Source organism: Streptomyces sp. NPDC048171, from assembly GCF_043202655.1.
In the GTDB taxonomy this organism is placed as follows: Bacteria; Actinomycetota; Actinomycetes; order Streptomycetales; family Streptomycetaceae; genus Streptomyces.
In genome coordinates, this window is the sequence record NZ_JBIDAU010000014.1 from 1 (window position 1) to 113,259 (window position 113,259).

Below are 113,259 nucleotides of genomic sequence, written 5' to 3' on the forward strand. Positions count from 1 at the left end.
TTCGGGGGGTGTGGGGGGGCGGGGGGGGTTGTGGGCGCGCCCGCGGCGCCCCCGCGGGGGGGGGGGGGGGGGGTGGGGGGGGGTGGGGCGGCGGGGGGCGGCCCCCCGGGGGGGGGGCCCCCCCCCGCCCCCGCGGGGGGGGGGGGGGGCCGGGGGGCGGCCGCCACCCCCACCACGGCGTCTTCGCGTTGATCAAGGCACGGGGATGTCCTAGCGGCCGGCGCCTCCGTCGGCGTTGGGGCCGGAGTAGTCCTCGCCGTAGGCGCCCTTGGCGGGGCGGCGGCGGCGCATGGGGGGCTCGACGCCGTCGGCGAGGCGGCGGGCGGTGAGCAGGAAGCCGGTGTGGCCGATCATCCGGTGGTCCGGGCGGACGGCGAGGCCCTCGACGTGCCAGTTGCGGATCATCGTCTCCCAGGAGGTCGGCTCGTTGAAGGAGCCGATCTCGCGGATGGACTCGACGGTCCGGGCGAGCTGGGTGGTGGTCGCGACGTAGCAGCACAGGATGCCGCCGGGCACGAGGGCCTTGGAGACGGCCTCCAGGCACTCCCAGGGGGCGAGCATGTCGAGGATGACGCGGTCGACGTCGGTGTCGGACAGGTTGTCCTGGAGGTCGCCGACGGTGAGCTGCCAGGCGGGGTGCGGTTCCCCGAAGTAGCGCTCCACGTTCTGGCGGGCGATGTCGGCGAAGTCCTCGCGGCGCTCGTAGGAGTGCAGCATGCCCTGGTCGCCGATGGCGCGCAGCAGGAAGCTGCTCAGCGAGCCGGAGCCGACGCCGGCCTCGACGACGCGTGCGCCGGGGAAGATGTCGGCGAAGGCGAGGATCTGTCCCGCGTCCTTCGGGTAGACGACGGCTGCCCCGCGGGGCATGGACAGGACGTAGTCGGGGAGCAGGGGGCGCAGCGCGAGGTAGGCGACGTTCCCGGTGGTGCGGACAACGCTGCCCTCGGGAGCACCGATCAGTTCGTCGTGGGGGAAGGAACCCTTGTGGGTGTGGAAGTTCTTCCCGGCCTCGAGCGTGAACGTGTAGTGGCGGCCCTTGGGGTCGGTCAGCTGAACCTGGTCCCCGACCTTGAAGGGCCCGCGCCTGCGGGCGGCACCGGTCGGTTCGGACATGTGACCAGCCTACCGGTTCCCTGCCGGGGGCTTGACCAGCATGTGGGGGGTGCCTGCGAGCGGCGCGGGCCGTTGGGGGTTGCTCGCGCCGGTTCCCGCGTCCCTTCGGGGTGCGTTCAGCTGGGCCTGGCCATTGCCTTGACGAAGGCCCGCTCGACGTCGGCCGCGGACAGGACGCCGTAGATCTCGCCGGTCTCCTCGATCACGAGGTACTCGCTGGCGGGGTTGGCGCGCAGGGCGTCCAGGAGTTCTTCGCCCGAGAGTTCGGCGGAGACGCGCATGCCGTCGGTGAGGTCCTGGGCGAGGGTGCTGACCGCGACCCAGGGGCGGCGGTGTTCGGGTACGCCGACGATGGCGGCCTCGCGGACCAGGGAGACGGGTCCGCCTTCGGTGTCGACGACGACCAGGGCGCGGGCTCCGGAGGCGTTGGCGCGGCGCAGGGCCTCGGAGAGGGGGGTGTCGGCGGGTACGGGGACGGCGCGTCGGGTGAGGGCGCGGGCGCGCAGTTCGGGGAGGTGTTCGCGCAGGCGGGCCATGCGCAGGCTGTTTCCGGCGCCGGTCCAGATGATGGCGGCGAGGATCGCGGCGAGCAGGGCGTCCATGACGGTGTCCATGCCGACGTTGTCCACGGCGTCGGAGCCGAGGGCGCCGGACTGGGTGAGCAGGGGCAGCCCGATCAGGACGGAGACGGCGAGGGCTCGGCCGACCCAGGCGGCGGCGACGGTGCCGTGCATGGGCTTGCCGGTGATCTTCCATACGACGGCGCGGAGCATGCGGCCGCCGTCGAGGGGGAGGCCGGGCAGGAGGTTGAAGGCGGCCACGATCAGGTTGGAGATCATCAGGCCGGCCAGCAGTACGCCGGGTACGGTGCCGGGTTCCACGGGCAGCAGGGCGAGGTAGAAGACGCCGGAGAGGACGAGGGAGAGGAGTGGGCCGACGAAGGCCAGCACGAATTCGCGGCCGGGGGTCTCGGCCTCCTTCTCGATCTCGGAGACGCCGCCGAAGAACTGGAGCTGGATGCGGCGTACGGGGAGCTTGAAGCGGAGTGCGGCGACGGTGTGCGCCAGTTCGTGGACGAGGACGGAGGCGTAGAAGGCGACGGCGAAGAAGAGGGAGACCAGGTAGCGGGCGGCGCCCAGCTCGGGCAGCACGCGGTCGAGCTGGCCGCCGAAGACCCAGGTGATGAGGGCGGCGACGAGGAACCAGCTGGGTGCGACGTACACGGGCACGCCGAAGGGCCTGCCCATGAGGAGTCCTCCGCCGGGCTCGGGCCGGCGCTGCGGCGGCCGCCCGGGTCCGCCCTTGCCGCCGCCGTGGGGTTCGCCGGCGGCGTGGTGGGCGGGGGGACGGGGCGGGGTGTGCGGGGGCGGGGTGTGGTCCGGGTTCTGGTTGTCGTTGTTCGGGGCCGGGTCCTGGTTGTCGTCGGGTCCCTGGGGTTCCGGGGCCGGTGTCCCGGGTGTCGTGGGGGCCGCGGGGTCCGGCTGTGCGCCGTCGGCGGCCGGGGCCGTGGGACCTGACTGGGGCCGGGCCGGCTCGTCGTTGCCGGACCGCGGGTGCCCGCTCCCGCCGCTCACGTCCACGGTGTCCCCTCGTTCGAAGCGTCTCCCGCCTGCCGGACGGGAGGGTCTCCTGTCGATGGTATGCGTCCGCCCCCGTCCGCTCCGCCCCGGCACCCCTGTGCTTCCCTTCCGTCACACGGGTCACGGGCCATGGGCTGGGTCACTGTCGGTGGCGGGCCGTAAGGTCTGTGGGCATGGAGACGAGCATCGAGGATGTCGCGGAGGACGCGGGCGGACCCGCCCGACCGGCGACGACGGTGGCGGACGGCGCGGACGCGGCGGTGGGCGCGGAGGCCGCCGCCCCCGTCCCCGTGGCGATACGGCCCGCCTCGCTCTCGCCCTCCCGGGCCGGCGATTTCATGCAGTGCCCGTTGTTGTACCGGTTCCGGGTCATCGACCGGCTGCCGGAGAAGCCGAGCGAGGCGGCGACGAGGGGCACGCTGGTGCACGCGGTGCTGGAGCGGCTCTTCGACGCCCCGGCGGCCGAGCGCACCGCGCCGCGGGCCAAGGCGCTGGTCCCCGGTCAGTGGGACCGGCTGCGGGAGAGCCGGCCGGAGGTCGGCGAGCTGTTCGCGGACGATCCGGAGGGCGAGCGGCTCGCGCGGTGGCTCGGGGAGGCGGAGCGGCTCGTCGAGCGGTGGTTCACCCTGGAGGACCCGAGCCGGCTGGAGCCCGCCGAGCGGGAGCTGTTCGTGGAGGCGGAGCTGGACTCGGGGCTGCGGCTGCGCGGCATCATCGACCGGGTCGACGTGGCTCCCACGGGCGAGGTGCGGATCGTCGACTACAAGACGGGCAAGGCCCCCAGGCCGCAGTACGCCGAGGGCGCGCTGTTCCAGATGAAGTTCTACGCGCTGGTGGTGTGGCGGCTGAAGAAGGTCGTCCCGCGGCGCCTCCAGCTCGTCTATCTCGGCAGCGGCGACGTGCTCACCTACGATCCGGTCCTCGCCGACCTGGAGCGGGTGGAGCGCAAGCTGCTGGCGTTGTGGGAGGCGATCCGGCTGGCGACCGAGACGGGCGAGTGGCGTCCGCGTCCCACCAAGCTGTGCGGCTGGTGCGACCACCAGGCGCACTGCCCGGAGTTCGGCGGTACTCCCCCGCCGTATCCGCTGCCGGTGAGGGCGGCCGAGTCCGGTGACACCGAGCAGGGCAGAATGGGGCCGGGCTAGCCGAAGGAGACTTACGTGGCCATTCGCGTCCTACTGGTCGACGACCAGCCGCTGCTGCGCACGGGCTTCCGGATGATTCTGGAGGCGGAGCAGGACATCGCGGTCGTCGGCGAGGCCGGCGACGGCCTTCAGGCGCTCGACCAGGTGCGGGCGCTGCAGCCCGATGTGGTGCTGATGGACATCCGCATGCCGCGGATGGACGGTGTGGAGGCGACCCGGCAGATCACCGGGCCCGAGCGGGACGGTCCGGCGAAGGTGCTGGTGCTGACCACTTTCGACCTCGACGAGTACGTGGTGGAGGCGTTGAAGGCGGGCGCCAGCGGGTTCCTGCTGAAGGACGCTCCGGCCAACGAGCTGGTGCAGGCGATCCGGGTGGTGGCGGGCGGCGAGGCGATGCTGGCGCCGAGCATCACGCGGCGGCTGCTCGACAAGTACGCCACGCATCTGCCCTCGGGCGACGAGCCGGTGCCGGACACGCTGCACACGCTGACGGACCGCGAGGTCGAGGTGCTGAAGCTGGTGGCCCGGGGTCTGTCCAACGCGGAGATCGCCGCCGACCTGTTCGTCAGTGAGACGACCGTGAAGACGCATGTGGGTCATGTGCTGACCAAGCTGGGTCTGCGGGACCGGGTGCAGGCTGCGGTGTACGCGTACGAGAGCGGTCTGGTCCGCCCGGGCGCGCAGTAGAGCAGCAGAGCAGCGCGAAGGGCGCCCTTCTCCGGTCGGAGGAGGGCGCCCTTCGCGTGGTCCGGCGGGGGTGTCAGCCGCTCACGCCCCGGCCCAGCTCCCACAGCTGGAGCGACGAGGAGGAGTTGAGCAGGTAGGCGGTGCCGGTGACGTCGTCGCCGGCCGCCACGTACTGCTTGCCCTGCCAGAGCGGGATGACCGGGACGTCCTCGGCGGTGATGTCCTGGATCTCCGTGAGGGTGTCCACCGCGGAGAGGCGGTCGGCCTCACGCCGGGACTCGGGGATCAGATCGTTGATGATCTTCGGGTTCAGGTAGGGCGAGTTGAGCGTGTTGTCCCGGTCGAGGAACGGCGCGATGAAGCTGTCCGCGTCCGGGAAGTCGGGGAACCAGCCCATGCCGAAGACGTCGTACTTCAGCTCGCGCTCGGCGGGCCGGAAGACGTCCCAGGGCTTGCCCTCGATGTCGACGTCGAAGAGGCCGCTCTCGTTGAGCTGGCGCTTCAGCTCCTCGAACTCCGGCTTGGTCGCGGCACCGTAGTGGTCGGTGGTGTAGTGCAGGGTGAGCTTGACGGGCGTTTCGATGCCGGCCGACTTCAGCGCCTGCTTCGCGGCGCCCGGGTCCGGGTCGCCGTACTTGTTGAAGAACGAGTTGGAGTGGCCGGTGATGCTGGCCGGGACCATCGAGTACAGCGGCTCGGCCTGGGAACCGTAGACCTTGGCGACGAGTTCGTCGCGGTTGATGAGCCGGGCCATGGCCTGCCGGATGGCCTTGTCCTTCACGCTGGGCGCGTCGACGTTGAAGCCCAGGTACCGGATCTCGAGACCGGCGACCTCGATGAGCTTGACGTCGCTGTCGGCGCTGTTGGAGAGCTTGCTGATCTGCTCCGGCGTCATCGCGCGCGTCATGACGTCGATGTCGCCCTTCTCCAGGGCGCTTCCCATGGCGTCGGCGTCGTCGAAGGACACCAGCTCCACCTTGTCGTTGTTCACCTTCAGACTCCCCTTGTAGTTGGGGTTCTTGGTGAACACGACCTTGTCGAGGACGCCGTCCTTGGACTCGCCCTTCATCTCGTACGGGCCGGACCCGCTGAGTTCGAAGCCCTCGCGCAGCTTGTCCTTCGGGTAGGACTCCTTGCTCACGATGCCGGCCACGGGCGTCGACAGCTTGTACGGGAAGGTCGCGTCGGCGGAGTTGAGGTGGAAGATGACCTCGCGGTCGCCCTGGGTCTCCACGGTGTCCACGGTCGACAGCAGCGCGGAGACGCCGCTGTCGGCCTTCAGGGACATGGCGCGGTCGATGGAGTACTTGACGTCCTCGGCGGTGATGGCGTCGCCGTTGGAGAACTGCAGGCCGTCGCGCAGGGTGCAGGCGTAGCGCTCGTTGCCGGTGTCGGTGAAGCCGCACTTCTCGGCGGCCTCGGGGACGGGCTCGCCGTCACCGCGCGGCTGGGTCATCAGCGTCTGCGAGGTGTGGCGCATGATGTTCCAGGCTCCGACGTCGTAGGCCCAGGCCGGGTCGAGGGGCGCCGTGACGTCCTTCGTGATGGTGAACCGGTCCGTGGTGCCGACGACTATCGCGTCCCCGCCGCCGCTGCCGCCGTCGTCCCCGCCGCAGGCGGCGAGTACCGGCGCGAGCAGGCCGACGACGACCGGCAGCACCAAAGTCTTACGGTTCATGCTCGAGTTTCTCCAGAGCTGTCGGTCCGTGTATCCGGAATGCAGGGGTGTCGCGGCGGATCACGGGGGTAGTGGCGGACGTTCTGGCGACGAGATTAGTCCGCGCCCGCACGGGGGCTCGCAGCCACCGGAGTTGGGGGCTCATCACGGAGCGAAACCGGGTGTGGACACACCGAAAACCCGACAGTGGAAGGATTAGTGCAGGCTTTCACCAATCAGGACACAAGGACTCCTCGACAACGTTCGCCCAGCCGAAAGCAGCACACCTACGCACGCCTGTCGACCCCTGACAACGTGGGGAACGTCACACTTCGAGCTCTGTGACCGGTGCTGCAATTCGGCCATCGGGGAGGGTGGGAATATCCCCGTGAACGCCTAGAGCATTACGGTCATCAGACCGCGCAGAAATGTCAGGTCGACCTCTTCCAGGGAACCGACCACGGTGCGCCGCGCGCCCGGTGTGATGGGGGCGACCGAGGGCACGGCGACGACCTGGCAGCCGGCGGCCTCGGCGGCGGCGACCCCGGTCGCGGTGTCCTCGACGACGGCGCACCGCGCGGGGTCCACGCCGAGCCCGGCCGCGGCGGCCAGGTAGGGGTCGGGGTGGGGCTTGGTGCGCGACACCTCGTCACCGGCGACGGTGAGGGCGAAGTTCTGCGGGCCCAGCGAGGTCAGCACGCGGTCGATGATGCGCCGGTGCGAGGCGGAGACCAGGGCGGTGGGGATCTGGTGCGCGGAGAGTTCCGCCAGCAGCCGGGCGGCTCCCGGCATGAGCCGCAGGCCGCTGCCGATGCGCTGCTCGAAGCCGTCGTTGAGCAGGACGCTCAGTTCGGCGAGGGTGATGTCGGCGCCGGTGGCCTCGATCAGGAAGCCGGCGCTGCGGGTCATGGGGCCGCCGACGACCACGTGGCGCCAGGAGTCGTCGAGGGTGTGGCCGAGGGAGGCGAAGACCTCGACCTCGACGTCCCACCAGAAGCCCTCGGTGTCCACCAGGGTGCCGTCCATGTCGAGGAGCACGGCCTGCAGGGCTGAGCCTTCGGCCGTACGGGTTCCGAGTGCGGGGACCGTGCTGGTCATCCACGTACCTCCTTGAGGGACGATCAGGCCGGTTCCCACGTGGGAACCGGCCTGCGGTGGACCGACCAGTGTACGTCGTGCGGGACCGGAACGCCTGGTGTGGCCGGTGGAACGGCTCACACAGGGGTTCAGCGGGCGTTGAAGTACTTCGCCTCGGGGTGGTGAATGACGATGGCGTCGGTGGACTGCTCGGGGTGGAGCTGGAACTCCTCCGACAGGTGGACGCCGATGCGCTCCGGCTGGAGCAGGTCGGCGATCTTGGCGCGGTCCTCCAGGTCCGGGCAGGCGCCGTAGCCGAGGGAGAAGCGGGCGCCCCGGTACTTCAGGGCGAACATGTCCTCCATCTCGGCGGGGTCCTCACCGGCGAAGCCCAGCTCGGAGCGCACGCGCGCGTGCCAGTACTCGGCGAGGGCCTCGGCGAGCTGCACGGACAGGCCGTGCAGCTCGAGGTAGTCGCGGTAGGCGTTGGCCTCGAACATGCGGGCCGTCTCCTCGCCGATGCGGGAGCCGACGGTGACGACCTGGAAGCCGACGACGTCGGTCTCGCCGGACTCCTCCGGGCGGAAGAAGTCGGCCAGGCACAGCCGCCGGCCGCGGCGCTGGCGCGGGAAGCTGAACCGGGTGCGCTCGTTGCCGTCGTCGTCGAGGACGATGAGGTCGTCGTCCTTGGAGACGCAGGGGAAGTAGCCGTAGACGACGGCCGCCTCCAGCAGGTTGTCCGTCTGGAGCCGGTCGAGGAGGCCGCGCAGTCGCGGCCGGCCCTCGGTCTCGACCAGTTCGTCGTACGAGGGTCCCTCGCCGGTGCGGGCCTGCTTGAGGCCCCACTGGCCCTTGAACAGGGCGCCCTCGTCGAGCCAGGAGGCGTACTCCTTGAGCTGGATGCCCTTGACGACGCGGGTGCCGCGGAACGGCGGTTCGGGCACCGGGTTGTCGACGGCGACGTCGGAGCGGACGTGGCCCTCCTCGGGCCGCTCCTCGACCTGGACGGTGGACGCCCGCACCCTGCGCTGCTTGAGGTCGGGCAGCTTCGCGCCCGGCACTCCCCGCTTGATCCCGATCAGCGCGTCCATGAGGCGCAGGCCCTCGAAGGCGTCGCGGGCGTAGCGGACCTCGCCGTCGTAGATCTCGTGCAGGTCCTGCTCGACGTAGGCGCGGGTGAGGGCCGCGCCGCCGAGGATCACGGGGTAGTCGGCGGCCAGCTTGCGCTGGTTCAGCTCCTCCAGGTTCTCCTTCATGATCACCGTGGACTTGACCAGGAGCCCGGACATGCCGATGACGTCGGCCTTGTGCTCGTCGGCCGCCTCCAGGATCGCGGAGACCGGCTGCTTGATGCCGAGGTTGACGACGTTGTAGCCGTTGTTGGACAGGATGATGTCGACGAGGTTCTTGCCGATGTCGTGGACGTCGCCGCGGACCGTGGCGAGCACGATGGTGCCCTTGCCGTCGTCGTCGGTCTTCTCCATGTGCGGTTCCAGGTGCGCCACCGCGGTCTTCATGACCTCGGCGGACTGGAGCACGAACGGCAGCTGCATCTGGCCGGAGCCGAACAGCTCGCCGACGACCTTCATGCCGTCCAGCAGGGTCTCGTTCACGATCTCCAGCGCCGGACGCTCCTGGAGGGCTTCGTCCAGGTCCTGCTCGAGGCCGTTGCGCTCACCGTCGATGATGCGCCGCTTGAGCCGCTCGTCCAGCGGCAGCGCCGCGAGTTCCTCGGCCTTGGACGCCTTGAGGGACTTGGCGGTGGCGCCCTCGAAGAGCTGCATCAGCTTCTGCAGCGGGTCGTAGCCCTCGCTGCGCCGGTCGTAGATCAGGTCGAGCGCGGTGGTGACCTGTTCGTCGTCGAACCGGGCGATCGGCAGGATCTTGGACGCGTGGACGATCGCCGAGTCCAGGCCCGCCTTGACGCACTCGTCCAGGAACACGGAGTTCAGCAGGATGCGGGCGGCCGGGTTGAGGCCGAAGGAGATGTTGGACAGGCCGAGCGTGGTCTGGACGTCCGGGTGCCGCCTCTTCAGCTCCCGGATGCCCTCGATGGTGGCGATGCCGTCCTTGCGGGACTCCTCCTGGCCGGTGCAGATGGTGAACGTCAGGCAGTCGACGAGGATGTCCGACTCGTGGATGCCCCAGTTGCCGGTGAGGTCGTCGATGAGCCGCTCGGCGATCTCGACCTTCTTCTCGGCGGTGCGGGCCTGGCCCTCCTCGTCGATGGTCAGCGCGATCAGGGCGGCGCCGTGCTCCCGCGCCAGCGTCGTGACCCGCGCGAAGCGGGACTCCGGGCCGTCGCCGTCCTCGTAGTTCACCGAGTTGATCACCGCGCGGCCGCCGAGCTTCTCCAGCCCGGCCTGGACGACCTCGACCTCGGTGGAGTCCAGCACGATCGGCAGGGTCGACGCGGTCGCGAAGCGCCCCGCCAGCTCCTCCATGTCGGCCACTCCGTCGCGGCCGACGTAGTCCACGCACAGGTCGAGCATGTGCGCGCCCTCGCGGATCTGGTCGCGGGCCATCTCCACGCAGTCGTCCCAGCGGCCCTCCAGCATGGCCTCGCGGAACTTCTTCGAGCCGTTGGCGTTGGTCCGCTCGCCGATCGCCAGGTACGAGGTGTCCTGCCGGAAGGGGACCGTCTGGTAGAGGGAGGCGGCGCCCGGTTCGGGCCGGGGCCGGCGCTCGCCGGGTGCCGTGTCCCGCACCCGCTCGACGACCTGGCGCAGGTGCTCGGGCGTGGTGCCGCAGCAGCCGCCGATCAGGGACAGGCCGTACTCGCGGACGAACGTCTCCTGGGCGTCCGCCAGCTCCGGCGCGGTCAGCGGGTAGTGCGCCCCGTCCTTGCCCAGGACGGGCAGACCGGCGTTGGGCATGCAGGACAGCGGGATACGGGAGTGCCGGGCGAGGTAGCGCAGGTGCTCGCTCATCTCCGCCGGGCCGGTGGCGCAGTTCAGGCCGATCATGTCGATGCCCAGCGGCTCCAGCGCCGTGAGCGCGGCGCCGATCTCCGAGCCGAGCAGCATGGTGCCGGTCGTCTCGACGGTCACCGACACGATCACCGGCAGGTCGAGGCCGAGGGCGTCGAGGGCGCGCCGGGCGCCGAGCACGGAGGACTTGGTCTGGAGAAGGTCCTGCGTGGTCTCCACCAGCAGGGCGTCGGCGCCGCCCGCGACCAGGCCCTCCGCGTTGCGCTGGTAGGCGTCGCGCAGCACCGTGTACGGGGCGTGTCCGAGGGTGGGGAGCTTCGTGCCGGGGCCCATCGAGCCGAGGACCCAGCGCTGCCGGCCGTCGCGGGTCTGGAACTCGTCGGCCACCTCGCGGGCCACCCGGGCACCGGCCTCGGACAGCTCGTGGACGCGCTCGGGGATGTCGTACTCGCCCAGCGCGGAGTGGTTCGCGCCGAAGGTGTTCGTCTCCACGCAGTCGACGCCGGCGGCGAAGTACTCCTCGTGCACCGAGCGCACGATGTCCGGCCGGGTGAGGTTCAGGACCTCGTTGCACCCCTCCAGCTGCTGGAAGTCGTCCATTGAGGGGTTCTGCGCCTGGAGCATGGTGCCCATCGCGCCGTCGGCGACCACGACGCGGCTGGCGAGGGCCTCGCGGAGGGCGGACACACGGGTCCGGGTGTCGGCGGGCGGGGTGGATGGCGACGAGGCCATGAAAGGGCTCCCTAGGATGCGACGGCTGTCGGCTTTGCGCTGCCCGGGTGCCGTCCGCTGGGGACGTCCCGGGGGAGAACGCACGACGCCAGGGTAGCCGGGACCTGGAACGGATGGTCGGGGCGTCCACGAGGCGGACGAGTGTGGCGGGGCGAAACGGCCGCCGAAAGGATGACGCGCGGTCCCCGGCGGCCTCCGGGGGTGGCCGTGACGACCGGGACGTGGCCGAAGTGCAACAGTTGCCCGCCGACGGTTAGCGGGAGGTCGGCATCGACCGGTAGTGTTCGGCATTGCCGAACGACGTCAGTGGCGCCGAGGTCGGCACTCGAAGGGGACGGAGGCAGTACGTCGATGGCACGGAACATCCAGTCGCTCGAACGGGCGGCCGCGATGCTGCGCCTGCTCGCGGGCGGTGAGCGGCGGCTCGGCCTGTCGGACATCGCCTCCTCGCTGGGTCTGGCCAAGGGCACCGCACACGGCATCCTGCGCACCCTCCAGCAGGAGGGCTTCGTCGAGCAGGACGACGCCTCCGGGCGCTACCAGCTGGGCGCGGAGCTGCTGCGCCTGGGCACGACGTACCTCGACGTGCACGAGCTGCGGGCCCGCGCGCTGGTGTGGACGGACGACCTGGCCCGCTCCAGCGGGGAGAGCGTCCACCTGGGGGTCCTGCACCAGCAGGGCGTCCTGATCGTGCACCACGTCTTCCGGCCGGACGACAGCCGGCAGGTCCTGGAGATCGGGGCCATGCAGCCGCTGCACTCCACGGCGCTGGGCAAGGTGCTGTCGGCGTACGACCCGGTCGCGCACAGCGAGGCGCTGGAGGCGGACCGCAAGGCGTACACGGACCGGACGGTCTGCGAACCCGAGGGGTTCGAGCACATCCTGGACATCACCCGCGCGCGCGGGTACGCGGCCGACGTCGAGGAGACCTGGGAGGGGATCGCCTCCATCGCCGCCCCCATCCACGACCGCAGGCGCATGCCGGTCGGCGCGGTCGGCATCACCGGCGCGGTGGAGCGGCTGCGCCGGGACGGCGAGCTGCGGCCCGAGTTGGTCGCGGCGGTCCGGGACTGCGCCCGCGCGGTGTCGCGGGACCTGGGCGCCGGGCGCTTCTAGCGGCCTTCCGGCGGCTGGGGAGGGATTCGAGGGCCGGGCGCCGCAGAGCGTCCCGGCCCTCTGTCATGTCCGCCCGAGGACCGATAGCCCGAGACGATCAATAACGATCGTGCTTTCGATAACAGGGCTCTTGACGCACCCGGGTCACCGAGCCAGACTCGCGTCCATCGGTCGGCATTGTCGAACACCTACCGGCAATACGCGTTAGAGTAGACAACGCCAAGGGCCGCCATCGCTCTCATACCGAGGGCGCCGGAACACCCGGAGGGACCCGGGGTTCGGCTTCCCCTGGACGAAGGACAAAGGAGTCGCGGGTGTCCAGCTCCGACATCTTCATCGGCGAGACCATCGGTACCGCCATACTCATCCTGCTCGGCGGCGGTGTGTGTGCCGCCGTGACGCTCAAGGCCTCCAAGGCGCGCAACGCCGGCTGGGTCGCCATCGCCCTCGGGTGGGGCTTCGCCGTCATGACGGCGGCGTACATCTCGACGCCGCTCTCCGGCGCCCACCTCAACCCGGCCGTGACAATCGGCATCGCGATCAAGGACGGTGACTGGAGCAACGTCCCGACCTACTTCGCGGGCCAGATGCTCGGCGCCATGATCGGTGCGGTCCTGGTCTGGGTCGCCTACTACGGCCAGTTCCAGGCCCACCTCACCGACCGCGAGATCGTCGGCGGTCCGGGCGCGCAGGACACGACGGCCAAGGCCGTCGAGGCGCAGGAGAAGGGCGCGGGACCCGTCCTGGGCGTCTTCTCCACCGGCCCCGAGATCCGGCACGTGGTGCAGAACCTCGCCACCGAGATCATCGGCACCTTCGTCCTGCTGCTCGCCATCCTCACCCAGGGCCTCAACGGCGAGGGCAACGGACTCGGCGTCCTGGGCGTCCTGATCACGGCGTTCGTGGTGGTCTCCATCGGCCTGTCGCTCGGCGGTCCGACGGGCTACGCCATCAACCCGGTCCGCGACCTCGGCCCGCGCATCGTGCACGCCCTGCTGCCCCTGCCCAACAAGGGCGGTTCCGACTGGTCCTACGCGTGGATCCCGGTCGTCGGTCCGCTCATCGGCGGCGCCATCGCCGGAGGTGTCTACAACCTCGCGTTCGCCTGAGCGGACCTACGCTCGGCCCTCATCGGGCCGCAGCACAAGCGCCGCACCGACCGGCCACCCACCACGGAACCCAGGAGCACACAGTGACCGACGCCCACACCGCCGGACCCTTCATCGCGGCCATCGACCAGGGGACCACGTCGTCCCGCTGCATCGTCTTCGACCGCGACGGGCGCATCGTCTCCGTCGACCAGAAGGAGCACGAGCAGATCTTCCCGAAGCCGGGCTGGGTCGAGCACAACGCCACCGAGATCTGGACCAACGTCCAGGAGGTCGTCGCCGGTGCCGTCGAGAAGGCCGGCATCACCCGCGACGACATCAAGGCCATCGGCATCACCAACCAGCGCGAGACCACCCTCGTCTGGGACAAGAACACCGGTGAGCCCGTCCACAACGCCATCGTCTGGCAGGACACGCGCACCGACGCCCTGTGCAAGGAACTCGGCCGCAACGTCGGTCAGGACCGCTTCCGCCGCGAGACCGGCCTGCCGCTGGCCTCCTACTTCGCCGGCCCCAAGGCCCGCTGGCTGCTCGACAACGTCGACGGGGTGCGCGAGCGCGCCGAGGCGGGCGACCTGCTCTTCGGCACCATGGACACCTGGGTCATCTGGAACCTGACCGGCGGTGTGAACGGCGGCAAGCACGTCACCGACGTCACCAACGCCTCCCGCACCATGCTGATGAACCTGCACACCATGGCGTGGGACGAGAAGATCGCCGAGTCCATCGGCGTGCCGATGCAGATGCTCCCCGAGATCCGCTCCTCCGCCGAGGTCTACGGCGAGATCACCGGCGGCCGGCTCGGCGACCTGCTGGGCGGCATCCCGGTCGCCTCCGCGCTCGGCGACCAGCAGGCGGCCCTGTTCGGGCAGACCTGCTTCTCCGAGGGCGAGACCAAGTCGACGTACGGCACCGGCACCTTCATGGTGATGAACACCGGCGACAAGCTCATCAACTCCTACTCGGGCCTGCTGACCACCGTCGGCTACAAGATCGGCGACCAGGACACGGTCTACGCCCTGGAGGGCTCGATCGCCGTCACCGGTTCGCTGGTGCAGTGGATGCGCGACCAGATGGGCCTGATCTCCACCGCCGCCGAGATCGAGACCCTCGCCCTGACGGTCGAGGACAACGGCGGCGCCTACTTCGTCCCGGCCTTCTCCGGCCTGTTCGCCCCGTACTGGCGCTCCGACGCCCGCGGTGTGATCGCCGGCCTCACCCGGTACGTCACCAAGGCGCACCTCGCGCGCGCCGTCCTGGAGGCCACCGCCTGGCAGACGCGGGAGATCGCGGACGCCATGACGAAGGACTCCGGTGTGGAGCTGACCGCCCTCAAGGTCGACGGCGGCATGACCTCCAACAACCTGCTGATGCAGACCCTCGCCGACTTCGTGGACGCCCCCGTGGTGCGCCCGATGGTCGCCGAGACCACCTGCCTCGGCGCCGCCTACGCCGCCGGCCTGGCCGTCGGCTTCTGGAACAGCACCGACGACCTGCGCGCCAACTGGCGGCGGGCCGCCGAGTGGACCCCCCGCATGGACGCGGAGACCCGCGACCGTGAGTACAAGAGCTGGCTCAAGGCCGTCGAGCGGACCATGGGCTGGCTCGAGGACGAGGAGTAAGAACCGCAATGACCACTCAGTCCACCCTGCAGTCCGTGCCTGCCCTGGGTACGCACCCGGCCTCCGGCTCCAACCCGAGCCGGGCCGAGACCCGGGAGCAGCTCTCCAAGGCGTCGTACGACCTTCTCGTGATCGGCGGCGGCATCCTGGGCATCTCCACCGCCTGGCACGCCGCGCAGTCCGGTCTCAGGGTGGCCGTGGTCGACGCCGGCGACTTCGCCGGCGCCACCTCCTCTGCCTCCTCCAAGCTGCTCCACGGCGGACTGCGCTACCTGCAGACCGGCGCGGTGAAGCTGGTGGCGGAGAACCACTTCGAGCGCCGTGCGGTCTCCCGCCAGGTGGCCCCCCACCTGGCGAACCCGCTCACGTTCTACCTCCCCGTATACAAGGGCGGGCCGCACGGCGCGGCGAAGCTCGGGGCCGGCGTCTTCGCGTACTCGGCGCTGTCCGCCTTCGGCGACGGCGTCGGCCACCTGCTCTCCCCGGCCAAGGCCGCGCAGGACGTGCCGGAGCTGCGCACCGACAACCTCAAGGCCGTGGCCGTGTACGGCGACGACCAGATGAACGACGCCCGCATGGCGCTGATGACCGTGCGCGCGGCGGTCGACTCCGGCGCGGTCGTCCTCAACCACGCCGAGGTCACCGGCCTGCGCTTCACCAGGGGCCGGGTGACCGGCGCCGAGCTCAAGGACCGGCTGACCGGCGACGAGTTCGGGGTGAACGCGCGCCTGGTGCTCAACGCCACCGGTCCCTGGGTCGACCACCTGCGCCGCATGGAGGACCCGGCGGCGGCGCCGTCCATCCGCCTGTCCAAGGGCGCGCACCTGGTGCTCAAGCGCACCGCGCCCTGGAAGGCGGCGCTGGCCACCCCGATCGACAAGTACCGGATCACCTTCGCCCTCCCCTGGGAGGACATGCTGCTGCTCGGCACGACCGACGAGGAGTTCGAGGGCGACCCGGCGGACGTCGCGGTCAACGACAAGGACATAGCGCAGATCCTCGACGAGGCCGCGTTCTCCATCCGCGACCAGCAGCTCGACCGGGACCTGATCACGTACTCCTTCGCGGGCCTGCGGGTGCTTCCCGGCGGTCCGGGTGACACCGCCAAGGCCAAGCGCGAGACGGTCGTCACCGAGGGCCGGGGCGGCATGCTGTCCGTGGCCGGCGGCAAGTGGACCACCTTCCGCCACATCGGCCGCACGGTGATGAAGAAGCTGGAGGCGCTGCCGGGCCACCCGCTGGGCGAGGACTTCGAGCCCATCGCGTCGCTGCCGAAGAAGCTGCCGCTGCCCGGTGTCGCCAACCCGCGCGCGGTCGCCCACCGCCTGCTGGTCGACGGTCCGGCGCCCGGCCCGCGCATGGCCGCGGACACCGCGCGGCACCTGGCGACCCACTACGGTTCGCTGGCCTTCGACATCGCCCGGCTCGCCAACGAGAACCCCGAACTGGCCGAGCGGGTCCACCCGGACGCCCCGGAGATCTGGGCGCAGGTCGTGTGGGCCCGGGACAACGAGTGGGCCGAGACGGCGGACGACGTGCTGCGCCGCCGGACCACGCTGACCATCCGCGGCCTGGCCACCGACGACGTCCGCGCGAAGGTCCAGGGCCTGCTCGAAGGGAAGTAGGCCCGCGCTCTCCGGGCAGGCCAGGAGGGTGTCCGGCCCCCTCTCGCGGGGCAGTGATCCGTTCACTGCCCCGTGCGAGGGGGCTGCGGGCGGCCCCTCCGCACGCCGTAAGGTTGGGGGGTACGCGAGGGCACGTCGGAAGGAGGCGCTGGGTGATCGAGCTCGAGGGGGTTCCCGAGCTGGTCGACCCGGTCATGGTGGCCGCGTTCGAGGGCTGGAACGATGCCGGCGACGCCGCCTCCACCGCGGTCGCGCATCTCGACAGGGAATGGAAGGGCGAGGTCTTCGCGGCGCTGGACGCCGAGGACTACTACGACTTCCAGGTCAACCGTCCCACCGTCTTCATGGAGGACGGCGTCCGCAAGGTCACCTGGCCGACGACCAGGCTCTCGGTGGTGCGGATCGGCGGCGACAAACCGCGCGACCTCGTCCTCGTCCGCGGCATCGAACCGTCCATGCGCTGGCGCTCGTTCTGCAACGAACTGCTGGGCTTCGCCCACGAACTGGGCGTCGAGCTGGTGGTCGTCCTGGGCGCCCTGCTGGGCGACACCCCGCACACCCGCCCGGTGCCGATCAGCGGGACCACGTCCGACGCCGACCTGGCCCGGCGCATGGACCTGGAGGAGACCAAGTACGAGGGCCCCACCGGCATCGTCGGCATCCTCCAGGAGGCGTGCGCGCACGCGGGCGTGCCGGCCGTGTCGCTGTGGGCCGCGGTGCCGCACTACGTGTCGCAGCCGCCCAACCCGAAGGCGACGCTGGCCCTGCTGAACCGGCTGGAGGACCTGATCGGGGTGCGCGTTCCGCTGGGCGAGCTGGCCGAGGACGCGCGCGCCTGGCAGACGGGGGTGGACCAGCTGGCCGCCGAGGACAGCGAGGTCGCCGAGTACGTGCAGTCGCTGGAGGAGGCCCGGGACACCGCGGAGCTGCCGGAGGCGTCGGGCGAGGCGATCGCCCGCGAGTTCGAGCGGTACCTGCGGCGCCGGGACGGCTCCGGAACGGGCGGACCGGGCGGACACGCCACGGCGGACGGCGGCGACGGGCCGCCCGGCACGCCGTTTCTGCGGGACAACCCCAGCGGCCGGACCCGCCCGCCGCGGCCGCCCAAGGCGACCGGGGACGACGAGGAGTCGTCGGAGGACTGAGCGGGCTCACTGACGGAGGACGGGGGCGCTTCCCGGCGGAAGCGCCCCCGTTCCGCGTCCGTGCGCGGGTGTGCTGCGGCTGTGCGGCTGCCTACAGGGCCACGCCCATCAGGGCGTCCACCGCGCGGGAGACGACGCCGGGCGCGCCCTCGTCCGTGCCGCCGCTCTCCTGCTGGCGGGCGGCCCAGCGGTCGACGGCCTCGAGCGCGGCCGGCGAGTCCAGGTCGTTCGCGAGCGCCTCGCGGATCTCCTCGACGAGCGCCTCGGCGGGCGGGCCGTCGGGCCGGGACACGGCGGCGCGCCAGCGGTCCAGCCGGGCGACGGCGTCCCGCAGCACCTGGTCGGTCCACTCCCAGTCGGAGCGGTAGTGGTGGGCGAGCAGCGACAGCCGGACGGCGGCGGGGTCGACGCCGTCGCGGCGCAGCGCCGACACGAAGACCAGGTTGCCCTTGGACTTGGACATCTTCTCGCCGTCGAGACCGACCATGCCGGCGTGCACGTACGCCTTGGCCATGGGGAACTCGCCGGTGAGCGCCTGGGCGTGCGAGGCGCCCATCTCGTGGTGCGGGAAGGCGAGGTCGGAGCCGCCGCCCTGGACGTCGAAGCCCATGCCGAGGTGGTCGAGGGCGATGGCCACGCACTCGATGTGCCAGCCGGGGCGACCGCGGCCGAGGGACGCGCCGTCCCAGCTGGGCTCCCCTTCGCGGGCCGCCATCCACAGCATCGGGTCGAGCGGGTTCTTCTTGCCCGGCCGGTCCGGGTCGCCGCCCCGCTCCGCGGAGAGCAGCCGCATGGCCGCGGCGTCGAGGTGGGAGACGCCGCCGAAGTGGGGGTCGGCCTCGACGGAGAAGTAGGTGTCGCCCTCCAGTTCGTAGGCGGCGCCGGCGTCGCGCAGCCGCTCGACGAGCGGGACGATGCCGGGTATGGCCTCGACGGCGCCTATGTAGTGCCGGGGCGGCAGCATCCGCAGTGCCGTCATGTCCTCGCGGAAGAGGGCGGTCTCCTTCTCGGCGAGGGCGGTCCAGTCGACGTCGTCGCGCACGGCACGCTCCAGGAGCGGGTCGTCGACGTCGGTGACGTTCTGGACGTAGTGCACCTGTCGCTTGGTGTCGAGCCACACGCGCTGTACGAGGTCGAACGCGTTGTAGGTCGCCGCGTGCCCCATATGGGTCGCGTCGTACGGCGTGATGCCGCAGACGTAGATGCGGGCGACGGGACCGGGGGCGAGGGTCACCAGGTCTCCGGTCGCGGTGTCGTGGATCCTCAGGTCGCGGCCCTGACCGGGCAGGACGGGGACCTCGGAAGCGGGCCAGGCATGCATGTCATGAGCGTAACCGGACGGATGTTCCGTACACGAACCGGACCGGGCCGGATGGCCGGTAAGGCGCTCTTGCGCCGGAGTGGCCGTCGTGCTTCCACGACACCGGGGTGACTAGACCGGCGGCCACGGGATGGCCGGCCACTCGCCGCCGGGTTCGGGGTGTTTCCCGGAGGCCAGCAGGGTGTCGACCCTCGCGCGCGTGGCGTCGAGTTCCGCGGGGGTGATGAGGTCGCCGAGCCTGAGCGCCAGGGCGCCGCCGTCCTTCAGTGCCTCCCTGAGGGCGTCGAGCGCGGCCAGGGCCTCCCCGGTGAGCGGGTCGCCCGCCCAGCCCCACAGCAGGGTGCGCAGCTTGTTCTCGACGTGGAAGGTGACGCCGTGGTCGATGCCGTACAGCCGCTCACCGTCGGCGGGCAGCAGGTGCCCGCCCTTGCGGTCGGCGTTGTTGATCACGGCGTCCAGTACGGCGAGCCTGCGCAGCCGCTCGTCGTCGGCGTGCACGAGCAGTGCGGTGCGGCCCTCGCCGACCTCGGCCAGGGCGATGCCCTTCCAGCCGGGGCCGGGGTCCTCCTCGTCCACCAGGGCGAGCAGCTCCGTCTCCGGGACCGCCTCGATCCACAGCTGGACCATGCCCTCGCCGTAGGGCCCCTCGCGCAGCACGGTGGGCGGGACCAGGCCCCAGCCGGTGGCCTCGGACACCTCGTAGGCGGCGACCTCGCGCTGGGCGAGGGTGCCGTCGGGGAAGTCCCACAGGGGCCGCTCGCCGGCGACCGGCTTGTAGATGCAGGCCGCCTCGCGCCCCTCGTGCGTCACGGTGCAGTACAGCGCCGCGTTGGACGCCTCACGGATGCGTCCGCGCACGGTCAGTTCGCCCAGCGCGAGCAAATCGGCCGTGGCCGCGTCGGTGGTCACGCTCCGCGGCGGTATCCGTTCTGGCGCGGACATACGTGTCCTTCCGGGTCGAGCGGGAGACTGCACAGGGGGCACGGCGGGCGCCCGGCGTTGACGACGTCCAGGGCGCGCTTGGCGAAGGCCCTGGCCTGCGCGCCGGTGAGGCGGACCCGGAGCATCGGGGGGCCGTTCTCCTCGTCCTGGAGGAGCCGTTCCTCGGCCTCCGCCAGGTCCTCCTCGGACTCGGCCTCCAGCTCCACCAGGGCCTGCGCCTCGACGATCATGCGCTGGTCCTCGCCGTCCCAGGCCAGCGCCATGGTGCCGACCCGGAACTCCTCCTCCACGGGGGTGTCCAGCGGCGCGGTGTCGGACGGTTCGGTGGGGGCCACGGCGGGGACGACGGTGCTGCCGCCGCTGCGCCGCACGACCTCGTCCAGCAGCTCGTCCATGCGCTCGGCGAGGGCGGCGACCTGGGTCTTCTCCAGGGCCACGCTGGTCACCCGGGAGCCCGAGGTGGCCTGGAGGAAGAACGTACGGCGCCCGGGCAGCCCGACCGTGCCGGCCACGAAACGTTCCGGTTGGTCGTAGAGGAACACCTGACGGGACACGTCCTGTCTCCATGGAAGTCGGGGAAAGCGGAAGATTGGGGTCACTGCCGCGACCGGTTCACCCTACTGCGGCGGACGATCACGGTGCGCCCGCACCACCCCCGACCGGGGCTTCGTCGTCCGGCGGCGTCTGCTGCGGGGCCAGGGAGGCGAAGTCGCCGGTGTCACCGAGGCGTACGAGGAAGGGCCGCAGGCGTGTGTAGCGGATCGCGGTGACGGAGCAGGGCTCCACCGAGATCCGCTGGAAGAGGTCGAGGTGCAGGCCGAGGGCGTCCGCGACCAGGGACTTGATGATGTCGCCGTGCGAGCACATGAGGTAGAGGGCGTCGGCGCCGTGGTCGCGCTCCACGCGCGCGTTCCACTCGCGTACCGCCTCGGCGGCGCGGGTCTGCATCGCGCGCATCGACTCGCCGCCGGGGAAGGCCGCGGCCGACGGGTGGGACTGCACCACCTCCATGAGGGGTTCGTCCTTGAGCTCGGCGAGCTTGCGGCCGGACCAGTCGCCGTAGTGGCACTCGCCGATGCGTTCGTCGGTGTGCGCCCGCAGACCGGGCCGGGCGTCGAGCAGCGGCCGGATCGTTTCCTGGCAGCGCTGGAGCGGGCTGGTGACGATCTCGGAGAGTGGCAGGCCGGCGATCCGCGCGGGGAGCGCGGCGGCCTGTGCGGCGCCGCGTTCGTCGAGGGCCACGCCGGGCGTCCACCCGGCGAGCAGCCCCTCGGTGTTGGCGGTGGAACGTCCGTGCCTAACCAGGATCAGCGTGGGCATGCGGCCAGGGTAGGCGTACGGCGCGGTGCTGGGGCGCCGGGGCGAGGGGAGAATGCGTTCGGTGATCGTCGACTGTGCCATCTACCGGGACGGGCACCGCACGGACGGGCCCGAGGACCTGTCCGACGCGCTCGGCGAGGCGCGGTCCGCGGGCGGCTTCGTCTGGATCGGGCTGCATGAGCCGACGGAGGCCGAGTTCGAGCTGGTCAGCCAGGAGTTCGGGTTGCACCCGCTGGCCGTGGAGGACGCGCTCAAGGCGCATCAGCGGCCCAAGCTGGAGGTGTACGACGACTCGCTCTTCGCCGTCCTGAAGCCGGTGGTGTACGAGCCGGACAGCGACGCCGTCTCCAGCGGCGAACTGATGATCTTTCTCGGGGACGCGTTCGCGGTCGTGGTCCGGCACGGCGAGGGTTCCCCGCTGAAGGCCGTGCGGCAGCGTCTGGAGCACGAGCCCCAGCTGCTCGGCAAGGGGCCCACGGCGGTGCTGTACGCGATCGCGGACGCCACCGTGGACCACTACCTGGACGTGGCGGTCGAGCTCCAGAACGACCTGGAGGAGCTGGAGGCGGAGGTCTTCTCACCGGACGGCGGCGGCTCGCGGCACACGGCGTCCAGGATCTACAACTTCAAGCGGCAGATCCTGGAGTTCCGGCGGGCGACCGGCCCGCTGGCGCCGCCCCTGGCCCGGCTGGCCGGGACGGGCGCCTTCGGCCCCGGGGTGCCGTTCGTGAACGACCGGGCGCGGCCGTTCTTCCGGGACGTGAGCGACCACCTCACACGCGTGAACGAGTCGGTGGAGAACCTGGACCGGCTCGTGTCGGACATCCTGTCGGCGCATCTGGCGCAGATGAGCGTCCGGCAGAACGACGACATGCGGAAGATCTCCGCGTGGGCCGCGATGGCCGCGGTCCCCACGATGATCGCGGGGATCTACGGCATGAACTTCGACCACATGCCGGAGCTGCACTGGGTCGGGGGCTACCCGGCGGTGATCCTGCTGATGGCCGTGCTGGAGGTACTGCTGTTCCGGCAGTTCAAGCGCCGGGGATGGCTCTAGGCCGTGTCCGCCCGGCGGCTCAGGCGATCTCGGGGGCCGGGGTCGCGGGGCCGCCGAGGGCGTCGCGGCGGTCGGGGGTCCGCAGCCGCACCATGCGGCGCCAGCCGGCCACCCGCTCGTAGGCGTACGTCGCGTGGATGCCGGCCGCGAGCAGCGCCGACCTGCCGCGGGACCAGCCCAGGACGCGTCCCATGCGGGCCATCACGGCGAGGCTGACGTCCCGGTGGACACGGATCTCGGCCAGCGCGCACTCGCGCAGGGTGCGCCGGATGTACGGGCCGTGCCCGTCGGCGGTGTAGCGGAGCAGCTCCTCGTGGGAGTAGGCGAGGTGGTTGTCCTCGTCGGCGGAGATCATGCGGACGGCCCGGCCCAGGTCCGGGTCCTCGCCGAAGTACTTGAGGAGCATCGCCATCTGCTCGGCCGCGCGCTGCTCGGTGACCCTGCTGTGCGCGAGGTAGGTGATGACGTCCCGCACGGTGAGGGGCTGGTCGGCCTTGAGCTTCTCGTGGGCGAGGCCGATGCCGTGCCGCTCCAGCAGCATGGTGTAGTCGGTCTCGGGGGGTACCGCCACGGGTTCGAGGCCGCGCTTCTTCATCAGGGCGTTGAAGATCCGGCCGTGCTTGTCCTCGTCGGCCCCGTGCCGGGTGATCTTGGGGGCGAGGCCGCGCTCGCTCTCCGGCACCAGCGCCGCGATGCGCGCGTTCTCCCAGCCGCCCTGCGACTCACCGCTGGCAGCGATGGAGCAGAAGAGACGGAACGACTCGTCGTTGTCGAGGATCTCCTGGAACAGGCTCTTCGCCGAAAGCATCGGTGGCACCCTTCTGCCGCTGCAAGGTCCGCAGGTTCCGCACACTCCGCGCATCGAGTCAAGTGCGGAAGCGGGGACTCGGCAACAGGTGCGGCGGGCAACTCCGCCGAAAGAAGGACCAGCGGGGTCACGGGGACGCGTAACCACCGGCGCGCAGAAGCGTTGTTCCCCGTGACGGCCGTGGCGGGGAAGACCCCCGAGCCCCCACCACGGCCGCAGAACTTGCCGAGGGTCACGCCAGTCCGGCGCGCTCCAGGGCCTCGGTGCCGGCGCGGAGCGCGGCGAGGCGCTCGTCCAGGGTGAAGCCCGCGGGGGCGAGCGTCAGGGTGGTGACGCCGGCCGCGGCGTAGGCCTTCATCCGGTCCGCGATCCGGTCGACGGAGCCGAGCAGGGTCGTCTGGTCGATCAGCTCGTGCGGCACGGCCGCGGCGGCGCCCTGCTTGTCGCCGGACAGGTACTTGTCCTGGATCTCGGCGGCCTCCCGCTCGTAGCCCATGCGCTGGGCGAGCTGGTTGTAGAAGTTCTGCTTGCGGCTGCCCATGCCGCCGACGTAGAGCGCGGTGTAGGGGCGGAAGGTGTCGGCGAGCGCGGTGACGTCCTTGTCCTCGCCGAGGGCGAGCGGCAGGGTCGGGCAGACGTCGAAGCCGTCGAGGGTCAGGCCGGCCTTCTCGCGCCCGGCGCGCAGGTGCTTGACGGCGGTCTCCTCCAGGTGGTCGGCGGAGGGGAAGATGAGCAGGGCGCCGTCGGCGATCTCGCCGGTCTGCTCCAGGTTCTTCGGGCCGATGGCGGCGATGTACAGCGGGATGTGCTCGCGCTGCGGGTGCACGGTCAGCTTGATGGGCTTGCCGGGGCCGCCGGGCAGCGGCAGTGTCCAGTGCTGTCCCTCGTACGACAGCCGCTCCCGGGTCATCGCCCGGCGCACGATCTCCACGTACTCGCGGGTGCGGGCCAGCGGCTTGTCGAACTTGACGCCGTACCAGCCCTCGGAGACCTGCGGTCCGGAGACGCCGAGGCCGAGGCGGAAGCGGCCCTGGGAGAGGGAGTCCAGGGTGGCGGCGGTCATCGCGGTCATCGCGGGCTGGCGGGCCGGGATCTGGAAGATGGCCGAGCCCACGTCGATGCGCTCGGTCTGGGCGGCGACCCAGGTGAGCACGGTGGCCGCGTCGGAGCCGTAGGCCTCGGCGGCCCAGCACACGGCGTATCCGAGCCGGTCGGCCTCCTTGGCCACGGCCAGGTTGTCCGCGTCCATTCCGGCACCCCAGTAGCCGAGGTTGATCCCGAGCTGCATGGCCGATTCCCCTTACCCATCAGTAACGTCGCTGGTGCCCCGACCTTAGCGCGCGGAAATCGGTTGTCCACAGGCCCCCACAGCGCAAGCCGTGGCCAGTAATGTCGCCGTTCATGGAGCAGAGGCATCTCGGCCGCACCGGCCTGCGCGTGTCCCGCATCGGTCTCGGCACCCTGACCTGGGGCCGGGGCACGGACGAGCACGACGCCGCGGACCTCTTGAAGACCTTCTGGGAAGCGGGCGGCACACTCGTCGACACGGCGGACGTGTACGGCGACGGGGAGTCGGAGTACCTGCTCGGCCGTCTCATGGAGGGCCTGGTGCCGCGCCGGGACCTGGTGATCTCGACCAAGGCGGGCAGCGTGCCCGATCCCGACCGCCGCTTCGACGGTTCGCGCGGCCATCTGCTCTCCGCGCTGGACGCCTCGCTCGCCCGCCTCGGCACCGACCACGTCGACGTGTGGCACCTGCACGCCTTCGACCCGCACACCCCGCTGGAGGAGACGCTGCACGCGCTGGACGTGGCGGTGAGCAGCGGCCGCGCCCGTTATGCGGGGGTCTCCAACTTCTGCGGCTGGCAGCTCGCCAAGGCCGCCACCTGGCAGCTGGCGGCGCCCGGCGTACGGAACCGGGTGGCGAGCAGTCAGATGGAGTACTCCCTGCTGCAGCGGGGCGTCGAGCGTGAGGTGCTGCCGGCCGCCCTGGACATGGGCGTCGGCCTGCTGCCCTCCTCGCCGCTGGGCCGGGGGGTCCTGACCGGCAAGTACCGCAAGGACGCCACGCCCCCGGACTCGCGGGGCGCCTCGGAGCAGCTGGCGCCGTTCGTCGCGCCGTACCTCGACGACACGGCCGGGCACATCGTGGACGCGGTGGCGACGGCGGCCGACGGGCTCGCGGTGACCCCGCTCCAGGTGGCGCTGGCCTGGATCCGCGACCGGCCGGGTGTGGTCGCGCCGATCATCGGACCGCGCAACGCGCAGCAGCTCACGGCGGCGTTGTCAGTGGAGGCCCTTAGTCTGCCTGACGAGATCTGCCGGGCGCTCGACGACGTGTCGGCGCCGGTGCACCGCTATCCCGATCACGACTGGAGCACGCTGTGAGCACGGAGCCCGAGCCCGCCTCCGAGGACACCGCAGAAACCGTGGAGCCCGGGCCGGGAGCGCCGGGTGCCGAGGACACCGCCACCGCCGAGACCGGCGGGGAGGGGGGCGACGCGGCCGCCACGGCGGCGCAGGTGTCCGAGACCGAGGCCGAGCTGGCCGCTCAGCGGGTCGAGCGGGAGCGGATCGAGCGGCGGAAGGCGGAGAAGCAGGGGCCGATCGAGGCCGGGGGGAAGCTCAGCGGCACGGCGGCCGATCTGCTGGCCGCCGTCCGGGCCGTGGAGGGCGGCGAGAAGCCCGCGGCCACCGTCTTCGGCGACCCCGGTCCGGCCCGCCGCCCCGCCCCGGAGCCGGTGCGGCCGTCCCGGCCCGCGCCCGCCGAGCCGTCCGCCGCACCCGCGGGCCCCCCGCCGGAGACCGTCGAGGCGGTCCGGCGCGTGCTGGCCGAGGGCGGCGCCCCGGAGGCGCTCGCTCCGGAGACCGCCGCGGTCCTCGGCGAGGGGGCCGAGGAGGCCCTCCGCGCGGACCCCTGGCAGTTGCTCCGGGTCGGCGGGGTGCGGCCGGAGCAGGCCGACGGGTTCGCCCGCGCACTGCTGGGCGCGGAGTGCGGCCCGGACGACGAGCGGCGCGGCCGTGCCGTCACCGTGTGGCTGCTGGAGCAGGCGGCGCTGGCGGGGCACACCGCCCTGGAACTGGCGCGCCTCACCGCCACGCTGGCTCAGCGCGGCGTGCCGGATCCCGACGCGGCCGTGCAGAGCACGCTGGCCGAGGGCGAGGCGCTGGCCTTCCAGGACGCCCTGGACGAGGCCGGCGCCCACCCGGAGCGCGCGGCCGGCGGCGCGGAGGGCTCGGGCGAGGAGGACGAGGGGGCCGACGAGCGCCCGGTCCGCGTCCTGATCGGCCTGGAGCGGTACGCGCTCGCCGAGGAGAGCCTGGCCGACGGTCTCGCCCGGCTCGTCAACGCGGCACCGAAGCAGGACGGTTCGGCCGCGGACTGGGAGCGGGCCGCCGACTCGGCGCAGGGGTCGGCCGCCGAGCTGATCCGCGCCGTCGCGGGCCACGGGCTGGTCCTGCACACCGGCGGGGAGGCGTCGCTGGCCGAACCGGCGGCCCTGTTGCACGCCGCGCACGCCCTGGGGCTGCGTGCCTGGGCCGCAGCGCCGGGCCCGCTCGGCCGTGACCGCTTCGCCGCGCTGCTGGGCGCCCCGGCAGCGGAGGGTCCGGCGGTCGTCACCCTGGCCGGGTTGCTGGCCGGTACCGAGGGGCCGGGGCGGGACGCCGACGGTGCGGTGGACCTGGATCTGCTGGTAGTCCTCGACGCACCGCAGCTGGACGTCGAGGCGGGCGCGCTGCTGGCGGAGTCACTGCCGGACGGGGCCCGGCTGGTGCTGGCCGGGGATCCGGCGGTGCTCGGCTCGGTGGGGCCCGGACGGATCTTCGCGGACCTGCTGGCTGCGGGGGTCTGCCCGCAGATCGCCTCGCGGCTCCCGGACCCGGGCCCGCTCGGCGAACTCGTCTCCGGCATCGGCATCGGCGAGCTGGGCCAGGTGGAGGCGCCCGGCAAGGAGGTCGTGATCGTGCCGGTGCGGGAGGCGGGCGAGGCCGTGCACCGCACCGTCCAGCTCGTCGCGGACTCGGTACCGCGCGCGATCGGTGTACCCGCCGAGGAGACCCAGGTGATCACGCCGGGCCACGGCGGCGCGGCGGGCACCCGGGCGCTCAACGCGGCGCTGAAGGAACGGCTGAATCCCGGCCCCGGCCGCTTCGGCGGCTTCGACCCCGGCGACCGTGTCGCCTACTCCCCCGCGCCGGGCCGTACGCTGCCCGGCCGGGTGGTGAAGGCCGACGCCGACGGACTGCACCTGTCGTGCGGGGGCGAGGACGTGGTCGTCCCCAAGGACCGGGTCGAGAAATCCGTGCGGCACGGGTGGGCCCTCACCGCGCACCAGGCGGTGGGCGGCCGGTGGCCCGCGGTGGTCGTGGTCCTGCCCGGCGACGCCGCGCAGGCCCTCAGCCGCCCCTGGGTCTACACGGCCTTCGGCCGGGCCGCCCGGCACCTCTCCGTGGTGCATGGCGTGGAGCAGGCGCTGCCCCACGCCGTGGCCGAGATCCCGGCCAGGCCCCGCACGACCCGGCTGCCGGTGCTGCTCGCGCCGCAGGTCCCGGCGGCCGGCTGATCCCGGGCGCCGGCCCCCGGAGCGCTCCCGGGGGCCGGTGACTCAGCGGCCCGCGGTCGGACGCGCCGGTTCGGTGTCCTCGTCCGGCCCGAGGTCGTCGTCTAGGTCCGTGTCGAGGTCCTCGTCCAGCTCCCCCGCACCGACGTCGCCGCTCTCGTCCTCGTCCTCGTCCGCGTCCACTTCGTCATCTTCATCTTCGTCGTCGAGGCCGTCGTCGAACTCCTCGTCGAAGACCGCGCTGACGTCGAAGCGGCAGACGACCAGCTGCGGATCGGCCTGGTCGAACGGGGCCTCCAGCCACTCGCCGGGGTCGGCGGTCTCGTCCGCGGCCGTCACCCAGAGCGTGGAGTCGCCCTCCTCAAGGCCGAACTCCTTGTGCCGGGAGGCGATCTCGTCCGGTTCGAACTCGCCGAACAGCAGGCCCAGCGCCCCGTGGACCGTGCCGGAGGCCTCCGCGCCCACGCCCTCCTCGTCCGCCGCCTCGACCCGCCTGGCCTGAGCCATCAGACGCTGCGGCTCGGCCACCGAGTAGTCGCGGCGGATCAGCACGCTGAGCGCGCTGGGCTCCTCGGGGCCCGTGTACGGCGGCATCGAGTCCTCGGCGCCGGGGATCTCGAAGGGAGTGACCTCGTCGTACCGGTCGTAGAGCAGTTCGTCGTACGCCTCCGCGGCCGCGGCCAGCTGGTTGAACGCGTCGTAGACGGCCGGGTCGTCCTCCCCCGACCGGCGTTCGACCGCGGCCAGGTGGCGGTCGAGCGCGGTCTTGACGGCCTCGGCGGCGGCGCGTACCTCGGCAGCGGTGGGCTGCGCAGCATCAGACATAGTGCAGACGCTATCCGTACCGGGCCCCAGCCCGCACAATAGATTCGATGCCGGAATACGAATTTGTCGATGTGTACGTTCCGCGCGGGGTGACCCGCAAGGAGACGACACGCCTGCTGACGGAACACGCCGAGTACGGACACTGGGAGTTGTACCGCCTGACGCTGTTGCGCGACGGCAGCCGCAAGGTGCGGCTGCGGCGGCGGATCATCCGCCAGGTACGCGCCACCTGGTGAGCCGCGGAGCGGGCCCCGCCGACGCGGGGCCCGCTCCGCGTACCGCACCGCACGGGTCACGCCGAGGCGCGCGCCTTGCGGTAGAGCACCGTGCCCGCGAGCAGGGCTCCCGCGCCCACCGGCAGGGTGAGGCCCAGCGGCAGGCCGCTGCCGGTCTCGGCGAGGCGGGCGTCGCCGTGCGGCTGTGCGGCGTCCCGGGTGCCGGAACCGTCCCCGTCCGGGGCGTCGCCCGGGGTCCCGCCGTCCGGACCGTCGGGGCCGTCCGAGCCCGGCGGGTCGTCCGGGGTGTCCGGGTTCTCGGGGTCGCCCGGGTCACCGGGATCACCCGGGTCGCCAGGATTACCGGGGTCGCCCGGGTCACCGGGGTCGCCCGGGTCACCGGGGTCGCCCGGGTCACCGGGGTCGCCCGGGTCACCGGGGTCGCCCGGGTCACCGGGGTCACCGGGATTACCCGGGTCGCCAGGGTCACCAGGATTACCGGGGTCACCGGGGTCACCGGGGTCACCGGGGTCACCCGGGTCGCCAGGATTACCCGGGTCACCCGGGTCACCGGGGGGCGTCTTGTGGTCGCCGCCGCCGTTGCCGCAGTCGTTGCCGGTGGCCGGGTTGAGGACACCGACCACGTCGACGCTGTTGCCGCACACGTGCACCGGAACGTGCACCGGCGCCTCGATGTGGTTGCCGGACGCGACGCCCGGCGAGTCGGTGGCGTGACCGTCGGCGTGCGAGCCCCCGCGCGAGCCGCCCCGGTCGCCGGAGTCGCCGTATCCGCCCGAGCCCCCGGAGGCGCCGCCGCCCCGGTTGGCGCACGCGTTGCCCATCGCCGGATTGAGCACGCCGACGACGTCGACCGTGTTGCCGCACACGTTGACCGGAACGTGCACCGGCACCTGCACGGTGTTGCCGGACAGTACGCCGGGCGAACCCGAACTCGAGCCGTGCGCCCCCGAGTCGGCGTGGGCGGCGCCGCCCGCGGCGGCGATCACACCGGTGGCCGCCGCCATCGTCATCAGGCCCTTGCGGGTGACCTGTCGCATTTCCTGGATTCCTGCCTTGCCCTAGTCCCGTGGTCCTGAGAATGCCGGGAATTCCGGCGTTGCCGTCGTTCCCCCGCCTCGAGGGCCGGTCAGAAGTCCGTCGGCCCCGGAGCGCATGGCGTGCGCTCCGGGGCCGACGGACTCAGACCCTCATGGGGCGAGGCGCAACGTCACTTGTTGACGCAGGCGTTGCCGAAGGCGGGGTTCAGCAGACCGATCACGGAAATCGTGTTGCCGCAGACGTTCACCGGGACGTGCACGGGAACCTGGACGACGTTGCCGGAAAGGACACCGGGCGAGTGCACGGCGGCACCCTGCGCACCGGAGTCGGCGACGGCCATGCCCGCGCCCGCCAGAACCAGACCACCGGTGGCTGCCGCGGCGGCGACGACCTTCTTGAGCATTGTTCCTCCTAGTTGGAAAACGCGATCCCAGCTTGCTGATCGCATCACCTGTAACGAGGAGGAAGTAATGAGGCTACGAGCTTATGAGCGCATTCACCCGTCCCGGTCGACGTCCGCACGCGCGGCCGAATACCTGCGCGTGCGGAGCCCGTCGACCCGAGGGGCGCGGTTCAGGAGGCGTCGATGAAGCGGTCGAGCACCCGCACGCCGAACTGCAGTCCCTCCACCGGCACCCGCTCGTCCACCCCGTGGAACATGCCCGCGAAGTCCAGCTCCGGCGGCAGCTTGAGCGGCGCGAAGCCGAACCCCCGGATGCCCAGGTCGTCGAAGGACTTGGCGTCCGTGCCGCCGGAGAGCATGTAGGGGATCGCCTTCGCGGCCGGGTCCTCGGCCACCAGCGCGGACTGCATCGCCTCGACGAGCGCCCCGTCGAAGGTCGTCTCCACCGCCTTGTCGGCGTGCACGTCCTCGCGCAGCACCTTCGGTCCGAGGATCCGGTCGAGGTCGGCGAGGAACTCCTCCTCGTGCCCGGGCAGGAACCGCCCGTCGACGTGCGCGGTGGCCGCGCCCGGAATGACGTTGACCTTGTAGCCGGCCCCCAGCTGCGTGGGGTTGGCGGTGTTGCGCAGGGTCGCGCCGATGAGCTTGGCGATGCCGCCGAGCCTGGCGAGCGTGGCCTCCATGTCGTCCGCGTCGAGTTCGATGCCCATCGCGTCGCCGAGTTCGTCGAGGAACGCCCGGGTCGTCTTGGTCACGCGGATCGGGAACTGGTGCCGGCCGAGGCGCGCGACGGCCTCCGACAGCTCGGTGATCGCGTTGTCGCGGTGGATCATCGACCCGTGGCCGGCGGTGCCGGCCACGGTCAGCTTCATCCAGTGCATGCCCTTCTCGGCCGTCTGGATCAGGTAGAGGCGGCGCTGCTCGCTCACGGTGAAGGAGAAGCCGCCCACCTCGCTGATCGCCTCGGTGACGCCCTCGAAGAGGTCGGGGTGGTTGTCGACCAGGTGCCGGGCGCCGTAGGTGCCGCCGGCCTCCTCGTCGGCGAGGAAGGCCAGCACGATGTCGCGCGGCGGCTTGCGTCCGCTGCGCAGCCGGTCGCGGACGACCGCGAGGGTCATCGCGTCCATGTCCTTCATGTCGACGGCGCCGCGGCCCCACACGCAGCCGTCGGCGACCTCGCCGGAGAAGGGGTGGTGGGTCCAGTCGTCCGCGTTGGCCGGGACGACGTCGGTGTGGCCGTGGATGAGCAGCGCGGGCCGGGACGGGTCCTCGCCCTCGATCCGGGCCACGGTGGAGGCCCGCCCGGGGTGGGATTCGAAGATCCGCGGTTCGAGTCCCACCTCCGCGAGCTTCTCCGCGACGTACTCGGCGGCCTTGCGCTCGCCCGGCCCCGAGTGGTCGCCGTAGTTGCTGGTGTCGATCCGGATCAGCTCGCGGCAGAGGTCGACGACCTCGTCCTCGCCGGTGACGCTCCTGGCCGTGCCCGAGTCGCTCACGTGGTTCCTCCCGCTGTCACTGCTGGTGGGTCCCTGCTGGTGGGTCGCTCTCATCCTCTCTCTCCGGACGCCCGTGCCCAAGAAGGGGGGTGATCGGCCACCCCCGAAAGCCTGGTAATGTTTACGTCGTCGCCGCGGGCAACGCCCCGCGCGGCAGACACCTTGTCCGGGTGGCGGAATGGCAGACGCGCTAGCTTGAGGTGCTAGTGCCCTTTATCGGGCGTGGGGGTTCAAGTCCCCCCTCGGACACCAGCTGAAACCCCTGCTGAGCAGGGGTTTTCTGCTTTTCCCCTACAGTGGTCGCCATGACCACCCCTTCCTGCCCCTGCGGGCGGTCCGAGACGTACGAGAAGTGCTGCGGGCGTTTCCACGCCGGGGCCGCCGCCCCGACCGCCGAGGCCCTGATGCGCTCGCGCTACAGCGCCTTCGTGAAGGGCGACGCCGGGTATCTGCTGCGGACCTGGCATCCGAGGACCCGGCCCGCGCGCCTGGACCTGGACCCGGGGACGCGGTGGACCGGCCTGGAGATCCTGGACTCGACGGGCGGGTCCGCCTTCCACACCACCGGAACGGTCACCTTCCGCGCCTCCCACCGCGGCGGCTCACTGCACGAGCGGAGCCGCTTCGAGCGGGTGGACGGGGCATGGGTCTACGTGGACGGTGAGTTCCTCGACTGACGCCCGCCCGGCGCTCAGGGTGCCAGGATGTCCAGTTCCTGCAGCGCGCCGACGGTGATCTCCCGGGTCAGCCGCTCGGCGCGCTCGGCGTCCCGGGCCCGTACCGCCTCGGCGACCTGGACGTGCAGGGTGACGGCGGCCGGGTCGGGGTCCTCGAACATCACGTCGTGGTGGGTGCGGCCGGCCAGGACCTCCGCGACGACGCCGCCGAGGCGGGCGAACATCTCGTTGCCCGAGGCGGTGAGGATGACCCGGTGGAAGGCCACGTCGTGGAAGAGGTACTCCTCCAGCCGGTGGCCGCGCGAGTTGGCGACCATGCCGAGCGCGCACTCGGTCAGCTCGGCGCACTGCTCCGGCGTGGCGAGCCGTGCCGTCAGGCCCGCCGCGACCGGCTCGACCGCCGACCTCAGCACGGTCAGTGAGCGCAACTGCCGGGGGCGTTCGGCACCGGCCAGGCGCCAGCGGATGACCTGCGGGTCGTAGACGTTCCACTCGCACTCGGGCAGGACGGTGACGCCCACGCGGCGGCGCGACTCGACGAGGTGCATGGACTCCAGGACCCGGACGGCCTCGCGCATCACGGAGCGCGACACCTCGAAGCGCTGCGCGAGTTCGTCCGTGCGCAGAACGCTGCCCGCGGGGTATTCGCCCGCTGTGATCGCGGGACCGAGGGTGTCCAGTACGCGGCCGTGCAGCCCCCGGCCCGGTGTGCTCATGCACTCAGCGTACGGGGCAAGTCACGCGAACAAAAAGTCAGACTTATATGTCACAGGCTCTTGAATTAGTCGTACCTAATGGGTTTCAGTTACGTCGACATCACGTGTCGACGAAGACAGCAGACAGCGAGAGTGCGATGCAGCGACTGCACACCCCCCATGTCGTCGTGGTCATGGGCGTAGCGGGCACCGGGAAGACCACCATCGGCCCCCTGCTCGCGGCCCGGCTCGGCGTCCCCTACGCCGAGGGCGACGACTTCCACCCGCCGGCCAACATCGCCAAGATGACGGCCGGCACCCCCCTGACGGACGAGGACCGCTGGCCGTGGCTGGACGCCATCGGCGACTGGGCCCACGGGCGTGCGGGACTCGGCGGGGTGGTGAGCAGTTCGGCGCTCAAGCGGTCGTACCGCGACCGGCTGCGAGACGCCGCTCCCGGTGTCGTCTTCGTGCATCTCACGGGCAGCCGTGAGCTGATCGAGGACCGGATGGCGCACCGGCAGGGCCACTTCATGCCGACGGCCCTGCTCGACTCCCAGTTCGCCACCCTCCAGCCGCTCCAGTCGGACGAGGCCGGGGTCGCGGTGGACGTCGCCGGTACGCCCGAGGAGATCGCCGAACGCGCGGCGAGCGCCCTGGGCGACCTGCCCGAGCCGGTCCAGTAACCCCCCGCACCGTCCCCCGAACCCCCATCACCGCAAGGATCCCACCGTGACCAGACTCAGCGTCGAGATGCTGGCAGCGGACACCGTCGAGCCGATCACCTCGGCCGGCCACGCCCAGCTGGGCATCGCCGTGCTCCTCGGCATCGCCGTCATCGTGCTGCTCATCACCAAGTTCAAGCTGCATGCCTTCCTGTCGCTGACCATCGGGTCACTGGCGCTCGGCGCGTTCGCCGGTGCGCCGCTGGACAAGGTCATCACCAGCTTCACCGCCGGGCTCGGCTCCACCGTCGCGGGCGTCGGCGTGCTGATCGCCCTCGGCGCGATCCTCGGCAAGATGCTCGCCGACTCCGGTGGTGCCGACCAGATCGTGGACACCATCCTCGCCAGGGCGACGCCTCGCTCGATGCCGTGGACGATGGTGCTGATCGCCTCGGTCATCGGACTGCCGCTCTTCTTCGAGGTCGGCATCGTGCTGCTGATCCCGGTCGTGCTGATGGTCGCCAAGCGCGGCAACTACTCGCTGATGCGGATCGGCATCCCGGCCCTCGCCGGTCTCTCCGTGATGCACGGCCTGGTCCCGCCGCACCCCGGCCCGCTGGTCGCCATCGACGCGCTCGGCGCCAACCTCGGCGTGACCCTCGCGCTGGGCGTGCTGATCGCCGTCCCGACGGTGATCATCGCCGGTCCTGTGTTCTCCAAGTACGCCGCCCGCTGGGTGGACGTGCCCGCTCCCGACCGGATGATCCCGACCCGCGCCTCCGAGGACCTGGAGAAGCGCCCGGGCTTCGGCGCGACGCTGGCCACGATCCTGCTGCCGGTCGTGCTGATGCTGCTCAAGGCGCTCGTCGACATCATCGTCGACGACCCGGAGAACCTGGTGCAGCGCACCTTCGACGTCATCGGCAACCCGCTGATCGCCCTGCTGGTCTCCGTGATCGTCGGTATCTTCACGCTGCTGCGGCCCGCCGGGTTCGGCAAGGACCGGCTGTCGGGCCTGGTCGAGAAGGGCCTGGCGCCCATCGCCGGCATCCTGCTCATCGTCGGCGCGGGCGGCGGCTTCAAGCAGACGCTGATCGACTCCGGCGTGGGCCAGATGATCCTGGAGATCTCCAAGGACTGGTCGATCCCGGCGCTGCTGCTGGCCTGGCTGATCGCGGTGGCGATCCGGCTGGCGACCGGTTCGGCGACGGTGGCGACGGTCTCGGCGGCCGGTCTGGTCGCGCCGCTCGCGGCGGACATGTCGACCACGCACGCCGCCCTGCTGGTCCTCGCCATCGGCGCCGGCTCGCTCTTCTTCAGCCACGTCAACGACGCCGGCTTCTGGCTGGTGAAGGAGTACTTCGGGCTGAGCGTCGGCCAGACCATCAAGACCTGGTCCGTCATGGAGACGATCATCTCCGTGGTCGCCGGAGCCCTGGTCCTGCTGTTGTCCCTGGTCATCTAGGCGCACGGGACACCGGCAGGCCGGAAGGCAGGAGTACGAGATGACCGCTCACCCCCTCTTCGACATCGGCGGGCGCACGGCCCTGGTGACCGGCTCCAGCCGGGGCCTCGGGCTGGCCCTGGCCCGGGGCCTGGCCGAGGCGGGCTGCCGCGTGGTCCTCAACGGGCGCGACGGCGCACGCCTCACCGAGGCGGCCGCGGGCCTCCCGGGCGACGTGCACACGGCCGCCTTCGACGTGACCGACGGCCCGTCCGTGGCCGCCGGGATCGCGGAGGTCGAGGAGCGGGTGGGTCCGCTCGACATCCTGGTGAACAACGCGGGCATGCAGCTGCGGGCGCCGCTCCTGGAGTTCGCGGACGCCGACTGGCACCGCATCCTGGACACCAACCTCACCAGCGCCTTCCTGGTGGGCCGGGAGGCCGCGCGCCGGATGACGGAACGCGGCCGCGGCAAGATCGTCAACATCTGCTCGTTGCAGAGCGAGGTGGTCCGCCCGGGCATCGCGCCCTACGCGGCCACCAAGGGCGCGCTGAAGATGCTCACCAAGGGCATGTGCGCCGACTGGGGCCCGCGCGGGGTCCAGGTCAACGGGCTCGGTCCCGGCTACATCGAGACCGAGCTGACCCGGCCCCTGGTCGAGGACGAGGAGTTCAGCACCTGGGTGCGCGGGCGCACGCCTGCCGGGCGCTGGGGCACCACGGAGGACCTGGTGGGCGGGCTGCTGTTCCTCGCCTCGCCCGCCGCGGACTTCGTCGGCGGACAGGTGCTGTACGTCGACGGCGGCATGACGAGCGTGCTGTGAACGCCGGGGAGGCCGCCGTGCGGGGTTGTGTGATCCACGGCGCCGGTGACCTCCGGGTCGAGGAACTGCCGGTCCCCCGCCCCGGTCCGGGCGAGGCGCTGGTCGCCGTGGACTACGGCGGCGTCTGCGGCTCCGATCTGCACTACTGGCGACACGGCGGGGTCGGCGACTTCCGGCTGCGCGAGCCGATGCTGCTCGGGCACGAGGTCGTCGGCACCGTGGTGGCGTACGGCTCCCCCGGCACGCCGGGCCCCGGCATCGGTACGCCCGTCGCCGTGCACCCGGCGACCCCGTGCGGGGTGTGCCCGGAGTGCGTGGACGGGCGGCGCAATGTATGCCGGGACACCCGTTATCTGGGCAGCGCGGCCCGCTTCCCGCACGTGCAGGGCGGCTTCGCGTCCCGGATCGCCGTCCCGGCCGCCCAGCTCCGGGCCCTTCCGTCCGGCCTCGACCCCCGGCGCGCCGCGCTCGCCGAACCCCTCGCCGTCGCCCTGCACGCCGCGGGGCGGGCCGGGGACCTGACCGGCCGGCACGTCCTGGTCACCGGCGCCGGGCCCATCGGTTGCCTGGTGGTCGCGGCGGCCAAGGCGGCGGGCGCGGCCCGCGTGACGGTGTCGGACCTGCTGCCGGCGGCCCTGAAGTACGCGCGGGCCGCGGGCGCCGACGTGCTGGTACGGGCCGACGATCCGGACGACGCCGGGTGGCCGGCCGAGGCGGACGCGGCGATCGAGGCGTCCGGGGTGGCTGCGGGCCTTGACGCCTGTCTGCGGCTGGTCCGGCGCGGCGGGGTGGTCGTCCAGCTCGGCATGCTGCCGCCGGGCCGGAGCCCTTTCGCGGGCAACCTGGTGGTGAGCCGGGAGATCGAGCTGCGCGGGGCCTTCCGCTTCGACGGTGAGTTCGACGCGGCGCTGGACCTGCTCGCCGCCGAGCCCGCGTTCGACGCGCTGGTCGGCGCGGTGGTCCCGGTGCGCGACGCGGAGTCGGCGTTCGAACTGGCCGCGGACCGGAGCCGGTCCTGCAAGGTGCTCATCGACTTCGGGACCGACCCGGCGCTCTGAGGCCCCGGGACGCCCTCCCCCGGATCAGGACGACGCCGCCTTGTCCAGCTGGAACGCCTCGTTGCCCTGCCCGATGCGGGCGTGCCGCTCGGGCGCCCGTGAGCGCAGCAGCAGTCCCTGCACCACTCCGGCGACGGCCGCGAGGCCGATGATGCCGGGCAGCACCCAGCTCAGGGCGGAGCCGGGGCCGGCGCCGACCAGGACGTCGAAGTCCTTGACCGTGTACCCGGCGATCACCAGCAGGGCGACGCCCGCGACGGCGGAGGTGGCCAGCCGCACGCCCTGGGCGCGGGCGGCTCCGCGGCGTACGAAGAAGGCCACCACGGAGAACGAGGCGGTGGCCATCAGCAGGATCACGCCGAGGGCGCCGATGTTGCCGCCCCAGGTGAACAGGTGCAGCACGGGCTGGGTGGGGTCGCCGTTCGGCTTGTCGTCGGCGAGGGCGAACCCGGCCACGACGACGAGGGACACGGCGGTCTGGAGCAGCGAGCCGGTGCCCGGGGCGCCGCTGGAGCCGCTGGTCCGCCCGAAGGCGGCGGGCAGCAGTCCTTCGCGGCCCATCGCGAACGCGTACCGGGCGACGACGTTGTGGAAGCTGAGCAGGGCGGCGAACATGCCGGTCACGAAGAGCACGTGCAGCACGTCGGTGAAGGTGGAGCCGAGCCGCGACTCGGTCAGGAAGAAGAGCAGCCCGGCGCTCTGCTCCTGGGCGGTACCGACGATCCTGTCCGGCCCGGTGGCGACGGTCAGCGCCCAGCTGCTGAGCGCGAAGAAGACGGCGACCCCGCCGACCGCCAGGAACATGACACGCGGGACCAGTACGTGCGGCCGGCTGGTCTCCTCGGCGTACACGGGTGCCTGCTCGAAGCCGAGGAAGGCGGCGATGCAGAAGCACAGGGCGGTGCCGACCCCCGCGCCGGTCAGGGTGTCCGGGTTGAAGGCGTGCAGCGAGAGCCCCTGCGGTCCCGGGTCGGCGACGGCGGCGATGTCGAAGACGACCACCAGGACCACTTCGATGAGCAGCAGCACGCCCAGGACGCGCGCGTTGACGTCGATCTTCAGCCAGCCCAGCGTGCCCACCGCGAGCACGGCCAGCAGCGCCGGGATCCACCAGGCGACGTCCAGGTCGGCGTAGGTGGCCAGGAGCCCGGAGACCTCGAAGCCGAAGATGCCGTAGATGCCGACCTGGAGCGCGTTGTAGGCGACCAGCGCGACCAGGGCGGCACCCGCGCCGGCGGTGCCGCCGAGGCCGCGGGAGATGTACGCGTAGAAGGCGCCCGCGTTGTGGACGTGCCGGCTCATCTCGGCGTACCCGACGCTGAAGAGGATCAGCACCACGCCGAGCAGCACGAAGAGCAGCGGCTGCCCCACGATGCCCATCACGGCGAAGGTGGTGGGCATGACGCCCGCGACCACCATCAGCGGGGCCGTGGCGGCGAGCACGGACAGCAGCAGCCCGCCCGTGCCCAGCCGGTCGGCGCGCAGCGCGCGCTCCTCGCCCTTGAAGGTGCTGATGGCGCCACCGTTCGCGGTTCTGCGCGTGCTCGAACTGCCCGTGGTCATCGGGGGACGTCCTTCTCTCTTCTGCGGGGGGGGGGGTGGTCAGGCCGTACCGAGCGCGCTCGCGCGGGCCGCGCGGAAGGCGGGTAACGGGTCGCGGTCGGGATACGACCAGGGGGCGGGCGTGACGTGCTCGCCGATGCGGTGGAACAGCGCCGCGGCTTCGGCGCCCCGGCCCTCACAGCACTTCGCGTGGGCGAGGAAGTTGAGGTCGATCAGCCGGCGCGGATGGTCGTCCTGTTCCCACTCGAGCCACCAGTCGAAGGCCGCCTTCATCACCAGGCGGGCGCGGCGCCCCACCCAGTGGCCGGCGGCGCGCGGGTCGGTGGGCTCGTGCCCGGCGACGGCGAGCACGCGGTAGCGCTCGGCGTGCGCGACGACCGGGAGGATCGCCAGCGGGGAGTCGGCGGGGGCCTGCTCGGCGGCCCAGTTGGCGAAGTCGTACACCTCGTGCAGCGGGTCGGGGCCGCCGTCGCCGCCGCGCTCGGCGAGTCGGGCGACCATCAGGTGGTGGGCGTGGTGGTGGTCGGCGTACCGCACGCGGACCTCGTCGAAGACCCGGACGACGTCCTCCTCGGCGCCCAGCGAGCGTTCCAGCATGAGGAGCCCGAGCCAGGGCGTGGGGTCGCCGGGCACGAGCGCGGCGGCGTCCCGGCAGGCGTCCCGGGCCCGGGCGGCCTTCTCCTTGCCCCGCAGGGCGCGATGGACCAGGGCGAGGGCGAGCAGCACCGACGCGTCGGCGGAGTCGGGTTCGGCGAGCAGCCACTCACGGGCCCAGGGGGCGCAGTAGGGCTCCTTGGCGAGGACGGCGACCCGATGGCCCCGGCGGTCCCAGTCGTCACCCGTGTGGACCAGCAGGGACCGGGCGGACTGCCAGCGCCCCTGGGCCAACGCCGTTCGGACGGCTACGAGTTCGGCGTCGTCGAGGGCCTCGTCGAACGCCGGGGCCGCGCGTCTGCGGCCGCGGCCGAGCGGAGGCGGGGGTGGGGACACCGCGGGAAACTTCCTCACGCGACGCGGGGGGTCGTCGTAGCCGGACTGCCATGGACTGATCACGCACAGCAAACCGGCCGCCAAGGCTTGACGTCAAGAGGATTCCGTTCGTTACACGCGTCAACTCAGGTGAGGGCAGGGCGACTTGACCGGACCCCACCCCGAATGCCGCACTCGCCCGGCGACCGGCCGCCGCCGACACTAGAGTCGGCCCCGACGCACCCGTGACCCGACTGACGATCGAGGTACGCAGCGTGTCGGTTCTGGTTCTGGTTCTCGCCGTGAGCGCCGCGTGCTGCCTGGGCTTCGGTTTCGTCCTCCAGCAGAACGCCGCGCAGCGCGCTCCGCTGGGCGACTTCCTCTCGCCCCGTCTGCTGCTCGACCTGGTCCGGGTACCTCGCTGGCTGGCGGGCATGGGGCTGATGGTGGCCGGCATGGTGCTGGGCGCGATCGCGCTGGGCGGCGGCGAACTCACCCTCGTCGAACCCCTGCTGGCGACCAACCTCCTCTTCGCCCTCGCGCTGTCGCGCCTCCAGACCCGGCAGCCGCTGGGCCCGCAGGGCTGGGCCGGCCTGACGCTGCTCGCGGGCGGGGTGACGGCGTTCATCCTGGCGGGCGAGCCGCGCGGCGGCAGCGCGGTGAGCGACCCGCTGCGGCACTGGCTGATCATCGGCGTGATGCTGGGAGTGGCCCTCGTGCTCACGGCGTGCGCCGCACGCTTCCGGCTGACCTGGGGCCCGACCCTGCTGGCCCTGGCCGCCGGGCTGCTCTACGGAGTGCAGGACGCGCTGACGCGGGTCAGCGGACGCCGCTTCTCCGCGGGCGGCCTCGCGGAACTGCTGACGGGCTGGCAGCCGTACGTGGTCGTGGTCCTCGGCGTCACCGGCCTGGTACTGGTCCAGAGCGCCTTCGAGACCGCGCCGCTGCGCAGGTCGCTGCCCGCGCTGACGGCCGCCCAGCCGCTCGCGGGCATCGCCTGCGGGGTCGGCTTCCTCGGCGACCGGCTGCGCACCGACACCGCGGCGCTGGCGTGGGAGGCGTGCGGCCTCGCGTCCGTGGTGGCCGGCATCGTGCTGCTGGGCATGCACCCGGCGATGCCGCAGGGGACGGGCGACAGCGGGCGCGAACGGGCCCTGCAGCGGCGCTGACCCGCCGCTGCTTGGATGGTCGGCATGAGCGCTGCTGACGAGATCCTCGACATCGTCGACGAGAACGACCACGTCGTCGGAGAGGCCCGGCGGGGCGACGCGTACGCACGCGGGCTGCGCCACCGCTGCGTGTTCGTGTGGGCCGCGGACGCGGAGGGCCGGGTCTTCGTCCACCGGCGCACGGCGACGAAGCTGGTGTTCCCCTCCCGGTACGACATGTTCGTCGGCGGGGTGGTGGGCGCGGGCGAGTCCTATGACGACGCGGCGCTGCGGGAGGCGGAGGAGGAACTGGGGGTCACCGGGCTGCCGCGCCCGGAGTTCCTCTTCAAGTTCCTGTACGACGACGGCGCCGGGCGGACCTGGTGGTCGGCGGTGTACGAGGTGCGCTGCGAGGGCCCGGTCGCACCGCAGGTGGAGGAGGTGGCCTGGCACGGGTTCCTGCCGGAGGCGGAGCTGGAGCGACGGCTCGGGGAGTGGGAGTGGGTGCCGGACGGATTGTCGGCGTACGCGCGGCTGCGGGCCCGGCGGGGCCACGGGGGCGAGCCGACGGCACCTTGACCGGCACCCGGCGTGGGTGCGGGCGCGGGGGTGGGTGACGCGGGCCGGCGCCGGCCGGGTGCCGCTGCGCCCACCCACGACTGCCCGCAGCCGGGAGGAGAGAGGGGAGAGCCGCGTCCCACCCGTGCGGGCCGCCGCAGGCACCCCGGCAGATAAAGTCCCCACGTGATCGAATTCGTGCGGAACGCCCGGCTCTGGTTCGCGCCCGAGGAGGTCAAGGAAGAGGGGCGTACGCCCGACTACCGCTTCTCGCTCGCGAACGAACGCACCTTCCTGGCCTGGCTGCGCACCGCCATGGCCCTGATCGGCGGCGGTTTCGCGGTGGACCAGTTCCTGCCCGACCTCCACGGGAGCTGGCGCGTCGGCCTCGCGCTCGCGCTGCTCGCCGCCGGTGCGCTGTGCTCGCTGCGCGCGGTGAACCACTGGGTGCGCTGCGAACGCGCCATGCGCCGCGGCGAGGACCTCCCCGTCTCCCGCTTCCCGGCCCTGCTCAGCCTGGTCGTCGCGGTCGTCGCCGTGGCCATGGTCGTCGTGGTCCTCGTCGGCTGGGAGGGCTGACCGGTGACCACGGACCGCGACCCCGGACTCCAGCCCGAGCGCACCCGGCTGGCCTGGCGCCGCACCACCCTCTCCGGCACCGTCGTCGCCGTACTCGCCGCGAAGACCGCGCTGAACGGCGGCGCGACGCCCGCGTCCGTCCTGGCCGCCACCCTGTGCTGCGTCCTGTGGCTGGCCTTCCTCCGTATTGCCCACGGCCGCATCGCCACCCTCGCCTCGACGCACCGCCCCCGGCCCCTCACCCCGTCGCACGCGACGGCGGCGGCCCTGTGCACGGTCGCCGTCGCCGTCTGCGGCGCGCTCCTCGTCCGCTGAGGCACCGATCACGTTCCGCCCGCCCACTGGACGGCATACCGACCGGTCGGCATCATGAGACGCGTACTGTTCACCTGCCCCAGGGAGCGCCGATGACCCCCGACCACCCGCCCGGACTCGATCTCGACCGGTTGCGCGAGCTGCTCGACCGCGAGCGGCCCGGCCTGGTGACCGGCCCGCTGTCCGGCCGGCTGATCGAGGGCGGACGCTCGAACCTCACCTACGCCGTCACGGACGGCACCGCCCGCTGGGTCGTCAGACGCCCCCCGCTCGGCCACGTCCTCGCCACCGCGCACGACATGAAGCGCGAGCACCGCGTCATCAGCGCCCTGCACCCCACGAACGTGCCGGTCCCCCGCCCCCTGCTCCTCTGCGAGGACGACGACGTCGTCGGGGCGCCCTTCTACGTCATGGAGTTCGTCGAGGGCACGCCGTACCGCACCGCCGACCAGCTCGCCCCGCTCGGCCCCGAGCGCACCCGCGCCGCCGTGCTGAACCTCGTCGACACCCTCGTCGAGCTGCACGCGGTGGACCCCGCCGAGGTCGGCCTCGGGGACTTCGGCCGCCCGGAGGGGTTCCTGGACCGCCAGCTCCGCCGCTGGGCCAAGCAGCTCGACGCCTCGCGCAACCGCGACCTGACCGGCATCGACGAACTGCACGCCACGCTCGGCCGGGAACTCCCCCGCTCCCCCGCCGCGACGGTCGTCCACGGCGACTACCGCCTGGACAACGTCCTGATCGGCGGCGAGAACGACGAGATCAACGCGATCCTCGACTGGGAGATGTCGACCCTCGGCGACCCGCTCACCGACCTCGGCCTGCTGGTGATGTACAGCAGCCCGCTCGGCATGCCGGACTCCCCCGTCTCCACCACGGCCCAGGCCCCCGGCCACCCCGCCCCGGCCGAGCTGGTCCAGCGGTACGCCGACCGCTCGGGCCGCGACGTGGGTGCCGTCGCCTGGTACACGGCGTTCGCGTGGTTCAAGCTCGCCGTGATCCTGGAGGGCATCCACTACCGCTACACGCTGGGCCGCACGGTCGGCCCCGGCTTCGATCGCATCGGCGACCTCGTCCCCGTCTTCATCGAGCACGGCCTGACCACCCTTCAGAAGGGCTGACCCGCCATGGACTTCGCCTACGACGCACGCACCGAGGAACTCCGCGCCAGGCTGCTCGCCTTCATGGACGAGCACGTGTACCCCGCCGAGCAGGTCGCCCACGAGCAGCGCGCCCGCCTCGCCTCCCCCTGGGACACCCCGCAGGTCGTGGAGGACCTGAAGGCCGAGGCCCGCCGCCAGGGGCTGTGGAACCTCTTCCTGCCCGACGCCGAGTACGGCGCGGGCCTGACCAACCTCCAGTACGCCCCGCTCGCCGAGATCACCGGACGCAGCCCGCAGCTGGCGCCCACGGCGACCAACTGCGCGGCCCCGGACACCGGGAACATGGAGGTGCTCGCCCAGTTCGCCGACGAGGCGCAGAAGAAGCAGTGGCTCCAGCCGCTGCTGGCCGGCGAGATCCGTTCCGCGTTCGCGATGACCGAGCCGGACGTGGCCTCCTCGGACGCCACGAACATCACCACGCACATCGAGCGGGACGGCGACGAATACGTCATCACGGGCCGCAAGTGGTACATCTCCGGGGCGATGAACCCGGACTGCCAGATCCTCATCGTGATGGGCAAGACCGACCCGGACGGCGCGGACATCCGCCGCCAGCAGTCCATGGTCCTGGTCCCGCGCGACACGCCCGGGGTGAGGGTCGACCGGGCCATGCAGGTCTTCGGCTACGAGGACCACTACCACGGCGGCCACGCCGAGGTGACCTTCGACCACGCGCGCGTGCCGGTGTCGAACCTGATCGGTGAGGAGGGCGGCGGCTTCGCCATCGCCCAGGCCCGCCTCGGCCCCGGCCGCATCCACCACTGCATGCGGCTCATCGGGATGGCCGAGCGCGCGATCGAGCTGATGTGCCGCCGCGCGGTGTCCCGCGAGGCGTTCGGCAAGGCGCTGGCCCAGCAGGGCGTGGTCCACAACTGGATCGCCGACGCCCGGGTCACCGTCGAGCAGTTGCGGCTGCTGGTGCTGAAGACCGCCTGGCTGATGGACACCGTCGGTAACCGGGGCGCGCACACGGAGATCCAGGCCATCAAGATCGCCACGCCGCGCGCGGTGGTCGGCATCCTCGACCGGGCCATCCAGTTGCACGGCGCGGGCGGCGTGAGCCAGGACTTCCCGCTGGCGGAGCTGTACGCGGGCGCCAGGACGCTGATGATCGCCGACGGGCCGGACGAGGTGCACCAGCGTTCGCTGGCCCGCCGGGAGATCAAGAAGTACCTCTGAGCGAGGCCGACCGGGCGAGGAGGCGCCCCCGGAGACCCCGGGGGCCGTCACCTCACGGGCGCAGTGCCCGCAGCAGCAGGTCGGCGAGGTGGTCGGCGACCTCCTGCGGGCCCAGTGGGCCGTCGGGGCGGTACCAGGTGGACAGGTGGTGGACGGAGCCGAAGTGGTAGTCCACCACCAGGTCCGCCGGGGTCTCCTTGGTGAAGACCCCGGCCCGCTGGCCCTCCTCGATGAGCGCGCGGAAGCGCTCGTGGTAGCGGCGCCGCTCGGCCCGCACCTGCTTGTTCTTCTCGGGGCTCAGCTGGTGCATGGAGCGGAAGAAGATCGACGCGTCGTCGAGGTTGTCGATGGTGGTGACGACGACGTCGGCCGCCGCGTCCCGCACCCGCTTCTCGACCGGCTCGTCGGACTCCGCGAAGGCGTCGAGGCGCTCCTGCTGGAGGCGCAGCACGCGCGCGTAGACCTCGTGCAGGAGGTCGTCCTTGGAGCCGAAGTAGTGGTACAGCGCTCCCTTGGTGACGCCCGCCGCCTCCACGATCTCCTGTACCGAGGTGCGGTCGTAGCCCTGCTCCGCGAAGAGCCGGGTGGCGGCGGCCAGGAGCCGCTGCGGCACCGGAGTGCCGTCCCCGTCCGTGGTCCTGGGCACTGCCGTCACCTGCCTTTCCGTTCAACTGTCCGTCTTCACTGTCCGTCGTCGTGCCTACGGGAACGCAGTTCCCGACGGAGGATCTTCCCACTCGCCGTCTTCGGCAGGTCGGGCAGGATCTCCACCTGACGCGGGTATTTGTAGGCGGCCAGTCTCTCCTCGCAGTACGCGGCGAGTGCGTCCGGGGCCGTGTCGGCACCCGGACGGAGGCTGATGTACGCCTTGACCGTCTCCCCCCGGTACCCGTCGGGCACGCCGACGACGGCGGCCTCGCGCACCGCCGGATGGGTGTAGAGCACGTCCTCCACCTCGCGCGGCCAGACCTTGAACCCGGAGGCGTTGATCATGTCCTTCTTGCGGTCGACGACGTAGAGCCACCCCTGGGCGTCCATGAAGCCGATGTCGCCGGTGCGCAGCTCGCCGCCGGGGAAGGTCTCGGCGGTGGCGTCCGGGCGCCGCCAGTAGCCGGGGACGACCTGCGGCCCGCCGACGACGATCTCGCCCTGCTCCCCGAGGGGCACCTCGGCGCCCAGCTCGTCGACGATGCGGACGACGGTCTCGGGGCCCGGCACGCCGACCGCGAGGGTCCCGGAGGCGGGGTCCACCGGGGCCTCCAGGTGCGGCGGGACCGAGGCGCACGGCGCGGTGCACTCGGTGAGTCCGTAGCCGTTGCGGATGTACGGCCCGAAGCCCGCGCGGAACTTCTCCACCAGGGCCGGCGGCAGCGGGGCGCCGCCGGAGGAGATGTTGACGAAGGAGGCGAAGTGGTCGCGGGTGACGGACGGCTGGGCGGCCAGCGCCATGAAGGCGGTGGACGGGCCGACCGTGTAGTGCGGCCGGTGCTCGGCGAACGCGTCCAGCACGACGCCCGGCTCGAAACGGTACGCCAGCACCAGCGTGCCCGCGCTGTTCAGGCAGGCGCCGAACTCGCAGACCATGCCGGTGATGTGGAACAGCGGCGCCAGCGCGAAGTAGACCGGGGCGTCGGGCAGGCCGAGCCCGGTGCGCTGGCGTTCGGCGTTGTACATGATGTTGCGGTGGGTGTTGGTGGCGCCCTTGGGGGTGCCGCTGGTGCCCGAGGTGTAGCTGATGAGCGCGGTGCCGTCCGGCGCCGGGTCGCGTCCCTCGGGCACCGGGTGGCCGGCGCGGGCGGCGGCCGTGAGGTCGTCGGCGTCGTCGGCGTCCGGCAGCCGTTCGAAGGTCAGCACGCGCGCGTCACCGCGGGTCTGGAAGTCCAGCTCGCACGCCGTGAGCACGATCCGCACCGGCGAGCCGGACGCCGTGTCGCGCAGGTACGACTCCCAGGCCCGGTCGGAGCAGACCAGCGCGGCCACCCCGGCGTCCCGCAGGACGTGGCCGACCTCCCCCGACTTGTACATCGGGTTGACCGGCACCACGACCGCGCCCGCCTTCCAGGCGCCCAGGACGGCGAGCACGAAGTGCGGGGAGTTCTGCAGCACGACCGCCACCCGGTCGCCGGGCTCGAGGCCGCGCGCGGCGAGGTGCCCGGCGACGGAGTCGCTCAGCCGGTCGGCCTCGCGGTAGGTGAGGCGGCCGTCGAAGTAGGCGAGGAAGACGCGGTCGGGGGTCTCGGCGGCGACCCGGCGCAGGGCGTGCACCAGGGAGGCATCGGGGTCGAGCGGGGCCTTCTGGGCGTCGGTCAGCAGGTCGAGCCAGGGCTTGGCGGCGTAAGGGGAGCCGGTCATCGGGCGTTCCCCTCCTCCCACTGCCGCTGGAGCCGGTTCATGCCGTGCAGCCAGCGGTCGGGTTCGGCGGCGCGGGCCCGGTAGTACTCGGCGACCTCCGGGTGCGGCAGGATCAGGAAGCGGTCCTCCTCGATGCCCTTGAAGAGGGCGTCGGCCACGTCCTGCGGCTCGATCGCGGTGGGCCGGAGCACCAGTTCGCCCGCGCTGCCGCTCGCGGTGAGCATGTCGGTGCGCACGCCCTGCGGACAGATGGCGTGGACCTTGATCCCGCGGTGGCGGTACGTCAGGGACAGCCACTCGGCGAAGGCGTGGGCGCCGTGCTTGGTGACGCTGTAGGGGGCGGCGCCGATCATGGTGAGCAGTCCGGCGGCCGACACGGTGGAGACGAAGCGGCCGCTGCCGCGTTCCAGCCAGTCCGGGATCAGTTCGTGGGCCGCGCGGACGTGGGCCATCACGTTGACGTCCCAGGCGAGCGCCCAGACGGCCTCCTCGGCCGCCTCGGTCCCTCCGGAGCCGACGCCCGCGTTGGCGCAGTACACGTCGACCGTGCCGCCCAGCGCCGCACGGGCCTCGCCGACGATCGCGGAGGCGTCTCCGGGCACCGCGATGCCGCCGATCTCGTCGGCCACGGCCCTGGCCCGGTCGGCGTCGAGGTCGTTGACGACGACGCGGGCGCCCTCGGCGGCGAAGCGGCGGGCCAGCGCGGCGCCGATACCGCCTCCAGCCCCGGTGACGACGACTCCGGCATCCTGCACGGCTTCCACGATCGGTCTCCTTCGACGCGGCTCGGGCACTGCTGACTCCCGTTGCAGCGCCAGACTAACCAGTCGGTATGTACGACGGAAGGGGCGAAGCGCGGTCTACTCCATTCCGTGCGACCCGAGGTGCGGGTTAGCGTGCGTGCGCATGACACCCGCCGCGATCACGGAGGTCACCGCATGACGCTGTCCAGACGGAATCTGCTCGCCACGACGGCCGCGGTGGCGGCCGGCACCACGGCGGCGGCCGCCGGCCCGGCCCAGGCGGCGCCCGGGGGCCACGGCGGCCGCCGGCTGCGCACGGGCTTCGAGCGCCTCGCCGACGACGGCTACGCCGTGCTCGAGGGCCAGAAGGCCGGCGTGGTCACCAATCCGACCGGCATCACCCGGGACGTCCGCCACATCGTCGACGTCATGCACGCCGACGACCGGGTGAACCTCACCGCCGTCTTCGGCCCCGAGCACGGATTCCGCGGCACCGCGCAGGCGGGCGGCTCCGAGGGCCGCTACGACGACCCGGCGACCGGGCTGCCGGTCTACGACACGTACCTCAAGAGCGGGCAGCCGCTCGCGGACGTCTTCACGGCGTCCGGCGTGGACACCGTGGTCTTCGACATCCAGGACGCCGGCGCGCGCTTCTACACGTACATCTGGACGCTGTTCGACTGCATGGAGGCCGCGCGGCTCGCGGGGAAGCGCTTCGTCGTACTGGACCGGCCCAACCCGGTGACCGGGCGGGCGGCGCTCGGCCCGGTCCTGCACAAGGAGTTCGCCACCTTCGTCGGCCGCCGGCCGATCTCGCAGGCGCACGGCATGACGGTGGCCGAGCTGGCTCACCTCTTCAACCACGAGTTCCTGCCCTCGCCGGTCCCGCTGGAGACGGTGACCATGACGGGCTGGCGGCGCTCGGAGTTCTACGACGCCTCGGGGCTGCCGTGGGTGCCGCCGAGCCCGAACATGCCGACACCCGAGACGGCCCTGGTCTACTCGGGCACCTGCCTGTTCGAGGGCACCAACCTGTCGGAGGGGCGCGGCAGCACCCGCCCGTTCGAACTGCTCGGTGCCGAGGGGATCGACGGCGGCTGGGCCGCCGCCGTCAACGAACTGGACCTGCCCGGCGTGCGCTTCCGGGAGGCGTACTTCGCGCCGACCTTCTCCAAGTTCCAGGGGAAGACCGTCGGGGGCGTCCAGCTGCACGTGCACGACCGGGAGGCCTTCGACCCGGTGCGCACCGGAATCGCGCTCCTGGTGACCGCCAGGCGGACCTGGGACGGTTTCGCCTGGCGGCCGGACAACTGGATCGACAAGCTCACCGGGTCCACGCGGGTGCGCACGATGATCGACGCGGGCGCGGACACCGACGAGGTGGTGGAGGGCTGGGAGAGGGAACTGGCGGCGTTCCGCAGGACGCGCCGCCAGTACCTGATCTACCGCTGAGCCGGGGACCGGCCGGTCACCGGTGGCTCGTGAACTCCACGACCTGCTGGTAGGTCGGCCGGTTCTGCCAGCTGATCCCTCCGTGTTTGATGCCGCCCAGGGTGCGGTGGATGACCGAGTCGGCGCACCACTGGTCGCCCGCCGAGCAGTTGTCGTCGCCCGGGTAGACCTGGGCGGCCGTGCGGCCCGCGGCCTCCTTCAGGGTGGCGACCAGGGTGCCCCGGCAGGCGGCGAGGTCGCCGCCGCCGCAGTACTCCCGCGCGAGCGGGCCCTGGACGGACTCGCCGAGCACCGCTCTGATGTCCTTGTCGACATAGCTCCACCAGCCGTACTGGAAGGCGCTGCCGGCGTGGGCGCCGGTGGGGCCGTGCGCGGCGGACGGGGACTCGTCGACGGGCAGGTTGGCGGCGAAGGCGGTGTACAGGTCGCTGCCGAGGCCGGGTTCGAACTCGGCCTTCACCAGGAGCGGCCACCAGGCGTCCAGGGTGCGGATCGCGTCGGCGTGGGCGTACTGCTTCGAGCCGGCCGAGGTCTCCGTGCGCAGGCCGCCCGCCGCGCGCCAGGCCTTGAGCCGGTCGACGGCCGCCCTGGCGTCCGGGTCGGTGACCGGCGCGGAGTCGATCACCTTCAGCAGGTCGGGCAGCACGCCCTCGGCCCGCAGGTCGGCGAGGCCCGCCTCGGCCATGGCCCGCACCAGTGCGGCGCGGGTGACGCCGCCCTCGGCGACCAGTTTCCCGACGCGGTCGTCGAGGAGGTCGCCGCGGTGGACGGAGCCGTTGCCCCAGGAGGAGGCCGGGTAGTCCTTGGCCTGTTTGTTGTTCCAGGAGACGTAGTAGTCCTGGTCGACCGACTGCGGGTGGGCGGCCGCCTCGGTGTACCGGGCGGTGTTGCCGGCCGCGTCCCAGCCCTGCCACTCGTAGGGTTGCCGCGCCCAGACCGGGAACTCGGCGTCGACGCCGTTCGCCCGGACCGGGTTGTCGCCGCTGTTGTAGTACGCGGTGTGCTCGGAGTCGGCGTAGAACCAGTTGAAGGTGTAGTTGATGTGCTGGACGGCGCTCCGGAAGCGCTCGGGGCTGTCGAGGTAGTCCGGGTCGTTGAGCATCTGGAAGCCGATGATCGAGTCGGCCTCGTGCAGGTAGGAGGAGCGCAGGGTGGTGTAGGCGACCTTCTTGCCGCCGACGGTGGCGCGGTATTCGACCGGGCCGTACTTGGTGCGCCAGACGCGCATCGTGTAGGAGCCGGCCTTGGTGCCGTCGGCGACGGTCGGCTTCCAGGCGTTCTTGCGCTCGATCTTCTCCATCGGGGTGCAGGTGCCGCGGTAGAGGTAGTGGTAGTCGTCCTGGCAGAGTTCGACGGCGTAGGTGTCGATGATGTCCTGGCCCGAGGTGGTCGCGCTCCACGCGTAGTCCTGGCCGCGGCCGAGTTCGACGTACATGCTCAGGCCCGCGAAGGAGGCGCCGCGGGCGCTCAGGCCCGGGCCCTGGATCTCCTGGAGCATGAGGAGCTGGGGCGCGAAGTAGCCGGTCTGCGGTCCGAAGACGGCGACCGGGTGGCCGCTGGCGGTGTGTTCGCCGCTGACGACGAGGGCGTTGGACATGCCGCGCCGGGCCGACGTCACGGCCGCGTCGGCCGCCTTGGTGGAGGCGCCGGTCGCGTTCGCCGTGGCCGCGGTGCCGGTGCGGTCGTGGATCAGGGGTTCCGCCTCGACCGAGCCGGCGTCGGGCAGGGCGCGGCCCTGCGGGTCGTCGGGCCTCGGCAGATAGGGGAAGCTGCCGTCCTGCTGGGTGAGGACGGCCTCGGGGTCGTTGCGCTGGCGGAAGGACTCCCAGACCTCGGTGCCCTCGGCCACGCCGTACTTCTCCTGGGCGGCGAGCAGGGAGCGCGCGTTGCCGACCTCGCCGCCGCCTCCGGCGCCGAAGAGGGAGCCGATGACCGAGGCCAGCGCGATCAGGTCGGTGCGCTTGAAGCGCTCGATGGTGCCGGCGTTGGTGATGGCGTTCTTGTGGCCGGTCAGGACGTACTCGCCGGGGAAGTAGCGGCCCCGGTCGGAGCGGTCGATGTAGGCGTTGATGCCGGCGACGTAGGCGTCCACGTCGGCCAGGGCCAGCTCGCCGCGTTCGCCGGCCTTGGCGGCGGCGCTCTCGATCTGCGCCTCCAGGTCGGCCTCGGTGTAGGGGGCGCTGCGCCAGAACTGCTGTTCCAGGCCCTGGTTGGCGGGGGCGCCGCCGGCGAAGGGGGTCAACTGGCCGCGTCCGACGTGCCGGAAGAGGTCCATCAGCCACAGCCGGTCCTGGGCCGCGGCGTAGCCGGCGCCGAACTCGGTGCCGTAGCGGGTGGTGCCGGTGATGTGCGGCACACCGGTCTTCTTGTCGCGGACGATGGTCACGTCGTCGCGGCCCGCGGGGCGGATGGTCGAGGCGACCTGGCCGGCGGGGACGCCGAAGGAGGCGTCGTTGAAGAAGTCGTCGATCTTGTCGTTGGTGAGGGCGGAGTAGCCCGTGGCGAGGTTGGCGTACGGGCCGAGCTGGTCCTCCGCATGGGCGGGCTGGGTGCCGAATGCCTGGTTGAGGAGGATTTCGGCGAGCGTGGCGTTGCCGTTCTGGCCGGGCGGGAGGATGTCTGAACACTGCCCTCCGCAGTGGTCCTGGGCCGTCGCTTCGACGGGCGCGGCTTCGGAGGATTCCGTGTCGGCGGCCATCGCCGGGGAAAGCGGCGACAAGAGGCCGGCGATGAGGGCGCATACGGAAGCGCCCTTCAGGAACCCGTGGAGGCCGCGGGGAGTTCTCAGTCTGTCGAGGGCGTCGCGTGGGGTGCGTCGTGGCATGGCAGCTCCTCCCGACGGGGGTGTGGCGGGACGTTACCGCCGGTATCCCCGAGTTGGAAGATGAACATGCGTCACTTTTTTCCAGGGGGTGGATCGGCTGATGGGGGGCATCGGAAATCGGATGGAGCCGAATCGGTTGTCGATACGTCTATTCGGCGACGTCCGTACGACGACGCCGAAGTGACCCGAGTACAGGTGCAGGTGTGACGGAGGTGCAGGGCGATGGCCGGTTTCCGAAGTCTGGCGAGACAGGTCCGCGATCCACGGTGCGACCTGGCGCTGCGGCGTTATTCGCTGCGCAAGTGCCTTGAACGTTTTGCCCCTTATGGGCACAGGGCTACCTGGGACCATCTCTGCTCCAGGGCAGGGTTCGGTCCCGAGGACCGCTCTCCGGACCCGGTGCGGCTCGTGGCCGCACTGGAGGAGCTGGAGGAGGCGCGTTCCGTGTGGCTTGCCTATGAGGACGAGTTCGCCGAGCGACGCAGGAAGGAGAAGCACGACGGGCTGCGCAGGCCGGGCAGCGTGGACGACTGGCACCGGCTGACCTGGGGCGGTTTCGGTGTCGCCTGGTGCGACGACCCCCGGGTGCATCCCGACTGGCCGCTCGCGGAAGTACTGCGCCGGCTGATCTCGGCGCTGGAGCGGGAACCGGGCTCCGTCTGCCCGGTGTGCGACGGGGAACGCCTCGTCTGGACCTACGACCTCGACCACGAACCCTCGACGGGGCCCGTCTGCGCGGAGTGCGGGATCCTCGTACCGCGGCCGGTCCTCACCCCCGACGCGCTCGCGGAGGCCCGGCGGGGGCGACGGCTGCTGATGTCGGCGTAGCCGGAGTCGCGGGGGTGTGCCGGGGAGGCCGCACCCCCGACGACCGGCGGCCGACGGGTGTTGTCAGTGGGGCACGGCACCCTGGGGGGATGGTGCAACTGTGTGCGAACGGGGGCCGGGAGGCCGCCGACGGTGCGGTGGTGCCGCTGTCGCCGGAGGCGCTCGCGGACTCCGTGGCGGGAGCGGTCGCCGCCGGGGCGACGGATGTCCACGTCCACCCGAAGACACCCTGTGGCCGGGACACGTTGTCGCCGCGCGTGCTCGCGGCCACGCTGGAGGCGGTGCGCGCGCGGCTGCCGGCCCCGGTTCCGGTCGGCGTCACGACGGGCGCCTGGGCGGAGCCCGACCCGGCCGCCCGGGTGGCGCGGATCCGGAGTTGGACGGTGCTGCCCGACCACGCGTCGGTCAACTGGCACGAGCCGGGCGCCGAGGAGACCGCGGCCGCGCTGCTGGAGCGCGGGGTGGGCGTGGAGGCCGGCATCTGGTCGGGCACGGACGGGGCGGCACGCTTCCTGCGCTCACCGCTGGGACCGAGGGTGTTGCGGGTACTGGCCGAGGTCACGGACACCGGCCGGGCGACCGCGCCTGACACCGCACGAACCCTGCTGTCCACGCTGGGCACCGCCCACGGCCGCCCGGTCCTGCTGCACGGCGAGGACGCGGGCGCCTGGCCGGTACTCCGCCTCGCCGGCCACCTGCGCCTGCCGACCCGGGTCGGCCTGGAGGACACCCTGCTGCTGCCCGACGGCAGCCGTGCCGCCTCCAACGCCGAACTGGTGAGGGCGGGCCTCGAGGAGTGGGCCTCGGCACGGCGGGGCGGGATGTGAATGCCACGCCGGGGCGGCGCAACGCCGCCGCACGAGCGGGTGTCAGGGGCCGCACGGGGTGTGCGGGGGCGGGTCAGTCGCAGTTCGCCGGGGACGGGGCGCAGGTCCGGCCGGCCTGATCCGGGGACTTGCGTTCCACCAGGAGGCGGGAACCCGCCCGGGTTTCTCCGAACGCGTCGTCCGGGTTGGACAGGACGCAGGTGTCCAGGGACAGGCAGCCGCAGCCGATGCAGTCGGTGAGGTGGTCGCGCAAGCGGTTGAGCTGCTTGATGCGCTCGTCCAGTTCGGAGCGCCAGGACGCCGAGAGCCGGGCCCAGTCGTCCCGGGTGGGGGTGCGGCCCTCGGGCAGCTCCGAGAGCGCCTCGCGGATCGTGGCGAGGGGGATGCCGACCCGCTGGGCCGCCCGTACGAAGGCGACGCGGCGCAGCGCGTCACGGCTGAAGCGGCGCTGGTTGCCCGAGGTGCGGCGACTGCTGATCAGGCCCTTGGACTCGTAGAAGTGCAGGGCGGAGACGGCGGCGCCGCTGCGCGCGGCGAGCTGGCCGACGGTGAGCTCATGGATCTTCTCGGGAATCTGAGGCACCCCTCGAACCCTACCCACCCGGCCCCTCACCCGTCCGGTCCGTTGACAGGGGCTTCTCGGGCGACCATGCTAAGCAGTCGCTTAGAGTCGCGTCACACGGGAGGCCGGGAGCATGGCAGAGCCGAGGATCTTCACATCCGTCGACGAGGTGAAGGCGGCGGTGGGCGAGCAGCTGGGACACACCGACTGGCTGGAGGTCGACCAGAAGCGGATCGACCTGTTCGCCGAGGCCACCGGCGACCACCAGTGGATCCACGTCGACCCGGAGAAGGCCGCCGCGGGCCCCTTCGGCACCACCATCGCGCACGGCTATCTGACCCTGTCGCTGCTCCCGCTGTTCGGGCCGCAGCTGATCAGGGTCGAGGGCGTGAAGATGGGCGTCAACTACGGCACCAACAAGGTCCGTTTCCCCTCCCCCGTCCCGGTCGGCTCGCGCCTGCGCGCCACGGCGACGATCACCGGCGTCGAGGACGTCACGGGCGGGATCCAGGTGTCCGTCGCCTTCACGGTGGAGCGCGAGGGCGGCGACAAGCCGGTCTGCGTCGCCGAGTCCGTCTCCCGCTACTACGTCTGAGCGGACCGGTCGGATCCGGACGCCCCGGCCCCGACCATCCGCAGCACGAGGTCGGCGTAGAGCGCGCCGACCTCGTCGGGCGTCCGGGCGCCCTTCACGTTGAACCAGCGGGCCACGTCGATGCAGAGCGACAGCACGGCGAGCGTGGTGCCCTTGACGTCCGGCACGTCGAACTCGCCCGTCGCCACACCGTCTTCGATGATGCCGCGCACGGCGGCGTCGCACTGCCGGCGGAGCGCGAGGATCTCCTCCCGGGCCTCGGGACCCAGCGCGTCCAGCTCGTACTGGACGACCCGCGCGGTCGTGCGCCGGCCGGCGTGCCAGCGGACGAAGGAGCTCACGGCGTCGGCGAGCCGTTCGGTCGCGCTGCCGTCACCCTGGGCCGCGGAGCGCAGGATGGCCACCGCCCGGGTGTGACCGATGCGGCTGATGCGGTGCAGCAGCTCTTCCTTGGTCTTGTAGTGGATGTAGAGCGCGGCCGGGCTCATGCCGGCCCGTCCGGCGATGTCGCGGGTCGTGGTCGCGTGGTACCCGCGCTCGGCGAACGCCTCCACGGCGGCGACCAGGAGCCGCCGGGCCGCGTCAGGCGTGACCTCTTCCCACGGCTCGATGTCGCCGCCCGTCGTCTCGGCCGCCGTACTCATCGCTTGTTCGCCCCTCTCGGTGACAGGAGCCACCACCATACCGCCGATACTGAGCGGGCGCTTAGGCGCGCTGCCCGGCGGAGGGGCCGCCGGGCTTGTGGAACGGGTCGTGCTCCACAAGGATCTTGTCCAGCCGCGCCTGGTCCACACGACTCACGATCTGCCCCACCTCCTGACGGTCTCGGATGATCTTGGCCAGCGTGAAGGCGGAGGTGACGAGGTACAGGACGGCGATGGCCAGGAAGGCGCGCACCCACGCGTCGGCCTGGAGCTGGTAGATGCCGATGGCGGTGGCGGCCATGGCGACCGAGAACGACGCGACGGCCTGCCCGTAGAAGGCCGCCGTGTTCTGCTGCTTGACCGGTGTGTCACTCATGGGCACAAGGATCGGCGGACGTGGTCCGGGCCACATCCGCCGCCGTACTCAGTCGAGGTACTCAGAACCCCCGGCCCTCAGAAGGCCGAAACACCCGTCAGCGCCCGCCCGATGACCAGCTTCTGAATCTGGCTGGTGCCCTCGTACAACGTCATCACGCGGGCGTCGCGCAGCAGTTTGCCGGCCGGGTACTCGTCGATGTAGCCGTAGCCGCCGAAGACCTGGAGGGCATTGTTGGCGGCGCGGACGGCCGCCTCCGAGGCGAACAGCTTGGCCTTGGAGGACTCGACGGTGAAGGGCTGCCCGCGGTCGATCAGGTCGGCGACCCGCCAGGTCAGCAGCCGGGCCGCGTCCACGTCGAGGGCGATGTCGCTGATCAGCTCCTGCACCAGCTGGTGGTGGGCGATGGTCTTCCCGAACTGCTCGCGCTCGCCGGCGTACCGCACGGCCGCGTCCAGCGCGGCCTGGGCGATGCCGACGCAGCCGGCCGCGACCGACATCCGCCCCTTGGCGAGCGCGGACATGGCGACCGAGAAGCCCTTGCCCTCGGGCGCGAGCATCGCGGAGGCCGGGACCCGGACGTCCTCCAGGACCAGTTCGGCGGTGGCCTGGCCGCGCAGCCCGAGCTTGCCGTGGACGGTGCGCCGGGTCAGACCGGGGGTGTCGGTGGGCACCAGGAAGGCGGAGACCCCCTTGTGGCCCGGGGCGTCGGTGGAGCGGGCGAAGAGCAGGACGACGTCGGCCCAGGTGCCGTTGGTGATGAACATCTTGGTGCCGTTGACGACGTAGTCGTCGCCGTCACGGACCGCCCGGGTGGCGAGGTTCCCCGCGTCCGAGCCGGTGCCGGGCTCGGTCAGGCCGAAGCAGCCGACGTACGCGCCGGAGGTGAGCCCCGGCAGCCAGCGCCGCTTCTGCTCCTCGTCGCCCCAGGCGGCGATGGTCTTGGCGACCAGGCCGAGGGAGACGGACACGATGCCGCGCACCGAGCTGTCGCCGCGCCCCAGCTCCTCCGTCACCAGGCAGTACGCGAGGTGGTCGCCGCCGGAGCCGCCGTACTCCTCGTCGACGGTGAGCCCGAGGAAGCCGACCTCGCCGAGCTTCTTCACGACGGACCGGTCCACCTCCTCGGCGCGGTCCCAGGCGACGACGTGCGGGGCGATCTCGCGCTCCACGAAGTCCCGCGCGAGCCGCCGCACGGCGCTCTGCTCCTCGCTGAGCTCCAGATTCATGCCGAGTCACCCCACAGAAGACGGTCCTTGACCGGTGGACTTGAAAGCCGGACTTTTAAATTAGCACTGCTAGTTTAAAGTCGCAGCCCTACTATGTGCGCCATGGCCCGACCGCGCAAGCCCCTGCTCAGCACCGACCGGATCGTCGAGAAAGCCCGCGCTCTGGTGGACGCGGAGGGCCTCGCGGCCGTCTCCACCCGCCGGCTCGCCGCGGAGCTGGGCGTCAGCGGGCCCTCGCTCTACAACCACTTCCGCACCAAGGACGAGATCCTGGAGGCCGTCGCCGACTCGGTGAGCGCGCAGGTGGACCTGTCGATGTTCGAGGACGGCCGGGAGTGGCGGACCGCGCTGCACGACTGGGCCGTCTCCTACCGGGCGGCCCTGCGCGACCACCCCAACATCGTCCCGGTACTGGCGCACGGCCCCGGCCGCCGTCCGGCCGGGCTGCACCTCGCGGACGCCGTCTACGGCGCGATGGTCGCGGCCGGCTGGCCCCCGGCCCAGGCCACGTCCATCGGCGCGCTGATGCGGTACTTCATCATGGGCTCCGCGCTCGGTTCCTTCGCCGGCGGCTTCGTCGACGACGCCGGCGCCTACGACCCCGCCGCCTATCCGCACCTCCAGCAGGCCCACCTCCTGGCCGAGCAGCAGGAGAAGATCGACGAGCGGGCCTTCGAGACCGGGCTGACGGCCCTGCTGGACGGACTGACCCAGCAGTACGCGCAGGTGGCGCGGGGCGTCTGAGGACACTTCGGCGCCCACCGAACCGTGCGGGGCGCATCCTGGACCCATGACCGAGAGGGATGCCGGGGCGCCCGGCCTCGCGCGGCTGGCCGGGCTGATCGCGGACGAGACGCGCGCCGCCTGTCTGCTGGCGCTGCTGGACGGACGGGCCTGGACCGCCGGTGAGCTGGCCCGGCACGCGGGCGTCGCCGCGTCCACGGTCAGCGAGCACCTGGGCAAGCTCGTCGCGGGCGGGCTGCTCACCGAGGAGCGCCAGGGACGGCACCGGTACGTCCGGCTGGCCGACGAGCGGGTCGCGCAGCTGGTCGAGGACCTGGCAGCGCAGGTCGCGCCGCAGGCCGCCGCCCGGCGACCGCGCACCCTGCGGGCGGCGGGCGCCGGGTCGGCGATGGCCCGGGGGCGCACCTGCTACGACCATCTCGCCGGGCGGCTGGGCATCTCGATGACCGACGCCCTCACCGGGCGCGGGCTGCTGCGCCAGGACACCGGTTTCGCGCTCACCGACGCGGGGCTCGGCTGGTTCGACGCGGCCGGGATCGCGCTGACGCCCACGGGCCGCCGTCCGCTGGCGCGGGCCTGCCTCGACTGGACCGAACGCCGTCCGCACCTCGCGGGCGTGGCCGGCGCGGCCCTGTGCCGGCACGCCCTGGACTCCGGCTGGTGCGTGCGCATCGGCTCGGAACGGGCGGTGAAGGTCACGCCGGCGGGCGAGGCCGCACTCTTCGACCTGCTGGGCATCGATCCGGTGGCGCTGCGCTGAGCCGCGCGGCACCGCCTCCCCGTCCGAAATCCGCGAGACCACGCGGCCGTCGCGCCCTAACGTCTGGAGCATGATGAGCACCGCCCGCACGTCCCCCTCCGCCCCCTCCCGCCGTCCGCAGCTGCTCGCGGCCGGCGCGGCCACCGTGACCGTCGTCCTGTGGGCCTCCGCCTTCGTCTCCATCCGCAGCGCGGGCGAGGCCTACTCGCCGGGTGCGCTGGCCCTCGGGCGGCTGCTGTCCGGCGCCGTGACCCTCGCCCTGATCTGCCTGGTGCGGCGGGAAGGACTGCCGCCCCGGCCGGCCTGGCGGGGGATCGCGATATCGGGGCTGCTGTGGTTCGGCTTCTACATGGTGGTACTGAACTGGGGCGAGCAGCAGGTGGACGCCGGTACGGCCGCGCTGGTGGTGAACGTCGGCCCGATCCTCATCGCACTGCTCGGCGCCCGCCTGCTCGGCGACGCGCTGCCGCCGCGGCTGCTGGCGGGGATGGCGGTGTCGTTCGCCGGAGCGGTGACCGTGGGCCTGTCGATGTCCGGCGAGGGCGGTTCCTCGCTGTTCGGGGTGGTGCTGTGCCTGCTGGCCGCGGTGGCGTACGCGGGCGGGGTGGTCGCGCAGAAGCCCGCGCTGGGGCACGCCAGCGCGCTCCAGGTGACGACGTTCGGCTGCCTGGTCGGTGCGGTGCTCTGCCTGCCGTTCACGGGGCAGCTGGTGCACGAGGCGGCCGACGCGCCCGCCTCCGCGACGCTGAACATGGTGTACCTGGGCGTGTTCCCGACCGCGCTGGCGTTCACCACCTGGGCGTACGCGCTGGCCCGGACGACCGCCGGGCGCATGGGCGCCACCACCTACGCCGTGCCCGCCCTGGTGGTCCTTATGTCGTGGCTGGCGCTCGGCGAGGTGCCGGGGCTGCTCACCCTGGCGGGCGGCGCGCTCTGCCTGGCGGGGGTGGCGGTGTCGCGGTCCCGGAGGCGCCCTCGGGCCGCGACCCCGGACGAGCCGGTGGGGTCGCGGCCCGAGGGCGCTTCGCGGTCAGCGTGAACGCGCCCTGCCGGCCAGCACCTTGATGGACACCAGGGCGATCACCGACAGGGCGATGATGTAGCCGGAGACGGCCATCGAGGTACCCGTGGCCTCCAGGAGCAGCACCATGACGAAGGGCGCGAGCCCGCCCCCGCCGACGGCGGCGATCTGGTAGCCGAGGGAGGCGCCGGTGTAGCGCATCTCCGGCGTGAACAGCTCGGCGAAGAGGGCGGCCTGGGGCCCGTACATGATGCTGAGGAAGCAGCTGGCGACGAAGGTGCCGACCGCCAGCCACACCAGTGAGCCGGTGTCGATGAGCAGGAACAGCGGGACGGCCCACACGGCGATGCCGACCGCACCGACGGTGTAGACCCTGATGCGGCCGAACTTGTCGGACAGGGCGGCGGCGCCCGGGATCAGCACCAGCTGGGTGAGGCTGACGCAGAGCGAGACGGCGAGCACCGCGCCGTGGTCCATGTCCAGTTCGCGCGTCGTGTAGTCGAGGACGCCGGTGATGAGGATGTAGAACGTCGCGGTGTTCACGGCGAAGGAGCCGCCGGCCAGCAGGACCGTGCCGAGGTGCTCGCGCATGATCGTACGCAGCGGGGAGGACTGCTCGCCCTGCTCCTGCTCGGCCAGCGCCCGCTCGGCCTCCCGGAACTCCGGGGTCTCCTCGACGCGGGTGTGGATGTACCAGGCGAGCCCCAGGACGAGCAGGCCGACCACGAACGGCACCCGCCAGCCCCAGGACTCGAAGGCCGACTCGGAGGTGAACGCCCCGGCCAGCAGGAAGACGGTGTTGGCGGTGACCACGCCGATGGGGACGCCGAGCTGGACGACACTGCCGTAGATGCCGCGCTTGCCCTCGGGGGCGTACTCGGTGGCCAGCAGCATCGCGCCGCCCCACTGGGCGCCGACGGCCACTCCCTGGGCGATGCGGAGCAGGACGAGCAGGATCGGGGCGGCGACGCCGATGGTCTCGTACGTGGGCAGCAGGCCGATGCCGGTGGTGGCCACGCCCATCAGGGTGAGCGCGATGACCAGCATCGGCTTGCGGCCCTTCTTGTCGCCGAGCTGGCCGGCGACGATGCCGCCGATCGGGCGGGCGAGGAAGCCGACCGCGAAGGTGGCGAAGGCGGCCAGGACACCGGCGGTGGAGCTGCCGGCCGGGAAGTACAGGTCGCCCAGGACGAGGGCGGCGGCGATGCCGAAGACGAAGTAGTCGTACCACTCGACGGCCGACGCGAGGGCCGCGGCGGTGGCCACGCGGCGGCGGTTGGGGGCGGCGGCCTCGGCGGTGGCGGCCAGGGGCTGAGCGGAGGGGGTGGTGTCCATACGGGCACGCTCCGGTGGGTGCGGGGGGGGGAGTGGGGCGTGGGGGAACGCAGGGGGAAGGGCGGGGAGGGGGTGGGGAGGGGACGTTGGGGAAACGTTTCGGGGAACGTACTGACCGGACGGTATGCGGTCAACAGTCGTGCCGGATGTTTGTCGCACCGCGACCGTGGCGCTACGCGGGGACGCGCGGCGCGCGCGGGCACGCGGAACGGGGCGCCGGGGCGGACCCGGCACCCTCGTGAACGCGCGCGGCGCGGTGCGGCGGCCTAGAACACCACCAGCGCCCGGCCGCCCTTGCCCGCCAGCATGTTCTCGAACGCCGCCGGGATGCCGTCCAGCGCGATGCGTTCCGTGACCAGGGCCCCGAGGTCGAGGCGTCCGGCCCGGACGTGTTCCGCGAGGACGGGGAGGTCGCGGGCCGGGTCGGCGTTGCCGTAGACGCAGCCGGAGAGGGTGCGGCCCCAGTGGAAGATCTCCAGGGCGTTGAAGGTGACCTGCTGGTCCTTGCCGCCGATGCCGACGACCGTGGTGCGCCCGCCGCGCCGGGTGGACTCCCAGGCGGTGCGGATGGTGGTCGCGCGGCCGACGCACTCGACGGCGACGTCGACGCCCTGCTTGCCGGTGAGGGCGCGGATCTCGCGGGCGGTGGTGTCGGAGGCGATGAGGTAGTCGGTGGCGCCGGCCGCGCGGGCCAGCTCCTCCTTCTCCGGGGACACGTCGACGGCGACGATCTTCGACGCGCCCGCGATCCGGGCCGACTGGAGGGCGGCGAGCCCCACTCCCCCGGCGCCGAAGACCGCGACGGTCTCGCCCTCGCGGACCTTCGCCGAGTGGTGGACGGCGCCGTAGCCGGTGAGGACGGCGCAGCCGAGCAGCGCCGCGTCGGTGAGCGGGATGCCGTCCGGGGCGGGCAGCACGCAGCCGGCGTCCACCACCGTCTCCTCGGCGAACGCGGCGACGTTCAGACCGGGGTGCAGGTCGGTGCCGTCGTCGGCGCGGCGGGCGTGCACGTGCGCGGCGCCGGCCAGGGCGTTCGCGCACAGCCAGACCTCGCCGAGCGCGCAGGCGTGGCAGGCGCCGCAGGACGGGGCCCAGTTGAGGACCACGGCGTCGCCGGGCGCGACGTGGGTGACGTCCTCGCCGACGGACAGGACGGTGCCGGCGCCCTCGTGGCCGAGGACCGCGGGGAGCGGCACGCGCATGGTGCCGTTGGACAGGGACAGATCGGAGTGGCAGACCCCGGCGGCGGCGAGCCGCACCCGCACCCGGCCGGGGCCCGGTGCGGGGAGTTCGATCCCGGTGACCTCCAGCGGGGCGCCTACGGCGGGTACGACGGCGGCACGGACAGCGGAACGGACGGCCATGGCGTGGGCAACTCCCCTGGCTAGAACTGGAGGGACTTGGTCTGGAGGTACTCGGTGAGGCCGTGCGCCCCCAGTTCGCGGCCCACGCCGGACTGCTTGTAGCCGCCGAAGGGTGCCAGCGGGTTGAACCGTCCGCCGTTGATGTCGACCTGCCCGGTCTCCATCCGCCGGGCGAAGGCGACGGCCTCGGCCTCGTCCCCGGCCCAGACGGCGCCTGCGAGGCCGTACACCGTGCCGTTGGCGATCCGCAGGGCGTCCTCCTCGTCCTCGTAGCGCAGGACGGACAGGACGGGGCCGAAGATCTCCTCCTGGGCGACCGTCATGTCCTCGGTGACGTCGGCGAGGACCGTCGGGGAGACGTAGTACCCCTGCTCGTGCGAGGTTTCGGGGCCGCCCGCGACGATCCGCGCGCCCTCGGCGACGCCCTTCTCGATGTATCCGCGCACGCGCTCCTGCTGCTTGGCGTTGACGACCGGGCCGATCCGGTCGCCGTACTTGGCGGCGGCCTGGGCGGCCAGCTCCACCGCCTCGTCGTACTGGTCGCGGTGGACGAGCATGCGGGTCCAGGCGCTGCACGTCTGACCGGAGTTGGACATGACGTTGGCGACGCCGACGTTCACGGCCTTGGCCAGGTCGGCGCTGGGCAGGATGACGTTGGCGGACTTGCCGCCGAGTTCGAGGGCGACGTTCTTGACGGCGGCGCCGGCGAGGGCGCCGATCCGGCGGCCCACCGCCGTCGAGCCGGTGAAGGAGACCAGGTCGACGCCGGGGTGCTCGGCGAGGGCCTGGCCGGCGACCGGGCCGAGGCCGGTGACCAGGTTGAAGACGCCCGCGGGGAGGCCCGCCTCGTGCACCGCCTCGGCGAAGAGCTGCGCGGTGAGCGGGGTGTCCTCGGCGGGCTTGAGCACGATCGTGCAGCCGGCCGCGAGCGCCGGGGCGACCTTGGCGACGATCTGGTGCAGCGGGTAGTTCCAGGGGGTGATGGCGCCGACCACGCCGACCGGCTCGTGGTGGACGACGGAGTTGCCGACCCTCTCCTCGAAGGCGTACGTCGCCGCCAGCTCGGCGTAGGAGCCCGCGACCGCGATCGGGGCGGCGGCGTGCACGGCCTGCGAGAACTTCAGCGGGGAGCCCAGTTCGGCGGTGACCGTCTCGGCGACCTCGTCCTTGCGGGCGACCAGGACGTCCCGCAGGGCGGCCAGGCGGGCGGCGCGCTCGGCGGGCGGGGTGGCGGCCCAGCCGGGCAGGGCGGCGCGGGCCGCGCGTACGGCGGTGTCGACGTCCAGGGCGGTGCCGGCGGGGACCGTGCCGATCACCCGCTCGTCGACCGGGTTCACGACGTCGATCGTGTCCCGGCCGTCGGCGGACCGCCAGGCCCCGTCGATGTACATGCCGTCGTGTGCCTTCATCGCGTTCCCTCCGGGCGGTCCTTGTCGTCCGGCCCCAAACTAGCGCCGATAGTTTTACGGCACCAGGGGCTCCCCCGATGGTGGCGCGGGTCACCCTCTCCGGGGACGCGGTCCCGGCGGGTTCACTCCTCCAGGTCCGGCAGCCGGGCGGGGGCGGGGCAGATGCGGTCGCCGTGCTGGTCGAAGACGAACAGGTGGGCGAGGTCGACGAGCAGCGGCACCTGCATGCCGTGGCGCAGGTCGATGTCGGGGGTGGTGCGGACGATCAGGTCGCCGGGGAGGCGGCCGTCGGGAGCGGTGACGGCGGGGCTCCGCCCCTGCGCCTCCTCCGCTTCGTCCATGACCACCAGCGGCCCGGCGCGCAGGGTGCCCGCCCGTTCCCTCAGCCGGTCGAGGACGGTGCCGTCGCGGCGGCGGCGCCGGACGGGGCGGGTGGCGGGCCGCGGGGCCTCCAGATCGGGCACGACGGCGGGCCGCGACCCGGTGTCGAGGTGGACGAGGATCTCGTGGCCCTGGAACTCGACGTGCTCCACCAGGCCGGTGAGCAGTACCTCGCCGGGACGGGCGGACGCGGGCTTCGCGATCCGGACGGCCTCCGAACGCAGGCCCACGATCACCTCCCGGCCCTGCTGGACGCGGAGCAACTGGTGGTCCAGGCAGAGCGGTTCGGGCAGGCGCAGGAACTGCTTGCCCAGGCTGATCGTCATCGCGCCGTCCAGCGGGGCGCGCACGATCCCCCGCAGCAGGTTGATGCGCGGGGTGCCGATGAAGGCGGCGACGAAGACGTTGCGGGGCAGGGCGTACACGGCGCGCGGGGTGTCCACCTGCTGGAGCACGCCGCCGCGCAGGACCGCGACCCGGTCGCCGAGGGACATGGCCTCGGACTGGTCGTGGGTGACGTAGATCGTGGTGACGCCCAGTTCCCGGGTCAGCCGGGTGATCTCGGCGCGCAGGTGGTTGCGGAGCTTGGCGTCCAGGTTGGACAGCGGCTCGTCCATCAGGAAGGCGGTGGGGTGGCGGGCGATGGCCCGGCCCATGGCGACGCGCTGGCGTTCGCCGCCGGAGAGCTGGCCGGGCAGGCGGTCGAGGAGGTCCTCGATGCCCAGCATGCGGGCGGTGGCGTCGACGCGGGGCCCGGGGTCGGTCTGGGGGTCCTCGACGCGCAGCGGGAAGCCGATGTTCCCACGGGTCGTCATGTTGGGGTACAGGGCGAAGTTCTGGAAGACCATCGCCATCCGCCGCTCGGCGGGGAGCAGGTCGTTGGCGTACTCGCCGTCCAGCAGCACCTCGCCCTCGGTGACCTCCTCCAGGCCGGCGATCATGCGCAGCACGGTCGACTTGCCGCAGCCGGAGGGGCCGAGCAGGACGAGGAACTCGCCCGGCGCGATGTCCAGCGACAGCCGGTCCACCACGCGGACGCCTCGCGCGAAGGTCTTGCTCACGTCGTGCAGGGAGATGGCGCGTGTCATGGAGGTGCCCCCGGGGGCTCACTGGGCGCTGGTGCTCCGCGGTCGGACGCCCTCGTGCGGGTCGTACGGGGCGTGTGAGTCACGGAAGTTAACGGACAGTGCGCGGCCGGGGGAAGACGCCGGACCGGATCCCCCTCCGTCGTCCACCTGGTGAGAAAGCGGACGATCTGGTTCCCTCAGCCGTCCGCGCCGCCGTCGCCGCTGCTCCCGCTCCCGCTCCGGCGCGAACTACGGTTCGACGCACGCAGCAGTTCCCCCGCCAGCAGGGTCGCCCTCGAGACCCCCCGCGTCCAGCGCGGGCCGCCCCTGGCCGCCCACACGACGCAGACACAGCCGCCCACGGCCAGGAGGAGGACTGCGGACAGAAAGATGAGGATCACGCTCATCCCTTCGCTTCCCGACACGGCCGGTCGCTGCCGGCCCGGTCCGTGTCATCCTGCCCGATCCCCGCACGCCGACGGTCGCCCGTACCCGCCGACGGGGAGCGCAGGGCAACCCCCGACGAGAGCAGGAGCAGCGCGCCGAGCATCACGAAGGGCGCGGCGACGCCCGCGACGCCCGCGATCAGTCCCGCCGCGGCGGGCGCGGCGACCTGGCCGAGGCGGTTGCCGGTCAGCCGCAGGGCGAGGGCCGTCGAACGGGCCTCGTCGGGGGCGGCCTGGACGACCGTCGTCATGGACAGCGGCTGGCCGACGCCGAGGCAGAAGCCGAGCACGACCAGCATCAGCGCGAGCGCCCACACCGGCACCGGCAGCGCGACCCCGGCGCACAGCACGGCGGCCAGCAGACAGGTCACCGTGAGCAGCACGGTGCGGCCGAGCAGCCGCAGCAGGGGGGTCAGCACGAGCCGGCAGGCGATGGTGGCCGCCGCGCGCAGGCTGAGCAGGACGCCGATCACGGCCGGGGAGATGCCGCGGTGCTCGCCGACCACCGGCAGATAGGCGGTGAGGATGTCGGTCGCGGACAGCACCGACAGACTGATCAGGATGCCCGCCGGGACACCCCGGGCCCGCAGGATGCTGCCCACGGGGACGCGCGCGCCCCGCTCCTTGCCTGCCCCGGCGGTCCTCGGATGCTCTATGCGCCACAGGGAAGTGAAGGCGACCGCCGCGCCCGCGCCCGCCACCACCAGGGCCAGCGCGCTGCTGCCGGCCATGTCGGGGCCCCCGATCAGCGCGCCCGCGGCGATGGGGCCGATCAGCTGGCCGAGCGAGGCGCCGATGGTGAAGTGCCCGAAGTTGCGGTCCTGTTCGTGCGGCGCGGACTGGCGGGCGACCAGCGACTGGGCGCCGATGACGAAGCAGAGGTGGCCGAGGCCCATGACGCCGCTCCACAGGGCCATCGCCCACAGGGACCCGGCGACACCGCTGAGCGCGCAGCCGCCGGCGATGAGCACCACGCCGACGGGCAGCAGGGGAGCGCAGCGGCCGTGGTCGGTACGGCGGCCGAGCGGGACGGCGGCGAACAGCGGCAGCAGCGCGTACACACCGGCGATGACGCCGACCGCCCGTTCGTCCGCGCCCAGCGCGAGGGCCCGGTAGGAGACGGCGGGCCGTGCCATCGACACCGCCCCCTGCGCGAAGCCGAAGGCGATGACGAGGCGGAGCAGCCAGCCGCGGTTCCCACCGGGCCCCATGATCGTGTCCTTCCTGTACGACTCGCCGCGCAGCGGCCGCGGAAGCCGCTGCGATGATCAGATGATGCCGAACAGGATGCCCGCCGCGAGAATCACCAGGCTGGTCAGGACCGCCCACTTCACGACGAACCGCGTGTGGTCGCCGAACTCGACCTTCGCCATGCCGACCAGGACGTACACGGCCGGGACGAGCGGGCTGGACATGTGCAGCGGCTGGCCGACGATCGAGGCGCGGGCGATCTCCAGCGTCGACACGCCGTGCGCCTGCCCCGCCTCGGCGAGCACGGGCAGGACGCCGAAGTAGAAGCCGTCGTTGGACATGAAGTAGGTGAGCGGCAGGCTCAGCAGGCCGGTGACCAGGCCCATGTGCGGGCCCATCCCCTCGGGGATGGTGTCCACGAGCCAGTTGGCCATGTGGTCGACCATGCCGGTGCCGGTGAGGACGCCGGTGAAGACGGCGGCGGCGAAGACCATGCCGGAGACGTTGAGCACGTTGTCGGCGTGGGCGGCGATCCGGGCCTTCTGGTCCGGGATGTGCGGGAAGTTCACGGTGAGCGCCAGCGCGGCGCCGAGCAGGAAGAGCACCGGGATCGGCAGCAGCTCCATGATCATGGCGGTGAGCAGCGCGACCGTGAGGAGCGCGTTGAACCAGTACAGCTTGGGGCGCAGGGTGGGGCGGTTCGGGTCGAGGCCCTTGAAGTCGTCGTCCGGCGCCTCGTCCGCCGCGCCGGAGCCGCCGGAGCCGGCGGAACCCTGGGAGCGGTCCGCTCCGCCCGCGCCGCCACGACCGGCACCGGCCTTGGCACCCGCACCCGCACCCGCACCCGCACCGACCAGCACCGTCTCGGTCTCCGGCGCCGGTTCGCGCACCAGCGCCTCGTCCAGCGTCAGCGTACCCACGCGGCGGCGCTCGCGCAGACCGAGCACGTACGACAGGGCGACGACCGCGAGCAGTCCGACGGCCAGGGCCGGGATCATCGGGACGAAGATGTCGGTGGCGTCGACCTTGAGCGCGGTGGCGGCACGGGCGGTGGGGCCGCCCCAGGGCAGCGTGTTCATCACGCCGTTGGCCATCGCGGCGACGCCCGTCATCACGACCAGGCTCATCTTCAGCCGCTTGTACAGCGGATACATGGCCGAGACCGTGATCATGAAGGTGGTGGAGCCGTCGCCGTCGAGCGAGACGATCGCGGCGAGCAGTGCCGTACCGACGACGACGCGCATCGGGTCGGCCTTGCAGAACTTCAGGATGGCCCGGACGATCGGGTCGAAGAGCCCGACGTCGATCATCACCCCGAAGTAGACGATCGCGAACATGAGCATCGCCGCGGTGGGGGCGAGGCTGGACACGCCGTCGATGACGTAGTCGCCGAGGTGGGCGCCCTTGCCGACGAACACGCAGAACAGCGCGGGAATCAGCACGAGCGCCGCGATCGGCGACATCTTCTTCATCATGATCAGGACCAGGAAGGTCGCGATCATGGCGAAGCCGAGGATGGTCAGCATGTGTGAGTACCTAACGTTCGCCCTTGAACATTCCACCGGGGCAGGCGGTGCGAGCGACGTTAGGTGCCGTGAAGTCGCGTTAACAAGACGTTGACATGCGAGCAATAAGCGCAAAACTCCAGGTCAAGGCTTTGCTCAGGTCAGCGGGCGGTCACCGGGGTGAGCTTGACCGGTACGCCGTTGAGGACCGCGTTGCCGGAGAGCGGGTCGAGGAGACTGCCGTCGAGGAGCTGGTTGACGTTGACGCCGGGCTCGGTGGCGGCGTGGGCCTGGCGGGTGCCGGGGCGGTCGTGGCCCCAGCCGTGCGGGAGGCTGACCACGCCGGGCCGGACGGTGTCGGTGACCTCGGCGGGGACGGTCACCTCTCCCCCGGGGCCCTGGACGCGCACGGGCTGCGCGCCGCTTACGCCGAGCCGTCCGGCGTCGTCGGGATGCACGTGCAGGGTGCAGCGGTTGGAGCCGCCGGTGAGGGCCGGGATGTTGTGCATCCAGCTGTTGTTGGACCGGAGGTGGCGGCGGCCGACGAGGACGAGCCCGGCGGGGCGCTCGGCCAGGGCGTGCCGCAGGCGGGGCAGGTCGCCTGCGATCGGCTCCGGCAGCAGCTCCACCTTGCCGCTGCGGGTCTTCAGCGGCTGCGGCAGGCGGGGGCGCAGCGGGCCGAGGTCGATGCCGTGCGGGTGGGCGAGCAGGCGCTCCAGGGTCAGCCCGTCGGGCCGTGCGCCGAAGCCGTCGCCGTAGGGGCCGAGGCGCAGCATCAGGTCGAGCCGTCGCTCGGGGCCGTTCTCGCCGGTGAGCCGGGCGGTCAGGTCGCCGGGGTCGCGGCCGTGCACGGGTGAGTGCGGGTCGCGGACGGACTTGCCGAGGGTCTGCTCGATCACCATGGCGTCGACGGCGGCCGGGTCGGCGCCGTGCCTGCCGCTGACGGCCAGGGTCAGCCGGGCCAGGATCTCGGTCTCCGCCATGCGGCCGGGCTCCAGCGGGACGGCGGGGCGGGTGTAGCGGACCTGGTTGCGCACGGCGAGGGTGTTGAAGGCGAAGTCGTGGTGCGGGCTCTGCGCGGGCGGGGGCGGCGGCAGGACGACGTCGGCGTGGCGGGAGGTCTCGTTGAGGTAGGGGTCGACGCTGACCATGAAGTCGAGCGAGTCGAGCGCCTTGTCGAGCCGGTCGCCGTCGGGGGCGGACAGTACGGGGTTGGCGGCGATGGTGATCAGCGCGCGGACCGGCTCGCCGGCGGCGGCGTCGGCGGCGGGCGCGTCCGTGGCGGTGTCCGTGTCGGCGTCGGTGGCGGTGTCCGTGTCGGCGTCGGTGGCGGTGTCCGTGTCGGCGCCGGTGACGGTGTCCGTGTCGGCGCCGGTGACGGTGTCCGTGTCGGCGCCGGTGACGGTGTCGGTGGCGGTGTCGATCTCCTCCGCGAGGGCGGACAGCGGCAGTTCGCCCTTGGCCTCGGGGTGTCCGCTCACCCGGGAGCGCCAGCGGCCGAGCGCGAATCCGCGGCCGGGTCCGGCGGGGCGCGGGGTCCGGTCGGTGGCGGCCTGCGGGAAGAGGGCGCCGCCGGGCCGGTCGAGGTTGCCGGTGAGGATGTTGAGGACGTCCACGAGCCAGCTGGCGAGGGTGCCGTGCGGGACGGTGCAGCTGCCGATGCGGCCGTAGACGGCGCCGGTGCGGGCGGCGGCGAGTTCGCGGGCGAGGGCACGTGTCACACCGGCGTCCACGTCGCAGGCCGCGGCGACGGCCTCGGGAGTGAAGTCGCGTACGGCGTCGCGGACCTCGTCGGCCCCGATCACGTGCGGGGCGAGGTCGCCGAGGTCGACGAGGTCCTCTTCGTACAGGACGCGGGCCATCGCGGCGAGCAGCAGGGCGTCGGTGCCGGGCCGGATCGCCACGTGGCGGTCGGCGAGTTTCGCGGTGCGGGTGCGGCGCGGGTCGACGACGGTGAGGGTGCCGCCGCGGGCGCGCAGGGCCTTGAGCCGGCCGGGGAAGTCGGGGGCGGTGCACAGACTGCCGTTGGACTCCAGCGGGTTGGCGCCGATCAGCAGGAGGTGGTCGGTGTGGTCGAGGTCGGGCACCGGGATGGCGTTGGCGTCGCCGAAGAGCAGCCCGCTGGAGACGTGCTTGGGCATCTGGTCGACCGTGGAGGCGGTGAAGAGGCTGCGGGTGCCGAGGGCGGCGAGCAGGACGGGCGGGTAGAGGGCGCCGGCCACGGTGTGCACGTTGGGGTTGCCGAGGACGACGCCGACGGAGTGCGGTCCGTGCCGCTCGGCGACGGTGCGGATCCCGCCGGCGACGGCGTCGAAGGCCTCCTCCCAGGTGGCCTCGCGCAGTTCGCCGTCCCTGCGCACCAGGGGCGTGCGCAGCCGGTCGGGGTCGGAGTCGACGGCCCCGAAGGCGGCGCCCTTGGGGCAGATGAAGCCGTGGCTGAAGACGTCGTCGCGGTCGCCGCGGGCGGCGGTGACCTCGGTGCCGTCGATGGTGAGGGCCAGGCCGCAGGTGGCCTCGCACAGGGGGCAGATACGCAGGGCGGTGCGGGGCACGGGTCCTCCCGGAGGGCGGCGTCGCTCTTGCCGCGAGCATACCGACCGGTAGGCATGTTGGGGAGCCCTCTCGCGCACGGCCGCACGGCGCCGGTGCGGCCGGTGCGGCCGGTGCGTCAGTCCAGGACGCGCCCCAGATACGCCCGGAGCAGCTCCCGCGCCTCCTCGATGATCTTCGCGTCCCCGTCCGGCGCGACCCGGAAGGCGAGTTGGACGAGGGTGTCGGCGGTCTCCACGGCGACGAGGAAGACGCGGCGCAGATCGTCGTCGGGGCGGCGGCCGAGGTAGCCGGAGAGCAGCTCGGTGAGCCGCTCGGCGACGCGGTGGTTGGGGACGGTGGCCCGGTCGCCGACCGGGATCTGGTTGCCGAAGTCGATCAGGGAGAAGCCCGGGGCGGTCCGCTTCATCGCCAGGTACTCGTCGAGCACCGCGTCCAGGGCGCAGCGCCAACCGCCGTCGCCGGTCTCCGTGAGCCGTTCGGTCACGCGTTCCGCGTAGCGCTCCAGGTTGCGCTGGGCCAGCGCGTCGGCCATCTGCCGCTTGTTGCCGAAGAAGCGGTACACCGACCCGATGGGGACGTCCGCGCGCAGCGCCACGGCCCGGGTGCTCAGGGCGTCGTAGCCCACCTCGTCGAGGAGGTCGGCGCAGGCGTCGAGGATCCTGGTCAGCCGTTCGGCGCTGCGCCGCTGCACGGGGGCGCGGCGGAGCGGGGTCGCGTGGGACACGGTCCTCATGATGCCCTCACCGTGCCGTCGCGCGGGTGGGAACGGTCCGGCCCTCGATCTCCTCGGGCTCCGTCGCCTCCGTCGGCTCGGTGTCCGACGCCGTGATGTCCGCCGTGCTCTCGACGGGCTCGCCGTCGACGGCCCAGACGGTGTCGTCGTCGGCGTACAGCCGGACCGTGACCTGGTGGGTGCCGCGCGGGACCAGGTCTGCGGTGAGCCGGTACTCCGGGCCGCGCAGGCGGGTGAGGAGGTCGCCGTCGAGGAAGAGGTGGGCGACGCCGCGGCCGGGCACCGCCTCGGCCCCGGTGCCGTCCGGCGAGAACCTGAAGCCGCGGACGGTCAGGCGTACGTCCCAGCTGTCGTCGCTCTCGGGCTGCACCTCGATGCCGACCTCGGGGGCCCGTTCGGCGTCCACCTCGCGGTAGCGCCGGCCCTGCTCGTCGGTGGCGTCGAGCAGCCTGCCCGCCGAAGCGGCCGACTCCCCGGCCTCCGGTTCTCCGTCGTCTCCCGAGCCGCAGCCCGCGGACCCGGTCAACAACAGGACGCAGACCGCGAGCACGGCGAGCACTCCCCGCGTCCACGACATGACGCGAGACTAGAACACGGGTCCGACAGTCCGGATCCCCCGGGGGCCTGGTTCCGGTCATCCTTCAGGGGGAGGCGCGCGCCGGACGGGGAAGAACCGGGACGCACCGGGAAGACCCGCACGCCCTCTTGCGCAAGGGAAACCGCAATCCTACGGTGTGCCATAGGAATCGGGTTGCGAGGGAGCGATCAATGAGCGGGGACGCGCGGAAGACCGCGGAGGGGCTTGCCTATCTGTCCGGTTTCGGCAACGAGCACAGCTCGGAGGCGGTCGCGGGCGCACTGCCCGCGGGCCGGAACTCACCGCAGCGGGCGCCGCTCGGGCTGTACGCGGAGCAGTTGAGCGGTACGGCGTTCACCGAGCCCCGCGCCCACAACCGGCGTTCGTGGCTGTACCGGATCCGCCCCTCGGCCGCCCACCCGGCGTTCACCCGCGCGGGCAACGGCGCGATCCGCACGGCGCCCTTCGCCCAGGCCGTGCCGGACCCGAACCGGCTGCGCTGGAACCCGCTGCCGGAGCCGCCGGCCGGGACGGACTTCGTCGCGGGCCTGTGGACGCTCGGCGGCAACGGCGACGCGACCCAGCGCACCGGCATGGCGGTGCACCTGTACCACGCGACCGCCTCCATGGAGCGCGTGTTCAGCGACTCCGACGGCGAGCTGCTGATCGTCCCGGAGCGCGGCGGCCTGCTGCTGCGCACCGAGTTCGGGCTGCTGCACGCCGAGCCGGGCCACGTGGCGCTGATCCCGCGCGGGGTGCGTTTCCGGGTGGAGCTGCTGGACGCCGACGCCCGCGGCTACGTCTGCGAGAACTACGGCGCACCCTTCCAGCTGCCGGACCTCGGCCCGATCGGCGCCAACGGCCTGGCGAACGCGCGGGACTTCATGGCGCCGGTCGCCGCCTACGAGGACGACGGGGACACGCCGGGCCCGGTGGAGGTGGTGAACAAGTTCTGCGGCAACCTCTGGACGGCCGAGTACGACCACTCCCCCCTGGACGTCGTCGCCTGGCACGGCAACCACGTGCCGTACGTCTACGACCTGCGCCGCTTCAACGTCATCGGCACCATCTCGTACGACCACCCGGACCCGTCCATCTTCACTGTGCTCACCTCCCCGTCGGACACCCCGGGCCTCGCGGGCGTCGACTTCGTGGTCTTCGCGCCGCGCTGGCTGGTGGGCGAGGACACCTTCCGGCCGCCGTACTTCCACCGGAACGTGATGAGCGAGTACATGGGCCTGATCGAGGGCGCCTACGACGCGAAGGCGGAGGGCTTCGTGCCGGGCGGCGGTTCGCTGCACAACATGATGTCGGCGCACGGTCCGGACCGGGAGACCTTCGACCGGGCGAGCGCCGCCGAGCTGAAGCCGCAGCGCATCGACGACGGCCTGGCGTTCATGTTCGAGACCAGGTGGCCGGTGACCCTCACCCCCCAGGCGGCCCGCGCCGAGCACCTGCAGGCCCGCTACGACGACGTCTGGCAGGGCCTGGAGCGTCACTTCCGCCCCTTGCACTGAGGTTTCCCTACCGGTACGGATGGCCCGTGACCTCCTTCGCCCCGGACTCCATCGTCCTGAACCGCAAGCTGCCGCTGTGGTACCAGGTGTCGCAGTCGCTGCGCGCCTCGATACTCGGCCGCTCGCCCCGGGACCCGCTGCGGCTGCCCACCGAGGAGCAGTTGGCCGGTCACTACGGGGTGAGCGTGCTGACCATGCGGCAGGCGCTGAAGGAGCTGGAGGACGAGGGGCTGATCACCCGGCACCGCCGGCGCGGCACCTTCATCGAGCCGGACGCCCGGCGGGGCGCCCCGGTGCGGCTGCTGGGCTCGGTGGACGCGATCGTGGCGCAGCAGTCCGGCATGAAGGCCGAACTGCTGGGCCACGGCACGGTGCCGGTGCCGCCCGAGGTCGCGGAGTACTTCCCCGAGTCCGTGGAGGTGGGGACGTACCACCGGCTGCGCTGCGACGAGACGACGGGCGAGCCCACCAACCACGCCCGCAACTACGTCCGCCCCGAGCTGGCCGCCCGCATCGACGTGGACGACCTCGCCCGATGGCCGATGACCAAGGTGCTGCGGGACGTGGTGGGGATGGACATCAGCCGGATCACGGACACCGTGGAGGCCCGGCTCGCGGACCCGGAGACGGCCCGGCTGCTCGAAGTCCCGCTGCTCAGCCCGATCCTGCACTACACGGGCATCACCTACGACACCACGGGCAGGGTGCTGGACGTGGCGGTCATCCACTACCGGGGCGACCGGTTCTCCTTCACGGTCACCCTGGACGCCACATGAGGCCGCGCCCTCCCGTCGTACGATGCCGGGCGTGACGCACGACGACGCTCCGCCGCTGGCGGACCTCATGCCGTGGTCCGTCGCACCGCCACGGCTCGGCCGGGGGTGGCCGACGGCGCCCGACGCGGCGTCCCTGAAGGCCCGCTGGGACGCGCTGGTGAAGGCCGAGGGAGCCGACCGCGAGGCCCTGTTCGAGCCGACCCGCTCCCGTACCCCGCGCACGGCGGTCGGGCGGCTGCCCGGCGGCGCCGGGGGCACCGAGCGGCTGGCGCGTGCCTCGGGGCCGTGCCCGGAGCCGCTGCGGGTGCTGCGCGCGCCCTTCGACGAGCAGTGGCTGATTCCCGACCACCGGCTGATCGACGCGGCCCGCCCGGAGCTGTGGCGGGTGGCGGACGAGCGGCAGGTGTTCGTCGTGGAGGTGCCCGAGGCCGCCGGCCCGCCGCTGCTGCTCGCCGGCTCCCGGCTGCCGCTGTTCGGCCCCGCCCGGATCCGTCCGCTGTACCGCAGGCCCGGCGGCGCCGAGCCCAACCTGGCCCCCGGCCTCCTGGACTACCTCGCCGCCCGGCTCGGGCGGCCGGTCGCGCCGCCGGACGTGCTGGCCTGGTCGGTCGCGGCCGTGCGGCCCGGCGGGAGGGTCCCGTTCACCGCGGACCCCGAGCTGTGGGAGCGGGGCGTCGACCTGGGGCGGCGCGCGCTGTGGCTGATGCTGCGCGACGGCGAACGCCCCAAGCTCCCCGGCGGCCGCCGCCCGTACGTCCGCGCCCCGCTGCCGGCGCGCCCGCTGACCCTGCGCTACGACCCCGACGACGAGGTCCTGCACCTGGACGAGGGCCGCGTCTCCCCCGTACCGCCCGGCGCCTGGGAGTTCGAGGTGGGCGGGGTCCGGGTGCTGGAGCAGTGGTTCGCGGCCCGCACCGCCGAGGGCGAGCCGGGCACGCTGGCGGCGATCCGCCCGGCCACCTGGCCGCAGACCTGGACGTCCGAGCTGCTGGAGCTGATCACGGTCCTCGCGCTGCTCGCCGAAGTGCGCTCCGGGTACGCGGAGTCGGCGGTGACGGCGGAGATCACCGGGGCGGAGCTGCGCGAGGCGGGCGTGCTGCCGGTGCCTCCGACGGCCCGCCGGCCGGCCTCCGTGCTGGACGGTCCGGAGGAGGGCCCGGAGGGACAGCTGGCGCTGCTGTAGCACGCCCGGTGGCGAGCGGCGAGCGCGCCGGTGGACGCCACCGTCGGGCGGGGAGACGGCGGACCGAGGGCCAGGAACTCGACGGGGCTGCGGGTCTACGGGTCTACGGGTCTACGGGTCTACGGGTCAGGCGTACGGGAGACGCCCGCGCTCGGGAACACACCGGGGCGCCGCTGCGTGCCGTGGGGACGACGGACGAGTGCGCGGCGCCGCGCCGGGGCGGTGTGGCCTCCGGAGCGCGGGCCTCAGTTGCCGCCGAACAGCGAGCGGCGCAGTCGGCGCAGTGGCGCGAACAGCGAGACCCGGCGCACCCTGGCGCCCCTGCTGCTGCGCTTGTGCGCGGGCTCACGCGCGGTCAGCTCACGCATCAGCGACGTCGCCTCGACGGTCTCCCGCTGTGGGAGGGCAGGCCCTCCGAGCACCGCGAGATGGCGGTCGAGACGCGAGCTGCTCGCGCTGCTCTTGCAGGTGATCGCAGGCACCCTTGCCCTGCTGCGCACCGTTATCTGTTCCATGTCACTCCCCACCCGTACGAGTCCACCCGGCCCGGGCAGGGTAACCCTATCGCCCCGGTACGGGATGCGTGTATCGCGGTCACAGGATTCACCTTCCCCGTAAGGGGGTTGACGATTACTCTCCGAATCCGACAGATTCCAGGGTGAGTTGGACAACAGGGCTGCTCGTCGGCCGGGCCGACCCCCCTCCGGGCTCGACGGTCACCGCGAGTGACGTCGCGGACCGGTTCAGACCGGACGCGATCAGGGGCGTGTCGCCGTCCAGAAGCCCGAGGGAGCGCGGCCCGGCGCCGGGGCGCATGAGCCACAGTTGGTGCACGCGGTCGCCCGACGGCTCGCCGTATCCGCTCAGGGTGACCACCGCGCGCCCCTCGGCGGCGGAGGCGACCACTCCGATGCCGCGGCCGCGGTCGTCCCTGTCGCTCGCCGCGCGGGCGTCCGGAGCCGCGAGAACGTGGGCGATCTCACGTGCCCGGTCCCGCGCCGTGTCCAGCTCGTCCCGGGTCCGGTCGGCCTGCACGGCGAAGAGCGAGGCGACCACGAGCGCCGCGGCGGCCGTCACCGTGGCGAACGGCACCAGCAGGGGACGCGGCCGGACCGCACGGGACCGCTGCGGCGTCCGGCCCCCCTCCCAAACATGGGCGGGCAGCCGGAGCGCGGGGCCGCGTCCGGCCGCGGGCTCCTGCGGGGTGGTGCGTACGGCGGCCAGGACCCGTTCGCGCAGGGCGGCCGGTGCCGGGGCGGCCGTGGACCAGGCCAGCCGGACGGCGTCCTCGGACAGGGCACGCACCTCGGCGGCGCAGTGGCCGCAGCCCTCCAAGTGCCTTTCGAAGCGGACCCGTTCGGCGCCCTCCAGGGCGTCCAGGGCGTAGGGGGCGGCGAGGGAGTGCAGGTCGCCGCGGCGGAACAGCCGGCCCAGGACGCTCACGCGGTACCTCCGAGGCAGTCGCGCAGGCGGCCCAGTCCGTCCCGCATCCGCGTCTTCACCGTGCCCAGCGGCAGGGAGAGGCGTTCGGCCACCTCCCGGTAGGTGTAGCCGTCGTAGTAGGCGAGGGTGACCGACTGGCGTTGCAGGGCGGTCAGCCGGTCGAGGCAGCGGCGCACCCACTCGCGTTCGAGACCCGCCTCGACCTCCTCGGAGACCTGGTCGAAGGCGGGGTGGTGGGCGCGCCGGGCCTCGCGCCGCTCGCGTTCGCCGGCCGCGCGGGCGCTGCGCACCCGGTCGACGGCTCGGCGGTGGGCGACGGTGAGGATCCACGACAGGGCGCTGCCACGGCGCGGGTCGAACCGCGCCGCGGACCGCCAGAGTTCGAGCAGCACCTCCTGCGCCACCTCCTCCGACTGCGCGGGGTCGCGCACCACCCGCCGTACGAGTCCGAAGACCGGGCCCGAGACCAGCCCGTACAGCTCCTCGAAGGCCTTCTGGTCGCCGTCCGCCACGAGCGTCAGCAGCTCGTCCGCCTCCACCCCGTCCCCCTCTCCGCGGGCCGTTCCCGGCCCGCCCGCGTCAGCGAGGGCGCGCACGGCGGCACGCCCTTCGCAGGGGTTACGGATCCGCGGCCCGAAATCGCCAGTCGACCGGGGAGGCAATCAATTCTGGGGCCGTACCAATCCTTCCCCGGGGGTGCTCCGAATGCCGGTGCGTCAGGTAACCAGGCACTCAGGCACAGAGGACGGACCGCATGACACCTCTCTCCGGATTCTCAGGTATCCCAGGAAGCGGCTCGGGTCGCCGGCGCCTGGCCACGCTGGTCTGCGGCGCGCTGGCCGCCGGGGGGCTCACCGCGGCCGGCGTGACCGCGCTGGAACCGCGTGCGGCGTCCGCCTCCAGCCACCGGGAGGCCCCGCTGGTGTCGGGGACCCCGCAGTACGACAACACGGATCTGTACGCCTTCGTGAGCCCGGACCGGCCGGACACCACGACGCTCGTCGCGAACTGGATCCCGTTCGAGGAACCGGCCGGCGGGCCGAACTTCTTCACCTTCGCCGAGGACGCCCAGTACGACCTGCACGTCGACAAGGACGGCGACGCGCTCGGCGACCTGCTGTTCCGGTACACGTTCACCACGCACACGAAGAACGACAAGTCGTTCCTCTACAACACGGGCACCGTCACCAGCCTCGACGACCCGGACCTCAACATCACGCAGACCTACGACATCGAGCTGATCGAGCTGCACGGCGGAAAGGAGTCGTCCCGGAAGACGATCGCGCACGACGTGCCGGTGGCGCCGTCGAACGTCGGCAAGGCGTCGATGCCGGACTACGGCGCCCTGCGCGACCAGGCCGTCCACGAACTGGACGACGGGACGAAGACGTTCGCCGGTCAGGCCGACGACCCCTTCTTCCTGGACCTCAGGGTCTTCGACCTGCTGTACGGCGGGAACCTGTCGGAGGTCGGCAACGACACCCTCAAGGGCTACAACGTCAACTCGATCGCCCTCCAGGTCCCGACCGACATGATCGTGGAGTCGGCGGAGCAGCCGGTGGTCGGCATCTGGTCGACGACCCGGCGCGAGAACGCCCAGGGCGAGTTCACGCAGGTGTCCCGGCTCGGGAACCCCCTGGTGAACGAGGTGGTCAATCCGCTGAAGGACAAGGACACCTTCAACGCGTCCGCGCCCGCGGACGACGCGCAGTTCCTCCAGAACGTCACCAACCCCGAACTGCCGAAGCTCATCGAGGCGATCTACGACATCAAGGCCCCGGCCGAGCCCCGCGACGACCTCGTGGACGTGTTCCTCAAGGGCGTGCCGGATCTCAACCAGCCGCCCCACGTCACGCCCTCGGAGCAACTGCGCCTCAACACCTCGGTCGAACCGGCCGCCGACCCCAAGCGCCTCGGTGTCCTCGACGGCGACAATGCGGGCTTCCCCAACGGACGCCGGCTGACCGACGACGTGATCGACGCCGCGCTCCAGGTCGTCGAGGGCGAGCTGGTGGGTGCCGCGAACGACCTGGGCGACGCGGTCGACGCCAACGACAAGGAGTTCGGGGCCGCGTTCCCGTACGTGGCGAACCCGACGGAGGGCTCGCGCGGTCCGCTCGCCGACGGCACGGGCGGCGGCAACGACGTGCGCAACCAGCTCGGTGACGCGCTGCGCCCGGCCGGCTCCGGCGACACGACCCTCATCGCCGCCTCGGCGGGGGTCGGAGCCGTCGGGATTCTGCTGATCGGCGGCGCGGTGGCGTGGTGGCGCCGCATGCGCGGCCGCGCGTACTGACCGGCCGCACCGCTGCTCCCACCCTTCACTCAGACCCCCGACCTACCGCTGCTCGCACCTTCACGCAGACCGCCCGACCTGAGGAGAGGCATGTCCTCGCACGGCAACGACAACGAGCCACGGAGCGAGCCGCCCGGCCCGGCCGCCACCACCCCACGCCCGCCCGACGCCGACCCGGCTCCCGGCCTTGGGGACGTACCGCCCGGTGCCGGAGGGGACGCGGCGCGGATCGTCGCCGTGCGGCGGTTCGCGGCGGCGGCACGCAGGTGGCGGGGGCTCCAGGTCACCGGGTGCGCCGTCCTGCTGGCCGTGGCGCTCAGCGCGGGGGCCGTCGCGGTCGGCGGCGCCCGGGAGGGAGCCGGCGCCGTGCCGGGCGGCGCACCCGCGGGCCGGCCGGGAGCGGCGCGCGAGGCCGGGCCCGACGTGGGGATCCCCGCGCTGGAGGCCCGGCTCCGGGACCAGCCCCGCGACTTCGAGGGCTGGGCGGCCCTGGGGCTGGCCCACATCGAGCTGGCCCGCACCGACGGCGACCCCTCGCGCTATCCGCGGGCCGAGCGGGCGCTGAAGCGGTCCCTGGAGCTGAAGCCGGGCAACGACCAAGCGCTGGCGGGGCGCGCCGCTCTCGCCGCCGCCCGGCACGACTTCGGCACGGCGCTGGCGTACGCCGACCGCGCGCTGGCGGCGAACCCCTACAACGAGCGGGCCCTGTGCTCCCGTGTCGACGCCCTCGTCGAACTGGGCCGCTACGACGACGCGGCCCGCGCCGCCGACACCGCCGACACCCGGCGCCCGGGCGTCCCCGTCTTCACCCGGTACGCGTACGTCCGCGAACTGCGCGGCGAGACGGACACCGCGCGGAAGGTGCTGGAGCGGGCGCTCTCCGCCGCCTCCGCCCCGGCCGACGTGGCCTACGTCGCCACGCAGCTGGGCCACCTCGCCCGCAGGCAGGGCGACCGGCCGGCCGCCTTGCGCCACTACGCCCGCGCCCTCGCCGCCGACGACACGTACCTGCCCGCTCTGGAGGGCCGGGCCAGGGCCAGGGCCGCGAGCGGCGACCGGGACGGTGCGGTCGGCGACCTGGAGCGCGTGGTCGCCCGCGCCCCGCTGCCGGGTCCGCTCGTCGCGCTCGGCGAGCTGTACGAGGCGCGCGGCGAACCGGCGAAGGCGCGCGAGCAGTACGCCCTCGTCGACGCGTGGACGGCGCTCGCCCGGGCCGGCGGTGTCGAGGCCGGCCTGGACACCGCCCTCGCCGCCGCCGACCACGGCGACCGGAAGGCCGCCCTGCGCGCGGCCCGCGCCGAGTGGGACCGCCGCCGCACCGTGCACACGGCCGACGCCGTGGCCTGGGCGCTGCACGTCAACGGCCTCGACCGGGAGGCCCTGCCGTACGCCCGCCGGGCCGTCGCCACGGGGTACCGCGACGCCTCGTTCCTCTACCACTTGGGCGTGATCGAGCGCGCGGTGGGACGGGACGGGGACGCGCGCCGCCATCTCTCGGCGGCGCTCGGCCTCGACCCGGGCTTCTCGCCGCTCGGCGCCCGGGAGGCGCGCAGGGCGCTGAAGGAACTGGAGGCGGCTCGTTGACGCCCCGCGGTCTCCTCACGCGCGGCGCCGCCGCCCTCACCGCCGCGTGCGCCCTGGTCCTCCTCGCCCCGGCGGGCGCGAGCGCGCATCCGCTCGGCAACTTCACCGTCAACCGCTACGACGGTCTGGTCGCCGCCCCCGGTCAGCTCCGCGTCGACCACGTCGAGGACCTCGCCGAGATCCCGGCGACCCAGGCGGGCCCCGACCTCGAGCGGCTCGGTCCGGCCGAGTGGGCCCGGCGGCGCTGCGAGCGGGCGGGCCTCGACAGCCGCCTCACCGTGGACGGCCGCGGCGTCGCCCTCACCACCCGGCACAGCGGCGTGCGCGTGCGGCCCGGGCAGGCCGGGCTCGACACCCTGCGGCTGGAGTGCCGGTTCACGGCACCGCTGCCCGACTCCGGTCCGGTGAGCGTCGGCTTCCGTGCGGCCGGCGCCTCGGCGGGCCCCGGCTGGCGGGAGATCACCGCGCGCGGCGACCGCACGACGCTCACCGCGTCGGACGTGCCGCGGGAGTCGGCCTCACGCGAACTGACCCGCTATCCGCGGGAGTCACTGTCCTCCCCGGCCGACACGGCGAGCGCGTCGCTGCGGGTCCGGCCCGGCGGTCCCGCTCTGGACCGGGACCGGCAGGACGCCCCCGCCGCCTCCGTCCTGCCCCGCGGCGCGGACCGGTGGACCCGCGCGCTGGACTCCCTGGTCGCCCGCCGGCACCTCACCCTCGGCTTCGCCGCCCTCGCCCTGGTCGTCGCGGTAGCCCTCGGCGCCGGGCACGCGCTCGCACCGGGCCACGGCAAGACGCTGATGGCGGCGACGGCGGCCGCTCGGGGTGGCGGGGCCCGGCTGAAGGACGTCCTCCCGATGGCGGCCTCGGTCACGGTCACCCACACCCTGGGCGTGGTCGCCCTCGGCGCCCTGGTCACCGCGGGTTCCGCGGCCACGCCGTCGGTCGTCGCGTGGCTCGGTGTCGCCGGCGGCGTCCTGGTCACGCTGGCGGGCGCGAGCCTCGTACGCCGCGCACTGCGCAACCGGGCGCACGGCCGTACGCACGCGCACGCGGACCACCACCGTCACGACCACGGTCACGGTCACGACAGCCACAGCCACGGGCACGGGCACCATCACCCCCACGAACACGGCCCGCACACCCACACCCACCCCGTCTCCCCCACCCTGCGCGGCACGATCCTCCTCGGCTTCGCGGGCGGGCTCGTGCCCAGTCCGTCCGCCGTGGTGGTGCTCGTGGGCGCGGCCGCCGTCGGCCACGCCTGGTTCGGGCTGCTGCTCGTGGTCGCGTACGGCCTCGGGCTCGCCCTCACCCTGACCGCCGCCGGGGTCGCGGTCGTCCGGCTCGGCGGCGGCCTGAGCCGGCTGCTGACGCGGCGCCCGCGGTGGACGTCCGGCCCGCTGGCGGGCATGGTGCGCCGGGCCACCCCGCTCGGATCGGCGTGCCTGGTGGTGGTCATCGGGGCCGGATTGGTGTTCAGGGGGGCGGCATCCGCACTCGGCTGAGCTACTTTGGGAGGTACGCGGCGGACAGCCGGGCCCGTTCCCGGGACGTGTCCGCGCGAGACGTCTATAGGGGGCGCCGGTGTTCGAGGAACCCGGCGGTGAGCGCGTGATCGCCGGCCGCTACCGCCTCCTGTCCCCTCTCGGCGAGGGCGGCATGGGCACGGTGTGGCGCGCCCGCGACGAGGTACTGAACCGCGAGGTCGCCGTCAAGGAGGTGCGCGCCCCCTCCGGGCTGCCGGAGAGCGACGTGCGGCGGATGTACGCCCGGCTGGAGCGCGAGGCGTGGGCCGCGGCCCGCGTCGCCCACCACAACGTCGTCACGGTGTACGACGTGGCCACCGACGGCGACCGGCCCTGGATCGTGATGGAGCTGGTCCGCGGGCTGTCCCTGGCCGACCTGCTGGACGCCGAGGGTCCGTTGGAGCCGGGGCGGGCCGCGCAGATCGGTGCCGAGGTGCTGGCCGCGCTGCGGGCCGCGCACGCGGCCGGGGTGCTGCACCGGGACGTGAAGCCGGCCAACGTGCTGCTGTCGAACGACGGCCGGGTGGTGCTCACCGACTTCGGCATCGCCCGGGTCGAGGGCAGCTCCGCGCTGACCATGACCGGCGAGGTCATCGGCTCGCCCGAGTTCCTCGCCCCGGAACGGGCGCTGGGCCGCACCCCCGGTCCCGAGTCCGACCTGTGGTCGCTGGGCGTGCTGCTGTACGCGGCGGTCGAGGGCGCCTCGCCGTTCCGCCAGGACACTCCGCTGAGCACCCTGCGCGCCATCGTGGACGAGGAGTTGCCGCCGCCGTACCGGGCGGGTGCGCTCGGGCCCGTCATCGAGGGGCTGCTGCGCAAGGACCCGGCCGAGCGGCTCCCGGCGGAACGCGCCGAGCGGGAACTGCGGCTGGTGGGCGCCGGGGGCACCCCCGCGTCGGATCAGGCCGCGTACGGCGCCGCGCCGGCGGACGGGTACGCCACGACCGTCGCGGGGCGCCAGGACGCGGGGGCCGCTCCGACTCCCCCGCTGCCGGGACCGGCGACGGCGGGCACGACCGGAACGAGCCCGTCCGCGGACCGGAACCGGCGCGCGCGTGCCGTACTGATCGCCGGAGTGGCCGTGCTCGCGCTGGCGGCGGCCGGGCTGACGTACGGGCTGCTCAACCGCTCGGACGGCGGTGACGGGACGGAGGGCTCGGACGGCGGCGGGGGCTCTTCGGCCAGTGCCCCCGCGACGGGACCGGGCGAGAGTGCCGAGCCGAGCCCGTCGCAGTCGTCGGAGTCGGAGTCGGATTCGGAGTCGGAGGACGACGGTTCGGAGAGCGGTACGCCCCCGCAGTCGGTGAAGGTGTCCGTGGCGGGCTCGCACCCCGACTACTCGGGCACCTGTCCCCCGCCGCGCGACCGGGCGCCCGCCTTCACGGCGACGTTCACGGTGGGGCGGCTGCCCGCGGAGGTCGGCTACCGCTGGGTCACGGACGACGGTTCGGTCTCCGACCCGGGGTGGCGGACGCTGTCCTTCCCCGCGGACGGCGACCGCTCGGGCGAGGACACCGTCGTGGTGACGACGCGCGAGGACAGCGGTGCGTTCGAGGGCGCCGTGCGGGTGGAGGTGCGCTCCCCGGTGCGGGCCACGTCGAACGCCGTGGCGTTCTCCGTGACCTGCGAGACCGGGACGGAGACGGAGACCCCGCCGGACGGGGCCTCCCCCTCCTCTTCCGCTTCGGGTCAGGCGGCGCCGTTGAGGACCGGCAGGTAACCGCCCGACTGACCGGCCGCGGTCGGGTGGTACGACTCGCCGATGTTCAGCCAGTTGACGCTGTGCAGCCACGAGGCGCCGGAGCACAGCTCGTGACCGGTGAAGGTGGTGCGGACGTCGCCGAAGGTGAAGCCGTGGTCGGCGGCGCGCTTGGCGATGGCGGTGTTGAGGTAGTCGGAGGCTTCGTTGATCGCCTTCCGCTTGGTCTCGGAGAGGCCGATGCAGGAGGTACCGAGCTTGTAGAAGCGCGGGTAGCCGATGACGACGACGTCGGCGTTGGGGGCCTTGGCGCTGATCGCCGAGTAGACGCTGTCGAGGTTGCCGGGCAGCGTCGAGTCGACGTAGGCCTTCGCGGTGGCGATCCGCGAGAGGCAGGTGCTGTCGGACTGGAGCACGCAGGTCGTCATGACGTCGGCGAAGCCCGCGTCGTTGCCGCCGATGCTGATCGAGACGAGGCCGGTGGCCGTGGAGAGCGGGCCGAGTTGTCCGGAGAGAACTTCACTCGTTCGGGCGCCCGAGCAGGCCGTGAAGTCGAAGGTCGTGGGGGAGTTGGCGGCCGCCCAGAGGTACGGGTGGGCCTTGGTGCTGCGCTTGCAGTCGCCGCTGGAGCTGATGTAGCTGCCCGCTCCGACCCCGGAGGAGTAGGAGTCGCCGAGGGCCACATAGCCCCCGGCCGCGGTGGGTTGGGCCGCCTGGGCGGTCGCGGCCCCGATGAGGGCGGCGCCGGCGGCGAGGAGGACGGAACTCAGGAAGCCGACAAGTCGGAGACGTCTCATGGAACCTCCTTTAGCAGGATCTCTGCCGTAACCGTCGTAACAGTGACGCGCGTTGACTGGAAGTGTTCATGCCAAGAAATGGCTGACAGTCATTCAAAATCGGACGAAAGCCAGTGGGAACGTCAGTGCGCCCTTGACGCTCCGAGCCGGGCTGGGCCAGATTGAGGCGCGAAGAACAGATGACGGCAAAACAACAAAAACGTGAGACCTGCTTCCAGGTCTTGCCATACGGTTTCAACCGTCAATAACGTCATACATCTCCCGCATCGGTACGTCGGCAAGCGGCTCAGGGGAGGGCTCGAGGCCGCGGCGCACCGGGGCGGGATGCGCGGTAGGGGGGTGCCGTGCTCGGTGACCGCATCGGTGACCGGGCCGTGCCGCGCGGTCGGCTGCCGTTTTTCTCGCGGCGCCGACAAGCTTTGCCAGCTCATCTGGCACGCACGGAGTAGCACTTCGTCGCGCGCCGGCTGGGCGAGAACCCCCCTTTCGAACCGGATACAGAGCCGGACCGCCCCTGGGGCGGGCGGTCCGCCGGACGAGAGGGACCAGACTCATGAGCTCAGTTCTGCAGCCGGCTTCGACGGGCAACGATCCGTCGGCCGACCCGACACCAGCCGGAAAGTACCGGCCCGTCTCCTCGCACCTGGCGATAGCGCCGCCGGTGAGCGTGGTCATACCCGCCATGAACGAGGCGGAGAACCTTCCCTACGTCTTCAAGACGCTGCCCGACTGGGTCCACGAGGTCGTCCTCGTGGACGGCAATTCCACCGACAACACCATCGAGGTCGCCCGGGAGCTGTGGCCGGACGTCAAGGTCGTCGAGCAGCGCGGCAAGGGCAAGGGGGACGCGCTGATCACCGGCTTCAAGGCGTGCACCGGAGACATCATCGTGATGGTCGACGCCGACGGCTCGGCCGACGGCCAGGAGATCGTCTCCTACGTCTCCGCGCTCGTCTCCGGCGCCGACTTCGCCAAGGGCTCCCGCTTCGCCAACGGCGGTGGCACCGACGACATGACCTTCATCCGCAAGCTCGGCAACCGCGCCCTGTGCGCGGTGGTCAACCGGAAGTTCGGCGCCCGCTACACCGACCTCTGCTACGGCTACAACGCGTTCTGGCGGCACTGCCTGGACAAGATCGACCTCGACTGCACCGGCTTCGAGGTGGAGACCCTGATGAACATCAGGGTGGTCAAGGCCGGCCTGAAGGTCCAGGAGATTCCCAGCCACGAGTACCTGCGCATCCACGGCGTCAGCAACCTGCGCGCGGTGCGGGACGGGTTGCGGGTGCTCAGAGTCATCCTCGACGAGCGCTCCAACCGCCGTGCGCTGCGCGGCCGTACGCGCTCGGCGAGGCTCGGCCCGGTCGGTTCCGTCACCGCCGTCGCTCCGGCGACCCCCGTGAGCCCGGTGGCACCCGCCCGCGGGAAGGCGTCTTGAGCGGTAGCCGCGCCTCGCTCACGGTCTCCGTGGTGATCTGCGTCTACACCGAGGACCGCTGGGAGGACATCCTCGCGGCGGTCGGCTCGGTGCGGGCGCAGTCCCACCCGGCCCGGGAGACGCTGCTGGTCGTCGACCACAACGAGGCGCTCCGGGACCGGCTGCTCAAGGAATACGAGGAGTACACGGAACGACGGGAGGTGCGGGTGCTCGCCAACGCGGGCCCCCGCGGCCTGTCCGCCGGGCGCAACACCGGCATCGCCGCCTCGTGCGGCGAGGTGATCGCCTTCCTCGACGACGACGCCGTGGCCGAACGCGACTGGCTGCGGCACCTCGCCGAGGGGTACGCCGACCCGGCGGTCGTCGCCGTCGGCGGGCGCACGGTGCCGATCTGGGCGTCGGGGCGCCGGCCGGTCTGGTTCCCCGAGGAGTTCGACTGGGTGGTGGGCTGCACGTACCGCGGCCTGCCGCCCGGCCGGGTCCGGGTGCGCAACGTGCTGGGCGGCAACGCCTCCTTCCGGCGCGAGGCGTTCGACGCGGCGGGCGGCTTCGCCACCGGCATCGGACGGGACGGCGACAAGCGCCCGCTGGGCTGCGAGGAGACCGAGCTGTGCATCCGGCTCTCCCGCGCCCGGCCCGACGCCGTCCTGCTGATCGACGACCGGGCGGTGATCCACCACCGGGTGCCCGCGGCTCGCGAGCACTTCGGCTACTTCCGCACCCGCGCCTACGCCGAGGGCCTGTCCAAGGCCCTGGTGGCGCGCAGCGTCGGCGCGGACAAGGGCCTGGAGTCCGAACGCCGGTACACCACCCGGGTACTGCCGGCCGGGGTGGCGCGCGGGCTGCGCGACGCCGTGCTGGCCCGGCCGGGCGGCGCGGGCCGGGCGGGCGCGATCGTCGCCGGCCTGCTCACGGCGGCGGGCGGTTACGTGGTGGGGAGCCTGCGCGCCCGCCGGGGCGGGGCCACGTTCTCGGTGGCGCCGCTCGCTCCCGCCGAGGGGGGCGCGCATGGCTGAGGACGCGGACGCGCGCGTACCGGTGCTCATGTACCACGCGGTCGCCGCCGAACCCAACGACGCCACCCGCGCCCTGTCGGTGACCCCGGAGGCCTTCGCGGAGCAGATGGCGGCGATCGCCGACCGGGGCCTGACCCCCATCGGCACGGCGGAGCTGGCCGCCGCCTGGCGCTCGGGGCGTCCGCTACCGCGACGGCCCGTCCTGATCACCTTCGACGACGGCTACGAGGGCGTCCACCGGCACGCCCTGCCCGCCCTGGCCAAGCACGGCTTCCCGGCCACCCTGTTCGTCTCCACCGGCTGGCTGCGCGGCCCGTACGACGCCGGGGGCGCCCTGGACACCATGCTCGACTGGGACCAGGTCCGCGAACTGGCCGCGGCCGGCGTGGAGATCGGAGGGCACAGCCACACGCATCCGCAGCTCGACCAGCTCGGCGAGGAGCGGCTGCGGTTCGAGCTGATCCACTGCAAGGAGATCGTCGCCGACCAACTGGGCACCGTACCGGCCTCGTTCGCCTACCCGTACGGGTACTCGGACCGCCGGGTGCGGCGGGCGGTGCGGGAGACGGGGTACGCGCAGGCGCTCGCCGTCGGCAACGGCCTGGCCCGCCGCGCCCAGGGGCCGTACGCCCTGCGGCGGGTCACCGTGCGCCGCCGCACGGGGCTCGACGAGTTCGCCCGGCTGGTCGAGGGCCGCGAGATCGCCCGGACCTTCGCCGGGGACCGCGTCCTCACCAAGGGGTACGCCGTGCTCCGCAGGACGCGGCAGGCGCGCGGGCGGGTGCTGGGGGCCGGTGCCTGAACCACCGACCGCCCGCACGGCCGACCGTCCGCACCGCCGGACGGCCGGCGCGTGCCGTCCGTACCGCGTGTGCCCGGGAAACCGGGTGCACGCGGCGGCCGGGTGCCCGATCATGGCGGCATGTCCGTGAACCCGCACGACGCCCTGCCGATCCGGCTCAACGTAGACGACAGCGACTCCCCGTCCGACGTCGTCGACGCGCTGTTCCTCGGCCGCTTCGCGACGGGCGAGCAGCCGTACTCGCACGCGACGAACATCGACCGCGTGCGGTCCGCCGCCACGCTGCTGCCACAGGGCGCGCGGGTGCTGCGGACCGCCCGCGACGACGACCGCAGCGCGACGCTGGCGGAGGGCGACGGCTGGACGCTGCTCGTCTCGCGGTGGAACCGGGGCGCCGACGTCACGGTGACGGCGACCAGCGCCGAACTGGCGGAGAAGGTGCTCGGCGAGGCGACGGACGGCGCGGCGGACGAGCCCGAACCGCAGCCGGAGAACGTCACGATGGGCTTCTGGTACGTCTCACCTCGCCGTGGCCCGCACCGCACCACCCGGCAGATCTCCGCGGGCACCTGGGAGGAGGTCCGCGCCAACTACACGGCGCCGGTCGCGGACGCGATGGACGGCCTGATGAAGACGGGCCCCGAGGACATCGCGGGCCGCCTGCTGCTCCTGCACGGGCCGCCCGGCACCGGCAAGACCTCGGCGCTGCGCACGCTCGCCCGGTCCTGGCGGGACTGGTGCCAGGTGGACTGCGTCCTCGACCCCGAGCGGCTCTTCTCCGACGTCGGCTATCTGATGGACATCGCCATCGGCGAGGAGGACGCGGCGGGCAAGGGCCGCTGGCGGCTGCTGCTCCTGGAGGACTGCGACGAACTGATCCGCGGCGAGGCAAAGCACACCGCGGGGCAGGCGCTGTCGCGGCTGCTGAACCTCACGGACGGTCTCCTCGGCCAGGGCCGCAACGTCCTCGTCGGCGTCACGACCAACGAGGACCTCGAACGCCTCCACCCCGCCGTCGTCCGCCCCGGCCGCTGCCTGGCCCGCATCGAGGTCGGCCCGCTGACCCGCCGGGAGGCGGTCGGCTGGCTCGGCGACGAGGCCGCGGGCCGGGAGGAAGCAGTGGGCCGCGAGGGCGCCACCCTGGCGGAGCTGTACGCGCTGCGCCGGGGCACCTCGCCCACCGCGCTGCCGGAGCCGCGGTCCGGTTCGGAGGCCGGGCTCTACCTGTAGCCGCTCCAGCTGCTCCGGCTGCTTTGATGGGGGTATGACCCTGTTCGTCGGCACGTCGGGCTGGCAGTACCGGGACTGGCGGGAGGCCTTCTACCCGCCCGGTCTGCCGGTGCGGCTCTGGCTGGAGCGGTATGCGGACGTCTTCCCGACGGTCGAGATCAACAACGCCTTCTACCGGCTGCCGGCGCGCGAGACCTTCGAGGCGTGGCGGGAGCGGGTGCCGCCGGGCTTCGTGGTCGCGGTCAAGGCGAGCCGCTACCTGACGCACATCAGACGACTGCGCGACCCGGCCGAGCCGGTCGAGCGCCTCATGACCCACGCGGCGGGCCTGGGCGACCGACTCGGCCCGGTTTTGCTCCAGCTCCCGCCGACCCTGCGTGCCGACCCGGCCCTCCTGGACACCTGCCTCGCCCGCTTCCCGCCCGGCACACGGGTCGCGGTGGAACCCCGGCACGACTCCTGGTGGACGCCCGAGGTCCGGGAGGTCCTGACCTCCCGGGGCGCGGCCCTGTGCTGGGCGGACGTCCGGGCCCGCCCGGTCACCCCGCTGTGGCGCACCACGGACTGGGGCTACGTCCGCTTCCACGAGGGCCGAGCCACCCCGTGGCCCCACTACGGCCGCCGCTCCCTGTCGACATGGCTCGACCGCATCACCACGACCTGGCCCCCCGGCCAGGACGTCTACGCGTACTTCAACAACGACCAGAACGCGGCAGCGGTGAAGAACGCACAGCTATTCGCAAGGCTGGCGAAACGCGCCCCGTAAGGGGCGCGGGGAACTGCGCGACAAGCCACGACGCACCCGCTGACAGGAGCGCACCGGGACCAGAACGGCGCTCATTCCCCGAAGGCCGCCCGCAGCGCATCCCGCACGGCGGCCAAGGCCTGCGCCTCCGTCAGCCCCAGCCGTCGAGCCCGCTCGGCATAGAGCCCCGCGGCGGACGCGACCTCCCGCTCCGCCGCCGAGCCCGCGGCAGCGACGAACGTCCCGTTGCGCCCCCGCGTCTCGATCACCCCGTCCCCCTCCAGCGCCCGGTACGCCTTGGCGACGGTGTTCGCGGCGAGCCCCAGGGACTCGGCCAGTCCGCGTACGGTCGGCAGCCGGTAGCCGACGGGCAGGGCGCCCGAGCGGGCCTGGTCGGAGATCTGCGCGCGCACCTGCTCGTAGGGCGGCGCGCCGTCGTCGATGTGGATCTTCAAGGTCACGGGGTGATTGTCCCGTATCCCCGCGAAAATGAGAGGCACCCGACGGCCCACCCGCCGTAGCGTGCGCCCACATGACCGTTCTTGTGCGCGACCTGCGCAGCGATGATCCGGCCGATGTCGCGGCCTTCGCCCATGTCCGCCATCTCGCGGTGCCGTTCATCCTGTGGACGCCGGAGGCCGTCGTCCACCGGCTTCTCCACACCCACCCCGACGCCCGGAGCCGCTCCCTGGTCGCGGAGGAGGACGGTGCGGTGATCGGCACGGCGCAGATCGGGCTGGTGCACGACAGCCCGGAGCCCGGCCAGGCCTTCCTCAACGTCTACGTCCACCCGGAGAGGTTCCGGCGCGGGGCCGGCGGGCTGCTGGTGCGCACGGCCGAGGAGTACCTGGCCGGGGAGGGCGCGACGAAGCTGTACTCCTGGGTGCTGGACGGGCCCGCCAACCTGGCCTTCGCCGAGCGGCACGGCTACGAGCGGCGGCGCGCCGCGTACTTCCTCCGGCTGGACCTGGCGGACGCCGCGCTCCCGCCCCTGTGGACCCCTCCCCCGGGCGTCGAACTGCGCACCGCCGCCGACTTCGCGGACGATCCCCGCCCGATGTTCGAGCTGGACGCGGAGACGGTGGCGGACGAACCGAGCGACGTCGACGTCGAGTTCACGGACTACGAGGCGTGGCTCGCGGACACCTGGCGGAACCCGCTGCTGAACCGCGAACTGACGACGGTCGCGGTCGTCGACGGACGTCCCGCCGCCTTCAGCGTCGCCTACACCGACGGCACCCGGTACGCGACCGCGATGACGGGCACGGTCCGCGCGCAGCGCGGCCGGGGCCTGGCCAAGCTCACCAAGACCGCCTCCCTGCACCGGGCCCGCGCCGCCGGCTGCACGGTGGCCTTCACGGGCAACGACACCGACAACGGCCCGATGCTCGCCATCAACAAGTGGCTCGGATACGAGGTCTGCGCGACGGAGGTGCGCCATGTCCGCGAACTCGGCTGAGCCGCCCGCCCGGGTGGACGTCGTCCTGGTCAAGGCGGGCCGTACGAAGATCCGGTACCCGAGTGAGCTGCTGCACGACGACGGCACCCGCCTCGCCGTCCGCGCGCCCTGGGCCGGTGACGGCGTCCGCGACTTCGGCTTCGTGCGCTTCGAGGCCGGCGACGTCTTCACCGAGTACTACTGGCGCGACCGCTGGTACTCGGTGAAGGAGGTACGCACGGCCGCCGGGGCACTGAAGGGCTGGTACTGCGACATCACCCGCCCCGCCGTCCTGACCGGCACGGAGCTGGTCGTCGAGGACCTCGACCTGGACCTGTGGCGCTCCGCCGACGGCACGGACGTACGACGTCTGGACGAGGACGAGTTCACCGCGAGCGGCCTGCCGGACCGCGACCCGCACGCGGCAGCGGCGGCGACGGCCGCACTGGACGAACTGGAACACCTGGCCCGCGGAAACGACTTCACGGACCTGCTGGCGTAGGGCGGTCGTTCGGATCTTGCCGGGGTCGCGCCTCACCCGGGCAACGCGACCACCGCGTAGCGCTCGTCCGTCACCTCCCGCCCCCACAGCGCGGGGTCGTCCGACAGCCGCTCCACGCGCACGCGCCCGGCGAGCGGGGTGAGGAGGGCGGTGAGCAGGTCCGCGGATATGCCGACCGGGGAGACGGTCCCCCACACGCCCTCGACCAGGACCAGCCGACCCCCGGGGCGCAGCAGGTGCCACCAGCGGCTCAGGGCCCGGCCGGGGTCGGGCAGGGCCCACAGGACGTGCCGGACCAGTACGGCGTCGAAGCGCTGCTCGCCCACGGGTGGTGCCGCGGCGTCACCCTCGAGGAACACCGCGTCACGACCGGCGAGTTTGGTCCGGGCCAGCTTCACCATGGCCGGGGACCGGTCGACGCCGGTGACGCGGTGTCCCTGCTCCGCCGCGAGGAGCGACAGGCTGCCGGTGCCGCAGCCCAGGTCGAGGAGGTCGCCGGGCCGTGCGGGCAGCCAAGACGCCAACCGGTCGGCCCAGGCCCGGCGTACGTCCGGATCGCGCAGGCCGTGGTCCGGCTCGTCGTCGAAGTCCGCGGCTTCCGCGTCCCAGTCGACACTCGATGTGGTCGTATCGTCACGGTTGTCGCCCATGCACCCAGCGTGACACCCGCCACTGACAACGGAGTCGGGGCGGGGCGACGTGACAACCGCCACTGACAGGGATGCATCGATGAGTGAGTCTCGGGGAAAGGGTCTACCTCCGTGACAACGCGGAACCCGGTGGATCCGTAAGGAGGCAGCCATGCGCCGTCTGACCGTGCAGAAGCCCCTGAAGAAGAGCGACGCCCGCCGAGTCCGCGAGGAGGCCGACGAGCGGCCCGCGGGGCGGCCGGAGGTGCGCAAGGACATCGCGCGGACCTGGTGGCCGGAGAGCTGACCGGGCGGGCGTGTCATGAGACGCAGAGGCCTCAGGGCAGCCGCTTGCGGTAGTGGACGCGGTCGTAGGGCCCGTCCACCCGGCGCTCCACGAGCTCGTACCCGTACTTCGGGTAGATCTCCTGGTTCTCCCACATCATCGCGTTCGTGTAGAGCCTGACCTCGGGCAGGCCCAGCGCACGCGCGTGCGCGTCCACGAACCGCAGCAGCCGCCGCCCCACACCCCTTCCGTGGGCGTCGGGGTGGACGGCGATGCTGTCGAGGAAGAGATGGCCGGGGCGGACCTCCAGGACGACGAGGCCCACCGGGTTGCCTCCGGGTCCGCAGGCGACGAAGACCCTTCCCGCGGCCACGTTCGCCGCGTGGTCCGCCTCCATGGGCTGCGGCACCACCCCGATGCGCTCGATGTAGGGCCGGTAGGCGGCGTCGGTGACCGCCTTCACCGCGGGTACGTCGCCGGTGACCGCCTGCCGAACCTGTTCTTCTTCCATACCTCGGACGGTAGCGAACCGCGGCTACCTCAGCTCAGCCTGAGCACTCCCTTAACGCGACCATAAGGATCTCCATCACCCGTCTCCAGCAGGCGATTTCACGGTTTCTTGGGGCTAGTTTGCTGATCACCCCACGGGCTCCGGCCCACGTCCCCACGTCCACCGTGACCGTCTCCAGGAGATCCCCATGCCCGCACCCTCCGCGTCCCGCAGGGCCGCCGCCGTCGCCGTCGCCGGTCTCGCCCCGCTCGCCCTGACCACGCTGGCCGCCGCGCCCGCGTCGGCGCACGGCTCGATGGGCGACCCGGTCAGCCGGGTGTCGCAGTGCCACGCCGAGGGCCCCGAGAACCCGCAGTCCGCCGCGTGCAAGGCCGCCGTCGCGGCCGGCGGCACGCAGGCCCTCTACGACTGGAACGGCATCCGCATCGGCAACGCCGCCGGGAAGCACCAGGAGCTGATCCCGGACGGCAAGCTGTGCAGCGCCAACGACCCCGCATTCAAGGGCATGGACCTGGCGCGGGCGGACTGGCCCACGACCAGCGTGAGCAGCGGCTCGTACACCTTCAAGTACCGCGTGACGGCCCCGCACAAGGGCACGTTCAAGGTGTACATCACCAAGCCCGGCTACGACCCGGCGAAGCCGCTGGGCTGGGGCGACCTGGATCTGTCCGCCCCGGTCGCCACGGCCACCGACCCGGCCGCCTCGGGCGGTTTCTACACCTTCTCCGGCAAGCTGCCCGAGCGTTCCGGCAAGCACCTGCTGTACGCGGTGTGGCAGCGTTCCGACAGCCCGGAGGCGTTCTACTCCTGCTCCGACGTCTCGTTCGGCGGCGGCGGTGCCGCGGGCGAGGAGGCGGCGGCCGGCGAGAGCGCGGACGGCGGGAACGCCGGCGGCGAGAGCGCCTCCGGCACCGCCCCGGCGCCCGAGGCCTCCGCGCCCACCGACGAACAGCTCGCCGCCGCGGCCGACAAGTCGACGATCGAGCACCAGGGGCACGGCGACCAGGACGCCGAGACCACCACCGATCCCACGGACCCGGCCACCGCCCCCGACACTCCGGACACCGCGGCCGCCGCGGAGCCCAACCAGGTCAAGGCCGCCGGCGGGGGCACCGAGAACCTCGCCGAGACCGGCGGGGACAGCGGCACGCCCTACATCGCCGTCGGCGGCGCCGCCGCCCTGGCCCTCGGCGCGGCCGCGCTGTTCGCCTCGGTCCGCCGCCGGGCGGTGACGACCGGGGGCCGGCACGGCCGCTGACCGGCGGCACCGGGACACGGGGGGGGACGCGGGGTCCGTACGGCGGCTCAGGCCGGACGGACCCCGCGCGACGTCCCGGACGCCCCGGTCAGCCGAGGACCGAGGCGCAGGTGGTGGGCTTCGCGCGGGCCGGGTCCAGGGCGTTGGCCACCTCGTGGAAGGCGATGCGGTCGAACAGCCCGATCGCCAGGTGCTCGGAGAGGTCGAGGGGGCACAGGTCCTGCAGCAGGACGTTGCGCACCCCGGGACCGCTCAGGTACTGGCTGCGGTACGGAGTGACCACCTCGTCGTACTTCGTGGCGAGGACGGTGTAGCGCACGCCGGGCACCGTGTCGCCGCCCGCGTTCAGCTTGGTCAGGACGTCGGAGCCGACGACCTGGTCGGCGAGGGCGGGGGTGTGCTCGTTGAGCAGGTCCCCGACGCCGGGGAAGTACGGCAGCAGGTTGGTGAGGCCCAGGAGCGTGGTGCCGTGGTTGCTGGGCGCGATCCCGACCAGGGCGTTCACCTCGGCCGCTCCGCCGAGGAACTTCAGGTAGTAGCGGGGCATCATGCCGCCCTGCGAGTGGCCGACGATGTCGGTCTCCGCGGCGCCGGTCGCGGCGAGCACCCTGTCGACGTAGGCGTCCAGTTGCTCCGCCGACTTCTCGACCGGACCGAGGCCGTGGAAGAAAGGGACGCCGGGCAGTTGGCCGTAGTCGAGGGAGAAGACGCAGTAGCCGCGGTTCTTCAGGTAGGGCGCGAGGCCGAGCCAGTTGTCGACGGAGTTCCCGAAGGTGCCGTGGACCAGGACGACGGGGCGGGGATGGGCGGCGGAGGGCTTGCAGCCGTAGTCGTTCCAGCCGGCGCTGGGGCGGGCGTCGGCGGCGTGGGCGGCGGTGGCGGCGGGGAAGAGGGCGACCGCGGCGGTCAGCAGCAGCGCGGTCAGCGGTCTGAGCAATCGTCTCCAGGGCAGCATCAGGTGATCTCCTTGCGGCTCATGGGGGTGCGACAGGGAGGCGCGACGACAGGACGCCCTGTGATCCGGATCACGGGATGCTGTTCACCCGTCAAGTTACGGGCGAGTAGTGCAGGTGTGAAGTTACGCGTCAGTAAAAACTTCCAGTGATAACCCGCGCGCGATGCGCCGCAGGTGATAAAGGGTCACCAGAGACGGGTCACCAGATGGGCCGGACGGGCCCTCCCGGCGCGACGCGCAGCAGACGGTCCCGCAGGGCGCGGACCTCGTCCTCGCCGAGCACCTCGACCCACGCCCCCACGGCCTCCGCCGCCGCCTCCTCCGCGGCGCGCGTGCAGGCCCACCCCGCCCCGGTCAGCACCACCAGCCGGGCGCGCGCGTCGACGGGGTGCGGCCGGCGCTCCGCGTACCCCTTGCGGACCAGCTCGTCGACGAGCTGACTGGCGGCCTGCTTGGTCATCCCGAGGTGCGCGGCGAGGTCGGTGACGGTCGCGCCGTCCGGGGCGAGCCGGGTGAACGCGAAGCCGTGCGCGGGCCGCAGCCCCTCGAAGCCGCGCGCGACGACCCCCTCGTGGATGCGCTGCGTGAGCCCGCCGGCCGCGGCGAGCAGGGCGGCGGAGAGGGCCATGGCGTCGGAGTTCTGCACGGGTGCATTGAAACACCCTTGACGTATTGGTCAAGCGGCTTGACCATAGGGCGAGTGGAATAGTCAAGCAGGTTGACCATTTCGCTTCCACCGGCCGTCGGCCGCGGGCAGTCGGTGGCTGGTCGCGCGGTTCCCCGCGCCCCTTGAGGGGCGTCGACTGGACGCCGGTAAGGGGCGCGGGGAACCGCGCGAGCAACCACGACGCACCCGCGGCCGACAACGCACCTCAAGCCCCCTCACCCGTCCAGGAGCCCCCCCGTGCCCGTCATCCGCTCGTCCGAAGGCGTCACCCACGAGATCCACGGCGCCCGCTTCGTCTCGTACGCCACCCCCCGCACCGGCAGCAGTCAGCTCTGCGCCTGGCGGGGCGAGATCCCGGCGGGGACGCGGGCACCCGCGCACACCGTCGACCGGGAGGAGATCCTCCACCTGCTCACCGGCGAACTGCTGATCGTCCTCGACGGCCGCACCGAGCGCGTCGCGGCGGGCGACACCGTGATCATCGGCCCGGGGGCGACCCTCGCCGTGGAGAATCCCACCGACCGGACGGCGACGACCTGGGTCACCACCTCCGTCGGCCTGACGGCCGAACTGGCCGACGGCACCCGGCTCACCCCGCCGTGGGCCAACTGACCCGCGAGGGACTCAAGCCACCGCCAGGGACCCCGGCATCACCGCACGCGGCCCGAACTTCGCCCGCGCGCGGTCCGCGACCTCCTCGATCCGGCGGACCTTCTCGTCCACGGGGTCGAAGGTGAGCTGGTGAGAGGCCTGTTCGGCGGGGGCGAGGCCCTCGGCGCGCAGGACGACCGACCGGACCCGGGCGCGCTGGAGCCCGAGCGCCTCGTACATGCCGTACGCGGCCCGCGTCAGCGCCGCCGAGTGCGCGGTCGGCTCCTTCAGGGTGCGGCTGCGCGTGGTGGCCGACCGGTCGGCGTAGCGCACGGTGAGGGTGAGGGTGCGGCACACCTTCTCCACGGCGCGCAGCCGGGCGCCCAGTTCCTCGGCGGCCGAGAGCAGGGCGCGGCGGTGCCGGCCGGGGTCAAGCTCGTCGCGGTCGAAGGGGCGTTCGGCGGCAAGGGAGCGGGAGATCCCGTTGGGGACGACCCGGCCGCGGTCGATGCCGTTGGCCTTCTCGTGCAGCTCGCGGCCCGTCCGCGCGCCGAGCAGGCGCTGGAGCGTGGACAGGGGCGCGGCGGCGACCCGGCCGAGGGTGTCGAGGCCGTACTCGCACAGCGTGCGGGCGGTCGCGGTGCCGACGCCGGGCAGCGCGGCGACGGGCTTGCCGGCGAGGAACTCCCGCACCCCGCCCTCGGGTACCGCGCGGGTCAGCCCCGGCCGGGCGTCCCGCAGGGCCATGCGGGCCGGCATCGGGCCCGGCCCGGCGCCGATCAGGCAGTCGACGCCGTACAGCGCGAGGGCGCGGACGCGGATCACCGCGGCCAGCTCAACGGCGTCGCGCCCGAAGTAGCGCTCGGCGCCGCGCAGGTCGGCCAGCGCGCCGTCGGGTGGCAACGCCTCGACGACCGGCGTGAACTCCTCCAGGAGCCCCAGCAGCTGGGGCAGGGCCGCCTCGTGCATCGGCGGCAGCTGGAAACGCACGCAGAGAATGGTCATCCCGCACTCCCCGGACTCTGGTGCCACAACTTCCTTCCCACCGCGGGCCCTTCGCCCGCGGGGCGCAGATCGGCCCAGGGGTGCATCTCGTACCCCGTGGACATGCGGATCCTCCGCTGCCCCCCGTCGCCGTCGGCCGCCTCGGGACCCGCCCCGGGGGCCTCGGCGAGCCGGGCCGCGACGCCCTCCAGGCCCTCCGCGGCCCGCACCTCGAGCAGGTCGGCGAGGTTCCAGGCGGCGGAGCCGACCACGCTGAGGCTGCGCGGGCCGCGCCGCTGCACCACCCCGCGCACCAGCAGCAGCCAGGAGTGGAAGACGGTGTGCGCGCAGGCGTCGTGGGAGTCGTCGAAGAAGGCGAGGTCGACCAGGCCGGTGCCGTCGTCGAGGGTGGAGAAGATGACCCGGCGCCCGGAGCGGATCGGCGGTGTCTGCGTGGCCGCCTTGGCGCCGGCGACCAGCACCGTCTCCCCGTGCCGCGCCTCGCGCAGCCGCTTGGCCGACACCACGCCCAGCTCGCGCAGGAAGGTGCGGTGGTCGTCCATCAGGTTGCGCGAGGCGTCCATGGACAGCACGCCCAGTTCGGCGCTGAGCCGCTCCGCCGAGGTGAGGTCGGGCAGTCCGGCGGACGCGGTCTTCCGGCCGCCGGCCAGGGGCAGTTGGTCGCCGCGTCCGGCCCGGGCGCCGCGGTGCAGTTCGGTCAGGTGCAGTTGCAGGTCGCGGCGGTTGGCGCCGAACGCGTCCAGCGCGCCGACCTGGGCGAGCCGTCCGGCCAGCGGCCTGCTGGGGCGGGCCCGTTCCCAGAAGTCGAGCAGGGAGGCGTACGGCTGCCCGGCGGCGGCCCGTTCCGCCTCGGCCTCGCTGATGCCGTGCACGTCGGAGAGGGCGAGGCGCAGGCCCCACACGGGCTCCCGCCGCTTACCTTCGGACACCAGTTCGATCCTGTGGGCGACCCCGGACTTGTTCACGTCCAACGGCAGGATCGGCACCCCGCGCCGCCGCGCGTCCGCCAGCAGCAGCCGCTTGGGGTACATGCCGGGGTCGTGGGTGAGCAGGCCCGCGTAGAAGGCGGCCGGGTGGTGGGCCTTCAGCCACGCCGACTGGTACGTCGGCACCGCGAAGGCGACCGCGTGCGCCTTGCAGAAGCCGTACGAGCCGAAGGCCTCGATGATCTCCCAGGTGCGCTGAATCGTTTCCGCGTCGTACCCGTGCTCGGCCGCGTGCTGGGCGAACCACACCTTGATCCGCCCCTGCGACTCCGGGTCGGAGAGCCCGCGCCGCACCCGGTCCGCCTCGCCGCGTCCGCAGCCGGTCATGATGTCGACGATGTCGATGATCTGCTCGTGGAAGACGACGACCCCGTACGTCCCCTCCAGCGGCTCCGCCAGGTCCTCGTGCGGGTAGCGCACCGGCGCCCGCCCGTGCCGGGCCTCGATGAACGGCCGCACCATGTCGGCGGCGACCGGACCTGGGCGGAAGAGCGAGATGTCGACCACGAGGTCGTGGAAGGTGGCCGGCTGGAGCCTGCCGACCAGGTCCCGCTGCCCCGGCGACTCGATCTGGAAGCAGCCCAGCGTCTCGGCGGAGCGGATCATCCGGTACGTCGCCGGGTCGCCCTCCGGTACCGCGTCCAGATCGATCTCGGTGCCCGCGGCCCGCTTCACCTCGGCGACCGCGTGCGCCATCGCCGACTGCATCCGCACGCCGAGCACGTCCAGCTTGAGCAGCCCGAGATCCTCGACGTCGTCCTTGTCGAACTGCGCCATCGGGAAGCCCTCGCCGCTGGTCGGCATGACCGGCGTACGGGAGAGCAGGGAGGCGTCGGACAGCAGGACGCCGCAGGGGTGCATGGCGATGCCGCGCGGGAGGGCGTCGAGGCCCTCGACCAGCTCCCAGAACGTGCCGAACCTCCCTCCCCCGTCCCGGCGGGACTCCTCCGCCAGCTCCCTCAGCTCGGGCAGCTCCTCCAGCGCGGCGCGGGCGTCGCGGGCGCGGATGTGCGGGAAGGACTTGGCGACGCGGTCGATCTCGGCCGGGTCCATGGACAGGGCGGCGCCGACGTCGCGGACGGCATGGCGCACCCGGTACGTCTCCGGCATCGCGACCGTGGCGACCCGCTCGGTGCCGAACCGGCCGATGATCGCGCGGTAGACCTCCAGCCGGCGCGCGGACTCCACGTCGATGTCGATGTCGGGCAGCACCACCCGCTCCCTGGACAGGAACCGCTCCATCAGCAGCCCGTGCTCGACCGGGTCGGCGTGCGCGATGCCGAGGAGGTGGTTGACGAGCGAGCCCGCGCCGGAGCCGCGCGCGGCGACCCGGATGCCCATGTGCCGTACGTCGTCCACGACCTGGGCGACGGTGAGGAAGTACGAGGCGAAGCCGTGGTGGGCGATGATGTCCAGCTCGTGGTGCATCCGCTCCCAGTACTCCCGGTGGTCGCGCCGCCGGTCGTAGCCGCGCTGCACCATGCCGGCCACCGCCCGGGAGGCGAGCGCCCGCTGGGCGGTGCGGCGGCCGGCGCCCACGAGGTGGGGTTCGGGGAAGTGGACGGCGCCCATGCCGAGGTCGTCCTCGGGGTCGACCAGGCACTCGGCGGCCGTGGCGCGGGTCTGCTCCAGCAGGCGGTCGGCGGTGTCGCGCCGGAAGCCCGCGGACTCGACGATCCGCTCGGCGGCTTGCCGCATGGCGGCGGCGTCCTTTAGCCAGGCCTCGCCGGAGTCCAGCTCCTTGGTGGCGTCGATGGGGACGAGGCGGCGGGCGGCGTCGAGGACGTCGGCGACCCGGCCCTGCCCGGGGTCGGCGTACCTGACGGCGTTGCTGAGCACCGGCCGGACACCCTGCTCGGCGGCGAGGCCGACGGTACGGGCGGCCAGCCGCAGGGAGCCGGGGCCGGTCCCCTCGCGGCCGTGCCAGACGGCCTCCAGGCGCAGGGCGTCGCCGTAGACCTCCCGCCAGGGGACGAGGAGTTTCGCCGCGCGGTCGGGGCGGCCGGCGGCGAGGGCGCGACCGACGTCGGAGCCGGGGCCGAGCAGGACGGTCAGGCCGTCGGCGTGATTGTCGGCCCAGGCGAGCCGCGGGGTCTCCTCGGCGGTGTGGACGGCGGAGACGAGGCGGCACAGGTCCGCCCAGCCGCGGGCGCCGTCACGGGCGAGAAAGGTGACCCGCGGGGCCGACTCGTCGACGAAGGCGCCGCCGCGCACGGGGACGCGGCGCCGGTCCCGGCGTACGGAGGTCTCCGTGCGGCCGGCCCCGGACTCGGGGGCGGCCACCGCCAGGTCCGCGCCGAACAGCGGGCGGACACCCGCCTTCGCGCAGGCCTTGGCGAAGCGGACCGTGCCCGCGAGGGTGTCGCGGTCGGTGAGGGCGAGGGCGTCCATGCCCCGCTCCGAGGCGCGCTCGGCCAGCCGCTCCGGGTGGGAGGCGCCGTAGCGGGCGGAGAACCCGGAGACGGTGTGCAGATGCGTGAAACCCGGCACACGCACCTCCCGATCTCATGAACCGACGTCCTGGGCCCTACGCCTATCGAACGCCTGTTCCCAACTACCTCACCCCCACCATAGACCAATTTTCGAATGTGTGTACGACATCCGTTCGGCCCCGTCCCACCTGCGCAAACACCCTCAGGACCGGACCGTGAGGACATGTCACACACACCGGGCGACCCCGGCACGCGAAGCAGCTCCTTCCTCTCCGAGGTGAAGGACGCCGTCACCCCGCGGGCCACCCTGCTCGTGCTCGGCGTGATCGCGCTCCAGCTGCTCTTCATCGCCTCCTACGTGGGTGCGCTGCACGACCCGAAGCCGAGGGACGTGCCCTTCGGGGTGGTCGCGCCCCCGGCGGCCGCCGACCGGACGGTGGGCGCGCTGGAGGCGCTGCCCGGGTCGCCGCTGGACCCGCGGCCGGTGGCCGACGCGGCGAGCGCCCGCAGGCAGATCGAGAACCGGGACATCGACGGCGCCCTGGTCGTCGGGGGCTCCGGCCGCACCGACACCCTGCTGGTCGCCTCCGGCGGCGGCACCGTCCTCGCCACCACCCTGGAGGGGCTGGTCGCCGAGGTGGAGCGGAGCCAGGACCGCGCGGTACGCACCGTCGACGTGGCCCCCGCCTCGGCCCAGGACTTCGACGGGCTGTCGTCGTTCTACCTGGTGGTGGGCTGGTGTGTCGGCGGCTATCTGTGCGCCTCGATCCTGGCGATCAGCACCGGCGCCCGGCCGGCCAACCCGCGCCGCGCGGGGATCCGGCTGATCGTGATGGCTCTGGTGTCGATCGCCGGCGGACTCGGCGGCGCGGTGATCGTCGGTCCGATCCTGGGCGCGCTGCCCGGCAGTGTGGTGGACCTGTGGGGGCTCGGCGCGCTGATCACCTTCGCGGTGGGCGCCGCCACGCTCGCCCTCCAGGGGGTCTTCGGGATCGTCGGGATCGGGCTGGCGATCCTGCTGGTGGTGATCGCGGGCAATCCGAGTGCGGGCGGGGCCTTCCCGCTGCCGATGCTGCCGCCGTTCTGGCAGGCGATCGGACCGGCGCTGCCGCCGGGCGCGGGCACCTGGGCGGCGCGTTCGATCGCGTACTTCGAGGCGAACGACGTGACCGAGTCCCTGCTGGTGCTGTGGGCGTGGGCGGTCGCGGGAACGGTCATCGCGATGCTGGCGTCCGTACTGCGCCGCGAACGCCGGGAGCCGGAGCTGCCCACGCGGGCCGGCTGACCCACGGCCTCGCACACACGGGGACGTACACGCACGGACGCACACACGCGGAAGTCCCGCCCCACAAGGGACGGGACTCCTGCGTGCCGTGTACCGCGCGTGCTCAACCGATCTGCGTACCGGTGGCCGACAGGGCCTCCGTCACCGGCTGGAAGAAGGTCTCGCCGCCGGAGGTGCAGTCGCCGCTGCCGCCGGAGGTGAGGCCGACCGCCTTGTCGCCCGAGAAGAGCGAGCCGCCGCTGTCGCCGGGCTCGGCGCAGACGTCGGTCTGGATCAGGCCGTTGACGACGTCGCCGTTGCCGTAGTTGACGGTGGCGTCCAGGCCGGTCACCTTGCCGTCGTGCACCTGGGTGGTGGAGCCGCTGCGGGTGACCTCCATGCCGACGGTGGCGTCGGCGGCGCCCGAGATGGCCTGGGTGGAACCGTTGTAGAGGTTCACCTCGCTCGGGTGGTCCACGTCGCCGCTGTACTTGACGAGGCCGTAGTCGTTGTCCGGGAAGCTGGACGTCACGTTCTCGCCGAGCTGGTTGCCCGAGGAGTCCTGCCAGCTGGTGATGCCCTCGGTGCAGTGCCCGGCGGTCAGGAAGTGCGGCTCGCCGCCCTTGGTGACGTTGAAGCCGAGCGAGCAGCGCCCGCTGCCGTCGGTGATGGCGTCGCCGCCCGCGATGAAGGGCTTGTACTCACCCTTGGTGCGCTTGAGTTCGGCCTTGGCGCCGAGCCCGTCGACCACCTTGGTCAGCTTGGTCAGCTCGGCCTTGGAGACCGTGCGGTCCGCGGTGACGACGACCTTGTTGGTGGTCGGGTCGGTCGCCCAGGACGTGCCCGGGATGGCCGCGTCCTCGGTGAGCGTGGTGCGCGCGCTCTTCAGCTCGGCGAGCGAGTTCTCCACGACTCTCGCCTTGGCGCCGGCCTCCTCGACGGTCTGCGCGGCGGCGTTGTCGAGCACGTTGACCACGAGGCTCTTCGCCTGTGCGTCGTAGTACGTGCCCGCGGCGTCGGTGCCGAGGTCGCCGAGGAGCGTGGAGGCGAGCTTTCCGGCCGCTGCGACCGAGAGGGTCTCGGGGGCGGCGGCCTGCGGGGCCTCACTGGCGTTCGCACTCTGGAAGGTGACGCCGGCCGCGACCAGCGCGGTGATGCCCGCGCCTACGACTGCGGCCCGTCGCCTGGGTATGCGTCGGTGCTTCAACTCATGTCCTCCTGTGGGGGGTCGGCCCGGGAGGTTGTGGGGACCTCGCGAACCGGAAGGCTGGTTGACGAGCGCTAACTCTTCCGATTCCACAGGGAGCACACAAGGTCGACTTCGAGACGTGCGCACGACAACTTCAGCGTGGTCACACGACCTTCACCATTCATGTCCCTTCCAGCAGGATTCACGGAGCGAACGCACCAGCAAACGCTACGGGCGAGTAACCGAAGACCGGCCGAACCGTGCCCACCCTGTCCGAAAGTCACCTCTTGCTTTCCGGGCATCGAATGTGCGTCTACACGCGGTGGTCGCGCGGAGCCGTCCGGACCCGGGCACGGGAGAGCCCCCGCACACCGGTTGGTGTACGGGGGCTCGTCGCGCTGCCGACCGGGCCGGACTAGTAGACGCTGACGCCGTAGGCGCTCAGGGCCTCCGTGACCGGCTGGAAGAACGTCGTACCGCCGGAGGAGCAGTTGCCGCTGCCGCCGGAGGTCAGACCGTACGCGGTGCCGTTGCTGCCGTAGAGCGAGCCGCCGGAGTCGCCGGGCTCGGCACAGACCGTGGTCTGGATCAGCCCGCCGACGACGTCGCCGCCGCCGTAGTTGACGGTGGCGTTCAGGGCGGTGACCCGGCCGCTGTGGGTGCCGGTCGTGGAACCGTCGCGGATGACGGTGGTGCCCACGCTCGGGGTGGCGGCGCGGGTGATGTCCACGCCGTTCGCGGTACCGGGCCGCGAGACCGAGCCCTGGTACCGCACGATGCCGTAGTCGTTGCCCGGGAAGCTGGAGCCCGCCGTCTGTCCGATGACGGTGCCGCCGGAGCTGGAGCGCCAGGCGCCGGCGCCGTCGGTGCAGTGACCGGCGGTCAGGAAGTACTCGGTGCCGTTGGAGGCGCGGACGTTGAAGCCGAGGGAGCAGCGCCAGCTGCTCGCGTAGATGGCGTCACCGCCCTGGATGAGCTTGTTGAACGTGCCGGGGGTGCGCTTGACCGTGAGCGCGCCGGCCTTGTCGCCGGCCTGCTCCTTGATCTTCGCGATCTCGGCCTGGGAGACGGTGCTGTCGACGGTGAGCAGCACCCGGCCGGACTTGCTGTCGACGGCCCAGGCGGTGCCGGGGACGTCGGCCTTGAGCACCGCGCCGCTGGCACTGCTGAGTTCGGCGGCGCTGAAGGTGACCGGGGCGGGTGCCGCGGTCGCGCTGGGGATCGCGACGGCGGCCGCGGCCACGAGGCCGGTGGTTACGGCGATCAGCCGGGTCCGTCTCGTGATGCCGCTGCGGGGGGTGGTGCGCTTGATCCTCACTTTTCGTTCCTCCACATGGGAAGTCGGGGGCCCTCGTGTGGGGTTGGGCCCGTGAGGCGCAGCCAGGGACGGACCTCCGGGTTCCGGATACGTCGTGCCCCTGACAAGCGCTGAGGTTGGAGTATTCGGCCGAACGACCGGTCGGCACAAGGGCGCCTTTCGGCCGTTGATCTTTGAACGACCTTTACCAACCCCCGCTGAACCTCAGCGCAGTTCCCGCTCTCCGGCCTCGACGCGGACCGCCAGCGTGTTCCCCGGCGGCGGGAAGGGACAGACGAAGTGGTCGGCGAACGCGCACGGCGGCAGCAGCGCGCGGTTGAGGTCGACCGTCGTACGGCCCTCGGCGTCCGGCGCGGCCGGGCGCAGGAAGCGGAAGCGGTAACTGGTGCTTCCGCTGGTGCCGTCGGCGAAGACCGCCCACAGCGAACCGTCGTCCTCGACGCTCACCTGGAGCGTGTGCTCCCGCCCGCCCAGGGCGAAGGCCAGCTCCCCGCCGAGGGCCAGGCCGCGCTCCCTGCCGTCCGCGTTCGGCACCCGCACGCTGCGCCGCCCGGTTCCGTACGGTGTGAAGCGCCCCGGTACCGACCAGCGCGGATCGTACGGGGTGGCCGCGATGCCGCGGAACGCCCGCCGCGGGCCGGCCGCCGGGTCGAAGTCGCGCACGCCCCACAGGTCCTCGCGGACCAGCACGACCAGCCGCCGCTCCCCGAGCGCCACCCGGGCCGCACCGGCCGGCCCCGCGTCGGCGGTGAGCCGCACCTCACCGTCGAGGGGCCGCCCGTCCACGGTGAGCCCGTCGGCACCGGCGGCCGTCAGCAGCACCGCGTCGCCGTCCGCCGCCCACCGCCCGGGGATGTCCGGAAGTTGCCCGTCCGGATGGTCCGCCAGCCAGTGCGTGCCGGTGAGGGCGAGCGGCCCGTAGGGCGCCGACACCGTCGCCACACGGTGTTCGTGCCACCGCTTCCACTCGTCGGATGCCTCCGTCGTCATGGGATCAACCCTCCCACACCGGTTCGCCCAGACCCAGGTGGGAGCGGAGGGTGGCGCCCTCGTACGCGGTACGGAAGACGCCGCGCTCCTGCAGCAACGGGACCACCCGGTCCACGAACTCGTCCAGCCCGCCCGGGGCCGGGTGCGGCACGAGGACGAAGCCGTCGGCGGCGTCCCGCGCCACGAACTCCGTCAGCTCGGCGGCGACCTGCTCGGGGGTGCGGGCCCCGGCACCGGTCTCCCCGAGGACCACGGTGACACCGGACATGATCCTGAGGTCGTCCGGGTCGCGGCCGTACGCCGCCAGGCGCCGCTTCACGTCGGCGTAGCAGGCCCGGCCGGCCTCCAGGGTGGCGTGCCGTGCGAGGAGCACGTCGGCCGAGGACGCGGCGAGCTCCCGGCCCTCCTCGGAGTCGTCCGCCTGGATCACCACCGGGTGCCCCTGCGGGGAGCGGGGCAGGGTGAACTCGCCCGCGATGTCGAAGTGCCGCCCGTGGTGGGCGAAGGGACGAGGGGTGCCGTCGGGGGTCCAGGAGTCCCACAGTTCCCGCGCGGTGGACACGAACTCGGCGGCACGTACGTACCGCTCGGACCGGTCGAGGTGGCCGCGGCGCCGGAAGTTCTCGCCGGTGGAGGCGTCGGAGGAGGTCGCCACGTGCCAGGCCGCCCGGCCGCCGCTGAGGTGGTCCAGGGTGGCGAGCCGTCGGGCGAGTTCGAAGGGCTCGTTGAAGGTGGCGTCGGCGGTGGCCGCAAGCCCGAGACGCTCGGTGACGGCGGCGAGGGCGTTCAGCACGGTCAGGGGCTCGGGGCGGCCGGCCGCGTCCAAGTCGTGGACGCGGCCCTCGCGCCCGCCCGGCCGCGGCTCCTCCGCGAGGAGGAAGAAGTCGAACAGGCCGCGCTCGGCGGTACGGGCGAGGTGCTCGAAGGAGGCGAACTCGATCTGCGGGCCCGAACAGGTACCGGCCCGGACGGTCGTGGGGCCGGCGCCCGGGAAGTGCGCGGCCAGGTGCATCCTCTTGGGTCCGGTCATGACGCTCCCCGCGCGACGGCGTACTGGTTGGCGGGCCGGGCCAGGCCCAGGTGCTCCCGGAGTGTGCCGCCCGGGTAGAAGGTGCGGAACAGCCCCCGGTGCCGGAGCAGGGAGACGGTGCCGTTGACGAGGCGTTCCAGGTCGCGGCCCGGCTCGACCGGCCTCAGATGGAAGCCGTCGACGGTGCCGTCCCGGTGCCAGGCGGCGATCAGTTCGGCCAGGTCGACGGGGCCGCCGCGGTAGAGCGGGCCGCGCGGGGTGGGCCGGGGGCCGCCTCCGCCGTGGCCGGGGGCCGCCGCGTACTCGCCGGACCCGAGGTCGATGTCCAGGGCCGCGAGGACCCGCAGATCGTCGGGGTCCCGGCCGTACGCCGCCGCGGACGCCCGCAGTTCGGCCCGCGCGACGGCGGCGCGACCGGGGTCCGCGGTGCGGACGAGGGCCACGTCCGCGTACCGGGCGGCTACCGCGCGGGCCGGCCCGCCGGTGGCGTCCACCACGCGCACGGGGTGCCCCTGCGGGGGCCGCGGCACGGGCGAGGGACCCCGGACCGAGAAGGCGGAGCCGGTGAAGTCGACGTGGTGCGGCGTGTCCCGGTCGGCGAAGCGGCCGGTGCCCGTGCCCCGGATCTCGGCGTCGCCCTGCCGGCTGTCCCACAGGCGGGCCGCCACGTCGGCGACCTCGCCGGCCTCCTGCCACAGCGCGTCGGCGGGCGCGGCGTGCCGACGGCCGAAGAGACGGGCTTCGCCCTCGGTGGTGGACACCTCGATCCGCCAGCCGGCCCGGCCGCGGCTGACCCAGTCGAGGGTCGCCACGGCGGCCTGGACGTGAAAGGGCTCGGTGTGGGTGGTGGTGAGGGTGGGGACCAGGCCGACCCGCCGTGTGGCGGGCGCCACCCGGGCCAGGACGGCCGAAGCGTCGGGGCCGGGGCGGGCGAGGCCGTCGTCCAGCGTCACGAAGTCGAGCGTGCCGCGTTCGGCGAGGCGCGCCGCCGCCAGGTACTCGCCGGCGTCGTACACGGACCGCCGGTCGAGGGCTGCGGCCAGGTGCAACCGGCGCGGGACATGGGAGGAGGACATGCGAAGGCTCCGTGACATCGAGTCAGTCGGACACGGTGGATGGTGCCTTCACACGGCCGAGCCCCTCAGCAGGACCGTCCGCCGAGAGTACGGCGGTGTTTCGGTCGACTGTCAAGAGCGTCCACACTGTGAGCAGCGCGTCTCAATTCGTTGACGCGGAACCGGATGCCTGTTCCACTTGGCCCATGCATCCACAGCAGTGGCCGGTCACGCGCTCCCGCATCGACTTCGGTCGAGTGTGGTCCTGTTCCTGTTGAGCCGACCCCCTGCCCAGCCCCGGCCTCCCGGACCCGCCGGATCCTGACCGGGCCTGACGTTCCGTCTCCCGCCTTCACCCACGCGTGCCCCTCCCCTCGCCGTACTCAGCAGCTGCACCCGCAGTCGCAGCCGTCGCACCCGCACCCGTCGCCGTCACAGCAGTTGCTGCAGCAGTCGCAGCAGCTGCAGCATCCGTCGCACCCGCCGCAGTCGCAGTTGGTGCACGAGCCCTCCTTGCGTTCCCCGCTCCACGGGTCGTGGTAGGTGCCGCAGCACATCTGGCACGTGCAGGCCAGCCCCACCCACACGGCGCATCCCGCGAGCAGCCCCCGCCGATCGCGCCGGGGCGGCTCCGGCGGCGTCGGCCCACCGGGGCCACCGGGTGCGCCCGGGGTGCCGGGAGGGGCGTACGGATGGCCGCCGTGGGCGCACGACACGGTGCCGAACGCCCGGTCGACGGAGTTGCCCAACTCGTGCACGAGCAGCCGGTGCACGAGCCGCCCGTCGCCGAACTCCGCCTCGCGCAGGGCCAGCCGCACCCCGTGCACCGCGTCGTCGGCGAGCCGCCGGGCCTCGGCGAGCGGGGTCCCGGTCGCGGTGAGCGGGTTCCAGGCGCCGGACGCGGCATCGCCCTCCCGGTCCTCCACGGCGTCCAGGAGGTGGGCGAGCCGGCCGAAGAGGCGCCCGGCCTCGGCGAGCGGCTCGGCGTTGTGCGGGCGGCCGGCGAGGTGCGCGGTGTGCGCGAAGGCGGCGGCGGTGGCGGTCTCGGTCGGCTCGGTCACGGTGAGCAGCGGTGTGCCGGGCCCGGCGAGGGCCTCGATGCCGCCCTGCCGGTCCACGGCGTCGACCAGGACGGCGGTGTCGAACCCGACGGCACTGCCGCCGCGCGCGCCCGCGGCGTCCCAGCCGGTGGCGACCCGGCGGGCGGCGAGGGCCACCGGACGGCGCGCCAGCAGCCCGTCCCCGTCGGCGACATGGTCGCGCACCTTGGCCGAGGCCAGCACCAGCGAGACGGCCGCCGCGAGGCGGGCCCCCTCGCCGTGCGCGACGGACGCGGTACGCATCCCGCGCAGCGGACAGGGCCCTGCGGTGCGCCGCCCCGCTCCCGCACCACCGCTTCCGGCCTGAGCCTCCGTCAAAACCGATATGAGAAGCCCGTCATAGTTCGTCACGATCCGCGCGAACTGTCCGTGGTCCTTGCGCAGAGCGAGACACAATCCGCACAGATGCGCCATCCACTGGCTCGTGAGGCTCTCTCCGAGCCGGTGCCTACAGGGCCTGACGATTCCGAACACAACACTCCCCCGTGGTTGGTACGACGCTGAGCTGCGGCATCGTACCGAGCCCTCGTTCACCCGTACGCACCCCGCCTCACCCGTCCGCCGCGAAGAATCATATTTCACTCACAGTCAGCAGCCGTTTGGGAAAGGACCCTTGGGACACAAGGACTCTCGACGGATTCGCTGTGCACCAGTACCGTCACAAACCCCCCGGGCGGCGTCTATCCACTTGGCGCGACGTCCGCATCATGGATGACCATAGGGATGCGGAAGCACGAAAGACCGCTGTGAGAGGAGGCGTCCATGGGATCGGTACGCAAGGCGAGTGCGTGGCTCGGCCTCGTCGACGACAACGATGACGAGCGCTACTACGACGACGACTACTCCGAGGGCACCGACTCCGGGGACGCCTGGGTCACGGACCCGCGGGTGAAGGTGGCCTCGGACGTGGCCGAGGAGAAGGGCCGCCGCATCGCGACCGTCACCCCGGACAGCTTCCGGGACGCACGGTCCATCGGCGAGCTGTTCCGGGAGGGGGTCCCGGTCATCATGAACCTGACGGCCATGGAGGCGACCGACGCCAAGCGCGTCGTCGACTTCGCCGCCGGGCTCATCTTCGGCCTGCGCGGTTCGATCGAGCGGGTGTCCACCCGGGTGTTCCTGCTCAGCCCGGCCGACACCCAGGTCATCAGCGGCGAGCCCGCCGCGCACCGTTCCGACGGTTTCTTCAACCAGAGCTGAGGCGGGGCCGTTCACCACGGCCCCGCCCGCCCCACGCCGGACTCCGCCGGGACCTGACCCGTCCTACCGGAAGGCGTCGAGTCCGGTGAGCGCCTTGCCCAGCACCAGCTGGTGCATCTCGACGGTGCCCTCGTAGGTGAGCACCGATTCCAGGTTCGTCGCGTGCCGCATGACGGGGTATTCGAGGGAGATCCCGTTGGCACCGAGGATCGTGCGGGCCGTGCGGCAGATGTCGATGGCCTCGCGCACGTTGTTGAGCTTGCCGAAGCTGACCTGCTCGGGACGCAGGCGGCCGGCGTCCATGCGCCGCCCGAGGTGGTGGGCGAGCAGGATCCCCTTGTGCAGTTCGACCGCCATGTCGGCGAGCTTGGCCTGGGTCAGCTGGAAGCCACCGATGGGCCGTCCGAACTGCTCCCGCGACTTCGCGTACTCCACGGCCGCCTCGAAGGAGCTGCGGGCCGCGCCCATCGAACCCCACACGATGCCGTAGCGGGCGTGGGTGAGACAGCCGAGCGGTCCGCGCAGCCCGGTGACCTCCGGCAGTACGGCGTCGGCGGGCAGCCGTACGTCGTCCAGGACCAGCTCGCTGGTGACGCTGGCACGCAGGGACCACTTGTGCTTGATCTCGGGGGCGGAGAAGCCGGGGCTGTCGGCCGGCACCACGAAACCCCGGATGCCCTCCTCGGTCTGCGCCCAGACGACGGCCACGCCGGCCACCGACCCGTTCGTGATCCACATCTTGCGGCCGTTGAGGATCCAGTCCCCGCCGCCGTCCCGCTTGGCGTGGGTGCGCATGTTGGCCGGGTCGGACCCGTGATCGGGCTCGGTCAGCCCGAAGCACCCGATGACGTCACCGGCGGCCATGCGCGGCAGCCATGCCTGCTTCTGGTCCTCGCTGCCGAAGCGGTGGACGGCGTACATGGCGAGGGAGCCCTGCACGGAGACCAGGGAGCGGATGCCGGAGTCGGCCGCCTCCAGCTCCAGGCAGGCGAGGCCGTACTGCACGGCCGTGGCGCCGGCGCAGCCGTAGCCCTCCAGCGACATGCCGAGCGCGCCGATCCCGCCGAGTTCGCGGGCGAGTTCCCGGATGCCGGGCAGCTCGCCCCGCTCGTACCAGTCGGCGACGTACGGCAGCACGCGGTCGGCGGCCCAGTCCCGCACGGTGTCCCGGATCGCCAGGTCCTCCGGGTCCAGGAGGTCGTCGATACCGAGGGGGTCGACGGGGTCGAAGGCGGGCAACTTGGGGGACGAGGCCATGGGACACCTTCCGGGACGATAAAACTAGCAGTGCTAGTTACGGCTCGACGTCGACGTTACGCGGCAGTGTGGCGCACGTCCACCCTGTCTCCCACCCACGCACCACCCGTTCACCGCCAACAGAGGAGTGGACGTCGCCCGTGGGAGTGCGGCGTCGTCGGCGGCTTGCGGTGGGTGGGTGGTTCCTGTCCACCCGCGGCCGCCGATGGCGGTGCACCCCCACGGGCGACGTTCACCTTGCTTCTGGCAGTGAACGGGTGGTGCGTGGGTGGGAGACGGTTCGCGGTCACACCGAGACGCGTGACTCCACCGCGTCCCGCGGCGCGGGCACCGACACCGGCTCCTCGCACTGCATCACCCGCGGCAACCGCAACGCCATCACCGCCCCCAGCAGCAACAACCCCGCACTCACCACCAACGTCACATGCAGCCCGTGCACGAACGCATCCCCCGCGGCCCGCCGCAGCGCGACCCCCGCCGACCCACCCAGCTGCGCGGCGACCTCGTACGCCTCCCCCAGCGAATGCCCCGCTGCCGAGGACGCCGACGACGGCACCCCCGGCACACCCCCCGTCACCCCGGGCCCGTACGCCGCGTTCATCACGCTCCCCAGCAGCGCGATCCCGATCCCGGCCCCGAGCTGGTACGACGTCTCGCCGATCGCCGCCGCCCCGCCCGCCTGCTCCTGCGGCGCCTCACTCAGCATCGACTCGTACGCCCCGAACAGCGTGGTCTCCAGACCGAACCCGAGCAGCACGAACCCGGACAGCATCAGCGCGCAGTTGTCGCTCCGCCCCAGCGCCGTCAGCAGCACCACCGCGAAGGCGGTCAGACAGAACCCCGCACACACCATCCGCCGCGGGCCGAACCGCCGCAGCATCCGCGCGCCCGCCAGCCCCGCCGCCATCGCCGCGAAGGTCAGCGGCAGCAGTCGCAGCCCGGTCTCCAGCGGCGACAGCCCGAGCACCAGCTGCAGGTACTGCGCCGCGATCAGCTCCAGACCCACCAGCGCCAGCATCGCCAGCACGATGCACCCCACCGACGTACTGAAGGCCGGCCTCCGGAACATCTCCAGGTCAACCAGCGGATGCGTACGCCGACGCTGCCGCCGTACGAACCCGACCAGCAGGGCCGCACCCAGCACCAGCGGCACCACGGTGAACAGGCTCGCCACCGGTTCGCCGCCGCCCAGCCGCTTCACGCCCAGGACGACGCCGAAGAGACCGGCCGCCGCCATCAGCGCCCCGACCACGTCCCAGGGCCCGCGCCCGTCGCCCTTCGACTCGGGCAGCAGCAGCCGCCCCACCGGCAGGCTGACCAGCATCAGCGGGATGTTGACGAGGAAGACCGAGCCCCACCAGAAGTGCTCCAGGAGGAACCCGCCGAGCAGCGGCCCGACCGCCGCGCCGACCGCGGCCACCGCGCTCCAGATGCCGATGGCCAACGCCCGCTCGCGCCGGTCGGGAAAGACCTGGCGCAGGATCGACAGCGTCGCGGGCATGATCATCGCGCCGCCGACCCCGAGCAGCGCTCGGGCCATGATCAGGACCTGGGCGCTGTCGGCGAGGGCCGCCAGCGCGGAGGCGACGCCGAAGAGCGCGTACCCGAGCAGCAGGATCCGTCTGCGGCCCACCCGGTCACCCA

At 72.8% G+C, this 113,259-nt stretch carries 102 protein-coding genes and 1 tRNA gene (1 of these 103 only partly in view); 49 read left to right on the plus strand and 54 right to left on the minus strand.

The annotated features are described in order from the left end of the window. Positions 1-210: 210 nt before the first annotated feature. Positions 211-1,113 carry a tRNA (adenine-N1)-methyltransferase gene (locus ACGF3J_RS33330; RefSeq protein ID WP_161326203.1) on the minus strand — a complete coding sequence of 301 codons (903 nt, stop codon included), beginning with the start codon at positions 1,111-1,113 and terminating at the stop codon, positions 211-213. A gap of 116 nt (positions 1,114-1,229) precedes the next feature. Continuing rightward, positions 1,230-2,693: a site-2 protease family protein gene (locus ACGF3J_RS33335; protein WP_393855523.1), complete on the minus strand. Its 1,464-nt coding sequence runs from the start codon at positions 2,691-2,693 to the stop codon at positions 1,230-1,232. 173 nt (positions 2,694-2,866) lie between these two features. Between ACGF3J_RS33335 and ACGF3J_RS33340 the strand changes: the two genes are divergently transcribed. Both ACGF3J_RS33340 and ACGF3J_RS33345 read left to right on the plus strand, forming a co-directional pair. Then, a complete protein-coding gene (locus tag ACGF3J_RS33340) occupies positions 2,867-3,838 on the plus strand; it encodes a RecB family exonuclease (protein ID WP_161329859.1) in 972 nt (323 codons plus the stop codon). Between the two features lie 15 nt (positions 3,839-3,853). Then, the gene (locus tag ACGF3J_RS33345; protein WP_064727043.1) at positions 3,854-4,525 is read left to right on the plus strand and encodes a response regulator transcription factor; all 672 of its coding nucleotides are present in this window, start codon (positions 3,854-3,856) and stop codon (positions 4,523-4,525) included. A gap of 73 nt (positions 4,526-4,598) precedes the next feature. Here ACGF3J_RS33345 and ACGF3J_RS33350 read toward each other — a convergent pair whose 3' ends face one another. The 3 genes from ACGF3J_RS33350 to metH all read right to left on the minus strand — a co-directional run bounded on the left by ACGF3J_RS33350 (position 4,599) and on the right by metH (position 10,921). Next, complete coding sequence (locus ACGF3J_RS33350; protein WP_161329860.1) at positions 4,599-6,203, minus strand: ABC transporter substrate-binding protein; 1,605 nt, start codon at positions 6,201-6,203, stop codon at positions 4,599-4,601. 375 nt (positions 6,204-6,578) lie between these two features. Next, on the minus strand, positions 6,579-7,280 hold the full coding sequence (locus tag ACGF3J_RS33355) for an HAD family phosphatase (RefSeq protein WP_161329861.1): 702 nt from the start codon (positions 7,278-7,280) through the stop codon (positions 6,579-6,581). Positions 7,281-7,408: 128 nt separating this feature from the next. After that, complete coding sequence (gene metH, locus ACGF3J_RS33360; protein WP_161329862.1) at positions 7,409-10,921, minus strand: methionine synthase; 3,513 nt, start codon at positions 10,919-10,921, stop codon at positions 7,409-7,411. Between the two features lie 351 nt (positions 10,922-11,272). On the opposite strand from metH, the gene ACGF3J_RS33365 reads away from it, so the two are divergent. The 5 genes from ACGF3J_RS33365 to parJ all read left to right on the plus strand — a co-directional run bounded on the left by ACGF3J_RS33365 (position 11,273) and on the right by parJ (position 17,538). Next, a complete protein-coding gene (locus tag ACGF3J_RS33365; RefSeq protein ID WP_161329863.1) occupies positions 11,273-12,037 on the plus strand; it encodes an IclR family transcriptional regulator in 765 nt (254 codons plus the stop codon). Between the two features lie 314 nt (positions 12,038-12,351). Further along, the gene (locus ACGF3J_RS33370) at positions 12,352-13,146 is read left to right on the plus strand and encodes an MIP/aquaporin family protein (RefSeq protein ID WP_161329864.1); all 795 of its coding nucleotides are present in this window, start codon (positions 12,352-12,354) and stop codon (positions 13,144-13,146) included. Positions 13,147-13,229: 83 nt separating this feature from the next. Beyond that, positions 13,230-14,768: a glycerol kinase GlpK gene (gene glpK / locus ACGF3J_RS33375; protein WP_122617327.1), complete on the plus strand. Its 1,539-nt coding sequence runs from the start codon at positions 13,230-13,232 to the stop codon at positions 14,766-14,768. A gap of 8 nt (positions 14,769-14,776) precedes the next feature. Then, a complete protein-coding gene (locus tag ACGF3J_RS33380) occupies positions 14,777-16,393 on the plus strand; it encodes a glycerol-3-phosphate dehydrogenase/oxidase (protein ID WP_161329865.1) in 1,617 nt (538 codons plus the stop codon). 152 nt (positions 16,394-16,545) lie between these two features. Then, complete coding sequence (parJ, locus tag ACGF3J_RS33385; RefSeq protein ID WP_125492588.1) at positions 16,546-17,538, plus strand: filament polymerization regulator ParJ; 993 nt, start codon at positions 16,546-16,548, stop codon at positions 17,536-17,538. 91 nt (positions 17,539-17,629) lie between these two features. On the opposite strand, the gene mshC is transcribed toward parJ, so the two are convergent. From mshC to ACGF3J_RS33405, 4 genes are all read right to left on the minus strand, one after another. After that, complete coding sequence (gene mshC, locus ACGF3J_RS33390) at positions 17,630-18,859, minus strand: cysteine--1-D-myo-inosityl 2-amino-2-deoxy-alpha-D-glucopyranoside ligase (RefSeq protein ID WP_393855524.1); 1,230 nt, start codon at positions 18,857-18,859, stop codon at positions 17,630-17,632. 111 nt (positions 18,860-18,970) lie between these two features. Further along, positions 18,971-19,801, minus strand: coding sequence for an SCO1664 family protein (locus ACGF3J_RS33395; protein WP_202557463.1), 831 nt, complete (start codon positions 19,799-19,801; stop codon positions 18,971-18,973). Beyond that, entirely contained in the window at positions 19,765-20,355 is a 591-nt protein-coding gene (locus tag ACGF3J_RS33400; protein ID WP_161326310.1) for a DUF3090 domain-containing protein, read from the minus strand. Before ACGF3J_RS33400 ends, ACGF3J_RS33395 begins: the two co-directional genes overlap by 37 nt. A gap of 79 nt (positions 20,356-20,434) precedes the next feature. Next, positions 20,435-21,121: a histidine phosphatase family protein gene (locus tag ACGF3J_RS33405; RefSeq protein WP_161326309.1), complete on the minus strand. Its 687-nt coding sequence runs from the start codon at positions 21,119-21,121 to the stop codon at positions 20,435-20,437. A 61-nt stretch (positions 21,122-21,182) separates the two neighbouring features. Here ACGF3J_RS33405 and corA point away from each other — a divergent pair, with 61 nt between their 5' ends. Continuing rightward, on the plus strand, positions 21,183-22,178 hold the full coding sequence (gene corA, locus ACGF3J_RS33410) for a magnesium/cobalt transporter CorA (protein ID WP_161326308.1): 996 nt from the start codon (positions 21,183-21,185) through the stop codon (positions 22,176-22,178). Between the two features lie 19 nt (positions 22,179-22,197). Here corA and ACGF3J_RS33415 read toward each other — a convergent pair whose 3' ends face one another. Both ACGF3J_RS33415 and ACGF3J_RS33420 read right to left on the minus strand, forming a co-directional pair. Then, positions 22,198-22,986: a ferritin-like domain-containing protein gene (locus ACGF3J_RS33415; protein WP_393855525.1), complete on the minus strand. Its 789-nt coding sequence runs from the start codon at positions 22,984-22,986 to the stop codon at positions 22,198-22,200. A 232-nt stretch (positions 22,987-23,218) separates the two neighbouring features. Further along, on the minus strand, positions 23,219-24,274 hold the full coding sequence (locus tag ACGF3J_RS33420; protein WP_064727058.1) for an LLM class F420-dependent oxidoreductase: 1,056 nt from the start codon (positions 24,272-24,274) through the stop codon (positions 23,219-23,221). A gap of 113 nt (positions 24,275-24,387) precedes the next feature. Here ACGF3J_RS33420 and ACGF3J_RS33425 point away from each other — a divergent pair, with 113 nt between their 5' ends. Together ACGF3J_RS33425 and ACGF3J_RS33430 are read left to right on the plus strand one after the other, a co-directional pair. Beyond that, positions 24,388-25,374, plus strand: coding sequence for an aldo/keto reductase (locus ACGF3J_RS33425; RefSeq protein ID WP_161331589.1), 987 nt, complete (start codon positions 24,388-24,390; stop codon positions 25,372-25,374). Next, positions 25,371-27,551, plus strand: coding sequence for a helix-hairpin-helix domain-containing protein (locus ACGF3J_RS33430; protein ID WP_393855526.1), 2,181 nt, complete (start codon positions 25,371-25,373; stop codon positions 27,549-27,551). The genes ACGF3J_RS33425 and ACGF3J_RS33430 overlap by 4 nt, the downstream gene beginning before the upstream one ends. Before the next feature lie 42 nt (positions 27,552-27,593). Here ACGF3J_RS33430 and ACGF3J_RS33435 read toward each other — a convergent pair whose 3' ends face one another. Continuing rightward, positions 27,594-28,373: a hypothetical protein gene (locus tag ACGF3J_RS33435; protein ID WP_161330011.1), complete on the minus strand. Its 780-nt coding sequence runs from the start codon at positions 28,371-28,373 to the stop codon at positions 27,594-27,596. A 47-nt stretch (positions 28,374-28,420) separates the two neighbouring features. Here ACGF3J_RS33435 and ACGF3J_RS33440 point away from each other — a divergent pair, with 47 nt between their 5' ends. After that, positions 28,421-28,609, plus strand: coding sequence for a DUF5703 family protein (locus ACGF3J_RS33440; protein ID WP_122617339.1), 189 nt, complete (start codon positions 28,421-28,423; stop codon positions 28,607-28,609). Positions 28,610-28,665: 56 nt separating this feature from the next. Here ACGF3J_RS33440 and ACGF3J_RS33445 read toward each other — a convergent pair whose 3' ends face one another. From ACGF3J_RS33445 to ACGF3J_RS33455, 3 genes are all read right to left on the minus strand, one after another. Then, positions 28,666-29,646 carry a chaplin gene (locus ACGF3J_RS33445; protein ID WP_393855527.1) on the minus strand — a complete coding sequence of 327 codons (981 nt, stop codon included), beginning with the start codon at positions 29,644-29,646 and terminating at the stop codon, positions 28,666-28,668. A gap of 170 nt (positions 29,647-29,816) precedes the next feature. Continuing rightward, positions 29,817-30,050: a chaplin ChpH gene (chpH, locus tag ACGF3J_RS33450; RefSeq protein WP_064727063.1), complete on the minus strand. Its 234-nt coding sequence runs from the start codon at positions 30,048-30,050 to the stop codon at positions 29,817-29,819. Between the two features lie 170 nt (positions 30,051-30,220). Beyond that, entirely contained in the window at positions 30,221-31,546 is a 1,326-nt protein-coding gene (locus ACGF3J_RS33455) for a M20/M25/M40 family metallo-hydrolase (RefSeq protein ID WP_125492608.1), read from the minus strand. A gap of 164 nt (positions 31,547-31,710) precedes the next feature. On the opposite strand from ACGF3J_RS33455, the gene ACGF3J_RS33460 reads away from it, so the two are divergent. Both ACGF3J_RS33460 and ACGF3J_RS33465 read left to right on the plus strand, forming a co-directional pair. Next, positions 31,711-31,798 (plus strand) — tRNA-Leu (locus ACGF3J_RS33460). Between the two features lie 53 nt (positions 31,799-31,851). Continuing rightward, positions 31,852-32,223: a YchJ family protein gene (locus tag ACGF3J_RS33465; protein ID WP_202558438.1), complete on the plus strand. Its 372-nt coding sequence runs from the start codon at positions 31,852-31,854 to the stop codon at positions 32,221-32,223. 14 nt (positions 32,224-32,237) lie between these two features. Here the strand turns inward: ACGF3J_RS33465 and ACGF3J_RS33470 are convergent, their stop codons facing one another. Then, a complete protein-coding gene (locus tag ACGF3J_RS33470; RefSeq protein ID WP_122617343.1) occupies positions 32,238-32,939 on the minus strand; it encodes a FadR/GntR family transcriptional regulator in 702 nt (233 codons plus the stop codon). Between the two features lie 137 nt (positions 32,940-33,076). Between ACGF3J_RS33470 and ACGF3J_RS33475 the strand changes: the two genes are divergently transcribed. Genes ACGF3J_RS33475 through ACGF3J_RS33490 form a run of 4 tightly spaced genes read left to right on the plus strand, consistent with a single transcriptional unit; the run spans position 33,077 to position 36,908 of the window. Then, a complete protein-coding gene (locus ACGF3J_RS33475; protein WP_125492600.1) occupies positions 33,077-33,604 on the plus strand; it encodes a gluconokinase in 528 nt (175 codons plus the stop codon). A gap of 46 nt (positions 33,605-33,650) precedes the next feature. Continuing rightward, positions 33,651-35,048, plus strand: coding sequence for a GntP family permease (locus ACGF3J_RS33480; RefSeq protein ID WP_122617345.1), 1,398 nt, complete (start codon positions 33,651-33,653; stop codon positions 35,046-35,048). Positions 35,049-35,088: 40 nt separating this feature from the next. Beyond that, positions 35,089-35,850: an SDR family oxidoreductase gene (locus ACGF3J_RS33485; RefSeq protein WP_161330016.1), complete on the plus strand. Its 762-nt coding sequence runs from the start codon at positions 35,089-35,091 to the stop codon at positions 35,848-35,850. 17 nt (positions 35,851-35,867) lie between these two features. Continuing rightward, on the plus strand, positions 35,868-36,908 hold the full coding sequence (locus tag ACGF3J_RS33490) for an L-idonate 5-dehydrogenase (protein WP_393855541.1): 1,041 nt from the start codon (positions 35,868-35,870) through the stop codon (positions 36,906-36,908). A gap of 24 nt (positions 36,909-36,932) precedes the next feature. On the opposite strand, the gene ACGF3J_RS33495 is transcribed toward ACGF3J_RS33490, so the two are convergent. After that, positions 36,933-38,471 carry an APC family permease gene (locus ACGF3J_RS33495; RefSeq protein ID WP_161330055.1) on the minus strand — a complete coding sequence of 513 codons (1,539 nt, stop codon included), beginning with the start codon at positions 38,469-38,471 and terminating at the stop codon, positions 36,933-36,935. Between the two features lie 39 nt (positions 38,472-38,510). After that, positions 38,511-39,461: a hypothetical protein gene (locus ACGF3J_RS33500; protein ID WP_161330053.1), complete on the minus strand. Its 951-nt coding sequence runs from the start codon at positions 39,459-39,461 to the stop codon at positions 38,511-38,513. 254 nt (positions 39,462-39,715) lie between these two features. On the opposite strand from ACGF3J_RS33500, the gene ACGF3J_RS33505 reads away from it, so the two are divergent. From ACGF3J_RS33505 to ACGF3J_RS33530, 6 genes are all read left to right on the plus strand, one after another. Beyond that, positions 39,716-40,609 carry a DMT family transporter gene (locus ACGF3J_RS33505; RefSeq protein ID WP_161330051.1) on the plus strand — a complete coding sequence of 298 codons (894 nt, stop codon included), beginning with the start codon at positions 39,716-39,718 and terminating at the stop codon, positions 40,607-40,609. Between the two features lie 24 nt (positions 40,610-40,633). Next, positions 40,634-41,167, plus strand: a complete 534-nt coding sequence (locus tag ACGF3J_RS33510; protein WP_161330049.1) for an NUDIX hydrolase — start codon at positions 40,634-40,636, stop codon at positions 41,165-41,167. Positions 41,168-41,332: 165 nt separating this feature from the next. Further along, a complete protein-coding gene (locus tag ACGF3J_RS33515) occupies positions 41,333-41,725 on the plus strand; it encodes a DUF202 domain-containing protein (RefSeq protein ID WP_161330990.1) in 393 nt (130 codons plus the stop codon). 3 nt (positions 41,726-41,728) lie between these two features. Further along, the gene (locus ACGF3J_RS33520) at positions 41,729-42,040 is read left to right on the plus strand and encodes a DUF202 domain-containing protein (RefSeq protein ID WP_161330989.1); all 312 of its coding nucleotides are present in this window, start codon (positions 41,729-41,731) and stop codon (positions 42,038-42,040) included. 92 nt (positions 42,041-42,132) lie between these two features. Next, the gene (locus ACGF3J_RS33525; protein ID WP_161330988.1) at positions 42,133-43,158 is read left to right on the plus strand and encodes a phosphotransferase family protein; all 1,026 of its coding nucleotides are present in this window, start codon (positions 42,133-42,135) and stop codon (positions 43,156-43,158) included. Positions 43,159-43,164: 6 nt separating this feature from the next. After that, a complete protein-coding gene (locus ACGF3J_RS33530) occupies positions 43,165-44,379 on the plus strand; it encodes an acyl-CoA dehydrogenase (protein ID WP_161330987.1) in 1,215 nt (404 codons plus the stop codon). A 52-nt stretch (positions 44,380-44,431) separates the two neighbouring features. Here ACGF3J_RS33530 and ACGF3J_RS33535 read toward each other — a convergent pair whose 3' ends face one another. From ACGF3J_RS33535 to ACGF3J_RS33545, 3 genes are read right to left on the minus strand one after another with little or no spacing between them, the layout of a single operon-like run. Further along, positions 44,432-45,025 carry a TetR/AcrR family transcriptional regulator gene (locus ACGF3J_RS33535; protein WP_125495057.1) on the minus strand — a complete coding sequence of 198 codons (594 nt, stop codon included), beginning with the start codon at positions 45,023-45,025 and terminating at the stop codon, positions 44,432-44,434. Positions 45,026-45,060: 35 nt separating this feature from the next. Further along, the gene (locus tag ACGF3J_RS33540) at positions 45,061-46,731 is read right to left on the minus strand and encodes a class I adenylate-forming enzyme family protein (RefSeq protein ID WP_161330986.1); all 1,671 of its coding nucleotides are present in this window, start codon (positions 46,729-46,731) and stop codon (positions 45,061-45,063) included. After that, positions 46,728-47,498 carry an SDR family oxidoreductase gene (locus ACGF3J_RS33545; protein WP_161330991.1) on the minus strand — a complete coding sequence of 257 codons (771 nt, stop codon included), beginning with the start codon at positions 47,496-47,498 and terminating at the stop codon, positions 46,728-46,730. Before ACGF3J_RS33545 ends, ACGF3J_RS33540 begins: the two co-directional genes overlap by 4 nt. A gap of 171 nt (positions 47,499-47,669) precedes the next feature. On the opposite strand from ACGF3J_RS33545, the gene ACGF3J_RS33550 reads away from it, so the two are divergent. Continuing rightward, positions 47,670-48,926, plus strand: coding sequence for an exo-beta-N-acetylmuramidase NamZ domain-containing protein (locus tag ACGF3J_RS33550; protein WP_393855528.1), 1,257 nt, complete (start codon positions 47,670-47,672; stop codon positions 48,924-48,926). A 16-nt stretch (positions 48,927-48,942) separates the two neighbouring features. On the opposite strand, the gene ACGF3J_RS33555 is transcribed toward ACGF3J_RS33550, so the two are convergent. Further along, positions 48,943-51,750, minus strand: a complete 2,808-nt coding sequence (locus ACGF3J_RS33555; RefSeq protein ID WP_161330984.1) for a penicillin acylase family protein — start codon at positions 51,748-51,750, stop codon at positions 48,943-48,945. A 222-nt stretch (positions 51,751-51,972) separates the two neighbouring features. On the opposite strand from ACGF3J_RS33555, the gene ACGF3J_RS33560 reads away from it, so the two are divergent. Continuing rightward, positions 51,973-52,578 carry a hypothetical protein gene (locus ACGF3J_RS33560; RefSeq protein WP_161330983.1) on the plus strand — a complete coding sequence of 202 codons (606 nt, stop codon included), beginning with the start codon at positions 51,973-51,975 and terminating at the stop codon, positions 52,576-52,578. Between the two features lie 89 nt (positions 52,579-52,667). Further along, positions 52,668-53,405 carry a 3-keto-5-aminohexanoate cleavage protein gene (locus ACGF3J_RS33565; RefSeq protein WP_161330982.1) on the plus strand — a complete coding sequence of 246 codons (738 nt, stop codon included), beginning with the start codon at positions 52,668-52,670 and terminating at the stop codon, positions 53,403-53,405. 73 nt (positions 53,406-53,478) lie between these two features. Here ACGF3J_RS33565 and soxR read toward each other — a convergent pair whose 3' ends face one another. Further along, positions 53,479-53,988, minus strand: a complete 510-nt coding sequence (gene soxR / locus ACGF3J_RS33570; protein ID WP_161330981.1) for a redox-sensitive transcriptional activator SoxR — start codon at positions 53,986-53,988, stop codon at positions 53,479-53,481. A 112-nt stretch (positions 53,989-54,100) separates the two neighbouring features. Here soxR and ACGF3J_RS33575 point away from each other — a divergent pair, with 112 nt between their 5' ends. Beyond that, on the plus strand, positions 54,101-54,562 hold the full coding sequence (locus ACGF3J_RS33575) for a MaoC family dehydratase (RefSeq protein ID WP_125495538.1): 462 nt from the start codon (positions 54,101-54,103) through the stop codon (positions 54,560-54,562). Here the strand turns inward: ACGF3J_RS33575 and ACGF3J_RS33580 are convergent. The 3 genes from ACGF3J_RS33580 to ACGF3J_RS33590 form a co-directional block, all read right to left on the minus strand. Then, on the minus strand, positions 54,553-55,206 hold the full coding sequence (locus ACGF3J_RS33580; protein WP_161330980.1) for a TetR/AcrR family transcriptional regulator: 654 nt from the start codon (positions 55,204-55,206) through the stop codon (positions 54,553-54,555). The genes ACGF3J_RS33575 and ACGF3J_RS33580 overlap by 10 nt on opposite strands. 61 nt (positions 55,207-55,267) lie before the next feature. Then, positions 55,268-55,582, minus strand: coding sequence for a YiaA/YiaB family inner membrane protein (locus ACGF3J_RS33585; RefSeq protein ID WP_125495536.1), 315 nt, complete (start codon positions 55,580-55,582; stop codon positions 55,268-55,270). 77 nt (positions 55,583-55,659) lie between these two features. Then, positions 55,660-56,811, minus strand: a complete 1,152-nt coding sequence (locus ACGF3J_RS33590; protein ID WP_161330979.1) for an acyl-CoA dehydrogenase family protein — start codon at positions 56,809-56,811, stop codon at positions 55,660-55,662. Positions 56,812-56,913: 102 nt separating this feature from the next. Here ACGF3J_RS33590 and ACGF3J_RS33595 point away from each other — a divergent pair, with 102 nt between their 5' ends. The 3 genes from ACGF3J_RS33595 (at position 56,914) to ACGF3J_RS33605 (ending at position 59,354) form a co-directional block, all read left to right on the plus strand. Next, positions 56,914-57,555: a TetR/AcrR family transcriptional regulator gene (locus ACGF3J_RS33595; protein WP_161330978.1), complete on the plus strand. Its 642-nt coding sequence runs from the start codon at positions 56,914-56,916 to the stop codon at positions 57,553-57,555. 46 nt (positions 57,556-57,601) lie between these two features. Beyond that, a complete protein-coding gene (locus tag ACGF3J_RS33600; protein ID WP_161330977.1) occupies positions 57,602-58,315 on the plus strand; it encodes a helix-turn-helix transcriptional regulator in 714 nt (237 codons plus the stop codon). Positions 58,316-58,385: 70 nt separating this feature from the next. Continuing rightward, entirely contained in the window at positions 58,386-59,354 is a 969-nt protein-coding gene (locus tag ACGF3J_RS33605; protein ID WP_161330976.1) for a DMT family transporter, read from the plus strand. On the opposite strand, the gene ACGF3J_RS33610 is transcribed toward ACGF3J_RS33605, so the two are convergent. From ACGF3J_RS33610 to ACGF3J_RS33650, 9 genes are all read right to left on the minus strand, one after another. Then, positions 59,346-60,671, minus strand: coding sequence for an MFS transporter (locus tag ACGF3J_RS33610; protein WP_393855529.1), 1,326 nt, complete (start codon positions 60,669-60,671; stop codon positions 59,346-59,348). The two genes, ACGF3J_RS33605 and ACGF3J_RS33610, sit on opposite strands and share 9 nt — an antisense overlap. Before the next feature lie 266 nt (positions 60,672-60,937). Next, entirely contained in the window at positions 60,938-62,035 is a 1,098-nt protein-coding gene (locus ACGF3J_RS33615) for a Zn-dependent alcohol dehydrogenase (RefSeq protein WP_122617367.1), read from the minus strand. 20 nt (positions 62,036-62,055) lie between these two features. Beyond that, a complete protein-coding gene (locus ACGF3J_RS33620) occupies positions 62,056-63,444 on the minus strand; it encodes an aldehyde dehydrogenase family protein (protein WP_161331079.1) in 1,389 nt (462 codons plus the stop codon). A 122-nt stretch (positions 63,445-63,566) separates the two neighbouring features. After that, positions 63,567-64,913, minus strand: a complete 1,347-nt coding sequence (locus ACGF3J_RS33625; protein ID WP_161331078.1) for an ABC transporter ATP-binding protein — start codon at positions 64,911-64,913, stop codon at positions 63,567-63,569. Between the two features lie 382 nt (positions 64,914-65,295). After that, positions 65,296-66,549, minus strand: coding sequence for an MFS transporter (locus ACGF3J_RS33630; protein ID WP_161331077.1), 1,254 nt, complete (start codon positions 66,547-66,549; stop codon positions 65,296-65,298). A 57-nt stretch (positions 66,550-66,606) separates the two neighbouring features. Next, entirely contained in the window at positions 66,607-68,055 is a 1,449-nt protein-coding gene (locus ACGF3J_RS33635; protein WP_161331076.1) for a CitMHS family transporter, read from the minus strand. A 140-nt stretch (positions 68,056-68,195) separates the two neighbouring features. After that, complete coding sequence (locus ACGF3J_RS33640) at positions 68,196-70,586, minus strand: molybdopterin-dependent oxidoreductase (protein ID WP_393855530.1); 2,391 nt, start codon at positions 70,584-70,586, stop codon at positions 68,196-68,198. Positions 70,587-70,702: 116 nt separating this feature from the next. Then, positions 70,703-71,320 carry a TetR/AcrR family transcriptional regulator gene (locus ACGF3J_RS33645; protein ID WP_161331074.1) on the minus strand — a complete coding sequence of 206 codons (618 nt, stop codon included), beginning with the start codon at positions 71,318-71,320 and terminating at the stop codon, positions 70,703-70,705. Between the two features lie 7 nt (positions 71,321-71,327). Then, on the minus strand, positions 71,328-71,897 hold the full coding sequence (locus tag ACGF3J_RS33650; RefSeq protein WP_161331073.1) for a hypothetical protein: 570 nt from the start codon (positions 71,895-71,897) through the stop codon (positions 71,328-71,330). A 191-nt stretch (positions 71,898-72,088) separates the two neighbouring features. Between ACGF3J_RS33650 and hmgA the strand changes: the two genes are divergently transcribed. From hmgA to ACGF3J_RS33665, 3 genes are read left to right on the plus strand one after another with little or no spacing between them, the layout of a single operon-like run. Further along, positions 72,089-73,414, plus strand: coding sequence for a homogentisate 1,2-dioxygenase (gene hmgA, locus ACGF3J_RS33655; RefSeq protein ID WP_161331072.1), 1,326 nt, complete (start codon positions 72,089-72,091; stop codon positions 73,412-73,414). Positions 73,415-73,440: 26 nt separating this feature from the next. After that, a complete protein-coding gene (locus tag ACGF3J_RS33660; protein WP_161331071.1) occupies positions 73,441-74,190 on the plus strand; it encodes a GntR family transcriptional regulator in 750 nt (249 codons plus the stop codon). 22 nt (positions 74,191-74,212) lie between these two features. Then, positions 74,213-75,373, plus strand: coding sequence for a type ISP restriction/modification enzyme (locus ACGF3J_RS33665; RefSeq protein WP_393855531.1), 1,161 nt, complete (start codon positions 74,213-74,215; stop codon positions 75,371-75,373). Positions 75,374-75,618: 245 nt separating this feature from the next. Here ACGF3J_RS33665 and ACGF3J_RS33670 read toward each other — a convergent pair whose 3' ends face one another. From ACGF3J_RS33670 to ACGF3J_RS33680, 3 genes are all read right to left on the minus strand, one after another. Continuing rightward, the gene (locus ACGF3J_RS33670) at positions 75,619-75,888 is read right to left on the minus strand and encodes a hypothetical protein (RefSeq protein WP_064727101.1); all 270 of its coding nucleotides are present in this window, start codon (positions 75,886-75,888) and stop codon (positions 75,619-75,621) included. 115 nt (positions 75,889-76,003) lie between these two features. Next, positions 76,004-76,816 (minus strand): anti-sigma factor domain-containing protein, encoded by an 813-nt coding sequence (locus tag ACGF3J_RS33675; RefSeq protein ID WP_161331279.1) that lies wholly within the window; start codon positions 76,814-76,816, stop codon positions 76,004-76,006. Then, entirely contained in the window at positions 76,813-77,355 is a 543-nt protein-coding gene (locus tag ACGF3J_RS33680; RefSeq protein ID WP_122617384.1) for a sigma-70 family RNA polymerase sigma factor, read from the minus strand. The genes ACGF3J_RS33675 and ACGF3J_RS33680 overlap by 4 nt, the downstream gene beginning before the upstream one ends. A 215-nt stretch (positions 77,356-77,570) precedes the next feature. Here ACGF3J_RS33680 and ACGF3J_RS33685 point away from each other — a divergent pair, with 215 nt between their 5' ends. From ACGF3J_RS33685 to ACGF3J_RS33700, 4 genes are all read left to right on the plus strand, one after another. Continuing rightward, positions 77,571-79,112 carry a DUF4331 domain-containing protein gene (locus ACGF3J_RS33685; RefSeq protein ID WP_161328873.1) on the plus strand — a complete coding sequence of 514 codons (1,542 nt, stop codon included), beginning with the start codon at positions 77,571-77,573 and terminating at the stop codon, positions 79,110-79,112. Between the two features lie 90 nt (positions 79,113-79,202). After that, a complete protein-coding gene (locus tag ACGF3J_RS33690; protein ID WP_393855532.1) occupies positions 79,203-80,696 on the plus strand; it encodes a tetratricopeptide repeat protein in 1,494 nt (497 codons plus the stop codon). Beyond that, on the plus strand, positions 80,693-82,204 hold the full coding sequence (locus ACGF3J_RS33695) for a sulfite exporter TauE/SafE family protein (protein ID WP_161327779.1): 1,512 nt from the start codon (positions 80,693-80,695) through the stop codon (positions 82,202-82,204). Before ACGF3J_RS33690 ends, ACGF3J_RS33695 begins: the two co-directional genes overlap by 4 nt. 79 nt (positions 82,205-82,283) lie before the next feature. Then, positions 82,284-83,945, plus strand: coding sequence for a serine/threonine-protein kinase (locus ACGF3J_RS33700; RefSeq protein WP_161327778.1), 1,662 nt, complete (start codon positions 82,284-82,286; stop codon positions 83,943-83,945). On the opposite strand, the gene ACGF3J_RS33705 is transcribed toward ACGF3J_RS33700, so the two are convergent. After that, positions 83,915-84,721, minus strand: a complete 807-nt coding sequence (locus ACGF3J_RS33705; RefSeq protein ID WP_393855533.1) for an SGNH/GDSL hydrolase family protein — start codon at positions 84,719-84,721, stop codon at positions 83,915-83,917. The genes ACGF3J_RS33700 and ACGF3J_RS33705 overlap by 31 nt on opposite strands. Before the next feature lie 553 nt (positions 84,722-85,274). Between ACGF3J_RS33705 and ACGF3J_RS33710 the strand changes: the two genes are divergently transcribed. The 5 genes from ACGF3J_RS33710 (at position 85,275) to ACGF3J_RS33730 (ending at position 89,973) form a co-directional block, all read left to right on the plus strand. Then, positions 85,275-86,159, plus strand: a complete 885-nt coding sequence (locus ACGF3J_RS33710) for a glycosyltransferase family 2 protein (RefSeq protein ID WP_237552424.1) — start codon at positions 85,275-85,277, stop codon at positions 86,157-86,159. Continuing rightward, on the plus strand, positions 86,156-87,175 hold the full coding sequence (locus ACGF3J_RS33715; protein ID WP_393855534.1) for a glycosyltransferase family 2 protein: 1,020 nt from the start codon (positions 86,156-86,158) through the stop codon (positions 87,173-87,175). The genes ACGF3J_RS33710 and ACGF3J_RS33715 overlap by 4 nt, the downstream gene beginning before the upstream one ends. Continuing rightward, positions 87,168-87,977 carry a polysaccharide deacetylase family protein gene (locus tag ACGF3J_RS33720; protein WP_161332802.1) on the plus strand — a complete coding sequence of 270 codons (810 nt, stop codon included), beginning with the start codon at positions 87,168-87,170 and terminating at the stop codon, positions 87,975-87,977. The genes ACGF3J_RS33715 and ACGF3J_RS33720 overlap by 8 nt, the downstream gene beginning before the upstream one ends. A gap of 120 nt (positions 87,978-88,097) precedes the next feature. Next, entirely contained in the window at positions 88,098-89,207 is a 1,110-nt protein-coding gene (locus ACGF3J_RS33725; RefSeq protein WP_161332803.1) for a DUF5925 domain-containing protein, read from the plus strand. A 34-nt stretch (positions 89,208-89,241) separates the two neighbouring features. Beyond that, positions 89,242-89,973 carry a DUF72 domain-containing protein gene (locus ACGF3J_RS33730; RefSeq protein WP_161332804.1) on the plus strand — a complete coding sequence of 244 codons (732 nt, stop codon included), beginning with the start codon at positions 89,242-89,244 and terminating at the stop codon, positions 89,971-89,973. Between the two features lie 71 nt (positions 89,974-90,044). On the opposite strand, the gene ACGF3J_RS33735 is transcribed toward ACGF3J_RS33730, so the two are convergent. After that, a complete protein-coding gene (locus tag ACGF3J_RS33735) occupies positions 90,045-90,413 on the minus strand; it encodes a GntR family transcriptional regulator (RefSeq protein WP_161332805.1) in 369 nt (122 codons plus the stop codon). A 71-nt stretch (positions 90,414-90,484) separates the two neighbouring features. Here ACGF3J_RS33735 and ACGF3J_RS33740 point away from each other — a divergent pair, with 71 nt between their 5' ends. After that, complete coding sequence (locus ACGF3J_RS33740; protein WP_161332806.1) at positions 90,485-91,411, plus strand: GNAT family N-acetyltransferase; 927 nt, start codon at positions 90,485-90,487, stop codon at positions 91,409-91,411. Then, complete coding sequence (locus tag ACGF3J_RS33745) at positions 91,392-91,892, plus strand: DUF402 domain-containing protein (RefSeq protein ID WP_161332807.1); 501 nt, start codon at positions 91,392-91,394, stop codon at positions 91,890-91,892. The genes ACGF3J_RS33740 and ACGF3J_RS33745 overlap by 20 nt, the downstream gene beginning before the upstream one ends. 32 nt (positions 91,893-91,924) lie before the next feature. Here the strand turns inward: ACGF3J_RS33745 and ACGF3J_RS33750 are convergent, their stop codons facing one another. Next, the gene (locus tag ACGF3J_RS33750; protein ID WP_161332808.1) at positions 91,925-92,542 is read right to left on the minus strand and encodes a class I SAM-dependent methyltransferase; all 618 of its coding nucleotides are present in this window, start codon (positions 92,540-92,542) and stop codon (positions 91,925-91,927) included. Between the two features lie 151 nt (positions 92,543-92,693). Between ACGF3J_RS33750 and ACGF3J_RS33755 the strand changes: the two genes are divergently transcribed. Next, positions 92,694-92,828: a hypothetical protein gene (locus ACGF3J_RS33755; protein WP_272924244.1), complete on the plus strand. Its 135-nt coding sequence runs from the start codon at positions 92,694-92,696 to the stop codon at positions 92,826-92,828. Positions 92,829-92,859: 31 nt separating this feature from the next. On the opposite strand, the gene ACGF3J_RS33760 is transcribed toward ACGF3J_RS33755, so the two are convergent. Next, a complete protein-coding gene (locus ACGF3J_RS33760) occupies positions 92,860-93,318 on the minus strand; it encodes a GNAT family N-acetyltransferase (protein WP_161332809.1) in 459 nt (152 codons plus the stop codon). Positions 93,319-93,505: 187 nt separating this feature from the next. Here ACGF3J_RS33760 and ACGF3J_RS33765 point away from each other — a divergent pair, with 187 nt between their 5' ends. Further along, positions 93,506-94,576 (plus strand): lytic polysaccharide monooxygenase, encoded by a 1,071-nt coding sequence (locus ACGF3J_RS33765; RefSeq protein ID WP_393855535.1) that lies wholly within the window; start codon positions 93,506-93,508, stop codon positions 94,574-94,576. An 88-nt stretch (positions 94,577-94,664) separates the two neighbouring features. Here ACGF3J_RS33765 and ACGF3J_RS33770 read toward each other — a convergent pair whose 3' ends face one another. Together ACGF3J_RS33770 and ACGF3J_RS33775 are read right to left on the minus strand one after the other, a co-directional pair. Beyond that, complete coding sequence (locus tag ACGF3J_RS33770; protein ID WP_161325986.1) at positions 94,665-95,531, minus strand: triacylglycerol lipase; 867 nt, start codon at positions 95,529-95,531, stop codon at positions 94,665-94,667. Positions 95,532-95,730: 199 nt separating this feature from the next. Then, the gene (locus ACGF3J_RS33775) at positions 95,731-96,177 is read right to left on the minus strand and encodes a MarR family winged helix-turn-helix transcriptional regulator (protein WP_161325987.1); all 447 of its coding nucleotides are present in this window, start codon (positions 96,175-96,177) and stop codon (positions 95,731-95,733) included. 258 nt (positions 96,178-96,435) lie between these two features. Between ACGF3J_RS33775 and ACGF3J_RS33780 the strand changes: the two genes are divergently transcribed. Further along, entirely contained in the window at positions 96,436-96,810 is a 375-nt protein-coding gene (locus ACGF3J_RS33780) for a cupin domain-containing protein (RefSeq protein ID WP_161331547.1), read from the plus strand. 12 nt (positions 96,811-96,822) lie between these two features. Here the strand turns inward: ACGF3J_RS33780 and ACGF3J_RS33785 are convergent, their stop codons facing one another. Then, complete coding sequence (locus tag ACGF3J_RS33785; protein ID WP_161331546.1) at positions 96,823-97,794, minus strand: hypothetical protein; 972 nt, start codon at positions 97,792-97,794, stop codon at positions 96,823-96,825. Next, positions 97,791-101,270, minus strand: coding sequence for a DNA polymerase III subunit alpha (locus tag ACGF3J_RS33790; RefSeq protein ID WP_393855536.1), 3,480 nt, complete (start codon positions 101,268-101,270; stop codon positions 97,791-97,793). The genes ACGF3J_RS33785 and ACGF3J_RS33790 overlap by 4 nt, the downstream gene beginning before the upstream one ends. Before the next feature lie 165 nt (positions 101,271-101,435). Here ACGF3J_RS33790 and ACGF3J_RS33795 point away from each other — a divergent pair, with 165 nt between their 5' ends. Next, entirely contained in the window at positions 101,436-102,497 is a 1,062-nt protein-coding gene (locus ACGF3J_RS33795; RefSeq protein WP_161327472.1) for a DUF3533 domain-containing protein, read from the plus strand. Positions 102,498-102,600: 103 nt separating this feature from the next. On the opposite strand, the gene ACGF3J_RS33800 is transcribed toward ACGF3J_RS33795, so the two are convergent. The 6 genes from ACGF3J_RS33800 to ACGF3J_RS33825 all read right to left on the minus strand — a co-directional run bounded on the left by ACGF3J_RS33800 (position 102,601) and on the right by ACGF3J_RS33825 (position 109,632). Beyond that, positions 102,601-103,683: a S1 family peptidase gene (locus ACGF3J_RS33800; protein WP_161327471.1), complete on the minus strand. Its 1,083-nt coding sequence runs from the start codon at positions 103,681-103,683 to the stop codon at positions 102,601-102,603. A gap of 397 nt (positions 103,684-104,080) precedes the next feature. Continuing rightward, entirely contained in the window at positions 104,081-104,983 is a 903-nt protein-coding gene (locus tag ACGF3J_RS33805; RefSeq protein WP_161327470.1) for a S1 family peptidase, read from the minus strand. Positions 104,984-105,187: 204 nt separating this feature from the next. Then, entirely contained in the window at positions 105,188-105,973 is a 786-nt protein-coding gene (locus ACGF3J_RS33810; protein WP_161327469.1) for a DUF1684 domain-containing protein, read from the minus strand. Positions 105,974-105,977: 4 nt separating this feature from the next. Then, positions 105,978-107,003 (minus strand): LLM class flavin-dependent oxidoreductase, encoded by a 1,026-nt coding sequence (locus ACGF3J_RS33815; RefSeq protein WP_161327468.1) that lies wholly within the window; start codon positions 107,001-107,003, stop codon positions 105,978-105,980. After that, entirely contained in the window at positions 107,000-108,079 is a 1,080-nt protein-coding gene (locus tag ACGF3J_RS33820) for an LLM class flavin-dependent oxidoreductase (protein ID WP_393855537.1), read from the minus strand. The genes ACGF3J_RS33815 and ACGF3J_RS33820 overlap by 4 nt, the downstream gene beginning before the upstream one ends. 362 nt (positions 108,080-108,441) lie before the next feature. Next, on the minus strand, positions 108,442-109,632 hold the full coding sequence (locus tag ACGF3J_RS33825) for a DUF5685 family protein (protein ID WP_393855538.1): 1,191 nt from the start codon (positions 109,630-109,632) through the stop codon (positions 108,442-108,444). Between the two features lie 288 nt (positions 109,633-109,920). On the opposite strand from ACGF3J_RS33825, the gene ACGF3J_RS33830 reads away from it, so the two are divergent. Next, positions 109,921-110,358 carry a cell division protein SepF gene (locus tag ACGF3J_RS33830; RefSeq protein WP_161327782.1) on the plus strand — a complete coding sequence of 146 codons (438 nt, stop codon included), beginning with the start codon at positions 109,921-109,923 and terminating at the stop codon, positions 110,356-110,358. A gap of 63 nt (positions 110,359-110,421) precedes the next feature. Here the strand turns inward: ACGF3J_RS33830 and ACGF3J_RS33835 are convergent, their stop codons facing one another. Next, positions 110,422-111,615, minus strand: a complete 1,194-nt coding sequence (locus ACGF3J_RS33835) for an acyl-CoA dehydrogenase family protein (RefSeq protein ID WP_161327783.1) — start codon at positions 111,613-111,615, stop codon at positions 110,422-110,424. Positions 111,616-111,901: 286 nt separating this feature from the next. Next, positions 111,902-113,259 carry the 3' portion of an MFS transporter gene (locus tag ACGF3J_RS33840; protein WP_161327784.1) on the minus strand. 244 nt of this gene lie beyond the right edge of the window, so the window shows 1,358 of its 1,602 coding nt (coding positions 245-1,602); its start codon lies beyond the right edge, outside the window; it ends in the stop codon at positions 111,902-111,904.

Coding starts and splice junctions, on each gene's coding strand:
- ACGF3J_RS33330 (WP_161326203.1), bottom strand. CDS start 1,113: ATGTCCGAACCGACCGGTGCCGCCCGCAGGCGCGGGCCCTTCAAGGTC.
- ACGF3J_RS33340 (WP_161329859.1), top strand. CDS start 2,867: ATGGAGACGAGCATCGAGGATGTCGCGGAGGACGCGGGCGGACCCGCC.
- ACGF3J_RS33350 (WP_161329860.1), bottom strand. CDS start 6,203: ATGAACCGTAAGACTTTGGTGCTGCCGGTCGTCGTCGGCCTGCTCGCG.
- ACGF3J_RS33355 (WP_161329861.1), bottom strand. CDS start 7,280: ATGACCAGCACGGTCCCCGCACTCGGAACCCGTACGGCCGAAGGCTCA.
- metH (WP_161329862.1), bottom strand. CDS start 10,921: ATGGCCTCGTCGCCATCCACCCCGCCCGCCGACACCCGGACCCGTGTG.
- ACGF3J_RS33365 (WP_161329863.1), top strand. CDS start 11,273: ATGGCACGGAACATCCAGTCGCTCGAACGGGCGGCCGCGATGCTGCGC.
- ACGF3J_RS33380 (WP_161329865.1), top strand. CDS start 14,777: ATGACCACTCAGTCCACCCTGCAGTCCGTGCCTGCCCTGGGTACGCAC.
- mshC (WP_393855524.1), bottom strand. CDS start 18,859: ATGCATGCCTGGCCCGCTTCCGAGGTCCCCGTCCTGCCCGGTCAGGGC.
- ACGF3J_RS33395 (WP_202557463.1), bottom strand. CDS start 19,801: ATGTCCGCGCCAGAACGGATACCGCCGCGGAGCGTGACCACCGACGCG.
- ACGF3J_RS33405 (WP_161326309.1), bottom strand. CDS start 21,121: ATGCCCACGCTGATCCTGGTTAGGCACGGACGTTCCACCGCCAACACC.
- ACGF3J_RS33415 (WP_393855525.1), bottom strand. CDS start 22,986: ATGCTTTCGGCGAAGAGCCTGTTCCAGGAGATCCTCGACAACGACGAG.
- ACGF3J_RS33420 (WP_064727058.1), bottom strand. CDS start 24,274: ATGCAGCTCGGGATCAACCTCGGCTACTGGGGTGCCGGAATGGACGCG.
- ACGF3J_RS33425 (WP_161331589.1), top strand. CDS start 24,388: ATGGAGCAGAGGCATCTCGGCCGCACCGGCCTGCGCGTGTCCCGCATC.
- ACGF3J_RS33435 (WP_161330011.1), bottom strand. CDS start 28,373: ATGTCTGATGCTGCGCAGCCCACCGCTGCCGAGGTACGCGCCGCCGCC.
- ACGF3J_RS33440 (WP_122617339.1), top strand. CDS start 28,421: ATGCCGGAATACGAATTTGTCGATGTGTACGTTCCGCGCGGGGTGACC.
- ACGF3J_RS33445 (WP_393855527.1), bottom strand. CDS start 29,646: ATGCGACAGGTCACCCGCAAGGGCCTGATGACGATGGCGGCGGCCACC.
- chpH (WP_064727063.1), bottom strand. CDS start 30,050: ATGCTCAAGAAGGTCGTCGCCGCCGCGGCAGCCACCGGTGGTCTGGTT.
- ACGF3J_RS33465 (WP_202558438.1), top strand. CDS start 31,852: ATGACCACCCCTTCCTGCCCCTGCGGGCGGTCCGAGACGTACGAGAAG.
- ACGF3J_RS33470 (WP_122617343.1), bottom strand. CDS start 32,939: ATGAGCACACCGGGCCGGGGGCTGCACGGCCGCGTACTGGACACCCTC.
- ACGF3J_RS33475 (WP_125492600.1), top strand. CDS start 33,077: ATGCAGCGACTGCACACCCCCCATGTCGTCGTGGTCATGGGCGTAGCG.
- ACGF3J_RS33485 (WP_161330016.1), top strand. CDS start 35,089: ATGACCGCTCACCCCCTCTTCGACATCGGCGGGCGCACGGCCCTGGTG.
- ACGF3J_RS33495 (WP_161330055.1), bottom strand. CDS start 38,471: ATGACCACGGGCAGTTCGAGCACGCGCAGAACCGCGAACGGTGGCGCC.
- ACGF3J_RS33510 (WP_161330049.1), top strand. CDS start 40,634: ATGAGCGCTGCTGACGAGATCCTCGACATCGTCGACGAGAACGACCAC.
- ACGF3J_RS33525 (WP_161330988.1), top strand. CDS start 42,133: ATGACCCCCGACCACCCGCCCGGACTCGATCTCGACCGGTTGCGCGAG.
- ACGF3J_RS33530 (WP_161330987.1), top strand. CDS start 43,165: ATGGACTTCGCCTACGACGCACGCACCGAGGAACTCCGCGCCAGGCTG.
- ACGF3J_RS33540 (WP_161330986.1), bottom strand. CDS start 46,731: ATGACCGGCTCCCCTTACGCCGCCAAGCCCTGGCTCGACCTGCTGACC.
- ACGF3J_RS33550 (WP_393855528.1), top strand. CDS start 47,670: ATGACGCTGTCCAGACGGAATCTGCTCGCCACGACGGCCGCGGTGGCG.
- ACGF3J_RS33555 (WP_161330984.1), bottom strand. CDS start 51,750: ATGCCACGACGCACCCCACGCGACGCCCTCGACAGACTGAGAACTCCC.
- ACGF3J_RS33560 (WP_161330983.1), top strand. CDS start 51,973: ATGGCCGGTTTCCGAAGTCTGGCGAGACAGGTCCGCGATCCACGGTGC.
- ACGF3J_RS33565 (WP_161330982.1), top strand. CDS start 52,668: ATGGTGCAACTGTGTGCGAACGGGGGCCGGGAGGCCGCCGACGGTGCG.
- ACGF3J_RS33575 (WP_125495538.1), top strand. CDS start 54,101: ATGGCAGAGCCGAGGATCTTCACATCCGTCGACGAGGTGAAGGCGGCG.
- ACGF3J_RS33580 (WP_161330980.1), bottom strand. CDS start 55,206: ATGAGTACGGCGGCCGAGACGACGGGCGGCGACATCGAGCCGTGGGAA.
- ACGF3J_RS33585 (WP_125495536.1), bottom strand. CDS start 55,582: ATGAGTGACACACCGGTCAAGCAGCAGAACACGGCGGCCTTCTACGGG.
- ACGF3J_RS33590 (WP_161330979.1), bottom strand. CDS start 56,811: ATGAATCTGGAGCTCAGCGAGGAGCAGAGCGCCGTGCGGCGGCTCGCG.
- ACGF3J_RS33595 (WP_161330978.1), top strand. CDS start 56,914: ATGGCCCGACCGCGCAAGCCCCTGCTCAGCACCGACCGGATCGTCGAG.
- ACGF3J_RS33600 (WP_161330977.1), top strand. CDS start 57,602: ATGACCGAGAGGGATGCCGGGGCGCCCGGCCTCGCGCGGCTGGCCGGG.
- ACGF3J_RS33605 (WP_161330976.1), top strand. CDS start 58,386: ATGATGAGCACCGCCCGCACGTCCCCCTCCGCCCCCTCCCGCCGTCCG.
- ACGF3J_RS33610 (WP_393855529.1), bottom strand. CDS start 60,671: ATGGACACCACCCCCTCCGCTCAGCCCCTGGCCGCCACCGCCGAGGCC.
- ACGF3J_RS33615 (WP_122617367.1), bottom strand. CDS start 62,035: ATGGCCGTCCGTTCCGCTGTCCGTGCCGCCGTCGTACCCGCCGTAGGC.
- ACGF3J_RS33620 (WP_161331079.1), bottom strand. CDS start 63,444: ATGAAGGCACACGACGGCATGTACATCGACGGGGCCTGGCGGTCCGCC.
- ACGF3J_RS33625 (WP_161331078.1), bottom strand. CDS start 64,913: ATGACACGCGCCATCTCCCTGCACGACGTGAGCAAGACCTTCGCGCGA.
- ACGF3J_RS33630 (WP_161331077.1), bottom strand. CDS start 66,549: ATGGGGCCCGGTGGGAACCGCGGCTGGCTGCTCCGCCTCGTCATCGCC.
- ACGF3J_RS33635 (WP_161331076.1), bottom strand. CDS start 68,055: ATGCTGACCATCCTCGGCTTCGCCATGATCGCGACCTTCCTGGTCCTG.
- ACGF3J_RS33645 (WP_161331074.1), bottom strand. CDS start 71,320: ATGAGGACCGTGTCCCACGCGACCCCGCTCCGCCGCGCCCCCGTGCAG.
- ACGF3J_RS33650 (WP_161331073.1), bottom strand. CDS start 71,897: ATGTCGTGGACGCGGGGAGTGCTCGCCGTGCTCGCGGTCTGCGTCCTG.
- hmgA (WP_161331072.1), top strand. CDS start 72,089: ATGAGCGGGGACGCGCGGAAGACCGCGGAGGGGCTTGCCTATCTGTCC.
- ACGF3J_RS33665 (WP_393855531.1), top strand. CDS start 74,213: ATGCCGGGCGTGACGCACGACGACGCTCCGCCGCTGGCGGACCTCATG.
- ACGF3J_RS33670 (WP_064727101.1), bottom strand. CDS start 75,888: ATGGAACAGATAACGGTGCGCAGCAGGGCAAGGGTGCCTGCGATCACC.
- ACGF3J_RS33685 (WP_161328873.1), top strand. CDS start 77,571: ATGACACCTCTCTCCGGATTCTCAGGTATCCCAGGAAGCGGCTCGGGT.
- ACGF3J_RS33690 (WP_393855532.1), top strand. CDS start 79,203: ATGTCCTCGCACGGCAACGACAACGAGCCACGGAGCGAGCCGCCCGGC.
- ACGF3J_RS33705 (WP_393855533.1), bottom strand. CDS start 84,721: ATGAGACGTCTCCGACTTGTCGGCTTCCTGAGTTCCGTCCTCCTCGCC.
- ACGF3J_RS33710 (WP_237552424.1), top strand. CDS start 85,275: ATGAGCTCAGTTCTGCAGCCGGCTTCGACGGGCAACGATCCGTCGGCC.
- ACGF3J_RS33720 (WP_161332802.1), top strand. CDS start 87,168: ATGGCTGAGGACGCGGACGCGCGCGTACCGGTGCTCATGTACCACGCG.
- ACGF3J_RS33725 (WP_161332803.1), top strand. CDS start 88,098: ATGTCCGTGAACCCGCACGACGCCCTGCCGATCCGGCTCAACGTAGAC.
- ACGF3J_RS33730 (WP_161332804.1), top strand. CDS start 89,242: ATGACCCTGTTCGTCGGCACGTCGGGCTGGCAGTACCGGGACTGGCGG.
- ACGF3J_RS33740 (WP_161332806.1), top strand. CDS start 90,485: ATGACCGTTCTTGTGCGCGACCTGCGCAGCGATGATCCGGCCGATGTC.
- ACGF3J_RS33745 (WP_161332807.1), top strand. CDS start 91,392: ATGTCCGCGAACTCGGCTGAGCCGCCCGCCCGGGTGGACGTCGTCCTG.
- ACGF3J_RS33750 (WP_161332808.1), bottom strand. CDS start 92,542: ATGGGCGACAACCGTGACGATACGACCACATCGAGTGTCGACTGGGAC.
- ACGF3J_RS33755 (WP_272924244.1), top strand. CDS start 92,694: ATGCGCCGTCTGACCGTGCAGAAGCCCCTGAAGAAGAGCGACGCCCGC.
- ACGF3J_RS33760 (WP_161332809.1), bottom strand. CDS start 93,318: ATGGAAGAAGAACAGGTTCGGCAGGCGGTCACCGGCGACGTACCCGCG.
- ACGF3J_RS33765 (WP_393855535.1), top strand. CDS start 93,506: ATGCCCGCACCCTCCGCGTCCCGCAGGGCCGCCGCCGTCGCCGTCGCC.
- ACGF3J_RS33770 (WP_161325986.1), bottom strand. CDS start 95,531: ATGCTGCCCTGGAGACGATTGCTCAGACCGCTGACCGCGCTGCTGCTG.
- ACGF3J_RS33785 (WP_161331546.1), bottom strand. CDS start 97,794: ATGACCATTCTCTGCGTGCGTTTCCAGCTGCCGCCGATGCACGAGGCG.
- ACGF3J_RS33795 (WP_161327472.1), top strand. CDS start 101,436: ATGTCACACACACCGGGCGACCCCGGCACGCGAAGCAGCTCCTTCCTC.
- ACGF3J_RS33810 (WP_161327469.1), bottom strand. CDS start 105,973: ATGACGACGGAGGCATCCGACGAGTGGAAGCGGTGGCACGAACACCGT.
- ACGF3J_RS33815 (WP_161327468.1), bottom strand. CDS start 107,003: ATGACCGGACCCAAGAGGATGCACCTGGCCGCGCACTTCCCGGGCGCC.
- ACGF3J_RS33820 (WP_393855537.1), bottom strand. CDS start 108,079: ATGTCCTCCTCCCATGTCCCGCGCCGGTTGCACCTGGCCGCAGCCCTC.
- ACGF3J_RS33830 (WP_161327782.1), top strand. CDS start 109,921: ATGGGATCGGTACGCAAGGCGAGTGCGTGGCTCGGCCTCGTCGACGAC.
- ACGF3J_RS33835 (WP_161327783.1), bottom strand. CDS start 111,615: ATGGCCTCGTCCCCCAAGTTGCCCGCCTTCGACCCCGTCGACCCCCTC.